Origin of the sequence: Citrobacter europaeus (assembly GCF_037482245.1) — a bacterium.
Classification (GTDB): Bacteria; Pseudomonadota; Gammaproteobacteria; order Enterobacterales; family Enterobacteriaceae; genus Citrobacter; species Citrobacter europaeus.
This window is the reverse complement of the sequence record NZ_CP148084.1, coordinates 3971463-4086805: the sequence shown is the minus strand read 5'-3', so window position 1 is coordinate 4086805 and position 115343 is coordinate 3971463. Positions and strand designations below refer to the sequence as shown.

At 50.0% G+C, this 115343-nt stretch carries 100 protein-coding genes, 4 tRNA genes, 3 rRNA genes and 2 pseudogenes (2 of these 109 cut by a window edge); 76 read left to right on the top strand and 33 right to left on the bottom strand.

All coding sequences use genetic code 11. From position 1 onward, the window contains the following. The 9 genes from fabZ to tilS form a co-directional block, all read left to right on the top strand. Positions 1–423, top strand: the 3' portion of a protein-coding gene (gene fabZ / locus WHR59_RS19205) for a 3-hydroxyacyl-ACP dehydratase FabZ (protein ID WP_003018528.1). The gene continues 33 nt to the left of window position 1, outside the view; the window shows 423 of its 456 coding nt (coding positions 34–456); the start codon falls outside the window, past its left edge; its stop codon occupies positions 421–423. A 3-nt stretch (positions 424–426) separates the two neighbouring features. Next, positions 427–1215, top strand: coding sequence for an acyl-ACP--UDP-N-acetylglucosamine O-acyltransferase (gene lpxA, locus WHR59_RS19200; RefSeq protein ID WP_047406073.1), 789 nt, complete (start codon positions 427–429; stop codon positions 1213–1215). Continuing rightward, positions 1215–2363, top strand: coding sequence for a lipid-A-disaccharide synthase (gene lpxB / locus WHR59_RS19195; RefSeq protein WP_003829168.1), 1149 nt, complete (start codon positions 1215–1217; stop codon positions 2361–2363). Before lpxA ends, lpxB begins: the two co-directional genes overlap by 1 nt. Further along, on the top strand, positions 2360–2956 hold the full coding sequence (gene rnhB, locus WHR59_RS19190) for a ribonuclease HII (protein ID WP_047406069.1): 597 nt from the start codon (positions 2360–2362) through the stop codon (positions 2954–2956). The genes lpxB and rnhB overlap by 4 nt, the downstream gene beginning before the upstream one ends. A gap of 24 nt (positions 2957–2980) precedes the next feature. Continuing rightward, the gene (gene dnaE / locus WHR59_RS19185) at positions 2981–6463 is read left to right on the top strand and encodes a DNA polymerase III subunit alpha (protein ID WP_043018494.1); all 3483 of its coding nucleotides are present in this window, start codon (positions 2981–2983) and stop codon (positions 6461–6463) included. 12 nt (positions 6464–6475) lie between these two features. After that, on the top strand, positions 6476–7435 hold the full coding sequence (gene accA, locus WHR59_RS19180; protein ID WP_043018495.1) for an acetyl-CoA carboxylase carboxyl transferase subunit alpha: 960 nt from the start codon (positions 6476–6478) through the stop codon (positions 7433–7435). A 99-nt stretch (positions 7436–7534) separates the two neighbouring features. Beyond that, complete coding sequence (gene ldcC / locus WHR59_RS19175) at positions 7535–9685, top strand: lysine decarboxylase LdcC (protein ID WP_087052151.1); 2151 nt, start codon at positions 7535–7537, stop codon at positions 9683–9685. 55 nt (positions 9686–9740) lie between these two features. Continuing rightward, entirely contained in the window at positions 9741–10130 is a 390-nt protein-coding gene (locus WHR59_RS19170; RefSeq protein WP_338843380.1) for a VOC family protein, read from the top strand. Positions 10131–10191: 61 nt separating this feature from the next. Beyond that, positions 10192–11484, top strand: coding sequence for a tRNA lysidine(34) synthetase TilS (tilS, locus tag WHR59_RS19165; RefSeq protein ID WP_087051037.1), 1293 nt, complete (start codon positions 10192–10194; stop codon positions 11482–11484). A 53-nt stretch (positions 11485–11537) separates the two neighbouring features. Here tilS and rof read toward each other — a convergent pair whose 3' ends face one another. Together rof and WHR59_RS19155 are read right to left on the bottom strand one after the other, a co-directional pair. Then, a complete protein-coding gene (gene rof / locus WHR59_RS19160; protein WP_003018503.1) occupies positions 11538–11798 on the bottom strand; it encodes a Rho-binding antiterminator in 261 nt (86 codons plus the stop codon). After that, positions 11785–11985, bottom strand: a complete 201-nt coding sequence (locus tag WHR59_RS19155) for a YaeP family protein (RefSeq protein ID WP_003018499.1) — start codon at positions 11983–11985, stop codon at positions 11785–11787. The genes rof and WHR59_RS19155 overlap by 14 nt, the downstream gene beginning before the upstream one ends. Before the next feature lie 188 nt (positions 11986–12173). Here WHR59_RS19155 and WHR59_RS19150 point away from each other — a divergent pair, with 188 nt between their 5' ends. Genes WHR59_RS19150 through nlpE form a run of 3 tightly spaced genes read left to right on the top strand, consistent with a single transcriptional unit; the run spans position 12174 to position 13870 of the window. After that, positions 12174–12719, top strand: coding sequence for a YaeQ family protein (locus tag WHR59_RS19150; RefSeq protein WP_003018497.1), 546 nt, complete (start codon positions 12174–12176; stop codon positions 12717–12719). Next, on the top strand, positions 12716–13138 hold the full coding sequence (gene arfB / locus WHR59_RS19145) for an alternative ribosome rescue aminoacyl-tRNA hydrolase ArfB (RefSeq protein ID WP_047406060.1): 423 nt from the start codon (positions 12716–12718) through the stop codon (positions 13136–13138). The genes WHR59_RS19150 and arfB overlap by 4 nt, the downstream gene beginning before the upstream one ends. Positions 13139–13168: 30 nt before the next feature. Continuing rightward, entirely contained in the window at positions 13169–13870 is a 702-nt protein-coding gene (nlpE, locus tag WHR59_RS19140) for an envelope stress response activation lipoprotein NlpE (protein WP_087051038.1), read from the top strand. 66 nt (positions 13871–13936) lie between these two features. Here nlpE and WHR59_RS19135 read toward each other — a convergent pair whose 3' ends face one another. The 7 genes from WHR59_RS19135 to metN all read right to left on the bottom strand — a co-directional run bounded on the left by WHR59_RS19135 (position 13937) and on the right by metN (position 20409). Beyond that, positions 13937–14761, bottom strand: a complete 825-nt coding sequence (locus tag WHR59_RS19135) for a YaeF family permuted papain-like enzyme (RefSeq protein ID WP_043018501.1) — start codon at positions 14759–14761, stop codon at positions 13937–13939. Positions 14762–14814: 53 nt separating this feature from the next. After that, positions 14815–16533, bottom strand: coding sequence for a proline--tRNA ligase (gene proS / locus WHR59_RS19130; protein ID WP_043018502.1), 1719 nt, complete (start codon positions 16531–16533; stop codon positions 14815–14817). A 113-nt stretch (positions 16534–16646) separates the two neighbouring features. Continuing rightward, on the bottom strand, positions 16647–17354 hold the full coding sequence (gene tsaA, locus WHR59_RS19125) for a tRNA (N6-threonylcarbamoyladenosine(37)-N6)-methyltransferase TrmO (protein ID WP_043018503.1): 708 nt from the start codon (positions 17352–17354) through the stop codon (positions 16647–16649). Continuing rightward, complete coding sequence (gene rcsF, locus WHR59_RS19120) at positions 17351–17755, bottom strand: Rcs stress response system protein RcsF (protein WP_043018504.1); 405 nt, start codon at positions 17753–17755, stop codon at positions 17351–17353. The genes tsaA and rcsF overlap by 4 nt, the downstream gene beginning before the upstream one ends. Positions 17756–17871: 116 nt before the next feature. Then, positions 17872–18687: a methionine ABC transporter substrate-binding lipoprotein MetQ gene (gene metQ / locus WHR59_RS19115; protein ID WP_006686809.1), complete on the bottom strand. Its 816-nt coding sequence runs from the start codon at positions 18685–18687 to the stop codon at positions 17872–17874. Between the two features lie 44 nt (positions 18688–18731). Further along, positions 18732–19385, bottom strand: a complete 654-nt coding sequence (locus WHR59_RS19110) for a methionine ABC transporter permease MetI (protein ID WP_003018471.1) — start codon at positions 19383–19385, stop codon at positions 18732–18734. Continuing rightward, positions 19378–20409 (bottom strand): methionine ABC transporter ATP-binding protein MetN, encoded by a 1032-nt coding sequence (metN, locus tag WHR59_RS19105; RefSeq protein ID WP_043018505.1) that lies wholly within the window; start codon positions 20407–20409, stop codon positions 19378–19380. Before metN ends, WHR59_RS19110 begins: the two co-directional genes overlap by 8 nt. Before the next feature lie 189 nt (positions 20410–20598). Between metN and gmhB the strand changes: the two genes are divergently transcribed. The 7 genes from gmhB to dkgB all read left to right on the top strand — a co-directional run bounded on the left by gmhB (position 20599) and on the right by dkgB (position 27665). Further along, positions 20599–21165 (top strand): D-glycero-beta-D-manno-heptose 1,7-bisphosphate 7-phosphatase, encoded by a 567-nt coding sequence (gmhB, locus tag WHR59_RS19100; RefSeq protein ID WP_043018506.1) that lies wholly within the window; start codon positions 20599–20601, stop codon positions 21163–21165. A 367-nt stretch (positions 21166–21532) separates the two neighbouring features. Next, positions 21533–23074, top strand: a 16S ribosomal RNA gene (locus WHR59_RS19095). An 85-nt stretch (positions 23075–23159) separates the two neighbouring features. Then, positions 23160–23235: transfer RNA gene (locus WHR59_RS19090), tRNA-Glu, on the top strand. Between the two features lie 211 nt (positions 23236–23446). Next, positions 23447–26352: ribosomal RNA gene (locus WHR59_RS19085) — 23S ribosomal RNA — on the top strand. A 98-nt stretch (positions 26353–26450) separates the two neighbouring features. Further along, positions 26451–26566: ribosomal RNA gene (rrf, locus tag WHR59_RS19080) — 5S ribosomal RNA — on the top strand. Together the 16S, 23S and 5S rRNA genes with 2 tRNA genes alongside form the textbook arrangement of a ribosomal RNA operon. 55 nt (positions 26567–26621) lie before the next feature. Continuing rightward, positions 26622–26698, top strand: a tRNA-Asp gene (locus WHR59_RS19075). Between the two features lie 163 nt (positions 26699–26861). Next, positions 26862–27665, top strand: a complete 804-nt coding sequence (dkgB, locus tag WHR59_RS19070) for a 2,5-didehydrogluconate reductase DkgB (protein WP_075145174.1) — start codon at positions 26862–26864, stop codon at positions 27663–27665. 21 nt (positions 27666–27686) lie between these two features. On the opposite strand, the gene yafC is transcribed toward dkgB, so the two are convergent. Next, positions 27687–28601, bottom strand: coding sequence for a DNA-binding transcriptional regulator YafC (gene yafC, locus WHR59_RS19065; RefSeq protein ID WP_043015219.1), 915 nt, complete (start codon positions 28599–28601; stop codon positions 27687–27689). Positions 28602–28705: 104 nt separating this feature from the next. On the opposite strand from yafC, the gene WHR59_RS19060 reads away from it, so the two are divergent. From WHR59_RS19060 to WHR59_RS19050, 3 genes are all read left to right on the top strand, one after another. Continuing rightward, on the top strand, positions 28706–29881 hold the full coding sequence (locus WHR59_RS19060) for an MFS transporter (protein ID WP_043017844.1): 1176 nt from the start codon (positions 28706–28708) through the stop codon (positions 29879–29881). A gap of 131 nt (positions 29882–30012) precedes the next feature. Further along, positions 30013–30813, top strand: a complete 801-nt coding sequence (locus WHR59_RS19055; RefSeq protein ID WP_008783770.1) for an endonuclease/exonuclease/phosphatase family protein — start codon at positions 30013–30015, stop codon at positions 30811–30813. Positions 30814–30889: 76 nt separating this feature from the next. Further along, positions 30890–31660: a class I SAM-dependent methyltransferase gene (locus WHR59_RS19050; protein WP_075145172.1), complete on the top strand. Its 771-nt coding sequence runs from the start codon at positions 30890–30892 to the stop codon at positions 31658–31660. A gap of 49 nt (positions 31661–31709) precedes the next feature. Here WHR59_RS19050 and mltD read toward each other — a convergent pair whose 3' ends face one another. Continuing rightward, entirely contained in the window at positions 31710–33068 is a 1359-nt protein-coding gene (gene mltD, locus WHR59_RS19045) for a murein transglycosylase D (RefSeq protein ID WP_043015221.1), read from the bottom strand. A 71-nt stretch (positions 33069–33139) separates the two neighbouring features. Further along, the gene (gloB, locus tag WHR59_RS19040) at positions 33140–33895 is read right to left on the bottom strand and encodes a hydroxyacylglutathione hydrolase (protein WP_213732575.1); all 756 of its coding nucleotides are present in this window, start codon (positions 33893–33895) and stop codon (positions 33140–33142) included. Between the two features lie 33 nt (positions 33896–33928). On the opposite strand from gloB, the gene WHR59_RS19035 reads away from it, so the two are divergent. After that, complete coding sequence (locus tag WHR59_RS19035) at positions 33929–34651, top strand: class I SAM-dependent methyltransferase (RefSeq protein WP_043015223.1); 723 nt, start codon at positions 33929–33931, stop codon at positions 34649–34651. On the opposite strand, the gene rnhA is transcribed toward WHR59_RS19035, so the two are convergent. Next, positions 34648–35115, bottom strand: coding sequence for a ribonuclease HI (gene rnhA, locus WHR59_RS19030; protein ID WP_043015224.1), 468 nt, complete (start codon positions 35113–35115; stop codon positions 34648–34650). The genes WHR59_RS19035 and rnhA overlap by 4 nt on opposite strands. 64 nt (positions 35116–35179) lie before the next feature. Here rnhA and dnaQ point away from each other — a divergent pair, with 64 nt between their 5' ends. Next, complete coding sequence (dnaQ, locus tag WHR59_RS19025) at positions 35180–35908, top strand: DNA polymerase III subunit epsilon (protein ID WP_087051711.1); 729 nt, start codon at positions 35180–35182, stop codon at positions 35906–35908. A gap of 133 nt (positions 35909–36041) precedes the next feature. Next, positions 36042–36118, top strand: a tRNA-Asp gene (locus WHR59_RS19020). 153 nt (positions 36119–36271) lie between these two features. Here the strand turns inward: WHR59_RS19020 and WHR59_RS19015 are convergent. After that, positions 36272–36790, bottom strand: coding sequence for a hypothetical protein (locus tag WHR59_RS19015; protein WP_075145170.1), 519 nt, complete (start codon positions 36788–36790; stop codon positions 36272–36274). Position 36791: 1 nt separating this feature from the next. After that, on the bottom strand, positions 36792–37475 hold the full coding sequence (locus tag WHR59_RS19010; RefSeq protein ID WP_223306669.1) for a winged helix-turn-helix domain-containing protein: 684 nt from the start codon (positions 37473–37475) through the stop codon (positions 36792–36794). A 750-nt stretch (positions 37476–38225) separates the two neighbouring features. On the opposite strand from WHR59_RS19010, the gene WHR59_RS19005 reads away from it, so the two are divergent. From WHR59_RS19005 to WHR59_RS18965, 9 genes are all read left to right on the top strand, one after another. After that, the gene (locus WHR59_RS19005; RefSeq protein WP_006685982.1) at positions 38226–38774 is read left to right on the top strand and encodes a fimbrial protein; all 549 of its coding nucleotides are present in this window, start codon (positions 38226–38228) and stop codon (positions 38772–38774) included. 69 nt (positions 38775–38843) lie between these two features. Continuing rightward, entirely contained in the window at positions 38844–39392 is a 549-nt protein-coding gene (locus WHR59_RS19000) for a fimbrial protein (protein WP_043015228.1), read from the top strand. A gap of 41 nt (positions 39393–39433) precedes the next feature. Next, a complete protein-coding gene (locus WHR59_RS18995; protein ID WP_047406040.1) occupies positions 39434–41905 on the top strand; it encodes a fimbria/pilus outer membrane usher protein in 2472 nt (823 codons plus the stop codon). 26 nt (positions 41906–41931) lie between these two features. Continuing rightward, positions 41932–42708: a fimbrial biogenesis chaperone gene (locus tag WHR59_RS18990; protein WP_043015230.1), complete on the top strand. Its 777-nt coding sequence runs from the start codon at positions 41932–41934 to the stop codon at positions 42706–42708. A 12-nt stretch (positions 42709–42720) separates the two neighbouring features. Next, positions 42721–43326, top strand: coding sequence for a fimbrial protein (locus tag WHR59_RS18985; protein WP_043015231.1), 606 nt, complete (start codon positions 42721–42723; stop codon positions 43324–43326). After that, positions 43323–44387 (top strand): fimbrial protein, encoded by a 1065-nt coding sequence (locus WHR59_RS18980; protein WP_043015232.1) that lies wholly within the window; start codon positions 43323–43325, stop codon positions 44385–44387. Before WHR59_RS18985 ends, WHR59_RS18980 begins: the two co-directional genes overlap by 4 nt. 9 nt (positions 44388–44396) lie before the next feature. Next, positions 44397–44939: a fimbrial protein gene (locus WHR59_RS18975; RefSeq protein ID WP_043015233.1), complete on the top strand. Its 543-nt coding sequence runs from the start codon at positions 44397–44399 to the stop codon at positions 44937–44939. Between the two features lies 1 nt (position 44940). Next, the gene (locus WHR59_RS18970) at positions 44941–46608 is read left to right on the top strand and encodes a PglL family O-oligosaccharyltransferase (RefSeq protein WP_338843379.1); all 1668 of its coding nucleotides are present in this window, start codon (positions 44941–44943) and stop codon (positions 46606–46608) included. Between the two features lies 1 nt (position 46609). Further along, positions 46610–47329, top strand: a complete 720-nt coding sequence (locus WHR59_RS18965; RefSeq protein WP_043015235.1) for an EAL domain-containing protein — start codon at positions 46610–46612, stop codon at positions 47327–47329. Between the two features lie 15 nt (positions 47330–47344). Here WHR59_RS18965 and WHR59_RS18960 read toward each other — a convergent pair whose 3' ends face one another. The 3 genes from WHR59_RS18960 to fadE form a co-directional block, all read right to left on the bottom strand. Beyond that, complete coding sequence (locus WHR59_RS18960) at positions 47345–47755, bottom strand: Spy/CpxP family protein refolding chaperone (RefSeq protein WP_075145166.1); 411 nt, start codon at positions 47753–47755, stop codon at positions 47345–47347. A 179-nt stretch (positions 47756–47934) separates the two neighbouring features. Further along, positions 47935–48702 carry an amidohydrolase gene (locus WHR59_RS18955; RefSeq protein WP_043015237.1) on the bottom strand — a complete coding sequence of 256 codons (768 nt, stop codon included), beginning with the start codon at positions 48700–48702 and terminating at the stop codon, positions 47935–47937. Positions 48703–48812: 110 nt separating this feature from the next. Then, a complete protein-coding gene (gene fadE, locus WHR59_RS18950) occupies positions 48813–51257 on the bottom strand; it encodes an acyl-CoA dehydrogenase FadE (RefSeq protein ID WP_043015238.1) in 2445 nt (814 codons plus the stop codon). A gap of 239 nt (positions 51258–51496) precedes the next feature. Here fadE and lpcA point away from each other — a divergent pair, with 239 nt between their 5' ends. After that, entirely contained in the window at positions 51497–52075 is a 579-nt protein-coding gene (gene lpcA, locus WHR59_RS18945) for a D-sedoheptulose 7-phosphate isomerase (RefSeq protein ID WP_043015239.1), read from the top strand. Positions 52076–52238: 163 nt separating this feature from the next. Continuing rightward, positions 52239–53006: a class II glutamine amidotransferase gene (locus tag WHR59_RS18940; protein WP_149281180.1), complete on the top strand. Its 768-nt coding sequence runs from the start codon at positions 52239–52241 to the stop codon at positions 53004–53006. On the opposite strand, the gene dpaA is transcribed toward WHR59_RS18940, so the two are convergent. Beyond that, positions 52977–53717, bottom strand: coding sequence for a peptidoglycan meso-diaminopimelic acid protein amidase (gene dpaA, locus WHR59_RS18935; RefSeq protein ID WP_043015241.1), 741 nt, complete (start codon positions 53715–53717; stop codon positions 52977–52979). The two genes, WHR59_RS18940 and dpaA, sit on opposite strands and share 30 nt — an antisense overlap. 349 nt (positions 53718–54066) lie before the next feature. Between dpaA and WHR59_RS18930 the strand changes: the two genes are divergently transcribed. Beyond that, on the top strand, positions 54067–54828 hold the full coding sequence (locus WHR59_RS18930; protein WP_043015242.1) for a C40 family peptidase: 762 nt from the start codon (positions 54067–54069) through the stop codon (positions 54826–54828). A 38-nt stretch (positions 54829–54866) separates the two neighbouring features. On the opposite strand, the pseudogene WHR59_RS18925 reads toward WHR59_RS18930, so the two are convergent. Next, positions 54867–56585 (bottom strand): annotated as a pseudogene (locus tag WHR59_RS18925) (flagellar biosynthesis protein FlhA); the annotation flags it as partial. Here WHR59_RS18925 and lafU point away from each other — a divergent pair. The 3 genes from lafU (at position 56497) to dinB (ending at position 59230) form a co-directional block, all read left to right on the top strand. After that, a complete protein-coding gene (gene lafU / locus WHR59_RS18920) occupies positions 56497–57411 on the top strand; it encodes a putative lateral flagellar export/assembly protein LafU (RefSeq protein WP_200001725.1) in 915 nt (304 codons plus the stop codon). The pseudogene WHR59_RS18925 and the gene lafU overlap by 89 nt on opposite strands. 55 nt (positions 57412–57466) lie before the next feature. Next, positions 57467–58108, top strand: coding sequence for a DNA primase (locus tag WHR59_RS18915; RefSeq protein WP_286523632.1), 642 nt, complete (start codon positions 57467–57469; stop codon positions 58106–58108). A 66-nt stretch (positions 58109–58174) separates the two neighbouring features. Then, positions 58175–59230, top strand: a complete 1056-nt coding sequence (gene dinB, locus WHR59_RS18910; RefSeq protein WP_043015284.1) for a DNA polymerase IV — start codon at positions 58175–58177, stop codon at positions 59228–59230. Positions 59231–59332: 102 nt separating this feature from the next. Here dinB and pepD read toward each other — a convergent pair whose 3' ends face one another. Further along, positions 59333–60790, bottom strand: coding sequence for a cytosol nonspecific dipeptidase (gene pepD / locus WHR59_RS18905; RefSeq protein WP_047413249.1), 1458 nt, complete (start codon positions 60788–60790; stop codon positions 59333–59335). Between the two features lie 261 nt (positions 60791–61051). Here pepD and gpt point away from each other — a divergent pair, with 261 nt between their 5' ends. From gpt to crl, 3 genes are all read left to right on the top strand, one after another. Continuing rightward, on the top strand, positions 61052–61510 hold the full coding sequence (gpt, locus tag WHR59_RS18900) for a xanthine phosphoribosyltransferase (protein WP_003031380.1): 459 nt from the start codon (positions 61052–61054) through the stop codon (positions 61508–61510). A 100-nt stretch (positions 61511–61610) separates the two neighbouring features. Continuing rightward, complete coding sequence (gene frsA, locus WHR59_RS18895; RefSeq protein ID WP_338843378.1) at positions 61611–62855, top strand: esterase FrsA; 1245 nt, start codon at positions 61611–61613, stop codon at positions 62853–62855. A gap of 57 nt (positions 62856–62912) precedes the next feature. Continuing rightward, the gene (gene crl / locus WHR59_RS18890; RefSeq protein WP_016151866.1) at positions 62913–63314 is read left to right on the top strand and encodes a sigma factor-binding protein Crl; all 402 of its coding nucleotides are present in this window, start codon (positions 62913–62915) and stop codon (positions 63312–63314) included. A gap of 57 nt (positions 63315–63371) precedes the next feature. Here the strand turns inward: crl and phoE are convergent, their stop codons facing one another. Next, entirely contained in the window at positions 63372–64427 is a 1056-nt protein-coding gene (gene phoE, locus WHR59_RS18885; RefSeq protein WP_042310379.1) for a phosphoporin PhoE, read from the bottom strand. A 289-nt stretch (positions 64428–64716) separates the two neighbouring features. Here phoE and proB point away from each other — a divergent pair, with 289 nt between their 5' ends. The 14 genes from proB (at position 64717) to WHR59_RS18815 (ending at position 79765) form a co-directional block, all read left to right on the top strand. Continuing rightward, a complete protein-coding gene (proB, locus tag WHR59_RS18880; RefSeq protein WP_003031373.1) occupies positions 64717–65820 on the top strand; it encodes a glutamate 5-kinase in 1104 nt (367 codons plus the stop codon). A gap of 11 nt (positions 65821–65831) precedes the next feature. Continuing rightward, positions 65832–67082, top strand: coding sequence for a glutamate-5-semialdehyde dehydrogenase (gene proA, locus WHR59_RS18875; RefSeq protein WP_338843377.1), 1251 nt, complete (start codon positions 65832–65834; stop codon positions 67080–67082). Between the two features lie 282 nt (positions 67083–67364). After that, positions 67365–68084: a Crp/Fnr family transcriptional regulator gene (locus tag WHR59_RS18870; RefSeq protein WP_338843376.1), complete on the top strand. Its 720-nt coding sequence runs from the start codon at positions 67365–67367 to the stop codon at positions 68082–68084. Positions 68085–68680: 596 nt separating this feature from the next. Further along, the gene (ecpA, locus tag WHR59_RS18865; protein ID WP_003031365.1) at positions 68681–69268 is read left to right on the top strand and encodes a common pilus major fimbrillin subunit EcpA; all 588 of its coding nucleotides are present in this window, start codon (positions 68681–68683) and stop codon (positions 69266–69268) included. Between the two features lie 52 nt (positions 69269–69320). Continuing rightward, complete coding sequence (locus tag WHR59_RS18860) at positions 69321–69998, top strand: hypothetical protein (RefSeq protein WP_043015292.1); 678 nt, start codon at positions 69321–69323, stop codon at positions 69996–69998. Between the two features lie 58 nt (positions 69999–70056). Next, positions 70057–72549: a CS1-pili formation C-terminal domain-containing protein gene (locus WHR59_RS18855; RefSeq protein ID WP_103276747.1), complete on the top strand. Its 2493-nt coding sequence runs from the start codon at positions 70057–70059 to the stop codon at positions 72547–72549. A gap of 10 nt (positions 72550–72559) precedes the next feature. Beyond that, positions 72560–74167: a fimbrial protein gene (locus WHR59_RS18850; protein WP_100194001.1), complete on the top strand. Its 1608-nt coding sequence runs from the start codon at positions 72560–72562 to the stop codon at positions 74165–74167. Continuing rightward, positions 74164–74859: a fimbria/pilus periplasmic chaperone gene (locus tag WHR59_RS18845; RefSeq protein WP_043015294.1), complete on the top strand. Its 696-nt coding sequence runs from the start codon at positions 74164–74166 to the stop codon at positions 74857–74859. The genes WHR59_RS18850 and WHR59_RS18845 overlap by 4 nt, the downstream gene beginning before the upstream one ends. Positions 74860–75003: 144 nt before the next feature. Then, entirely contained in the window at positions 75004–75735 is a 732-nt protein-coding gene (locus WHR59_RS18840) for a winged helix-turn-helix domain-containing protein (protein WP_043015295.1), read from the top strand. Continuing rightward, positions 75710–76183: a hypothetical protein gene (locus tag WHR59_RS18835; RefSeq protein ID WP_338843375.1), complete on the top strand. Its 474-nt coding sequence runs from the start codon at positions 75710–75712 to the stop codon at positions 76181–76183. Before WHR59_RS18840 ends, WHR59_RS18835 begins: the two co-directional genes overlap by 26 nt. A 341-nt stretch (positions 76184–76524) precedes the next feature. Next, positions 76525–77973: an EAL domain-containing protein gene (locus WHR59_RS18830; RefSeq protein ID WP_043015297.1), complete on the top strand. Its 1449-nt coding sequence runs from the start codon at positions 76525–76527 to the stop codon at positions 77971–77973. 192 nt (positions 77974–78165) lie between these two features. Then, positions 78166–78630, top strand: coding sequence for a methyltransferase family protein (locus tag WHR59_RS18825; protein ID WP_220771335.1), 465 nt, complete (start codon positions 78166–78168; stop codon positions 78628–78630). Positions 78631–78795: 165 nt separating this feature from the next. Then, positions 78796–78871: transfer RNA gene (locus WHR59_RS18820), tRNA-Thr, on the top strand. Between the two features lie 390 nt (positions 78872–79261). Then, positions 79262–79765 (top strand): AAA family ATPase, encoded by a 504-nt coding sequence (locus WHR59_RS18815; protein WP_338843374.1) that lies wholly within the window; start codon positions 79262–79264, stop codon positions 79763–79765. Between the two features lie 296 nt (positions 79766–80061). Here the strand turns inward: WHR59_RS18815 and WHR59_RS18810 are convergent, their stop codons facing one another. From WHR59_RS18810 to WHR59_RS18795, 4 genes and pseudogenes are all read right to left on the bottom strand, one after another. Beyond that, complete coding sequence (locus tag WHR59_RS18810; protein ID WP_338843373.1) at positions 80062–81456, bottom strand: glycerophosphodiester phosphodiesterase family protein; 1395 nt, start codon at positions 81454–81456, stop codon at positions 80062–80064. Positions 81457–81478: 22 nt separating this feature from the next. Continuing rightward, the gene (gene glpT, locus WHR59_RS18805) at positions 81479–82858 is read right to left on the bottom strand and encodes a glycerol-3-phosphate transporter (protein ID WP_075145105.1); all 1380 of its coding nucleotides are present in this window, start codon (positions 82856–82858) and stop codon (positions 81479–81481) included. Positions 82859–83933: 1075 nt separating this feature from the next. Continuing rightward, positions 83934–84201: pseudogene (locus WHR59_RS18800) on the bottom strand (VOC family protein); the annotation flags it as partial. 232 nt (positions 84202–84433) lie between these two features. After that, positions 84434–85429, bottom strand: coding sequence for a LacI family DNA-binding transcriptional regulator (locus WHR59_RS18795; RefSeq protein WP_043015302.1), 996 nt, complete (start codon positions 85427–85429; stop codon positions 84434–84436). 264 nt (positions 85430–85693) lie between these two features. Between WHR59_RS18795 and WHR59_RS18790 the strand changes: the two genes are divergently transcribed. From WHR59_RS18790 to WHR59_RS18765, 6 genes are all read left to right on the top strand, one after another. Then, on the top strand, positions 85694–86932 hold the full coding sequence (locus WHR59_RS18790) for an MFS transporter (protein WP_338843372.1): 1239 nt from the start codon (positions 85694–85696) through the stop codon (positions 86930–86932). 19 nt (positions 86933–86951) lie between these two features. Next, positions 86952–88388 (top strand): glycoside hydrolase family 32 protein, encoded by a 1437-nt coding sequence (locus WHR59_RS18785; protein ID WP_043015304.1) that lies wholly within the window; start codon positions 86952–86954, stop codon positions 88386–88388. 133 nt (positions 88389–88521) lie between these two features. Beyond that, positions 88522–89754: an OmpG porin family protein gene (locus WHR59_RS18780; RefSeq protein ID WP_422388594.1), complete on the top strand. Its 1233-nt coding sequence runs from the start codon at positions 88522–88524 to the stop codon at positions 89752–89754. A gap of 14 nt (positions 89755–89768) precedes the next feature. Continuing rightward, positions 89769–91262: a glycoside hydrolase family 32 protein gene (locus WHR59_RS18775; RefSeq protein WP_043015306.1), complete on the top strand. Its 1494-nt coding sequence runs from the start codon at positions 89769–89771 to the stop codon at positions 91260–91262. A 12-nt stretch (positions 91263–91274) separates the two neighbouring features. Further along, positions 91275–92288 carry an OmpG porin family protein gene (locus WHR59_RS18770; RefSeq protein ID WP_043015307.1) on the top strand — a complete coding sequence of 338 codons (1014 nt, stop codon included), beginning with the start codon at positions 91275–91277 and terminating at the stop codon, positions 92286–92288. A gap of 45 nt (positions 92289–92333) precedes the next feature. Beyond that, positions 92334–93284: an aminoimidazole riboside kinase gene (locus tag WHR59_RS18765; protein WP_043015308.1), complete on the top strand. Its 951-nt coding sequence runs from the start codon at positions 92334–92336 to the stop codon at positions 93282–93284. Positions 93285–93504: 220 nt separating this feature from the next. Here WHR59_RS18765 and WHR59_RS18760 read toward each other — a convergent pair whose 3' ends face one another. Continuing rightward, positions 93505–93954, bottom strand: coding sequence for a GNAT family N-acetyltransferase (locus tag WHR59_RS18760; protein ID WP_043015309.1), 450 nt, complete (start codon positions 93952–93954; stop codon positions 93505–93507). Between the two features lie 126 nt (positions 93955–94080). Between WHR59_RS18760 and WHR59_RS18755 the strand changes: the two genes are divergently transcribed. Then, the gene (locus WHR59_RS18755) at positions 94081–95550 is read left to right on the top strand and encodes a PLP-dependent aminotransferase family protein (protein WP_043015310.1); all 1470 of its coding nucleotides are present in this window, start codon (positions 94081–94083) and stop codon (positions 95548–95550) included. Between the two features lie 190 nt (positions 95551–95740). After that, on the top strand, positions 95741–96454 hold the full coding sequence (locus WHR59_RS18750; RefSeq protein ID WP_075145099.1) for a GNAT family N-acetyltransferase: 714 nt from the start codon (positions 95741–95743) through the stop codon (positions 96452–96454). Positions 96455–96609: 155 nt separating this feature from the next. On the opposite strand, the gene WHR59_RS18745 is transcribed toward WHR59_RS18750, so the two are convergent. From WHR59_RS18745 to puuD, 4 genes are all read right to left on the bottom strand, one after another. Then, complete coding sequence (locus WHR59_RS18745; protein ID WP_016155784.1) at positions 96610–97890, bottom strand: NAD(P)/FAD-dependent oxidoreductase; 1281 nt, start codon at positions 97888–97890, stop codon at positions 96610–96612. A 2-nt stretch (positions 97891–97892) separates the two neighbouring features. Further along, positions 97893–99380, bottom strand: a complete 1488-nt coding sequence (gene puuC / locus WHR59_RS18740) for an aldehyde dehydrogenase PuuC (RefSeq protein WP_080625668.1) — start codon at positions 99378–99380, stop codon at positions 97893–97895. Between the two features lie 138 nt (positions 99381–99518). Further along, a complete protein-coding gene (puuR, locus tag WHR59_RS18735) occupies positions 99519–100076 on the bottom strand; it encodes an HTH-type transcriptional regulator PuuR (RefSeq protein ID WP_047413199.1) in 558 nt (185 codons plus the stop codon). A 25-nt stretch (positions 100077–100101) separates the two neighbouring features. Further along, a complete protein-coding gene (puuD, locus tag WHR59_RS18730; protein ID WP_080625667.1) occupies positions 100102–100866 on the bottom strand; it encodes a gamma-glutamyl-gamma-aminobutyrate hydrolase in 765 nt (254 codons plus the stop codon). A 212-nt stretch (positions 100867–101078) separates the two neighbouring features. Here puuD and WHR59_RS18725 point away from each other — a divergent pair, with 212 nt between their 5' ends. The 4 genes from WHR59_RS18725 to WHR59_RS18710 all read left to right on the top strand — a co-directional run bounded on the left by WHR59_RS18725 (position 101079) and on the right by WHR59_RS18710 (position 105806). Then, on the top strand, positions 101079–102497 hold the full coding sequence (locus WHR59_RS18725; RefSeq protein WP_200000207.1) for a glutamine synthetase family protein: 1419 nt from the start codon (positions 101079–101081) through the stop codon (positions 102495–102497). A gap of 343 nt (positions 102498–102840) precedes the next feature. Continuing rightward, positions 102841–104229: an APC family permease gene (locus WHR59_RS18720; RefSeq protein ID WP_087053110.1), complete on the top strand. Its 1389-nt coding sequence runs from the start codon at positions 102841–102843 to the stop codon at positions 104227–104229. Positions 104230–104406: 177 nt separating this feature from the next. Further along, positions 104407–104997, top strand: coding sequence for a YiiX/YebB-like N1pC/P60 family cysteine hydrolase (locus tag WHR59_RS18715; protein ID WP_051642623.1), 591 nt, complete (start codon positions 104407–104409; stop codon positions 104995–104997). Between the two features lie 245 nt (positions 104998–105242). Beyond that, positions 105243–105806 (top strand): DJ-1/PfpI family protein, encoded by a 564-nt coding sequence (locus WHR59_RS18710; protein ID WP_043015316.1) that lies wholly within the window; start codon positions 105243–105245, stop codon positions 105804–105806. A 48-nt stretch (positions 105807–105854) separates the two neighbouring features. Here WHR59_RS18710 and WHR59_RS18705 read toward each other — a convergent pair whose 3' ends face one another. Together WHR59_RS18705 and WHR59_RS18700 are read right to left on the bottom strand one after the other, a co-directional pair. Then, a complete protein-coding gene (locus WHR59_RS18705; RefSeq protein WP_080625665.1) occupies positions 105855–106601 on the bottom strand; it encodes an SAM-dependent methyltransferase in 747 nt (248 codons plus the stop codon). A gap of 10 nt (positions 106602–106611) precedes the next feature. Beyond that, a complete protein-coding gene (locus WHR59_RS18700; RefSeq protein WP_003021255.1) occupies positions 106612–106869 on the bottom strand; it encodes a YjhX family toxin in 258 nt (85 codons plus the stop codon). Positions 106870–108181: 1312 nt separating this feature from the next. Between WHR59_RS18700 and pepT the strand changes: the two genes are divergently transcribed. The 7 genes from pepT to foxA all read left to right on the top strand — a co-directional run. Next, a complete protein-coding gene (gene pepT / locus WHR59_RS18695) occupies positions 108182–109438 on the top strand; it encodes a peptidase T (RefSeq protein ID WP_047413179.1) in 1257 nt (418 codons plus the stop codon). Then, on the top strand, positions 109435–110796 hold the full coding sequence (gene dcuC / locus WHR59_RS18690; protein ID WP_338843371.1) for a C4-dicarboxylate transporter DcuC: 1362 nt from the start codon (positions 109435–109437) through the stop codon (positions 110794–110796). The genes pepT and dcuC overlap by 4 nt, the downstream gene beginning before the upstream one ends. 298 nt (positions 110797–111094) lie before the next feature. Next, positions 111095–111730: a DUF2913 family protein gene (locus WHR59_RS18685; protein WP_047413178.1), complete on the top strand. Its 636-nt coding sequence runs from the start codon at positions 111095–111097 to the stop codon at positions 111728–111730. A 91-nt stretch (positions 111731–111821) separates the two neighbouring features. Next, the gene (locus WHR59_RS18680; protein ID WP_047413175.1) at positions 111822–112067 is read left to right on the top strand and encodes a hypothetical protein; all 246 of its coding nucleotides are present in this window, start codon (positions 111822–111824) and stop codon (positions 112065–112067) included. 286 nt (positions 112068–112353) lie between these two features. Continuing rightward, complete coding sequence (locus WHR59_RS18675; RefSeq protein WP_338843370.1) at positions 112354–113913, top strand: methyl-accepting chemotaxis protein; 1560 nt, start codon at positions 112354–112356, stop codon at positions 113911–113913. Positions 113914–114110: 197 nt separating this feature from the next. Beyond that, entirely contained in the window at positions 114111–115094 is a 984-nt protein-coding gene (locus WHR59_RS18670; RefSeq protein WP_043015323.1) for a helix-turn-helix transcriptional regulator, read from the top strand. 121 nt (positions 115095–115215) lie between these two features. Further along, a protein-coding gene (gene foxA / locus WHR59_RS18665) for a ferrioxamine B receptor FoxA (RefSeq protein ID WP_338843369.1) crosses the window boundary here: on the top strand, positions 115216–115343 show its 5' portion. It continues 1981 nt past the right edge of the window; the window shows 128 of its 2109 coding nt (coding positions 1–128); its start codon is at positions 115216–115218; its stop codon lies off the right edge, out of view.

The window sequence follows — 115343 nt, the reverse complement described above, 5'->3', positions numbered from 1 at the left end:
GAGATTTTAGAACTTCTGCCGCACCGTTTTCCGTTTCTGCTGGTTGACCGCGTGCTGGATTTTGAAGAAGGTCGTTTTCTGCGCGCAGTGAAAAATGTATCCGTTAACGAGCCTTTCTTCCAGGGCCACTTTCCGGGTAAACCTATTTTCCCAGGCGTACTGATTCTGGAAGCGATGGCGCAGGCCACCGGTATCCTCGCGTTTAAAAGCGTAGGAAAGCTGGAACCAGGCGAACTGTACTATTTCGCGGGTATTGACGAAGCGCGCTTTAAGCGTCCTGTCGTGCCAGGCGATCAGATGATCATGGAAGTGACTTTCGAGAAAACGCGCCGTGGCCTGACCCGTTTTAAAGGGGTTGCGCTGGTCGACGGTAAAGTTGTGTGCGAAGCAACGATGATGTGTGCCCGTAGCCGGGAGGCCTGATACGTGATTGATAAATCCGCCTTTATTCACCCAACCGCCATTGTGGAAGACGGCGCCAGCATTGGCGCTAACGCTCACATTGGCCCATTTTGTATTGTTGGACCCCATGTTGAAATTGGTGAGGGTACCGTACTGAAGTCTCACGTTGTCGTGAATGGCCATACAAAAATTGGTCGCGATAACGAGATCTATCAGTTTGCCTCCATCGGCGAAGTTAACCAGGATCTGAAATATGCTGGCGAACCGACCCGCGTGGAAATTGGCGATCGCAACCGCATCCGCGAAAGCGTCACCATTCATCGTGGCACAGTGCAGGGCGGTGGAGTGACGAAGGTGGGCAGCGATAACTTACTGATGATTAATGCGCACGTCGCGCATGATTGTACGGTAGGCAACCGCTGTATTCTGGCGAATAACGCCACGCTTGCCGGACATGTTTCGCTTGATGATTTTGTTATCATCGGCGGCATGACTGCGGTGCATCAGTTCTGCATCATCGGCGCGCATGTGATGGTTGGCGGCTGTTCTGGCGTAGCCCAGGACGTGCCTCCATATGTTATCGCTCAGGGCAACCACGCGACGCCGTTTGGCGTCAATATCGAAGGTCTGAAGCGTCGTGGATTCACCCGCGAAGCGATTACCGCGATTCGTAACGCCTACAAAGCGTTGTACCGTAGTGGTAAAACGCTGGAAGAAGTGAAACCAGAAATCGCGGAACTGGCGAAACAGTATCCCGAAGTTCAGGCTTTCAGCGACTTCTTTGAGCGCTCAACGCGTGGCCTGATTCGTTAATGACTGAGCAGCGTCCTTTAACGATTGCCCTCGTCGCCGGAGAAACCTCCGGCGATATTCTTGGTGCAGGGTTAATCCGTGCGCTCAAGGCTCGCGTTCCGAATGCGCGTTTTGTTGGCGTGGCGGGTCCGCTGATGCAGGCCGAAGGCTGTGAAGCCTGGTACGAAATGGAAGAGCTGGCGGTAATGGGCATTGTTGAAGTGCTCGGACGCCTGCGCCGTTTACTGCATATTCGCGCCGATCTTACTCGCCGGTTCACCGACTTAAAGCCGGATGTTTTTGTTGGTATTGATGCGCCTGACTTCAACATTACCCTTGAAGGGAACCTGAAAAAGCAGGGCATTAAAACCATTCATTACGTCAGCCCCTCTGTGTGGGCCTGGCGACAGAAACGCGTTTTCAAAATAGGCAGATCCACCAATATGGTGCTGGCCTTTCTGCCTTTCGAAAAAGCGTTTTATGACAAATTTAACGTCCCGTGTCGCTTTATCGGCCATACCATGGCGGATGCCATGCCGTTGGATCCGGATAAAAACGCGGCACGCGATGTTCTGGGCATTCCCCATGACGCTCACTGCCTGGCGCTATTGCCTGGAAGTCGTGGCGCAGAAGTGGAGATGCTCAGTGCCGATTTTCTGAAAACGGCGCAGTTGTTACGTCAGCATTATCCGGATCTCGAAGTGGTGGTGCCGTTGGTGAATGCCAAACGTCGCGAGCAGTTTGAGCGAATTAAAGCTGAAGTAGCACCGGAGCTTTCTGTTCATCTGCTCAACGGGATGGGACGTGAAGCAATGGTGGCCAGCGATGCTGCACTGCTGGCTTCAGGTACCGCCGCGCTGGAATGTATGCTGGCAAAATGCCCGATGGTGGTTGGCTACCGAATGAAACCTTTCACCTTCTGGCTGGCGAAGCGTCTGGTGAAGACCGACTACGTTTCGCTACCTAACCTGCTGGCGGGAAGAGAACTGGTTAAAGAGCTGTTGCAGGAAGAGTGTGAACCGCAGGCGCTGTCGCAAGCGCTGTTGCCGTTGCTGGCGAATGGTAAAACCAGCCATGCAATGCACGACACATTCCGTGAACTGCACCAGCAGATCCGTTGCAATGCTGATGAGCAGGCGGCGGATGCGGTCCTGGAGTTAGCGCAATGATTGAGTTTGTGTATCCACATACGCATTTAGTGGCGGGTGTGGATGAAGTTGGACGTGGTCCTTTGGTCGGCGCCGTTGTCACCGCCGCCGTCATTCTGGATCCGGCTCGCCCTATTATCGGTCTTAACGACTCAAAAAAACTGTCAGAAAAACGTCGCCTGGCGCTGTTTGATGAAATTAAAGAAAAAGCGTTAAGCTGGAGTCTGGGGCGTGCAGAACCGCATGAAATCGACGAGCTGAATATTTTGCATGCCACCATGCTGGCCATGCAGCGTGCGGTTGCGGGTCTGCATATTGCGCCGGAATACGTACTGATTGACGGCAATCGTTGCCCGGCATTACCGGTGCCATCGATGGCGGTAGTCAAAGGCGACAGCCGCGTGGCGGAGATTAGCGCGGCGTCGATACTAGCAAAAGTCACCCGTGACGCTGAAATGGCGGCCCTGGATACGGTGTTCCCGCAGTATGGCTTTGCACAGCACAAAGGCTATCCAACCGCTTTTCATCTGGAAAAGTTGGCAATGCATGGTGCAACCGAGCACCATCGCCGTAGTTTTGGCCCCGTCAAACGCGCACTGGGACTCACGTCCTGATTCTTGTGTCGAAGGAATCTGAAGATGTCTGAACCTCGTTTCGTCCACCTGCGGGTGCACAGCGACTACTCCATGATCGATGGGCTGGCGAAAACCGGGCCGCTGGTGAAAAAGGCGGCCGCGTTAGGCATGCCTGCGCTGGCGATCACCGATTTTACCAACCTGTGTGGTCTGGTGAAGTTTTACGGAGCGGGTCACGGTGCGGGTATCAAGCCGATAGTTGGCGCAGATTTTCATGTCCGCAGCGAGCTGTTGGGCGATGAACTCACACAGCTCACCGTGCTGGCCGCAAACAATACCGGCTATCAGAACCTGACGTTGTTGATATCGAAAGCCTATCAGCGTGGTTATGGCGCAGAAGGGCCGGTCATCGACAGGGACTGGCTGGTCGAGCTTAAAGAAGGTTTGATTTTGCTCTCCGGCGGTCGCATGGGCGACGTCGGGCGTAGCCTGCTGCGCGGTAATAGCGCACTGGTTGATGAGTGCGTGGGGTTTTACGAAGAACATTTTCCCAATTGCTACTTCCTCGAACTTATCCGCACCGGCAGGCAAGATGAAGAGAATTATCTGCATGCCGCGGTAGAACTGGCTGAAACGCGTGGTCTTCCGGTGGTGGCGACCAACGATGTTCGCTTCCTTGAAACCGGTGATTTTGACGCGCATGAAATCCGCGTGGCAATCCACGACGGGTTCACCCTTGATGACCCGAAACGCCCGCGTAACTATTCACCGCAGCAGTATATGCGCAGTGAAGACGAGATGTGTGAGCTGTTCTCGGATATTCCGGAAGCGCTGCAAAACACCGTCGAGATAGCCAAACGTTGTAATGTGACGGTGCGTCTGGGCGAGTATTTCCTGCCGCAGTTCCCGACTGGTGATATGACCACTGAGGATTTCCTCGTGGCAAAATCACGCGAAGGTCTGGAAGAACGTCTGGAATTTTTGTTCCCTGACCCAGAAGTTCGCGCGCAGAAGCGCCCGCCTTATGACGAACGTCTGGAGATTGAACTTAAAGTTATCAACCAGATGGGATTCCCAGGCTACTTCCTGATCGTTATGGAGTTTATCCAGTGGTCGAAAGATAACGGCGTACCGGTAGGCCCGGGACGTGGCTCCGGCGCCGGCTCGCTTGTCGCCTATGCACTGAAAATTACCGACCTGGATCCGCTGGAATTTGACCTGCTGTTCGAACGTTTCCTGAACCCGGAACGTGTCTCAATGCCCGACTTCGACGTTGACTTCTGTATGGAGAAACGCGACCAGGTCATCGAGCACGTGGCAGAAATGTACGGTCGTGATGCGGTTTCGCAGATTATTACCTTCGGTACCATGGCGGCTAAGGCGGTTATCCGTGACGTGGGCCGTGTGCTCGGTCACCCGTACGGCTTCGTTGACCGTATTTCGAAACTGGTGCCGCCCGATCCGGGCATGACGTTGGCCAAAGCCTTTGAAGCCGAGCCCCAACTGCCGGAAATTTATGAGGCAGATGAAGAGGTTAAAGCGCTGATTGATATGGCGCGTAAGCTGGAGGGCGTCACGCGTAACGCCGGTAAGCACGCCGGTGGCGTGGTTATCGCGCCGACCAAAATTACCGATTTTGCGCCGCTGTACTGCGATGAACAGGGGCTGCATCCGGTTACTCAGTTTGATAAGAATGACGTGGAATATGCCGGCCTTGTGAAGTTCGACTTCCTTGGTCTGCGTACGCTCACCATCATCAACTGGGCGTTGGAAATGATCAACGCGCGCCGTGAAAAGAACGGCGAGCCGCCGCTGGATATCGCCGCGATTCCGCTGGATGACAAGAAAAGCTTCGACATGCTGCAACGCTCGGAGACCACGGCGGTATTCCAGCTTGAATCCCGCGGCATGAAAGATCTTATCAAACGTCTGCAGCCTGACTGCTTCGAAGATATGATCGCACTGGTGGCCCTGTTCCGTCCTGGTCCGCTGCAGTCGGGGATGGTAGATAACTTTATCGACCGTAAGCATGGTCGCGAAGAGATTTCCTACCCGGATGTACAATGGCAGCATGAGTGTCTGAAACCGGTACTGGAGCCGACCTACGGCATTATCCTGTATCAGGAACAGGTTATGCAGATTGCCCAGGAGCTGTCCGGATATACCCTTGGCGGCGCGGACATGCTGCGTCGTGCGATGGGTAAGAAAAAGCCGGAAGAGATGGCTAAGCAGCGCGGCACCTTTGAGGAAGGGGCGAAAAAGCGCGGCGTCGACGGCGAACTGGCGATGAAAATCTTTGACCTGGTGGAGAAATTCGCCGGTTACGGATTTAACAAATCGCACTCCGCTGCCTATGCGTTGGTCTCTTACCAGACGCTGTGGCTGAAGGCGCATTACCCAGCCGAGTTTATGGCGGCAGTAATGACGGCCGATATGGATAACACCGAGAAAGTGGTCGGGCTGGTGGATGAGTGCTGGCGTATGGGGCTCAAAATCCTGCCGCCGGATATCAACTCCGGGCTTTATCATTTTCACGTGAATGATGATGGTGAGATTGTCTACGGCATCGGCGCGATAAAAGGCGTGGGTGAAGGGCCAATTGAAGCTATTATTGAGGCGCGCAACGAAGGTGGTTATTTCCGCGAGCTGTTTGATCTCTGTGCCCGCACGGATATCAAAAAACTCAACCGTCGGGTGCTGGAAAAGTTAATCATGTCCGGGGCGTTCGACCGCCTTGGACCACATCGCGCGGCGTTGATGAATTCGCTCAACGATGCGCTCAAAGCCGCCGATCAGCATGCGAAAGCCGAGGCTATTGGTCAGGCTGATATGTTTGGCGTGCTGGCGGAAGAGCCGGAACAAATTGAACAGTCTTATGCCAACTGTACTCCATGGCCGGAGCAGGTGGTATTAGAAGGGGAACGTGAAACGTTAGGACTTTACCTGACGGGACATCCCATCAATCAGTATCTAAAAGAAATTGAGCGCTATGTTGGAGGCCACAGGCTGAAAGACATGCATCCGACAGAACGTGGTAAAGTCACCACGGCTGCGGGGCTCGTCATTGCTGCGCGGGTAATGGTCACCAAGCGCGGCAATCGTATCGGCATCTGTACCCTGGATGACCGTTCCGGGCGTCTGGAAGTTATGTTGTTTACCGATGCCCTGGATAAATACCAGCAATTGCTGGAAAAAGACCGCATACTTATCGTCAGCGGACAGGTCAGCTTTGATGACTTCAGCGGCGGGCTTAAAATGATGGCCCGTGAAGTCATGGATATTGACGAAGCCCGGGAAAAATATGCTCGCGGGCTTGCTATCTCGCTGACGGACAGGCAAATTGATGACCAGCTTTTAAACCGACTCCGTCAGTCTCTGGAACCCCACCGCTCGGGGACAATTCCAGTACATCTCTACTATCAGAGGGCGGATGCACGTGCGCGATTGCGTTTTGGCGCAACGTGGCGTGTCTCTCCGAGCGATCGTTTGCTAAACGATCTCCGTGGCCTTATTGGTTCGGAGCAGGTGGAACTGGAGTTTGACTAATACAGGAATACTATGAGTCTGAATTTCCTTGATTTTGAACAGCCGATTGCAGAGCTGGAAGCAAAAATCGATTCTCTGACTGCGGTTAGCCGTCAGGATGAGAAACTGGATATTAACATCGATGAAGAAGTGCATCGTCTGCGTGAAAAAAGCGTAGAACTGACGCGTAAAATCTTCGCCGATCTCGGCGCATGGCAGGTAGCCCAGCTGGCGCGCCATCCACAGCGTCCGTACACCCTGGATTATGTCCGCCTGGCATTTGATGAATTTGATGAGCTGGCGGGCGATCGTGCCTATGCGGATGATAAAGCTATTGTTGGCGGCATCGCTCGTCTGGATGGCCGTCCGGTGATGATTATTGGTCATCAGAAAGGCCGTGAGACCAAAGAAAAAATCCGTCGCAATTTCGGCATGCCAGCGCCGGAAGGCTATCGCAAAGCGCTGCGTCTGATGGAAATGGCCGAGCGTTTCAATATGCCGATCATTACCTTCATCGATACCCCAGGGGCTTACCCGGGCGTGGGCGCGGAAGAGCGAGGTCAGTCTGAAGCGATCGCACGCAACCTGCGTGAAATGTCGCGTCTGAGCGTACCGGTAATCTGCACCGTCATCGGTGAAGGTGGTTCCGGCGGCGCGCTGGCGATCGGCGTAGGCGATAAAGTGAACATGCTGCAATACAGCACCTATTCCGTTATCTCCCCGGAAGGTTGCGCCTCCATTCTGTGGAAAAGCGCCGACAAAGCGCCGCTGGCCGCAGAAGCGATGGGGATTATCGCGCCGCGTCTGAAAGAGCTGAAGCTTATCGACTCTATCATCCCGGAACCGCTGGGCGGCGCGCACCGCAACCCGGAAGTCATGGCTGCGTCCCTGAAGGCACAACTGCTGGCCGATCTCGCCGACCTCGACGTGTTAGGCAAAGAAGATTTGAAAAACCGTCGTTACCAGCGTCTGATGAGCTACGGTTACGCGTAAAATGCATTAATTCTGAAAAGGGCCACTATGCTGTGGCCCTTTTTTTTACCTGTGGTTTGGCCAGGCTATGATTAACTAAGGTTTTTCCAGGAGGAAAGCATGAATATCATTGCCATCATGGGACCGCATGGCGTCTTTTATAAAGATGAGCCCATCAAGGAACTTGAGCGTGCGCTGCAACAGCAGGGGTTTCAGATTATCTGGCCGCAGAACAGCGTCGACCTGCTGAAGTTTATCGAACACAACCCGCGAATTTGCGGCGTCATTTTTGACTGGGATGAATATAGCCTGGAGCTGTGCAGTGATATCAACCAGCTCAACGAGTATCTCCCGCTCTACGCCTTTATTAATACCCATTCGACGATGGATGTCAGCGCGCACGACCTGCGCATGGCGTTGTGGTTTTTTGAGTATGCGCTGGGCCAGTCTGAGGACATTGCCACCCGCATTCGCCAGTATACCAGCGAATACCTCGATAACATCACGCCTCCTTTCACCAAAGCGCTGTTTACCTATGTGAAGGAAGGAAAGTATACCTTCTGCACGCCCGGACACATGGCGGGAACGGCGTATCAGAAAAGCCCGGTCGGCTGCCTGTTCTATGATTTCTTTGGCGGCAATACGCTGAAAGCCGACGTGTCAATTTCTGTGACCGAGCTGGGCTCGTTGCTGGATCATACCGGGCCGCATCTGGAAGCGGAGGAGTATATTGCGCGCACTTTTGGCGCCGAGCAGAGCTATATGGTGACCAACGGCACCTCGACGTCGAACAAGATTGTTGGCATGTACGCCGCGCCTGCAGGCAGTACGCTGCTGATCGACCGCAACTGCCATAAGTCGCTGGCGCATTTGCTGATGATGAACGATGTCGTGCCCATCTGGCTGAAGCCTACGCGTAACGCGCTGGGGATCCTGGGCGGTATACCCCGCCGGGAATTTACCCGCGTAAGTATTGAACGCAAGGTAGAAGAGACCCCTCAGGCGCAATGGCCGGTACATGCGGTGATCACCAACTCCACCTATGACGGCCTGCTGTATAACACCAACTGGATCAAGCAAACCCTGGATGTGCCCTCCATCCATTTTGATTCTGCCTGGGTGCCGTATACCCATTTTCATCCGATCTATCAGGGGAAAAGCGGGATGAGCGGTGAACGGGTACCGGGAAAGGTGATTTTTGAGACCCAGTCCACCCACAAGATGTTGGCGGCGTTGTCACAAGCTTCTCTGATCCACATTAAGGGCGATTACGACGAAGACACGTTCAACGAAGCCTTTATGATGCACACCTCCACGTCTCCGAGCTACCCGATAGTGGCGTCGATAGAAACGGCGGCGGCAATGCTGCGTGGCAATTCAGGCAAGCGGTTAATCAATCGTTCGGTGGAGCGAGCACTGCACTTCCGCAAAGAAGTGCAGCGGCTACGTGAAGAATCAGATGGCTGGTTCTTTGATATCTGGCAGCCGGAAAAGGTAGATGAAGCGGAGTGCTGGCCAGTAGCGCCTGGTGAAGACTGGCACGGATTTGTCGATGCTGATGCCGACCACATGTTCCTCGACCCGGTGAAAGTCACGATTCTGACGCCGGGGATGGATGAACAGGGAAATATGAGTGAAGAGGGGATCCCCGCGGCATTGGTGGCGAAATTCCTTGATGAACGCGGCGTCGTTGTCGAGAAAACAGGACCGTATAATCTGTTATTCCTGTTCAGTATCGGCATTGATAAAACCCGGGCGATGGGGCTGTTGCGCGGCCTGACCGAATTTAAGCGCTCGTACGATCTGAATTTACGCGTGAAAAATATGCTGCCGGATCTGTATGCCGAGGATCCCGATTTCTATCGCAATATGCGTATTCAGGATCTGGCGCAGGGGATCCATAAGCTCATCCGTCAACACGATCTCTCCGGGCTGATGCTGCGGGCATTTGATACCTTACCGGAGATGAAAATGACGCCGCACCAGGCCTGGCAGCGGCAGATCAAAGGTGAGGTTGAAACTGTCGCGCTTGATCAACTGGTAGGGCGCATTTCCGCCAATATGATCCTGCCTTATCCTCCCGGCGTGCCGCTCCTGATGCCTGGGGAAATGATCACTGCCAATAGCCGCGCTGTACTCGATTTTCTGCTGATGTTGTGTTCAGTGGGCCAGCATTATCCTGGATTTGAAACCGATATTCATGGCGCTAAACTGGGTGAGGACGGCGTGTATCGCGTGAGAGTCCTAAAATCGGCCGAACGGCTTGCGTGAACCTATTACGTACGAGTAACGTGCTGACAGAAAAAACGAAAGAGGCGATGACCCTATGCTGGGATTAAAACAGGTTCACCATATTGCTATCATTGCGACGGACTACGCGGCGAGTAAGGCATTTTACTGCGATGTGCTGGGCTTTACGCTAATCAGCGAAGCCTACCGGGAAGAACTTGACTCGTGGAAAGGCGATCTGGCATTGAACGGTCAGTATGTGATTGAGCTTTTTTCTTTTCCGTTTCCACCTTGCCGCCCGAGTCGACCGGAAGCCTGCGGTTTACGCCATCTGGCGTTCAGCGTGGACGACGTGGCAAAAGCGATTGCGCATTTGGAAGCTCACCACGTGAAGTGCGAATCCGTGCGTATCGATCCGTTTACCGGCAAACGCTTTACGTTTTTTAACGATCCTGACGGATTACCGCTCGAACTGTACGAGCTGTAAGGCTTGTCATTGTGGCGTTAGCCCGGTAACGTGCCGGGCAATGCCCTTGTAAGTAACCATCATGACGACACTCACGCTGAACACTTCACTGCTGAATTCTCAATCGATTCTGGTCGCCTTTAGCGGCGGGCTGGACTCTACCGTACTGCTGCATCAACTGGTGCTGTGGCGAGCGCAAAATCCTGAGCTCGCTTTACGCGCAATCCATATTCATCACGGATTAAGCCCGCAGGCAGACAGTTGGGTGCAGCACTGTGAGTCGGTATGTGCGCAGTGGCAGGTGCCGCTGGTGGTTGAACGAGTCCATCTTGAGGATGATGGTCTGGGCATCGAAGCTCAGGCGCGACGCGCGCGCTATCAGGCATTTGCACAGACCTTACTACCGGGCGAGGTGCTGATGACCGCCCAGCATCTCGATGACCAGTGTGAAACCTTTCTGCTGGCGCTTAAGCGCGGCAGCGGTCCTGCCGGACTTTCCGCCATGGGTGAAAACTCACCGTTCGCCGGAACCCAACTGATTCGACCGTTGCTGGCGCAAACGCGAGAGGCGCTTGAAACATGGGCGCGTCAGCATGAATTATGCTGGATCGAAGATGAAAGTAATCAGGATGATGCCTACGATCGCAATTTCCTGCGTCTGCGCGTTATACCGCAACTGCAACAGCGCTGGCCGCACTTCGCGCAAGCCGTTGCCCGTAGCGCCGCGCTGTGCGCCGAGCAGGAAAGTTTACTGGATGAACTGCTGGCCAACGATTTAGCGCAATGTGTGACTGTCCAGGGCACACTGTTACTGACGCCGTTAATGACAATGAGCGGCGTACGGCGTGCCGCTCTGCTTCGTCGCTGGCTGGCGGGGTTAAATGCACCGATGCCTTCCCGTGATGGACTGGAACGTATCTGGCAGGAAGTGGCGCTGGCGCGGGAAGATGCTTCTCCCTGTTTTCGACTTGGAGAATACGAGGTCCGTCGCTATCAGTCACAGCTATGGTGGGTCAAACCGGTCGATGGGCAAAGTGAAACCGTCATCCCGTGGCCATGCTGGGAAACGCCGTTGACGCTGCCAGTTGGGTTAGGCTCTGTGCAGCTCATCTCTGCTGGTGAATTGCGTATGCCACAAGCGGATGAAGCCGTCAGCATTCGTTTTAAAGCGCCAGGCGTATTGCATATTGTCGGGCGTAACGGTGGACGTAAATTAAAGAAAATCTGGCAGGAGCAGGGGATCCCACCCTGGCGTCGAGATACCACGCCGCTGTTGTTTTATGGCGAAACGCTGATAGCGGCTGCGGGTGTTTTTGTGACGCGTGAGGGTATAGCGGAAGATGGGGCTGGTGTGAGTCTGGTTTGGCATGCCTGATGGCGCTGCGCTTATCAGGCCTGGTCATTTAGGCCTGATAAGGTACAAGAAAGTTAAGATTCGCTGACCACCACGGTACCGATTTGCGGGTGGCTGAAGCTGGCAATTTTGTCGAGACGAAGCTCCCGGGTTTCACCCGCGACATCGGCGACCAGATATTCCACGTTTTTACGCGAAACCAGGTCATTCGCTTTCGCCTGCAAAACTTCGCCATCTTTTAGCGCCAGCGTCAGTAACAAATGGTGCTGGCAGGCGAGTTCAAGATTGTCGTAATCATCGCAGTTGATGGGTTGATACGTTTCATTCATTGACATAATCGCTCACCAGTAAGTTCGCGGCAGCATACGCCGCTTTTTCCCTGACCGACTCTGGAAGGGCGCTGTCTGCCGCCACTTCATTAAGCACCTTCAATACGCAACCCAGCGCATCCGGGATATACCCTAAGTCTCCGCTGGCGATTTCCGCGTACCGCTTGCGTATTAACTCACAATATTTTTCCACATGCCCTCCTGTCAGCATTCTGACTTAACCGTGGATGCAAGTCTAAGCCTACGAAGATAAACTCTGTTTAGCAAGGTGACTATACCATACTCATTCAAGCAATATCAGCGCCTTGATAGAGGAGCAGTTAGCAGCCTTTTGCCGCAGTTTTCGCTACAATGTGCGCCTGATTCGAAAGGAGTTCTCTCATGGCGCTTAAAGCGACAATTTATAAAGCCGTTGTCAACGTAGCGGATCTCGACCGCAACCAGTTCCTTGACGCGGCCTTGACGCTGGCGCGTCACCCCTCTGAAACCCAGGAGCGCATGATGCTGCGCCTGCTGGCATGGATTAAATATGCCGATGAACGGCTGCAATTCACGCGTGGCCTGAGCGCGGAAGACGAGCCTGAAGCATGGCTGCGTAACGACCATCTGGGCATTGATCTCTGGATTGAGCTGGGTTTGCCGGATGAGCGCCGTATTAAAAAAGCCTGTACCCAGTCTGGTGAGGTTGCCCTGTTTGCTTACAACAGCCGTGCGGCCCAGATCTGGTGGCAGCAAAACCAGAACAAGTGCGCGCAGTTTAAAAATCTGACCGTGTGGTATCTGGATGATGAACAACTGGCGCAACTGAGTGATTTTGCTGGTCGTACAATGGCGCTGCAGGCGACTATCCAGGACGGCGCTATCTGGTTGTCTGACTCTCAGAACAATCTGGAAATTCATCTGACCGCGTGGCAGCCGCGTTCATGATTGTTATCTCCCGAAACGTCTCTATCCCTGACAATGAGCTGGAAATCACGGCGATTCGGGCGCAGGGCGCGGGCGGTCAGCACGTTAACAAGACCTCGACGGCTATCCATTTGCGCTTTGACATTCGGGCCTCTGGCCTGCCAGAGTATTATAAGGAACGACTGCTTGCCGCCAGCCATCATCTGATTAGCGGTGATGGCGTGATTATCATTAAGGCGCAGGAATACCGTAGCCAGGAGCTTAATCGGGAAGCGGCAATCGCCCGACTGGTCGCGGTAATAAAAGAATTAACCGCAGTGCAAAAAAGCCGACAGGCAACTCGCCCTACGCGCGCCTCGAAAGAGCGCAGGTTGTCATCGAAGGCGCAAAAGTCCACAGTGAAAGCACTGCGCGGGAGAGTTCGTCGAACACAAGACTGACGAGCAGGAATAAAAATTTATAAGGAATTCATAGTGAAAACAGCAATATTGTCCGTAGTCGCTGCATGTACGCTTTTTTCCTTGATCGGCTGTAACAACCGTACTGAAGTCGAAGTACTACAGCCGACGCGGGCGGCAGAATTAAAACCGATGCAGCAAAGCTGGCGTGGCATTTTGCCTTGCGCGGACTGCGAAGGAATTGAAACTTCTCTGTTCCTGGAAAAAGACGGCACATGGGTGATGAACGAACGCTATCAGGGCGTGCGGGATGAACCGTCCTCTTTTGCCTCTTATGGTACATGGGCGCGCACTGCCGACAAACTGGTGCTGACTGACAGCAAAGGTGAAAAGTCGTACTACCGGGCAAAAGGTGAAGCGCTGGAGATGCTCGATCGTGAAGGTAACCCGATTGAGTCACAGTTCAACTACACGCTCCAACCGGTTTCCGCCAGCTTACCGGTGACGCCAATGCCGATGCGGGGGATGTATTTCTATATGGCGGATGCCGCAATCTTTACCGACTGCACAACGGGTAAGCGTGTTTCTGTCGCGAACAATGCACAACTGGAGCGAGATTATCTGGTTGCGCGTGGCGCAACGGATAAGGCGGTGCTGCTCACGGTGGAAGGGCACTTCACGATGGAAGCAAATCCGGATACGGGCGCGCCCGTGAAAACGTTAATAGCGGATAAAGAAATTAAGTTTATCCCTGGGCAGAGTTGCGAAAATTAATCTGTCGCTTATAAAAACTGTCCGGTGATTTCCCGGACAGTTTTCCTGTTTTCGGCTGATAAGGTTTTATCGGATCAATCCAACAAAACGACTCGTTTTGATATAAATACCTAACTTCAGGTGGCCGACATACTGCAGCTTCGTTTCAGACTTAAACGCGGAAATGTCGCCTTCGCGCATATGCATCAGGTCGGAAGGGCTAATCCAACCCGACTGCGCCATCGTTAGCGGGTGCCCGGCTTTGGCAAACGCATCAGTCACGAATTCGGAGCAAAACCACGCCTTCTTTTCTCCCTCGCTGGCATTGCTCAGTTGTGCTTTCGCCAGTCCGCTGACGCACTGCTGGCGAAAATCCTCTGAGAAAGGATTTAACGAACATATTTGCCTGGTCATCATAAACGGAATAAATTCTGCGATGCCGCGATAGTTATAGCCGCTGTCCTTGATTTTATAGGCAAATATTTTGATTTCTTCGGCCTGCAGTGGAGTGAGGTCGGGGACCCTCAGGGCAAAAAGCTTATCGCTGTGCTTTTCCACCTGCTCAAGAGAAACGATTTGCACGCCCGCCCCGGTTGCTTCTGCAACTTCATTATTACCCAGGTAAACGGCAACATGGCTGACAGAAGAAGTACTGAACGCGCGGATACTGAATGAGGTAACCCCAAGGCTAGAAGAAAATAACAGATCGCCAGGCTTGAGTTCGGTATCTGTAATCTCATGCAATGCCTTAGCAGTAAAGGAGCTTTGTCGCTGGAATTTTATCGCCCATTTTTTTGCCTGGGCATCGACGGCGGTTGCAGATGAATTCTGTTGACTGACGTCAAGCGTGCAGGCTGAAAGCAGAAAAAAGAAGGGGAAGAGCAGGCGATAATACGCCGCTGGTTTAGCCATTTTATACAATCCATGTAAAAAAAGGCCCTGATAATCAGGGCCTTTTGTCGGTATTAGCCTTTAATGGCTTTGACCAGGAAGTCGACGATGTCGCCGGTTTTAATCAGCTCTTTCTCGCCGTTACGACGGTATTTGTATTCGATATCGTCGTTGTCGAGGTTACGGTCGCCCAGCACGATAGTGTGTGGAATACCGATCAGTTCCATATCGGCAAACATCACGCCCGGACGCTCTTTACGATCGTCCATCAGTACTTCAATACCCTGCGCGCGCAGCTCAGCATACAGCTTCTCAGCCAGCTCCTGCACACGGTAGGACTTGTGCATGTTCATTGGCAGAATCGCCACCTGGAACGGGGCGATAGCGTCTGGCCATACAATGCCGCGATCGTCAAAGTTTTGCTCAATAGCGGCAGCCACCACGCGAGTAACCCCGATACCGTAGCAGCCCATGGTCAGCGTTTGGTTACGACCATCTTCGCCCTGAACGGCGGCTTTCATCGCTTCAGAGTACTTGGTCCCCAGCTGGAAGATGTGGCCCACTTCGATACCGCGTTTGATCATCAGCGTACCTTTGCCATCCGGGCTTGGGTCGCCGGCGACGACGTTACGGATATCAGCAACTTCTGGCGTAGCCACGTCGCGATCCCAGTTGATACCGAAATAGTGTTTACCGTCGATGTTGGCACCGGCGGCAAAATCACTCATTACCGCAACGGTACGGTCGATTACCACAGGAATCGGCATGTTCACTGGCCCCAGCGATCCTGGACCTGCTTTTACCAGCGCACGAATTTCTTCTTCGGTGGCGAAGGTCAGCGGGCTGGCAACCTGCGGCAGTTTTTCCGCTTTGACTTCGTTCAGCTCGTGATCGCCACGAACCAGCAACGCAACCAGCGGGTAGCTGCTGCCTTCAACCGCTTTCACCAGCAGGGTTTTCACGGTTTTTTCGATAGGCAGGTTGAACTGCTCAACCAACTCGGCGATGGTTTTAGCGTTCGGCGTATCGACCAGCGTCATTTCCTGGGTTGCTGCCGCACGCGGCTCTTTCGGCGCCACGGCTTCGGCGAATTCGATGTTTGCTGCATAGTCGGAGGAGTCGGAGAAGATCACATCGTCTTCACCGCTCTGCGCCAGCACCTGGAATTCGTGAGAGGCGCTGCCGCCGATAGAACCGGTATCCGCTTGTACCGCACGGAAATCAAGACCCATACGGCTGAAGATTTTGCTGTACGCGGCGTACATCGCGTCGTAAGTTTCCTGCAGGGATTCCTGAGAGGTGTGGAAAGAGTAGGCATCTTTCATCAGGAATTCGCGGGAACGCATCACGCCGAAGCGCGGACGGACTTCGTCACGGAATTTGGTCTGGATCTGATAGAAGTTCAGCGGCAGCTGTTTGTAGGAGCTCAGCTCGTTACGGATCAGGTCGGTGATCACTTCTTCATGCGTTGGGCCGAGTACGAACGGACGATCGCCACGGTCAGCAATACGCAGCAGTTCCGGACCATATTGTTCCCAACGGCCGCTCTCTTCCCACAGTTCAGAAGGCTGAACGACCGGCATCAACACCTCGATCGCACCGGCGTTATTCATCTCTTCACGCACGATGTTTTCGACTTTTTTCAGGACGCGCACGCCGGTCGGCAGCCAGGTATATAACCCGGAGGCCAGCTTGCGGATCATCCCGGCGCGCAACATCAGCTGGTGGCTGATGACCTCGGCGTCGGCAGGTGTCTCCTTCAAAGTGGAGAGCAAATATTGGCTAGTACGCATGTTGTTACGGTTCCAGTTGAACGATCGAACAGGCTCAAAATGAGCCTGGCACAAAACAAAAGTGGTTTAGTTTACCAGCGAGAAAGGGATGTCAAAAGAGTAGGCGACGCAAATTAGCGGGCTTCCAGCGCAAAGACCTCAAATCCTGACGGCGTTACGCGCCAGCGAACGTTAAAGTCCAGCAGCCAGACGGCGTAGGTTTTGCCTTCTTCCTCGTTTTTACGGTAGGCAGGGCGTGGATCCTGCGCCAGCACTTCGGCAATAAACTGACGAAGATGCGGGTAACGTTGTTCGAGCTTTAATAGCTGCTCAGTGAGCTCTTTGCTGAACGTCACATCTACACTGGCCTGCGGCGCGTCCTGAGCATAGCTGGCGCGAGCATCAGGCAGCGATTCGGCAAACGGCAGATACGGTTTTATATCCACTACCGGCGTGCCATCAACAAGATCCAGCCCGCCAAGCTCGAGGATGACGTGCTCTTTATGGCAGCGAATGCCCCGCAGCTCAACCAATGACATGCCAACAGGGTTAGGACGAAACGTTGAACGCGTGGCGAAAACACCCATTCTGGCGTTGCCGCCAAGACGGGGAGGGCGCACGGTTGGACGCCATCCACCTTCCATCGTCTGGTGAAAAACAAAAATCACCCACAAATGGCTGAAGGCTTCCAGGCCGCGAACGGCATCGGCCTGGTTATAAGGTGCGAGCAAATGCAGTTCACCGCTGGCGCTTTTCACCAGACCTGGCTGGCGTGGCACGGCGAACTTTTCTTTATAGGGTGAGCGGATAACGCCTATTTGCTCGAACTGAAAATGGCTCATTTCGCCGAAATGTTCAGTGCAGAACCGATGCAAACCGCCTGGCGATAGCAACCCGGCGTTCCGCTGGTCACTTCGCAACTGTGCAGTAATACCGCATTCGCTTTCATTTTAGAGGCGTTAATCTGCATGCGTTTGCGTGCGGTTGGAATGCTCGGAGGGGAATCCTGGTTGGATGCCTGGCAGGATTCGCCGCTAACTTCGCCGAGATCGCGGAACGGTTTACCCACTAAATCTTCAGCGTTAGTAATGATTCTTACCGGCGTCGCGCGCGGTGCTTTTGGTTTTTCCGGCTCCGCTTTAGGCGGGGTAGCGGTGCTTTGAACGGGTTCAACAGGGGATCTGCTTAACATAGAACAGCCGCTCAGCATGAGTGCTACTAAACAGATCGGTAAAGCACGCATAATATTTCCTCAATGAATGATCTAAACGTCAGATATTGAATCAGGTGCTTGCATAAATGACAAGACGGGCAAGCGCCCGTCCTGATGATATTACAGATTCTGTAAACAGCCTAAAATTACCAGCCCTTAACAGCACCGCCGTTGAAGACTTTGTTTGCTGCTTCGTACACTTCATCAGACTGGTATGCCTGAACGAATTTCTTCACGTTCTCAGCATCTTTATTGTCTTCACGAGTCACGATCAGGTTTACGTACGGAGAATCTTTATCTTCAACAAAGATACCGTCTTTTGCCGGGGTCAGGCCGATCTGGCTGGCGTAGGTGGTGTTGATGACCGCCAGGGCGATTTGCGCATCGTCCAGAGAACGCGGCAACTGCGGCGCTTCCAGTTCAACCAGCTTCAGGTTTTTCGGGTTTTCAATCACGTCCAGCGCGGTCGGCAGCAGGCCAACACCGTCTTTCAGTTTGATTAAGCCCACTTTTTGCAGCAGCAGTAAGGAACGGCCAAGGTTAGTCGGGTCGTTTGGAATCGCGACCTGAGAACCTTCCTGCAGCTCATCCAATGATTTGATTTTTTTGGAGTAACCCGCAATCGGGTAAACAAAAGTATTACCTGCGGCAACCAGTTTGTAACCGCGATCTTTGATCTGCTGATCCAGGTACGGTTTGTGCTGGAAGGCGTTAGCATCGATATCGCCTTTGCTCAGCGCTTCGTTAGGCAGAACGTAATCGTTAAACGTGACCAGCTCAACGTCCAGACCGTATTTTTCTTTAGCCACTTTCTGCGCGACTTCTGCAACCTGCTGCTCTGCGCCAACAATAACGCCCACTTTGATGTGGTTAGGATCTTTTTCATCCTGACCGCAACCCACAAGTGCCAGAGAACCGATCAGGGCTCCAACTGCCGCAAAGGTTTTGAATTTGAACGCCATGCTTATTTCCTTTTCTTAATGAGTTTTTAGTGTTGTGTGCAACGTTATTTGTGCGTGACAGCCCGAACGATGCGATCGCCGGATAACTGAATTAAATAAACCAGAACGACGAGCAATACCAGTACTGTATTCATTACGGTAGCGTTGTAACCAATATAGCCGTACTGATAACCAATCTGTCCAAGACCACCTGCACCGACGGCACCGCCCATCGCCGAGTAACCAACCAGCGTAATGAGGGTGATGGTGGCCGCATTTACCAGTCCTGGCAGTGCTTCTGGCAGTAATACCTTACGCACAATCTGCAGCGGAGTAGCGCCCATTGCACGCGAGGCTTCAATCAGCCCGGTCGGGATTTCGAGCAGTGCGTTTTCCACCATACGGGCGATAAAAGGCGCGGCGCCAACGGTCAGCGGGACGATAGCGGCCTGCAGCCCGATAGAGGTACCCACGATCATGCGGGTGAACGGAATCATCCACACCAGCAAGATGATAAATGGGATGGAACGGAAAATGTTCACTAGCGCAGAGAGCGTACGATAGAGCTTCGCGTTCTCAATGATTTGCCCAGGGCGGGTTACGTACAGCAACACGCCAACTGGCAGGCCAATCACAAAACCAAAAAAACCGGACACAAAGGTCATTGCCAGCGTTTCCCATACGCCGCGAACCAGCAGCCACATCATCGGCTCAGACATAACCCAGTACCTCTACTTTTACATGGTGTTCCTGCAACCAGTTAATGGCCGCTTGTGTATCTTCTTGTGTGCCGTGCATTTCAGTCAGCATGATGCCGAACTTCACGCCGCCGGCATAATCCATCTGCGCACTAATAATGTTGTTATTCACATTAAAGCGACGGGCCGTCTCAGAGAGTAATGGTGCATCGACCGAATGACCGGTGAATTCCATACGCAGCATCGGCACGCTGTCGGCTTCCGGCTCCGCTTTTAAACGTTCCAGATAATCTTCCGGAATATCCAGGTGCAGCGTGGACTGGATAAATTTCTGTGCCAGCGGCGTTTTCGGGTGTGAGAACACTTCACTGACGGTGTCCTGCTCAATCAGTTCACCATTACTGATGACCGCCACGCAGTCACAAATACGTTTTACAACGTCCATCTCGTGGGTAATCAGCAGAATGGTGAGTCCCAGGCGACGGTTAATGTCTTTCAATAATTCCAGAATCGAACGGGTTGTTGCCGGATCGAGTGCGCTGGTGGCTTCATCGCACAGCAGCACCTTGGGATTACTTGCCAACGCACGGGCGATCGCCACACGTTGTTTTTGTCCACCGGAAAGGTTGGCCGGATAGCTATCGTGCTTGTCGCCAAGACCGACTAAATCAAGCAACTCTGTTACACGGCGTTTGATCTCTTCCTTTGGCGTGTTATCCAGTTCCAGCGGCAGCGCGACGTTGCCAAACACGGTACGGGACGAGAGCAGGTTAAAGTGCTGGAAAATCATGCCGATTTGACGGCGAGCTTTAGTCAGTTCTGACTCAGAAAGCGTCGTCAGCTCCTGACCGCCAACCTGAACGCTGCCTTCGGTAGGGCGTTCAAGTAAGTTAACGCAGCGGATGAGCGTACTTTTACCGGCACCCGAGGCGCCAATGACGCCATAAATCTGCCCGGCAGGAACGTGCAGGCTGACGTTATTAAGCGCCTGAATGGTGCGAGTCCCCTGCAGGAACACTTTGGTGATATTCGAAAGTTTAATCATTGGTTATTTATTATCGTAATTAAGTTAGCCGTGGCATTTTCGTCTGTCTGGTACGGTCGAAGCCGTCAACAAGATGGATGTTAAGGCATCCAGACGTCTAAATCAATCTAGCTTTGCACGATGAGCACTTTCTTGCCCGCCGAAACATGCGATACTAGAGCCACATGCCTTATTCAGGAGCTATAAAAGGTGGCAAAATCTGTACCCGCAATTTTTCTCGACCGTGACGGCACCATTAATGTGGACCATGGTTACGTACATGAGATTGACGAGTTCGAGTTTATCGACGGCGTTATTGATGCCATGCGTGAACTTAAAAGCATGGGTTACGCACTGATCGTCGTGACCAACCAGTCTGGTATCGCTCGCGGTAAATTTACTGAGGCACAGTTTGAAACGTTGACCGAATGGATGGACTGGTCGCTGGCGGATCGCGACGTTGATCTGGATGGTATCTACTATTGCCCACATCATCCGCAAGGAACTGTAGAAGAATATCGTCAGGTCTGCGACTGCCGTAAACCGCATCCTGGAATGTTGATCTCCGCCCGAGACTTCCTGCACATCGATATGGCCGCTTCTTATATGGTAGGCGACAAAATAGAAGATATGCAGGCGGCGGCGGCTGCGAATGTTGGCACCAGGGTACTGGTGCGCACGGGTAAACCTGTTACCCCGGAAGCAGAAAATGCGGCAGATTTGGTCATAAACAGTCTGGCAGACTTGCCAATGGCAATAAAAAAGCAGCAAAAGTAAGCGTAATGGATAAAAGGTGAGCGGTTGAAACAAAAATGCATTTTTCCGCTTGTCTTCCTGAGTCGACTCCCTATAATGCGCCTCCATCGACACGGCAGATGTGAATCACTTCACACAAACAGCCGGTTGATTGAAGAGAAAAATTCTGAGATTCAGGGTTGACTCTGAAAGAGGAAAGCGTAATATACGCCACCTCGCGACAGAGCGCTAAAGCGCGTCGCAACTGCTCTTTAACAATTTATCAGACAATCTGTGTGGGCACTCGAAGATACGGATTCTTAACGTCGCAAGACGAAAAATGAATACCAAGTCTCTTGAGTGAACATACGTAATTCATTACGAAGTTTAATTCACGAGCATCAAACTTAAATTGAAGAGTTTGATCATGGCTCAGATTGAACGCTGGCGGCAGGCCTAACACATGCAAGTCGAACGGTAGCACAGAGGAGCTTGCTCCTTGGGTGACGAGTGGCGGACGGGTGAGTAATGTCTGGGAAACTGCCCGATGGAGGGGGATAACTACTGGAAACGGTAGCTAATACCGCATAACGTCGCAAGACCAAAGAGGGGGACCTTCGGGCCTCTTGCCATCGGATGTGCCCAGATGGGATTAGCTAGTAGGTGGGGTAACGGCTCACCTAGGCGACGATCCCTAGCTGGTCTGAGAGGATGACCAGCCACACTGGAACTGAGACACGGTCCAGACTCCTACGGGAGGCAGCAGTGGGGAATATTGCACAATGGGCGCAAGCCTGATGCAGCCATGCCGCGTGTATGAAGAAGGCCTTCGGGTTGTAAAGTACTTTCAGCGAGGAGGAAGGCATTAAGGTTAATAACCTTAGTGATTGACGTTACTCGCAGAAGAAGCACCGGCTAACTCCGTGCCAGCAGCCGCGGTAATACGGAGGGTGCAAGCGTTAATCGGAATTACTGGGCGTAAAGCGCACGCAGGCGGTCTGTCAAGTCGGATGTGAAATCCCCGGGCTCAACCTGGGAACTGCATCCGAAACTGGCAGGCTAGAGTCTTGTAGAGGGGGGTAGAATTCCAGGTGTAGCGGTGAAATGCGTAGAGATCTGGAGGAATACCGGTGGCGAAGGCGGCCCCCTGGACAAAGACTGACGCTCAGGTGCGAAAGCGTGGGGAGCAAACAGGATTAGATACCCTGGTAGTCCACGCCGTAAACGATGTCGACTTGGAGGTTGTGCCCTTGAGGCGTGGCTTCCGGAGCTAACGCGTTAAGTCGACCGCCTGGGGAGTACGGCCGCAAGGTTAAAACTCAAATGAATTGACGGGGGCCCGCACAAGCGGTGGAGCATGTGGTTTAATTCGATGCAACGCGAAGAACCTTACCTACTCTTGACATCCAGAGAACTTAGCAGAGATGCTTTGGTGCCTTCGGGAACTCTGAGACAGGTGCTGCATGGCTGTCGTCAGCTCGTGTTGTGAAATGTTGGGTTAAGTCCCGCAACGAGCGCAACCCTTATCCTTTGTTGCCAGCGGTTAGGCCGGGAACTCAAAGGAGACTGCCAGTGATAAACTGGAGGAAGGTGGGGATGACGTCAAGTCATCATGGCCCTTACGAGTAGGGCTACACACGTGCTACAATGGCATATACAAAGAGAAGCGACCTCGCGAGAGCAAGCGGACCTCATAAAGTATGTCGTAGTCCGGATTGGAGTCTGCAACTCGACTCCATGAAGTCGGAATCGCTAGTAATCGTGGATCAGAATGCCACGGTGAATACGTTCCCGGGCCTTGTACACACCGCCCGTCACACCATGGGAGTGGGTTGCAAAAGAAGTAGGTAGCTTAACCTTCGGGAGGGCGCTTACCACTTTGTGATTCATGACTGGGGTGAAGTCGTAACAAGGTAACCGTAGGGGAACCTGCGGTTGGATCACCTCCTTACCTTAAAGAAACGTTCTTTGTAGTGCTCACACAGATTGTCTGATGAAAAGTAAATAGCAAGGCGTCTTGCGATTGAGACTTCAGTGTCCCCTTCGTCTAGAGGCCCAGGACACCGCCCTTTCACGGCGGTAACAGGGGTTCGAATCCCCTAGGGGACGCCACTTGCTGGTATGTGTGAGTGAAAGTCGCCGACCTTAATATCTCAAAACTGACTTCCGAGTCATGTTTGAGATATTTGCTCTTTAAAAATCTGGATCAAGCTGAAAATTGAAACGACACACTGTGTCTGTTCTCCGTAATAAGAACAGATAAGCGGTGTGTTCGAGTCTCTCAAATTTTCGCAATCAGAAGTGAAACATCTTCGGGTTGTGAGGTTAAGCGACTAAGCGTACACGGTGGATGCCCTGGCAGTCAGAGGCGATGAAGGACGTGCTAATCTGCGATAAGCGTCGGTAAGGTGATATGAACCGTTATAACCGGCGATTTCCGAATGGGGAAACCCAGTGTGATCCGTCACACTATCATTGCGTGAATACATAGCGTAATGAAGCGAACCGGGGGAACTGAAACATCTAAGTACCCCGAGGAAAAGAAATCAACCGAGATTCCCCCAGTAGCGGCGAGCGAACGGGGAGCAGCCCAGAGTCTGAATCAGCATGTGTGTTAGTGGAACGGTCTGGAAAGTCCGGCGATACAGGGTGATAGCCCCGTACACAAAAGTGCATATGTTGTGAACTCGAAGAGTAGGGCGGGACACGTGGTATCCTGTCTGAATATGGGGGGACCATCCTCCAAGGCTAAATACTCCTGACTGACCGATAGTGAACCAGTACCGTGAGGGAAAGGCGAAAAGAACCCCGGCGAGGGGAGTGAAAAAGAACCTGAAACCGTGTACGTACAAGCAGTGGGAGCCTCTTTATGGGGTGACTGCGTACCTTTTGTATAATGGGTCAGCGACTTATATTCTGTAGCAAGGTTAACCGAATAGGGGAGCCGAAGGGAAACCGAGTCTTAACTGGGCGTTAAGTTGCAGGGTATAGACCCGAAACCCGGTGATCTAGCCATGGGCAGGTTGAAGGTTGGGTAACACTAACTGGAGGACCGAACCGACTAATGTTGAAAAATTAGCGGATGACTTGTGGCTGGGGGTGAAAGGCCAATCAAACCGGGAGATAGCTGGTTCTCCCCGAAAGCTATTTAGGTAGCGCCTCGTGAATTCATCTTCGGGGGTAGAGCACTGTTTCGGCTAGGGGGTCATCCCGACTTACCAACCCGATGCAAACTGCGAATACCGAAGAATGTTATCACGGGAGACACACGGCGGGTGCTAACGTCCGTCGTGAAGAGGGAAACAACCCAGACCGCCAGCTAAGGTCCCAAAGTCATGGTTAAGTGGGAAACGATGTGGGAAGGCACAGACAGCCAGGATGTTGGCTTAGAAGCAGCCATCATTTAAAGAAAGCGTAATAGCTCACTGGTCGAGTCGGCCTGCGCGGAAGATGTAACGGGGCTAAACCATGCACCGAAGCTGCGGCAGCGACACTATGTGTTGTTGGGTAGGGGAGCGTTCTGTAAGCCGTTGAAGGTGTGTCGTGAGGCATGCTGGAGGTATCAGAAGTGCGAATGCTGACATAAGTAACGATAATGCGGGTGAAAAACCCGCACGCCGGAAGACCAAGGGTTCCTGTCCAACGTTAATCGGGGCAGGGTGAGTCGACCCCTAAGGCGAGGCCGAAAGGCGTAGTCGATGGGAAACAGGTTAATATTCCTGTACTTGGTGTTACTGCGAAGGGGGGACGGAGAAGGCTATGTTAGCCGGGCGACGGTTGTCCCGGTTTAAGCATGTAGGCGGAGGTTCCAGGTAAATCCGGTACCTTATTAACGCTGAGGTGTGATGACGAGGCACTACGGTGCTGAAGTAACAAATGCCCTGCTTCCAGGAAAAGCCTCTAAGCATCAGGTAACACGAAATCGTACCCCAAACCGACACAGGTGGTCAGGTAGAGAATACCAAGGCGCTTGAGAGAACTCGGGTGAAGGAACTAGGCAAAATGGTGCCGTAACTTCGGGAGAAGGCACGCTGATGGTAGGTGAAGTGACTTGCTCATGGAGCTGAAATCAGTCGAAGATACCAGCTGGCTGCAACTGTTTATTAAAAACACAGCACTGTGCAAACACGAAAGTGGACGTATACGGTGTGACGCCTGCCCGGTGCCGGAAGGTTAATTGATGGGGTTATCCGTAAGGAGAAGCTCTTGATCGAAGCCCCGGTAAACGGCGGCCGTAACTATAACGGTCCTAAGGTAGCGAAATTCCTTGTCGGGTAAGTTCCGACCTGCACGAATGGCGTAATGATGGCCAGGCTGTCTCCACCCGAGACTCAGTGAAATTGAACTCGCTGTGAAGATGCAGTGTACCCGCGGCAAGACGGAAAGACCCCGTGAACCTTTACTATAGCTTGACACTGAACACTGGTCCTTGATGTGTAGGATAGGTGGGAGGCTTTGAAGCGTGGACGCCAGTCTGCGTGGAGCCAACCTTGAAATACCACCCTTTAATGGCTGGTGTTCTAACGTAGACCCGTTACCCGGGTTGCGGACAGTGTCTGGTGGGTAGTTTGACTGGGGCGGTCTCCTCCTAAAGAGTAACGGAGGAGCACGAAGGTTAGCTAATCCTGGTCGGACATCAGGAGGTTAGTGCAAAGGCATAAGCTAGCTTGACTGCGAGAGTGACGGCTCGAGCAGGTGCGAAAGCAGGTCTTAGTGATCCGGTGGTTCTGAATGGAAGGGCCATCGCTCAACGGATAAAAGGTACTCCGGGGATAACAGGCTGATACCGCCCAAGAGTTCATATCGACGGCGGTGTTTGGCACCTCGATGTCGGCTCATCACATCCTGGGGCTGAAGTAGGTCCCAAGGGTATGGCTGTTCGCCATTTAAAGTGGTACGCGAGCTGGGTTTAGAACGTCGTGAGACAGTTCGGTCCCTATCTGCCGTGGGCGCTGGAGAATTGAGGGGGGCTGCTCCTAGTACGAGAGGACCGGAGTGGACGCATCACTGGTGTTCGGGTTGTCATGCCAATGGCATTGCCCGGTAGCTAAATGCGGAAGAGATAAGTGCTGAAAGCATCTAAGCACGAAACTTGCCCCGAGATGAGTTCTCCCTGAGACTTTAAGTCTCCTGAAGGAACGTTAAAGACTATGACGTTGATAGGTCGGGTGTGTAAGTGTAGCGATACATTGAGCTAACCGATACTAATGAACCGTGAGGCTTAACCTTACAACGCCGAAGATGTTTTGGCGGATTTGAGAAGATATTTTCAGCCTGATACAGATTACATCGACATGCCCAAGAGGTGTGTTGATAAACAGAATTTGCCTGGCGGCTGTAGCGCGGTGGTCCCACCTGACCCCATGCCGAACTCAGAAGTGAAACGCCGTAGCGCCGATGGTAGTGTGGGGTCTCCCCATGCGAGAGTAGGGAACTGCCAGGCATCAAATTGCAGTAAACCGGGATGAAGAATCCGGGTAGTGACAAAGAAATTCGGTGGAGCGGTAGTTCAGTTGGTTAGAATACCTGCCTGTCACGCAGGGGGTCGCGGGTTCGAGTCCCGTCCGTTCCGCCACTTATTAAGAGCCCTGAGCATTAGCTCAGGGCTTTTTCTTTGCCTGCATTTAATTATTGCTGAATCCGCAAAAATCCTCTGCATTCATCACTCTTTTTCTATAAAGAACTGAGGGTCATAATCCTCTTAGTTAACGAACATAGTGATTAAAAAGAGGAATTCTATGACTATCCCTGCATTCGGTTTAGGTACTTTCCGCCTGAAAGACGACGTAGTTATCGCTTCCGTTAAAACGGCGCTAGAGCTGGGCTACCGTGCTGTCGACACTGCGCAAATCTATGATAATGAAGCGGCTGTTGGTCAGGCGATTGCTGAAAGCGGCGTACCGCGTAACGAGCTGTATATCACCACCAAGATCTGGATTGAAAATCTTAGCCAAGACAAATTGATCCCAAGCCTGAAAGAAAGCCTGAAGAAACTGCGTACAGATTATGTCGATCTGACGCTGATCCACTGGCCATCTCCGGGCGATGCGGTATCTGTTGAGGAGTTCATGCAGGCGCTGCTTGAAGCCAAACACCAGGGGTTGACTCGTGAAATTGGTATCTCAAACTTCACCATTCCGTTGATGGAAAAAGCCATTGCCGCAGTAGGCGCAGACAATATCGCGACCAACCAGATTGAGCTGTCTCCGTATCTGCAGAGCCGTAATGTGGTCGACTGGGCGAAGGCGCACGGTATCCACATCACCTCTTACATGACGCTGGCTTACGGTAAGGCACTGAAAGATGAAGTGATTGCGCGCATTGCCGCTAAGCATAACGCAACCCCGGCGCAGGTTATTCTGGCATGGGCAATGGATGAAGGTTACTCCGTTATCCCTTCATCTACCAGGCGTGAAAATCTGGCAAGCAACCTGCTGGCGCAGGACCTGCATCTGGATGCCGAAGATAAAAAAGCGATCGCGGTACTGGATTGCAACGATCGCCTGGTTAGCCCGGAAGGCCTCGCTCCTGCCTGGGATTAATTGCCCAATCCTTTGTACTCTTTAACCCTCTTTCACAGCTCCTTCGGGAGCTGTTCTTATATATTCACTTAAAAAATCTATAAATGCCCTAATACGTGTACTGACCGCACGATCGCTGTAGTAAACGGCGCTGAAAGGCATTTCTACTGGCAGACGCTTATCCGCCAGCAGTTCCACCAGTTCTCCCTGCGCGATCTCTTTATCAATCATATAATCTGAAAGACATGCGATACCGTTACCACTCAGACAAAGCTGTTTTAACGTTTCCCCACTGTTGGAAGAAATCCCACACTCGACCTCATGGAGCTGTCCGTCACTACAGGCAATCGGCCAGGTATTGAGTGAAACGGGTTCAGAAAATCCCAGACACAGATGCTGTTTTAACTGTTCGACGGTCTCTGGCTTGCCAAAACGGGCAATATAGTCCGGTGAAGCGATAATCTTACGATAGCTGGTAAATAACGGACGTGCACGCAGACTCGAGTCAGTCAGCGTACCTGCTCGTATCGCGACATCCACTTTTCGTTCAATAAGATTGATGAACGTTTCTGAGGAGACAAGAGACAATGTCATCTCGGGATACCGCTCACGGAACGGTTTGATCAACGGCATCAGGAAATGCAGCATTACCGGCGTTGCCGCATCAATACGCAGCAGACCGCGCGGGGTATTGCGTGACTCCATGATTTCTGTTTCTGCTGCTGCCATCTCTTGCAGTATCTGCTGCACACGCCTGAAGTAACGCTCTCCTTCTTCAGTGAGGCTCAGTTGTCGGGTCGTGCGATTAAGCAGACTTACGCCCAGCTTCATCTCCAGCTTTTTTACCGCCCGACTGACCGCGGAATTAGCCTGACCGAGCTGTTCTGCCGCCCGACTGAAGCTGCCGCTTTCCACAACGGCCACAAAAATCGCAAGTTCTTCTGAGGTTGCCTTCATTTTTGCACCTGACGCAAAATTATATTGAGATTTTGAATATTTTTGTTATTAAAGCATCCCGGCATACTGCGTGTCATCTGATTACTGATGTTACGGAGTTATTTATGCCTCTCGCTTTATTTGCACTAACAATAAGTGCCTTCGCTATAGGCACGACTGAGTTTGTGATTGTTGGCCTGGTGCCGACCATCGCTCAACAACTGGCGATCTCGTTACCTTCCGCCGGGATGCTGGTTTCAATCTATGCGCTGGGTGTGGCGATTGGTGCACCGGTACTGACCGCTCTGACTGGCAGCCTGCCACGCAAACAGTTGCTGGTTGCGCTGATGGTTCTGTTTACGGCGGGGAATTTGCTGGCATGGCAGGCACCCGGGTATATGACACTCATTGTCGCTCGTCTGCTGACTGGGCTGGCACACGGCGTATTCTTCTCGATTGGCTCTACTATCGCGACAAGTCTGGTGCCAAAAGAGAAAGCGGCTTCCGCCATCGCCATTATGTTCGGCGGCTTAACGGTGGCGCTGGTAACCGGTGTACCGCTGGGTACGTTTATCGGTCAGCACTTTGGCTGGCGTGAGACCTTCCTGGCAGTATCAATGTTAGGTGTGATTGCGCTGATTAGTAGCCAGCTACTGATCCCGGCTAACATTCCCGGTCGGGCTGCCGCCAGCATTCGCGACCAGGTGAAGGTGCTGACTCATCCTCGTCTGTTGCTGATTTACGCCGTTACGGCGCTGGGCTACGGCGGCGTGTTTACTGCATTTACCTTTCTGGCACCGATGATGCAGGATCTGGCGGGATTCTCCCCGGCAGCAGTAAGCTGGATCTTACTGGGTTACGGTGTATCAGTCGCTATCGGCAATATCTGGGGCGGTAAGTTGGCGGATAAGCATGGTGCGGTTCCGGCGTTGAAATTCATTTTCGCCGCGCTGTTTGTTCTATTGATGGTCTTTCAGGTGACAGCCTCCACGCAGTACGCCGCGCTGGCTACCATTCTGGTTATGGGGATCTTTGCCTTTGGTAACGTACCGGGGCTACAGGTCTACGTGGTACAGAAAGCGGAACAATTTACGCCTAATGCTGTTGATGTGGCGTCAGGGCTGAACATTGCGGCGTTTAACATCGGTATTGCACTGGGTTCAGTGATTGGCGGACAAACGGTCGAGCATTATGGTTTGGCGCAGACACCGTGGATTGGTGCACTCATTGTTCTGGTGGCTTTCCTGCTGATGGGGCTCAGTGGTCGTCTTGATAAGCCCACGCGCGTTGCTCTGGGGTAAATCACTGATGTAAGCGCCCACTTACAAAACAAACTGCAATTGTTCGTTGAAAGTGAGTGCTAAAATCCCTATAACAGAAGAACCAGTCCGGCTGCGGACTGGTTGACGTTACAGAGGTTTGAAAGTCTAAAGTGCGAAAAAACACCTATGCCATGCGTTATGTTGCCGGACAACCCGCCGAGCGGATTTTACCGCCGGGGTCGTTTGCGCATATTGGCCAGGCATTACCTGCAGGCGTACCGTTAAGCAGTGAAGATCGCATTCGCGTGCTGGTATGGAATATTTTTAAACAGCAGCGCGCAGAATGGCAGTCGGTGCTGAAGAATTTTGGCAAAGACGCGCATCTGGTGTTATTGCAGGAAGCACAAACCACGCCTGAACTGGTGCAGTTTGCGACCGCTAACTATCTTGCTGCCGACCAGGTTCCCGCCTTTGTGTTGCCTCAGCATCCCTCTGGCGTCATGACGCTCTCTGCTGCCCATCCTGTTTACTGTTGTCCATTGCGCGAGCGTGAGCCTATTTTACGGCTGGCGAAATCGGCTCTGGTAACGGTGTATCCGCTGCCTGACTCTCGGTTATTAATGGTGGTGAATATCCACGCGGTTAACTTTAGCCTTGGCGTTGATGTTTATAGTAAGCAGTTACTTCCCATTGGCGATCAGATTGCTCATCACAGCGGTCCGGTGATCATGGCCGGTGATTTTAATGCCTGGAGCCGCCGACGGATGAATGCGCTGTACCGCTTTGCGCGTGAAATGTCGCTGCGCCAGGTGCGCTTTACCGACGATCAGCGCCGCCGCGCGTTTGGTCGTCCTCTCGACTTTGTGTTCTATCGCGGTCTGAACGTGAGTGAAGCCTCTGTGCTGGTCACCCGCGCCTCTGACCACAACCCGCTACTCGTTGAATTCAGTCCCGGCAAACCTGAACAATAACGGTGTGTCAGGTCTGCCGTAGGGCAGGCCTGTGATGGTTGCCCTTCCTATTTCACAACAACCGAAGGACAACACAATGACAACACGCTCTCACCATGACAATGTCGAAAAACAGTTTGGCTCTCAGGCGAATGCCTACTTAACCAGTGCGGTGCACGCCTCTGGCCGTGACTTGCAACGTCTGGGGGAAAGGTTGTCGGCATTTCCGCGAGCCCACGTTTTGGATATGGGATGCGGAGCGGGGCATGCCAGCTTTGTGGCCGCGCAACACGTAAAGCAGGTAGTGGCGTATGATTTATCCTCGCAAATGCTTGAGGTGGTCGCTGAGGCGGCAAAAGGCAGAGGTCTGGATAATATCGCCACGCGGCAGGGATATGCCGAAAGTCTGCCATTTGAAGATAACGAATTTGACGTGGTGATTAGCCGTTATTCTGCGCATCACTGGCATGATGTCGGTCGCGCCCTGCGGGAAGTGAACCGCATTCTGAAGCCCGGCGGTGTGCTGATTGTGATGGATGTGATGTCGCCGGGCCATCCTGTGCGTGATATCTGGTTGCAAACTGTAGAAGCGTTACGCGATACCTCACACGTACGCAACTATTCCAGCGGAGAGTGGCTGTCGTTAATCAACGACGCTAACCTGATTGCCGATACTGTGTTAACCGATCGTCTGGCGCTGGAGTACAGTTCGTGGGTGGCGCGGATGCGCACGCCTGCAGCGTTGAGCGACGCGATTCGCGTATATCAACAAAGTGCTTCTGCACAAGTGAAAGCCTACTTTGCGTTACAGGAGGATGGCTCATTTACCAGCGACACGATAATGGTTGAGGCACATAAAGCGGGATAAATAAAAAAGGCACTGGGGGGAAACCAGTGCCTTCATTTCTACAATGCTATCAGGAGTCTGGCATGTCGTTGTTTTTCACAAACAACGTTAGCTGATCGCCAGGCTGTAGATTATTCGTATCACTATTCCAGCGCATCACATCCTTGATGTTAACCCCGTGGCGTTTGGCAATGCTCGACAGCGAGTCGCCTTTACGCACACGATAGGTGATGCTATCGCTGTTGTTCGCCAGACGCTGTGCGCTGGTACCTGCGCCCACGGTCAGATTCTGGCCCACTTTCAGCGACGACCCGCGCAGATTATTCCACTGCTTAAGGTCATTGGTGCTCACGCCAAGACGTGAAGCGACGCCAGAAAGCGTATCGCCAGAGCGAACTTTGTAGCTACGGCTGTTCAGCGGCGTGTTATCCGCAACCAGCGTTGACTGCACGGCTGCAATTTCGCCTGAAGCCAGAGACTCACGCAGCTTCTCTGCATGTTTCTTTGGCACCATCACATATTGCGGGCCGCTGGCACCCAACGTGGAGCCTTTCACGCCGGCATTGAAGGTCTTCAGCTTGCTGACGGAAATCCCCGCCATATCCGCAACCTGAGCCATTTCAACCGGGCTACTCAGGCGAACACGCGCCAACGCGCGGCTTTCGTCTGTTGTTGGCAGACGCACGCCATAGCGTTTGCTGTTTTTGAGTATATCGCTCAATGCCAGCATTTTGGGCACGTATAGCTTCGTTTCCTGAGGCAATGGCAACGACCAGAAGTCAGTGGGTTTTCCACGGGCCTTGTTCGTTTTAATTGCCTTCATGACACGACCTTCACCGCTATTATAAGCAGCAACGGTCAGCAGCCAGTCGCCATCAAACATCTTGTTCAGACGCTGCATCATGTCCAGTGCGGCGGTGGTGGAAGCCACAACGTCGCGACGTGCATCATAATTGCGGGTCTGTTTTAAACCATAATTGCGCCCCGTGCTCGGAATGATCTGCCAAATACCTGCGGCATTGGCGCCAGACGTTGCGTGAGGATCAAAAGCGCTCTCCACTATGGGTAGTAGTACCAGTTCCATTGGCATGTTACGTTTCTTAACCTGCCCGGCTATCCAGTACATATACGGCTCTGCCCGTAAAGTTACATCGTGGAGATAGCTCTTATTGCGTAAATACTTCTGTTTCTGTTCGCGAATCCGGTTGTTTTCCGGAATTCCCATCTTTAGCTCGTCACCAATGAAAGCCCACAAATCTTGATCAGCAGCGATAGATGTTCCGTCGTCCATCCATCGCGCCTGACTTGTAAACTTTCCTGCTTCCCCTTGACCAGCTGCAGAAAGGCTCTGTGCGTGTTGTTGGACGTTACCAGTATTCTGGCACCCAACAAGCAGGACAGAGGCGAGTAATATCGCTTTTGCCTTCATGTGTGTGTCAATAGTTGCTTAAAAGACGACCGATCATAACGGCGAAGTTTTCAAAAGGCAACCCGGAATTGTCAGAACGTATCTTTCTTTGACCTTAACCAGGCAAAACGCTCTTCAGGTTGTTGCAATATTGTTTCTTTGTTGATTTCATCAATTAAATCAACATCTTCTGTTCTCAAAAAAAGATTAATTCGTCGCTCATTTTTCAGATTTACGGGTAGTGTCATTTGTTTTTTTACGCGTAACTCATTAACTTTACGATAATATTCATTTATGAACGAATCGTGCGGCAGAATGCTTAAAGCAAACTTCATATTTGCTAATGTGTATTCATGTGCGCAACAAATCAATGTGTCGTCAGGAAGTGAGTTTAGTTTTTTAAGTGATTGATACATTTGGGATGGGGTGCCTTCAAAAAGCCGACCGCAGCCTCCGGAAAAGAGCGTGTCGCCACAAAACAGATAAGGCTGACTAAAGTAACAGATATGTCCTAAAGTGTGACCTGGAGTGGCAATTACCGTAAATTCATGCCCCAAAACGAGTGCAATATCGCCATCTTCGACTATATGCGTCGTTCCCTTATCTTGCGTTTCAGCTGGTCCGTATACCACTATGTGTGGGAAATGTTGCAGTAGCTCTTTTACGCCGCCCACGTGATCCTGATGATGGTGGGTCAGCAGAATGGCTTCGGGAACCCAGTTATGTTCTGCAATGGCTTTCAGCACGGGAGCTGCTTCACCCGGGTCCACAATCAGACAATGTTTGTCATTATTCGACAGGACCCAGATGTAATTGTCCTGAAATGCAGGAATACTGTTAAGATTCATAGATTACCTCTCAATGCGTAACGGAAGGTTGTGATGAAACCGGCAAGGATCCCTCAAACTGTCGTAGCGCCCGTTAGCTGGGGTGATTTACCCTGGGGCGAACACTATCGTCAGGCGCTGGAGCATCAGCTTAACCCGTGGTTTGCAAAAATGTACGGATTTCATCTGCTTAAGATTGGTAATTTAAGCGCAGAAATCGATTCTGAAGCGTGCGCGGTTTCTCATCAGGTAAATGTTTCTTTGCAAGGCTCTCCCATACAGGTAACGGCCGATCCTTTACATCTTCCCTTTGCCGATAAGTCCGTAGATGTCTGTTTGTTAGCGCATACGCTACCGTGGTGTTCCGATCCGCATCGCCTACTGCGTGAAGCCGATCGCGTGCTGATTGATGACGGTTGGTTGATTTTGAGCGGCTTTAACCCGTTAAGCCTGATGGGACTGCGTAAGCTGGTACCCATATTGCGCAAGACATCACCCTATAACAGCCGGATGTTTACCCTCATGCGCCAGTTGGACTGGCTCTCATTGCTGAACTTTGAAGTGCTGCATTACAGCCGTTTTCATGTCCTGCCCTGGAACAAGAAGGGTGGGAAAATGTTAAGCGCCCATATTCCTGCACTGGGCTGTTTGCAACTGGTGGTTGCGCGTAAGCGAACCATTCCGCTTACGCTCAATCCGATGAAACAAAATAAAAGCAAAGCGCCTATCCGCCAGGCCGTTGGCGCTACCCGGCAATACCGTAAACCGGACGCTTAAGCCTCAGCCTGATATCCAATATCATCCTGAGAGGGACGCATGGCTGCGGCGCGCGCAAGCTCATCGCAGCGTTCGTTTTCCGGATGGCCCGCATGGCCTTTAACCCATTCCCATTTGATTTGATGCGGCCCCAATGCGGCATCAAGACGTTTCCACAGATCGACGTTTTTCACCGGTTTTTTATCTGCTGTTTTCCAGCCGCGCTTCTTCCAGTTGTGGATCCACTGCGTTATGCCCTGGCGCACATACTGGCTGTCCGTGCTGAGTATCACTTCACACTGTTCTTTCAGCGCTTCCAGCGCAACGATTGCCGCCATCAGCTCCATGCGATTATTGGTGGTGAGGTTGTAGCCTTCGCTAAAGGTTTTTTCGCGCCCGCGATAGCGTAAAATCGCCCCATAACCACCTGGCCCTGGATTTCCCAGGCAAGAACCATCGGTGAAAATTTCTACCTGTTTAAGCATCTCTGGTAGACTTCCTGTTTTAGCAAATCGAAATCAAACGATAAGTCTGACATAAATGACCGTTATGAGCACTGGAATTACACGACAGATCGTCCTCGATACCGAAACCACCGGTATGAACCAGATTGGCGCCCACTACGAAGGCCACAAGATCATTGAGATCGGTGCGGTTGAAGTGGTCAACCGCCGCCTGACCGGAAATAACTTCCACGTTTATCTGAAGCCGGATCGGCTGGTGGATCCGGAAGCGTTTGGCGTACACGGAATCGCAGACGAATTCCTGCTTGATAAACCTACGTTTGCCGATGTAGCCGATGAGTTTCTCGACTACATTCGCGGCGCGGAACTGGTCATCCATAACGCATCGTTCGATATCGGCTTTATGGATTACGAATTCGCTAAGCTCAGGCGGGATATTCCGAAGACGAACGAATTCTGCAAAATAACCGATAGCCTGGCGCTGGCGAGGAAAATGTTTCCTGGCAAGCGAAACAGCCTTGATGCGTTGTGCTCGCGCTATGAGATAGACAACAGTAAACGAACCCTGCACGGCGCATTGCTCGATGCCCAGATTCTGGCCGACGTTTATCTGATGATGACCGGTGGGCAGACCACGATGGCGTTTTCAATGGAAGGTGATAGCCAGCAGCAGAATGACACGGGGATCCAGCGCATTGTCAGACCGTCCAGCAAACTACGCGTTGTTTTTGCCACTGATGAAGAGTTAGCGGCTCATGAGTCACGTCTTGACCTGGTGCAGAAGAAAGGCGGAAGTTGCCTCTGGCGGGCATAGTTTGTACGTTTACCGTAGGAAAATGGCCATTTGGGCGATTTTTGCAGCAAACGATTAAAAACGTGAGAAAAAGCGTTGACGAGGTGCGAGGCAATCCGTAATATTCGCTTCGTTCCCAAGCGGAACACAACGCGGAGTGGTAGTTCAGTTGGTTAGAATACCTGCCTGTCACGCAGGGGGTCGCGGGTTCGAGTCCCGTCCATTCCGCCACTATTCAGAAAGCCTGAATCAGAAATGATTCAGGCTTTCGTCGTTTCAGCCCGCAAAAAAATTCCATTATCATGCCTTATATCGACCGCGCCTGTGCTTTCGGGCGGGCAACACATCAGGTCATCCTTAACCCGACGCATATCCAGAAGGCGATCAACCCGCGAAGTGATTCATCACGCAGGCGAAGCGGGGTGAAAAGTTATCGCCGATAAGAACCGTTTCCTCATTCAGGTGTTTTAGCATATACAGCTTGTCAGCACGTTCGTAAGCGTCGAAGAAAAGATAATCGATGGCATCCGTTGCTTCATCATCCGGGGATTTTTCGCGTCCGTCGGGGGTGAGCATAAAAACGCCGGCGGTATAGCCGAGCGGACGGGCATAGCGAAAGAATAGTTTACGGTTAACAGCAAACTCGCCGTCATCACTTTTGAGTTTCCCTTGTACTGACAATGAGAGGTGCCCGGAGTTGTAGCTGGTAATCAGCATTATTCCGTGGAGTTCCTTTTTGGTATTTTGGATGTCGAGTATCGACGTGAATTCCGAAGAACAGGAAAAACTGATTTCTTGTTTTTTCGCATTCCCGATAATAATAAAAAAAGCGATAGCCGCCAGCCCAAGAATGGCAATTACGACTGACCATAGTAAAGGAGAGTGATCGCTTTCCTGCTTCATATCATTCCTCATGGTGGCGATACTGGCTGATGCAATGGTAATAGCCGAGGTTTAGCCCGCATTCAGCGGCAAACGACCACTCAACCAGATTATGGTTGCTCGCCCAGGTATTAAGGTACAGATCTTTTGGGTGCGAACAGTCGGGGTTGATACCTACGGACTTGAAAATATCCAGCGCTTTTTTTTCGGTTATGGTGTCAGTGAGAGCGTTTCCTAATATATGTACACGGCATTGCTCGTAGTCAATTGTTCGCAGGATCGCCGCGTCCGTCATGGCAATTTCATTGGGTATCCATGTTAACCACGCTGTCGCTACTACGGCGATGCCGGTAATTAACGCTGTTATCGCGACAGGCCACCGGTTTCGTTTCTTTTTGCTGGGCGTCGATGCAACATGGGCAATTCTGGTAGGCGCTTGTGCTTCTTCCAGTAGCTGAATATTGATATTGGCGTCGCCCATCCGAAATCCCATACGCGGAATGGTGACGATGAGTTCTGCAGGATGGCCCGTAGACGTTATTGCTTTGCGCAGAAATGAAATGTGCTGGTTGAGATTCGCATCCGTCGCTCTGGCGCCATTATGCTGGAAAACATTCAGCAGAATTTCATCGCGTGAGGATATCTCTTTACCATTTTGCAACAGATAGAGCAGTAATTGTGTTGCCGCATTGTTCAATGTGGCCATTTCACCAGATGCCAGGTCTTTTAGGGTATTTTTATGTGGTCTGAAAACTAAGCCATCACCAATAATTACGGATTTAATTTTGTTTATTGGTATATGAGAAATCACTGATGTCTCCTTTAAAGCAGGATATCTCGCATTCGAGTGGGGGAAGCAATAGCATAACATAATTCATTTATAAAAAATGGTTGTACCATAGATCGCTTTATTAATATTTATATAACAATCCTTTAATATCTCTTATAGACACCACCAATCTCCTTCCCCTCATTCACTATCTTATTGTCATTACTCGCTTTTGATATCCAATTTCATTTTTACAAAACTTTCATAAATACATTTTGCCCATTATTTGGCATAAATAAAAAAATAGTTGATAGATAAAAACTCTATAAAAACCATTAATAATAGATATTAACACTGACTTTTGCGTGTTTTATGGCGATTTTTTAGGTAAACGATCGGTCCTCAGACAGTGTTACAACACGATTCCCTGAGTTTGATTAATACCGGATTTTTGCATTGTGTCATTTTTTCGTCGACTTAATATAAGCCCCGAAACAGCGTAAACACCTGTGGACGGTATTTCGGATGGAATACCAATGAAGTTCAAAATACGGGGTGGCTTGAGATGGATTGTTTGCAAGGATATGCACTACCGCCGCCTGCAGATCAGGGTTTCCCTTGCATAAATTGTTTGCGGAAATAGATCGTCGGAATAACCAAAAAACAGATATAAGGTTAAGTAGTAATATGAAAATGAAAAACGTGGCTGTGGCCTGTGCGCTGATGGCGGGAATGACTTTTACTGCATCTTCTGCTTTCGCTGCAAAAAATGTTGAACCGACTAACGGTAAAATTCACTTCACTGGTTCTCTGGTTAATTCCGCGTGCGGTCTGGCCCCAGAATCCAGCCCGGTGCAGGTAAATTTTGGCGAAATCCCAACTTCTCAGTTAAAAGACAACCAACGTGCTGGCGTTAAGCATGCCAAAATCGTTCTGCAGGGCTGTGATACGACCGTTGCAAAAACGGCTACCGTGACCTATACCCCGGCAACAATTGATTCCGATAACAACGCGCTGGCTGCGTTCACCTCGGGTACTGCAAAGGGCGCGGGCATTGGTATGGTTGACAGTGGCAACCAGGACGTGGAATGGGGCAAAGCGGCCTCTCAGGTCAACATTACCGATGGCGAAACCGACATTGATTTCGTCGCTTACCTGCAGGCAAACAACGCATCTGCAGCGGTAACGCCGGGTGATTTCGAATCCACCGTTAATTTCCAGATCGACTACCAGTAACGATCTGCTGCGGGCGCAATTATGCGCCTGCTTAACCCTTCCTGCGAATAACTGAAAGGAAATGCGGTGATGCCTGGATGGCGTATTTTACTGCTTTTTATCTTCATATCGCCTGCATGGGTTTTGGCTGACACCCATCGTCTTGTCAGTACGCCCGGCAAAATGCGCATGCGGGGAAATATTATTGAGGCTGCCTGTTATGTCGATCCACGCGACCGGTCGCTACTAGTTGAATTTGATGACCTCTCTGCCAGAGATATTTCCGGAAAACCTGAAAAAGTATCTGCGCATGATTTCAGCATTCATTTGCTGGGATGTTCATTAGGGGATTCTCAACACCCCGGGAATCTGTTCCAGCGCGCCAATATTACCTTTTCCGGCGCAGCGGATAATGACAATCCTGATTATCTGAGCGTGCAATCGGAAACTGAAAATTTAGCAATAGAAATATATGACGGCAAAGGACAGCAAATTCATCTGGGCAAGCCATCACCGGACTATCTGCTTAACCCAGGAAAAAACACGCTCAACTTTACGGCTTATTTGATCTCGCGCGACGGAAGAATGACATCCGGCGAATTTACTGCGGTCACGCATTTTGTTGTGAATTATCTCTGAGCTGCACTGCAATTCGGGTATCTGAAGGTTTGCGAACGAAAATGATCACGCTGAAAACAGATAAAAAACGTCTGGCGCTTTTTATTGCTCTGGTCTGTGCCTCTTCATTGGTTGAAGCGGATGAGGCCATTGAATTTAATACCGACGTGCTGGATGCCAGCGACAGGCACAATGTCGATTTGCAGCGTTTTTCCGAAGGCAACTTTGTGACTCCCGGAGAATATCTGCTGGATGTTCGTATTAACAGCCAGGAGATTCCTCAGCAGTCGATCCGTTATATCGTTGATCCTGCCAACCCGCATAAATCCATGGCGTGTCTGACGCCGCAACAACTCGAATTACTGGCGCTCAAGGAAGAGGCGCTAACCTATATTCATCCGATTAGCGCGACCTGCTATGACATTTCCCGTCTGCCGGGTGTGGTGCTGAATAATAGCGCAGGCGTGCTGGATATTACCGTGCCTCAGGCATGGATGAAATATACCGATCCTGACTGGACGCCGCCAGAACGCTGGGATAACGGCGTCGCGGGGCTGATTTTTGACTACAGCGTCTCGGGCCAGGCCACACATTACGAGCAGGGCGGGGATCGCTATCGCTCTCTGTCCGGCTATGGGCAGACAGGCTTTAACCTCGGCGCGTGGCGTTTTCGCGGCCAGTATCAGGCCAATTACGCTTCGGATGATAATCGTGGCCGTATCGACTGGGATCAGATTTATGCCTATCGCCCGTTACCGATGCAGGCTGCAAAACTAACGGTCGGCGAAATCTATCTGAATTCTCAGGTTTTTGATTCGGTGCGTTTCACCGGGGCGAACCTCGCCAGCGACGAGCGTATGCTGCCACCGAATTTGCAGGGCTACGCGCCCGAAGTGCACGGCATCGCCCGCAGTAATGCGAAGGTCACCGTCAGCCAGCAGGGCCGTGTTATCTATCAAACTACCGTTCCTGCGGGGCCATTCAACATTCAGGATCTGCACGGTTCGGTACGCGGCACACTGGATGTTCGCGTCGAAGAGCAGGATGGCAGCGTACAAACCTTTCAGGTTAATACGGCTGATATACCTTACCTGACGCGCCCGGGCTATGTTCGCTACAACGCCGCGGTCGGTAAGCCATCGCGCTATAACCATGATGTTCAGGGGCCTGCGTTTTATAGCGGTGATTTCTCCTGGGGGGTCAGCAATGCGTGGTCGCTGTACGGCGGTGCGTTGCTCACTGGCGATCGTTATAACGCCTGGTCGATGGGAATTGGTCGGGATTTGAGCTGGCTGGGTGCGCTGTCGGCTGATGCGACGCAATCCGTGAGTCGTGTGAAGCATCAGGATGAACAAAAAGGGATGTCCTTTAAGCTCAGCTATGCCAAAACCTTTGATGAGTACAACAGCGCCATCACCTTTGCCGGTTACCGCTTCTCACAGCGTAACTTCCGCACTTTTTCGCAGTTCCTCGACGAGCAGTATGAAAATAACAATAGCGCTGGCAGCGAAAAAGAGATGTACACCATCACCGGCAACAAAACCTTCTTTGCCGACGATCCGCATTTAGCGACCACGCTGTACCTGACCTATACCCACCAGAACTATTGGGATCGCGGTTCGCAGGATCGTTATGGGTTATCGATGGGACACAGTTTTTCGTTCGCTGGCATTCAGGGCGTCAGCGCCAACCTTGCGGCTTACCGCTCTGAGTATCAGGGCAAACGGGACGACAGCCTCTCGCTTTCAATTTCGGTGCCATGGAGCGATGGCCGCTCTATGGATTATGAATTGCAGAACAGCGGCAACCAGACCAGCCAGATGGTTTCGTATTCAGATAACCGCGACCGTAACAATCCATGGCGTTTGCGCACAGGGGTTTCCGGTGAAGGACACACGGCGTTTGATGGTTATTACAAGCACCGCAGCATGATGGCGGAACTGGAATCTAACGTCAGCTGGCAGCAATCACGCTATTTCTCCGTTGGCGGCACGATGCGCGGCGGCTTTACCGCGACGCGTCATGGCGCGGCGCTGCACAACAGCCAGGCGTCAATGAACACTGCCAGGGTGATGGTTGATACCGATGGTGTGGCGAATGTGCCGCTGAACGGCGAACAGGCGCACTCAAACCGCTTCGGTATTGCCGTGGTACCGGACGTTGTCAGTTATCACAGCTTTGATACCCGTATCGATGTGGACGCAATGGACGAGGACATTTCCGCGACCAAAGCCATCATCACCAACACCCTGACGGAGGGGGCGATTGGCTACCAGCGTTTTGCCGTGGCGCAGGGGCAAAAAATGATGGCGCTGCTGCGCCTGAAGGATGGTTCGGTACCGCCGTTTGGCGCCGAAGTGTTTAACGCCAACGGCGTCAGCGTCGCCATGGTGATGGAAAACGGCATGGCCTGGATTGCGGGTGTGAATCCAGCCGAGCGTCTCTCTGTTGCCTGGGCTGGCCGTGCGCAGTGTCACTTACAGGTGCCGCAACAAATCAACCCGGAAGGTAACGTGCTGTTGCCTTGTGAATAATTTCAATAACCTGAATGAATTTTGTCATGAATAATCAAGCTTTTTACTCCGTGCAGCGTTGGCTGAAACCCGTGGCCTGCGGCCTGCTTTTTATTGCAGAGATCAACGCCTCATGGGCAGGTATCGCGCTCGACCGTACCCGCATGATCATCACCGGTGATGCGCGATCTGTCAGTGCGAACTTAACCAATACCAGTCCGAGCATTCCATTCCTGGCCCAGTCGTGGGTGGAAGACGCCACCGGAACAAAAATTACTTCGCCGCTGATGGTCTTACCGCCGCTGCAACGAATTAACGGCGGGCAAAAGGGGATTGCCCGGGTGACGAAAACCAGCGGGATTAACGCTCTGCCCCAGGATCGCGAGAGCCTGTTCTACCTGAACGTTCGTGAAATTCCGCCAAAGCCGGATAAGCCGAATGTGCTGCAACTGGCGATGCAGTCGCGCATCAAATTGTTCTACCGTCCGACTGCTATCGTGCCGGAAACACCTGGCGCCGTGTGGCAAAACCAACTGGTCTTTCACAAACAGGGCCAGCGCTGGAGTGTGGACAACCCAACGCCTTATTTTGTCACCTTAATCGGCTTAAGCCGCAAGCCAGAAACGCAGGGCGGCGGCAGATTGACCGACTTCCCAGGCGTTATGGTTTCACCAAAATCCTCTCTCGATTTCAGCGTGAACGACGGCAGCGTCAGTCAGTTCAGCATGATGTACGTGAACGATTTTGGCGGCCATCCCGAACTGAAATTCAGCTGCACAGGCAATGTGTGTAAAGCATTGCCGATGGAGCAGCAGCCCCGGTAACAGGAATCGTAAATGAAAAAGATGCTTTGCGCCCTGCTGATGGCGGGTATGGCCTGCCAGGCTCAGGCTACCAGTGGTCGCCAGGATATGAGCAACGTGTCCGGCGAGTATGGCAACGTCCGCTTTCATGGCCGGGTCTACGTTTCGCCGTGCGTGCTGGATATGGCTTCACGCGATCAGACCATCAATCTTGGTGATATTTCCGCCAGTCGGTTTCGCCAGGGCGGCGATCGCAGCGAGCCGGTGCTGGTTACGCTGTATCTGAACGGCTGCTTAAAAGGTTCCGGCCACACCTTAAGGGATTTCCCCGGACAGACCAGCGAAATGCCTGAGCTGGCGCACAGCACGGTGGAACGCGGCGTTTCGATGACGCTGATGGCTGAAGGCGCACCGGAAAACAGCGATCTGGGTCGTATTCGCGGTGATGTGCGCGGCGCGGGCATTCGGTTACTGACCGAACGCAACCAGTTGCTTCACCTGAACCAACCGCAACGCATGTGGATCCTCAAACCGGGCGATAACGCGATCCACTTTCTGGCCGCGCTGGAATCTTTTGGTCCAGAGGTGACCGCCGGAGAATTTAACGGCCTGGTCAGACTTAAGCTGGAGTATCTATGAGCATATTGCGCAACACGCTACTGTGGACGGCCCTGGCTGGTTGTCCGCTGGCCGGGCAGGCATTCACACAGGGGGAAGGTGAGCCGCAGGGAGGATCGCCGCATCAGTACGATATTGAACTGAACTCGCTGGATGTCAGCAAAAACCACGTTGGCGGCAGAACGGAGCCGTTCCCGTGGAATCTGGGCAGTTGGTATGTAGTGGATTTTCACTGCGAACAGGCTGACATCTCCCGACAACCGATTTACTACACCACCACGACCACGATGCCGCCTTCCAATCAGGGGGCGAACCGTTTTCGTTTAAACGAGTATCTGGATGTGGAAGTACAGGTGTGGGTCGCCGGGCGTTATAACAACTACGTTCAGGCGCCTTTTACCAATTTTTCAAATCGTTACAACGATCATAGCTGCAAAAAGCGCAAAGGCTACGAACGGGCTACCAACATAGAAAGTGGTTCAAAAGGGAAAGTGACGTTTATTGTCACTAAACCCATTATTAATGGCATCAATATTACCTCCCAGTCGCTGGTGGAGGTTGCCGGGCGTCTGGGGGATGCTGGCCCTACGCCGACAACGCCTATTTCCCGCGTGGTGATTAAATCCGGGCTGATTACCGTACCGGACAAATGCACCTTCAATCGGGGAGACAAAATCAGCATTGAGTTTGGCGATCTGCCTGGATCCGCTACAAAGCTCAACGGCACCAACTACAGCAAGCCAATCCCTATACATGTGGTGTGTGAAGGCGGCAGCTTCGATCAGGGCGCGCTGAATATCAATCTTGGCGTGCAAACGACCACGGCCTCAGGCACGGCGGGATTTAACGGTAATCTCCTCGGCACGTTAAGCGGCGGACAAAAACGCGACGATCTCGGCATTATGCTTAAAGACGAGAGCGGCGGCGCCGTCGTGCCCAATCAATTCTACAACGTGAAGGGGTTTTACCAGAATCAGGGCGACTGGAATCTCACCGCCGCACCGGTGGCTAAGCCGGGCGTGGGAAGCGTTAAGGAAGGTGAGTTTGAAGCCTCAGCCACCGTTGTTGCGCAGTTTCAGTAGGGGGATGCCATGAGATTTACGGCGTTAATCGCGACCGGAGTGCTACTGCTTGGCGGCACGGCGCAGGCCGATACCAAACTGGTCGGCGGCGATATGTATTTTCACGGCACCATCAGAGCGCTGGCCTGCAGCCTGGTCCCCGGTGGCGACAAAATCGAGGTCGATTTCAAGCAAATCGCGACGCAGGATCTCTATCTCTCGGGGCGCAGTAAGCCAGAAAAATTCAGTATCCAGTTACGCGACTGCAACCCTGAGGTTTTTCGCGGGATCTCGGTTACCTTCAGCGGTCGTGAGGATGCGGAGCTGGCCGATCATCTGGCGCTGGATCGCAGTGAACAAGGCGGCGCGTCAGGGATCGGTATTGGGATGAGCGAAGAGGACGGCACGGCAATCCGCCTTGATGAGAGCACGTCAGTCAAAGAGATAACGGAAGGCTCGATGACGCTGAATTTTTTGGCGTGGGTCGCGGCGGAGCCATCGGCGATAAAAAATCAGTCTCTCGAATACGGTCCGTTCAGCGCCAGCGGGACCTGGATACTGAACTACCAGTAGCATGATGAACGCACTGAATCGTATTGCGCCGCTGCCTGCGCAAAAATTATTGCTCGGTATTAGTCTGTTTTTCTGGTGCGGGGCAATGCATCTCTACTGGCCGAATAACGGCGGCAGCGGTCTGTCGTTACCGCTTAATATCACGAGCTGGATCTACGCCGTTGTGCTGGTTGCATGCGCATCAGTGCTGGTGCCTCATCAACGCTGGCGCATCACTGTACCTGCCACGGGGTTTACGATGGGGGCGCTCATTCTGACGCTGCTATGCCTGCTGACGCCTGATGTCTGGCAGTCCGAGGCCCTGCTGGTCGCGGGAGCCTTACTGGGAGGCGTTCTCGTCTATTTGGTGACGGTGCAAATTCCGCTTGCGGCACGATCCCTGACGACACTGCTGGCCTTGCTCTGGGGGGCGTGCGTCATTGAATGTCTGGCGTTTATGTATCAGTACTGGCATTGGCCGGGCGTTGATTACTGGGAGTTTGCCTGGCGGCGCAGCACGCGGCCCTACGGTATTTTTCAGCAGGTTAATCTGATGGCCAGCTTCACGGCCTGTGGCGTACTGCTGTCAGCCACGCTCTTTTTACGCCTGCGCGACGGGTATCGAATTGTCATCGGGGTTGGCCTGGTGATGATGGGATTTGTGCTGCATGAATCCCAGTCGCAAACCGGTTACCTCTCTGTGGCGGTCGGTGAAGTGCTGATGCTGATGGTTTTCCCGACGCAGCGCCGTCCGTTGTTGCTACTCCTGTTGCCGCTGGCGTCAGGCATGGCGGCGGGGTCGCTCGCCCGCCATTTTTTGTCCGTCGCTACGGTCGATCACTTCACCACTTCCCAGGTGCGCTGGACGGTGCTCAAAACGTCGCTGGCATTATTTGCCGAACGCCCGTGGACGGGGTGGGGCGTGGGCAGCTTTGCTTCTGTGTTTCTCGAACGCGCGGGGCCATTGGGGCTGAGCAGTATCTCGCATCCGCACAACGAACTGGTGTTATGGCTGGTGGAGGGCGGTCTGGTTGGGCTGGTGGGCGCGCTGTGTTTTATTGCGAGTGGTTTCTGGCTCTGGAAGCATGGGAATCGTTGGCGTCGCGCCTGTCTGGTGGCGGCGCTGCCGGTGGTGATTCATATGCTGACGGAATACCCCGTCAGGCAGTCAACGCCACACTGGTTACTGCTGATCCTGCTGCTTCGTTGTGCAGACCTCCCGTTAAAAGGGGCTCGCCTGACGCTTACGTCAACGTCGTTGTTGCGCGGACTGGCACTGATCTCGTTTTTGGCCTTCACACCATTGTTGCTTCTCTCGCTGCGCACGCAACAGCAATTGACGCTGGCGGAGCGGCAGTCAGCGCAGTGGCGTCTGGCTGAGTCGCTCCCTGTGGGAGGCTGGCTCCTTGCCACTCGCTACCGGTTTGATGTCCAGATGGGATATCTGCAACGCTATCAGCGCTCCCGGGATGCTCACTGGCTGGAAGCGGTCCGCCGCTGGGCGCCTGACTATGTGCGTGTTCACCCCGATCCGAACGTCTCTTTCACGCAAATCTTACTGGCGTTGCAGCAACGCGACCTGGTCGAGGCGCATCGTCTGGCGAGGCGCTTTTACCTGACGTATCCGAATGATCGCCGTATCCCGTGGCTGCAGGATGCACGACGTCCTTTTAATCAAAAAATGGAATGATATGAACAGACTCAGCGAACAGGCCCGCTATGTACCAGAGCTTCCCCGCAACGCCGAACTGCTGCGGATCACCGGGATCCGTTTGCAACGCATTCATTTTTTTGATGATCCATCGCTGGATGTCTGCGAGGTGTTAAGCCAGGTACGTACGCCGCTACCACTGGATCTTTTTTTCAAGCATCTTTCCATCACGGCAAAGCAGCAGCTATTCCTGTGGCAAATGCGGCGGGTGCTGGCACTCTCAGGAAGCTTTTCGCTGAATTTATCCGTCAGGATGTTGACCTGCCTGCCATGGATTGCGCAGCTCGCCCGGCAGGCGCATCAGGGGCGGATTGTTATCGAGATTCAGGATCCAGGCACCATGATGCGCCTGGAAAAGGCAGAACAGCAGACCGTATGCATGGCCGTAAAAACCCTGATACGCCATGGTTTTCGCGTGTGGCTGGATGACGTTTCACCCGAGCTATTTTTTGTCTGGCGGCTGTCTGGCATCCGTTTCGATGCCATCAAAATTGAAAGCGAAATGTTTCATCAGTTCAGGACATCGGAGTGGCAGTTGAGGGTACTGGTCAATCAATTTCGCGGGCTGGGAGACCGGGTTGTTGTCGAGGGAGTGGAAACGCCGCAGGATTATGCCATTTGCCGCATGAGCGGCGCAGACGCGGTGCAGGGATTTCTGTTTGAGCAGGAAGTCTTACCGAAAAGCCTGAACCATTGCTGATTCAGGCCCTGGTCATTACTCGCTCAGCGTCTGTGCGATATCTTTTTGCACCTGCTGGCGCTGTGCTGGGGTCAGCACTTTGTTCAGATCAAAATAGTATTTCACGCGATAATAACGTGCCTGTTGTTCGATGTTGCTGAACGCAGAAAGCTGTTTCTTGACGGCAGCTTCATCCCATTTCCCGGACTTGATGACGTCAATCAACGCGCCGTCTTTAACATCTTTCACCGAAATCTGGCTAACGTTGGTTTCAAGCTGCTGGTGCAGTTTTTTAATCTGCGCAACCTGGTCGGTGCTCAACTTAAGGTGCTGAACTATCGGATCCTGGGCGGGAGCCGGAACATTAGATGTCGTTGCTGCAAGCGTGCTAAAAGAAGCGCCAGCCACGGTAACTGCCAGCAAAGTCATGCGTATGAAGTTCTTCATTATTGAAATCCTGATAAGGGAATTATCGACATTGTCTGCCACTCGCTGGTTACGAGTGATTATCCTTTGCAGAATACGATGCCCGCCGCATGTCGCCACGCGAATTTGTTTTGCGGTTGGTTACGGAGTGAAACAATCCCGCCACGGAAAATGTTGTGCAGCGGGAGTGAAGGCGAGAGTTATAGCGTGAACGGGTCGGCGTCTTGCCAGGCGGGAAACTTCTCGCGATACTCGCGCAGCGCCGAGAGTGACAGTTCTGCGTCAATGCGTGTGGCCTGATGCGGCTCGGCGGTGGCAATAATCTCACCCTGCGGATTAATCACCCGGCTGTCACCGCGATAATGATGGCCGTTCCCGTCAGTGCCCACGCGGTTACATCCTGCTACATAAGCCTGGTTCTCAATCGCCCGTGCTGTGAGCAGAACCTGCCAGTGCAGCGAACGCGGCGCCGGCCAATTGGCGACATACAATGCCAGGTCGTAATCGTTGCGGTTGCGCGACCACACTGGAAAACGCAGGTCATAACAGACCAACGGTAGAATACGCCAGCCGCGCCATTCAAAAATAACCCGCGCGTCACCTGCCTGGTAATACTGATGCTCATCCGCCATGCGGAACAGATGGCGCTTATCATAGAAATGGACATGACCTTCGGGTTCGACCAGTAAAAAGCGGTTGACCGGGCCGCGTTCAGACTGGAGAGCGGCGCTGCCTGCAATGAGGGCGTTGGTCTGCTGCGCCTTAGCGCGCATCCAGCTTACAACCTCTTCCTGCGCCAGCGATTTACTTGCCGCTTCCATGGCAAATCCGCTGGTAAACATCTCGGGCAGCACAATGACATCACGTCCAGTGACGGTTTCCAGTTGACGGTCGAAATGGCGCAGGTTGGCCGGGCCATCCATCCAGATCAGCGGTTGTTGCAGCAGAGTAATTTTCAAACCAGGCACGATCGAGGCTCCTCGTTGAACAACATTTTGACACTGTAACATGAGCTTTAACGAAAATGTGGCAATAAAAAGCCCCGCATTAAGCGGGGCCCGGCATTGTGCGTATGTCGTTATGCGGCTTCGACTTTACGCACCTTCTCTGGCAACTTTACCGGCTGAGTTGCCAGCTCCTCGGGTTCAAAGTCATCCACGTTGATGCTGCGCAGACGGCTCGCCTCGGCTTTCACCAGAATCGCGGCTTCGTCTTTATCAATCAGCCCTTTAGCCAGCGCATTGTGCGCCAGTTCATCCAGGCGGGTAAACGGCAGGTTTTTACCCAGCTCTTTGCAGATCCGCTGGTGGATAGGGTCAGCTGCAATCACATCCAGCAGAGCCTCTTCCAGCAAACCAACCGGGTTATGCTCGCTTGGCGTCAGGTATTGACCACGACCAAGACGAGAACGGGTAGCGCTTGGAACCTGCAAAATCTTCGCGACTTTATGATCCAATTTGTCTGACGGTGCATGGTAGTGGCGACCGGTAGGGAAGATAACCACATTCAGCAAGCCAGCGACCAGACGGTTCGGGAAGTTTATCAGCAGGTCGTCCATCGCCTGTTCCGCTTTGTACAACGCATCCTGAACGCCCCAGTGAACCAACGGCAGGTCGGCTTCATTACGGCCTTCATCGTCATAACGTTTCAGTACCGCGGAGGCCAGATACAGCTGACTTAACACATCGCCCAGACGCGCGGAGATACGTTCACGGCGCTTCAGGCTACCGCCCAGTACGGCCATGGATACATCTGAAAGCAGTGCCAGGTTGGCGCTCAGACGGTTCAGGTGCTGGTAGTAACGTTTGGTCGCATCGCCGGTTGGCGTGCTGCTGGTTAAGCCGCGCGTCAGGCCAAGCCAGAAGCTGCGTACTTTGTTACTGCCGACGTGACCGATGTGTTTGAACAGCAGCTTATCGAACGCATTCACATCGTTACTCTGTGCCGCAGCCATCTCTTCCAGTACATACGGATGGCAGCGAATTGCACCCTGACCGAAGATCATCATGCTACGGGTCAGAATGTTGGCGCCTTCAACGGTAATAGCGATTGGCGCGCCCTGATAAGCACGGGCGAGGAAGTTGCTTTCGCCAAGCATAATGCCTTTACCGCCAGTGATATCCATGGCATCGATGATTGACTGCTGCCCACGGTGGGTACAGTGATACTTCACGATAGCCGACAGCACCGCCGGTTTTTCACCCAGCATAATACCGTAGGTAATCAGCGACGCCGCAGCATCCATCACGTAGGCGTTACCCGCAATACGCGCCAACGGCTCTTCAATACCTTCCATTTTGCCGATAGAGATTTTGAACTGGCGACGAATGTGCGCATACGCGCCGGTTGCCATCGCGACGGATTTCACGCCGCCCGTCGAGTTAGACGGCAGGGTAATACCGCGTCCCACGGACAGACATTCCACCAGCATGCGCCAGCCCTGACCGGCCATTTTCGGACCACCGATGATGTAATCAATCGGTACGAACACATCTTTACCGAGGGTCGGACCGTTCTGGAACGGTACGTTCAGCGGGAAGTGGCGACGCCCAATTTGTACGCCCGGCGTTGAGGTTGGGATCAGCGCACAGGTAATACCGAGATCTTCTTCACCACCCAGCAGTTTTTCCGGGTCGGAAAGTTTAAATGCCAGACCCAGTACGGTAGCGATAGGGGCCAGCGTAATATAACGTTTGTTCCAGGTCAGGCGCATACCCAGCACCTGCTGGCCCTGCCAGTCGCCCATACAAACTACGCCGGTATCAGGGATCGCGCCTGCGTCGGAGCCTGCTTCCGGGCTGGTCAGAGCAAAGCATGGGATCTCCTGACCGCGAGCCAGACGCGGCAGGTAATGATTTTTCTGCTCTTCGGTGCCGTAATGTTGCAGCAGTTCGCCTGGGCCTAACGAGTTAGGTACGCCAACGGTGATCGCCAGGATCCCGGATACGCCGGAGAGTTTCTGCAATACGCGAGCCTGAGCATAGGCGGAGAATTCCAGCCCGCCGTACTCTTTCTTAATGATCATCGCGAAGAAGCGGTGTTCTTTCAGATACGCCCACAGTTCCGGGGGCAGATCCGCGAGTTCATGGGTTATCTGGAAGTCGTTCGCCATGCGGCACGCTTCTTCCACCGGGCCGTCAATAAACGCTTGCTCTTCAGCAGTCAGATGCGGCTGAGGATAGTTATGCAGTTTTTTCCAGTCTGGCTTGCCCTGGAACAGGTCGCCTTCCCACCAGGTCGTACCGGCATCAATCGCTTCTTTCTCGGTGCGCGACATCGGCGGCATGACTTTACGGAAACCGCGGAACACCGGCGCAGAGATCATGGATTTGCGCATCGGCGTAAAGTTAAACGGTACGAGGATAATGGCCAGAGGAACCAGCAGCCAGACTGACCACAGGCCAGCCACGCCAAGCGCAGCCGTCCAGGCGAGCAAAATTAAGCTGCTGAGGAATAAGCTCACGCGGTGATAAAACAGAACGCTGAGCAGAACAACCGTAGCGATAATACTCAAAATCATCATAACGAAAAGCTCCCTTGCTTGTAGGAGGTCTGACCACTTGTGATGATATGGTTGTAGTGGATGTAAATTCTTTTAGCAATGTGTTTACAAAATAATTACAACAAAGCTCACATTGTTGCCGTTTTAACCGGCACAAAAAATCAAAAGCCGTAGCCATTCCTGTGGCTTGTACTTCTCGCTTGTAGCGCTATCCGGTACACTGCATCTTGTCATTTACATTCATGCTGAAGGATATCCTCATGTACCAGGATCTTATTCGTAACGAACTGAGCGAAGCGGCGGAAACGCTGGCTAATTTTCTTAAAGATGACGCCAATATTCACGCCATTCAGCGCGCGGCGGTCCTGTTGGCAGACAGCTTTAAAGCCGGTGGTAAGGTACTTTCTTGCGGTAACGGCGGTTCCCATTGCGACGCGATGCACTTCGCCGAAGAGCTGACTGGACGCTATCGTGAAAACCGCCCTGGCTATCCGGCGATCGCTATCTCTGACGTCAGCCATATCTCCTGCGTTAGCAACGATTTTGGTTACGATTATGTGTTCTCGCGCTACGTTGAAGCCGTGGGCCGCGCGGGCGATGTCCTGTTAGGCATCTCTACTTCGGGTAACTCCGGTAACGTAATTAAAGCGATTGCCGCAGCGCGCGAGAAAGGGATGAAAGTGATCACCCTGACCGGGAAAGATGGCGGCAAAATGGCGGGCAGCGCAGATATCGAAATTCGCGTGCCGCACTTTGGCTACGCTGACCGTATTCAGGAAATTCATATCAAAGTGATCCATATCCTGATTCAACTGATCGAAAAAGAGATGGTTAAATAAGCCGATAATTTTTGCCGGTCTTATCGGGCCAGGAACTTGTAGGCCCGATAAGCGAAGCGCCATCGGGCATTGTGCCGGATGGCGACGCAAGCGTCTTATCCGGCCTACAAGCTGTGCTTTGCCGGTCTTGGCAGGCAATTAACCGTTTTAAGGTAGGTGATGTATGTGCGAACTGCTCGGGATGAGCGCCAATGTGCCAACCGATATCTGCTTTAGCTTCACCGGGCTGGTCCAGCGCGGCGGAGGCACCGGGCCGCACAAAGACGGCTGGGGTATTACGTTTTATGAAGGTAAGGGCTGCCGTACGTTTAAAGATCCGCAACCCAGCTTTAACTCGCCTATCGCCAAACTGGTACAAGACTATCCCATCAAATCCTGTTCCGTGATTGCCCATATTCGTCAGGCGAATCGCGGTGAAGTAGCACTGGAAAATACCCATCCCTTCACGCGTGAGCTGTGGGGACGTAACTGGACGTACGCCCATAACGGACAGCTCAGCGGCTATAAATCGCTGGAAACCGGTAATTTCCGCCCGGTTGGGGAAACCGACAGCGAAAAAGCCTTCTGCTGGCTGCTCCACAAGCTGACAAAGCGTTATCCGCGCACGCCTGGCAATATGACGGCAGTGTTTAAGTATATTGCGATGCTGGCAGGAGAATTGCGGGAGAAGGGCGTCTTCAACATGCTGTTGTCTGACGGGCGTTATGTGATGGCCTTCTGCTCGACCAATTTGTTTTGGATCACGCGCCGTGCGCCGTTTGGCGTAGCGACGCTGTTGGATCAGGATGTGGAAATCGATTTTAGCTCAGAGACCACACCCAACGATGTGGTCACCGTGATTGCCACTCAGCCGCTAACCGGCAATGAAACCTGGCAAAAGATTATGCCAGGCGAGTGGGCATTATTTTGTCTCGGGGAGCGTGTAGTTTGATGCCAGCTGCGGCTGAACCACTTCGTGACTCAACGGCTTGCTGATAACGTAACGGCCATCGACGACGGAAACGGTCGGTGGCTTACGCGTCTGTTCAAAGTAATCGTATCCCGGCTTTAGCTGCGACCAGAACTCTTTGTAATATGAGAACTTATGTCGCTGCATGTTGGCGTCGGTCATGCGGAACGGGTAAATGCTAACCTGGACGCTGGACTGTCCGAACACCAGCGCGCCGGTGACAAACTGGAAAATCTCATCAATGCCGTTGTCGGTCATCGCGTAGCAGCCGACGGAAACACAGGCGCCGTGGATCATCAGGTATTTACCTTCATAACCGTGGGCGCGGTCGTAGGCGTTAGGAAAACCAATGTTAATCGCTTTATAGAAGCGGCTATCCGGTTTCAGCTGTCCACGCTGTACGCTGTAAAATCCTTCCGGACTTTTGAAATCACCCTGACGCTGTTTCGGCCCTAAGCCGCCGGAATAATTGCAGATCTTATAGCTGTCGAGCAATTGATACTGTTCGCCCATCTTGACGTACAGATCCAGCGTGCGCTCTTCTTTGAAGATCTGGATATAGACGGGGGAGCCCATTAATTGCTGCTTATATTCTTTGCTGACAGGCGTAGTCGGGCTGCTGCTGCTCAGCAAACCGGCAAATGAAACGCACGGCAATAAAAGCATCGCAAGAAAAAATGCGATTTTACGCATACTGCTTATTCCTTGATAAAACGATTACACACGCCAGGACGGCAAAAAGAGTCCCCAAATCGGATAAATCTGGATCTGGAGCGCTCACATTATCACCCAGAGAGTTTTTCGCAAGTCTCTCGTGCGGCGTTTACACTTTAGATTTTCTTTATACGGAAAATTGTACTTAAAGGCAGTCAGACAGCGGCGTATTTTGCGCGTGAGCGCACTTCATTTAGTCTTATGAGTGCAGAATTCCTAATGTATTGAATTTAAAAAATTAATAATTTAATAATCGAATATTAAAATGGAATACCCGGCAACAGCGGTAGACTGCGCCGAACGTGTTTAATTAGGTATTTTTGTTTTCATGTCTTTTGTCTCTGCACCCCGACGCTTTTTGCCGGGTCTGCTGTCTTTGTGTGTTGTGTTGTCCTCACCGTCTGTCGCCAAAGTTCAGCCCCTCTTATCTGACGCCCATTTAAGCTATGCGGCGCAAATGCGCATGCGTAACCGCGCCCGGCTGCTGAAGCAGTACCACGCGCAGGTAAAAAAGCAGGCAAGTTATGTGGTGGAAGGAAATGCGCAAAGTAAAAGCGCGCTGCGACAGCAGAACAGGACGCTGATTAAACAGCACCCGGAGTGGTTCCCGGGGCCGCTGAAAGCGAGCGATCATCGCTGGAAAGAGCTGGCTGAGAATGACCATTTTCTCAGTAGCGATCATCTGCATAACATGACCGAAGTGGCAATCCACCGTCTCGAGCAGCAGCTGGGTAAACCTTATTTGTGGGGCGGGACCAGCCCGGATCAGGGCTTTGACTGCAGCGGGCTGATTTTTTATGCCTACAACAAAATCCTGGCGGCAAAATTGCCGCGTACGGCGAATGAAATGTATCACTATCGGCGGGCGACCATCGTCGCCAATCGCGACCTTCGTCGTGGGGATTTATTGTTCTTTCATATTCACAGTCGGGATATTGCCGATCATATGGGCGTCTATTTGGGGCAGGGACAATTTATTGAATCGCCGCGTACCGGAGAAACCATTCGGGTGAGTAATTTATCCGATGACTTCTGGCAGGATCATTACCTCGGCGCCCGTCGTATTCTTACGGAAAATACCATTCTGTAATCAACAAGGCGGTGCAAATGACACCGCCTCGTCAGGGGTTAACTCAACGCCCCCATGATCTTTAATTCCAGCTCGTCCGGAACTTCGTTATAAGACAACACCTGCAAACCCGGAGCGAACAGGCGCGCATAGCGCGCGAGCAGAGGACGTAGCTGCGGTGCGACCAGCAGGACCGGCTCTTTACCCGCGGCTTTCATCTGTTCTTTAATCTGCGGCATATTGGTCTGGAATTGATTGAGCATATTCGGATCGACCGGTACGCTATCGAGCACCACTTTGCCGCTTTGCTGCGCCTGATTCACCACATTTGCCAGCAGATTCTCCAGCTCATTATTCAGGGTGTACACCGCCAGCTCATCTTTGCGTACAAACGGATGGGTAATGCTGCGACGAAGCGCCAGACGCACATCTGCCGTTAACAAAATATGATCTTTGGTGACGGCGCTACTGGCGACCAGAACGGTAGCAATAGTGACGATATCGCGCAGCGGCACACCTTCGACCAGCAGTGCCCGGTAAACCTTCAGGAGCTGGCTGTAATTCAGCGCCGCGCTCAGATCCTCCGCCAGACGGGGCGCCATCGAAGAGAGGCGGTTATGCAGTTGCGTAATATCGTCGTAGTTAAACAGGTCGGGAATATAGTTGCGAATGATCTTATTCACGTGCGTTGCAATAACGCTGGCGCTATCAATGACCTGATACCCCATATTTAGCGCTTTGGCTTTTTGCGCCGGGACAATCCACGTGACCGGCATACCGTAGGCCGGATCGTGACCTAAAACACCATCGATCTCACCGTAGGTTTCACTGGAAGGCAGCGCCATCAGCTTATCTGAGGGAATATCGGCCTCATCAGCCTTGATCCCGTTGATAAAAATGGCGTACTGGGTCGGTTTTAGACGGAAGTTTTCGCGAATGCGAATTTCCGGTAGCAACACGCCGTTCGTGTCTGAGATAACCTGCCGCACACCGCGAATACGTTGGGTGAGCGGATTCCCTTTAGATTTGTCCACCAGCGACACCAGCTTGTAGCCCAGGCTCAGGCTGATTGGCTCAATCAAGGGGATCGTTTCCCAACTGACCTGTTGCTCAGTGGTTTCAACGATAGTTTTGGTCAGCGTCTCAAGGTTTTTCTCTTCGGTCTCAGCCACCTTCGGGCGCTTGCTCATACGCCAGGCGGTGAACCCCAGCAGGGCGCTGAACACCAGGAATGGGAAATGCGGCATTCCCGGCACCACCGCCAGTACAAACATAATGCTGGTGGCGGTATAGAGCACGGAGGGGCTGGCCAGCAGCTGGCTTCGCACGTCAGTGGCAATATCGCCGCTGTCGCTCACGCGAGTAACGATAATCGCCGCCGCCGTTGACAGCAGCAGAGACGGGATCTGGGCGACCAGACCGTCACCGATGGTCATCAGTACGTATTGCTGGAATGCAGCTTCGGCGCTTAAATCGTATTTGAAAATACCGATACAGACGCCGCCGATCAGGTTAATGGCCAGGATCATCATCCCGGCGATGGCATCACCGCGCACGAACTTCGACGCACCGTCCATTGCGCCATAGAAATCCGCTTCGCCCGCCACGTCTTTACGTCGCGCCTGCGCCTGAGCCTGATTAATCAGCCCCGCGTTCAGATCGGCGTCGATCGCCATCTGCTTGCCGGGCATGGCGTCGAGGGTAAAGCGGGCCGAAACTTCGGAGATACGCTCGGCGCCCTTGGTCACCACGATAAAGTTGATCGTGAACAGCGTCAGTAAAGCTGACCGTGAAAACATCGTGGCAGCGCTGCATGGCCAGTCAATCTTTAACGGTGGCGGTATGGCGCCGTTAAACAAGCTGGGCAAGCAGCCGATAGCGCCGGGTGCGCAGAAGAAAAACGTCACGCGCAACAAACTCGATAAAACCGCCAATCCGCAGGAGACGGCGAAGATCACGGAAGAAAACGCGAAAAAGGCGTTAGACGTGAACGAGAAAACAACGTTACTGAAGCAAAAATCAGCCCGTGAATTGGGCGAGCTGGCGACCGACATTAATGTCATCGCCCGCAACGCGCATATGGAAACTAACCTCGAGATGGAGATTGTTCCTCAGGGGCTGCGCGTACTGATTAAAGATGACCAGAACCGCAATATGTTTGAACGCGGTAGCGCCAAAATTATGCCGTTCTTTAAATCTCTGCTGGTTGAGCTGGCTCCCGTGTTTGACTCGCTGGATAACAAGATAATCATCACCGGGCATACTGACGCGATGAGCTATAAGAGCAATATTTACAACAACTGGAACCTCTCCGGCGACCGCGCATTGTCGGCACGACGCGTGCTGGAAGATGCCGGAATGCCGCAGGATAAAGTTATGCAGGTCAGCGCGATGGCGGACCAAATGTTGCTGGATGCGAAAAACCCGGAAAGCGCCGGTAACCGTCGCATTGAGATCATGGTGTTGACGCAAAGCGCTTCCGATACGCTGTATCAATATTTCGGCCAGCAGGGAGAGAAGGTTGTGCAACCGCTGGTTGATAAGCTGGACAAGCAAAAGCAGGTGACTTCTTTACGTCAACAATCTGCTCCCGTCACTCATTAATTCTGTTCCCGTCCCCCACGCAACGTGGGGGCAAATTATCCCTCAGGAAGGCAATGTGATAGATGTAACCCATATTATTCCCTTGGATATTCATACTGATAACGTCACCGATGTGGCCTGTCAGGGCGCACATTTCGACAAGATTTCAGGTATCTGGTACACCGAACCCCATGAGCTAAACGGGGCGCTGCGTGACTATGTTTATGATACCGACAGTTTCAATATCGTCGCCCCGTACTATCTGGTGATTACCTCGAAGATGCACTGCTGGAGCTGCCACCAAATTACCCGTATTCATGGCGTGATGTTTACCCGCTTTATTAAGAAAAATCAGGATGGTCAGGGCTGGCAGTCGGTCAGGCGTAACAGCTTTTTGTTCCACATTAATTCTCTGCCTGAAGAGATAAAAAAGAACATCAAAGCCAGCAATTACTATCTCGATAAAAGTAAAACCACCGGGCTTCGTTACTGGATGAACCATTGTGAAATTTGTGGCGAACGTCTGGGCGATTACGAGCTTTTCTGCGTTGAGAATGATGCCTTTCGCCTGATGACAATCGAAAAACTGCTGCGGGCAAATATTCGCAAAGTAAATAAACTGTTTGTCAGTACGGCGGGCAATCCAGCGGAACATACGAAAACGGATATTGTGCGTTACCTGTGCGATGCGCGCTTCGTCATGAATGGTCCGGCGTAAGGTATAATCATACTTCTCACACCATAAAAATACTGTATACTTAAACAGTATTGTGGGAGGCGAGTGATGCGCAAAATCATACATGTTGATATGGACTGCTTTTTCGCGGCGGTGGAAATGCGCGATAACCCCGCCCTGCGAGACATTCCCATTGCCATCGGCGGCAGCCGCGAGCGGCGGGGAGTTATCAGCACAGCCAATTACCCGGCGCGCAAATTTGGCGTACGTAGCGCGATGCCAACGGGAATGGCGTTAAAGCTGTGCCCGCATCTCACTTTATTGCCTGGTCGCTATGAGGCTTATAAAGAAGCTTCCCGGCAGATTCAGGCGATCTTCTCTCGCTATACCTCACTGATTGAACCTCTTTCGCTGGATGAAGCCTATCTGGATGTCACCGACAGTACCCACTGTCACGGTTCTGCTACGCTGATCGCCCAGGAGATCCGCCAGACGATTTTTAACGAGCTGCAGCTCACCGCCTCCGCCGGAATTGCGCCGGTTAAATTCCTGGCAAAAATTGCCTCCGATCTCAACAAGCCCAACGGGCAATATGTGATTACTCCTGCCGACGTTCCTGAATTTCTCAAAACGTTACCGTTAGGCAAAATTCCCGGCGTCGGCAAAGTCTCCGCCGCTAAGCTGGAAGCAATGGGATTACGTACCTGCGAGGATGTTCAAAAATACGACCTGGCAATGTTGCTCAAACGTTTTGGTAAGTTTGGTCGCGTGCTGTGGGAGCGTAGCCAGGGCATTGATGAGCGGGACGTCAACAACGACAGGCTGCGCAAATCCGTCGGCGTGGAGCGCACGCTGGCGGAAGATATTCACGAGTGGCCAGAGTGCGAGGCAATTATTGAGCGGCTGTATCCCGAACTGGAACGGCGTCTGGCAAAGGTAAAACCGGATCTCCTGATCGCTCGCCAGGGGATAAAACTCAAGTTTAATGATTTTCAGCAGACCACGCAGGAGCACGTCTGGCCGCGCTTAAATAAAGATGACTTGATTGCGACGGCGCGCAAAACCTGGGATGAACGTCGGGGAGGGCGTGGTGTGAGGCTGGTGGGATTACACGTCACGCTGCTGGATCCACAAATGGAAAGACAGCTACTGTTGGGGCTGTAACTCAGAACAATTACCGGATGACGGCATAAAAACTTTCTCAGGCCTACAAATTAGCGTGTAGGCCGGATAAGCGCAGCGCCATCCGGCATTTAGCGCAGAACCTTACTTCGCTGGAATAGACTTCAGCAGTTCAGTCAGAAGCGTCCAGTAGTGGCCGACGCTTTCAATATGAACCTGCTCATCCGGGGAGTGCGGACCCGTGATGGTTGGCCCAATGGAAACCATGTCCATTTCTGGATACGGTTTCTTGAACAGACCACATTCCAGACCGGCGTGGATAATCTGGATGTTCGGCGTTTTGTTGAACAGACGCTGATAGGTTTCGCGCACCAGGTGCATAACCGGGGAGTTAGCATCCGGCTGCCAGCCAGGATACGCGCCTTTGGCTTCCGTTTTGGCACCCGCGAGCTTGCCGAGTGAATCCAGCATGCTCACCACGTAGTCTTTACCGCTATCGATCAGCGAGCGAACCAGACAGTGGATCTGTACATTATCGTCAGTCATGGTGACCACACCGACGTTCAGGGAGGTTTCTACCACGCCTTTTGCTACGTCGGAATTGCGGATAACGCCGTTCGGGGTGGCGTTCAGCAGACGCACGAAGCTGTCGCGAGACTGAGCGGTCAGCGCGGCTTTATCTTGAGTCACGGCATCCAGCAGCAGAGCCAGGTTCTTCTCTTTGGCTTCCAGTTCGTTTTTCAGGATTTCCTGGTAAGTGCCGACCAGCGCTTTTAACGCATCAACTTTATCTGCAGCTACGGCGAGGGTAGCAAAGGCTTCACGCGGAATCGCGTTGCGCAGCGTACCGCCGTTGAAATCAACCAGACGCAGATCCAGCTCTTGGGCGTGACCCGCCAGGAAGCGGACCAGCAGCTTGTTGGCGTTACCAAGACCCACGTGGATTTCGCCGCCGGAGTGGCCGCCTTTCAGGCCTTTCAACGTCAGCTTAAAGCTCTGGAAGCCAGCCGGGATTGCTTCACGGGACAGCGGCAGGTTAGAGGTAAAGTCGATACCGCCTGCGCAACCCATGTAGATCTCACCTTCTTCTTCAGAGTCGGTGTTGATCAGAATATCTGCCTGCAGCCAGTTAGCCTGCAGACCAAACGCGCCATCCATACCCGCTTCTTCGGTCATGGTGAGCAGGACTTCTAACGGGCCGTGTACCACGTTGTCATCAGCCAGAACGGCCAGCGCAGACGCCATACCGATGCCGTTATCCGCACCCAGCGTGGTGCCACGGGCTTTTACCCATTCGCCGTCAATATAAGGCTGGATAGGATCTTTAGTGAAGTCGTGTACGGTGTCGTTGTTTTTCTGCGGGACCATATCCAGGTGCGCTTGCAGAACGACCGGCTTGCGATTTTCCATGCCTGCGGTAGCAGGTTTGCGAATCAGGATATTACCGACTTGATCGCGCTCGACGTGGAAACCTTTCTCCTGGGCCCAGCTCAGAATGTGTTCAGCGAGCTGCTCTTCATGGTAGGACGGATGAGGAATAGAACAGATTTTGGCAAAAATATCCCACAGCGGCTGCGGGGATAACTGAGACAGTTCAGACACGTTGAGTCTCCTTGGCGATGTCCTACAAAACTTGCTTGCAGGCCACGGGGTTAGCAGAATTAAAAACATCACAAGTCAGGCTTGCGCGATGCGATTGAGAATACCACTTTCTCCGCTGGCGGCTAGCATAAAGCATGCAAAAAGAGGCGTGGATTCCGCGAAACACTGGTTTTTAGTGCTTCAGATCTCTATAATCTCGCGCAACCTATTTCCCCCTCGAACACTTTTTAAGCCGTAGATAAACAGGCTGGGACACTTCACATGAGCGAAAAATACGTCGTCACCTGGGACATGTTGCAGATCCATGCACGTAAACTGGCAAGCCGCCTGATGCCTTCTGAACAATGGAAAGGCATTATTGCCGTTAGCCGTGGTGGTCTGGTGCCGGGCGCATTGCTGGCGCGTGAATTGGGTATTCGTCATGTCGATACCGTATGCATCTCCAGCTACGATCACGACAACCAGCGCGAACTGAAAGTGCTGAAGCGTGCCGAAGGCGACGGTGAAGGTTTCATCGTCATTGATGACCTGGTTGACACCGGTGGTACTGCCGTTGCGATCCGCGAAATGTACCCTAAAGCGCATTTCGTTACTATTTTCGCTAAGCCGGCTGGCCGCCCGCTGGTGAATGATTATGTTGTTGATATCCCTCAGGATACCTGGATTGAGCAGCCGTGGGATATGGGCGTAGTGTTCGTCCCGCCGATCTCTGGTCGCTAATCTAAAAAGTTTTCAACGCCTGGCATCTGCCGGGCGTTGTTCTTTTTGCACTGTGTCAGGTTACACTATGCCTTAGTGAGTACTCATGGAGGCTGCAATCATGTCACAGGCTAACCTCAGCGAAGTCCTGTTTAAACCCCGCTTCAAACACCCTGAAACGTCAACGCTGGTTCGTCGTTTTAATCACGGCGCGCAGCCATCCGTACAATCCGCCCTGGATGGCAAAACCGTTCCACACTGGTATCGCATGGTGAATCGCCTGATGTGGATCTGGCGTGGCGTCGATCCGCGCGAAATACTCGAAGTCCAGGCTCGTATCGTCATGAGCGAAGCCGAACGCACGGATAAAGACCTCTATGACACGGTCATCGGCTATCGCGGTGGAAACTGGATCTACGAGTGGGCGAAGCAGGCGATGGACTGGCAACAGAAAGCGTCTATGGAGGAGGATCCGCAGGTGAGTGGACGCCACTGGCTGCATGCTTCCACGTTGTACAACATTGCCGCGTATCCACACTTAAAAGGCGATGAGCTGGCAGAGCAGGCGCAGGCTCTGGCCAATCGCGCTTATGAAGAAGCTGCGCAGCGTCTGCCGGGCACGCTGCGTGAGATGGAGTTTGCCGTAACCGGCGGCGCGCCGATCACCGGTTTCCTGCATATGCCAAAAGGCGACGGTCCGTTCCCGACGGTGCTGATGTGCGGTGGCCTCGACTCCATGCAAACGGATTATTACAGTCTGTATGAGCGTTACTTTGCCCCGCGCGGTATTGCTATGCTGACGCTGGATATGCCGTCGGTCGGGTTCTCATCAAAATGGAAACTGACCCAGGATTCCAGCCTGCTGCACCAGCACGTATTAAAAGCGCTGCCGAATGTTCCATGGGTGGATCACACCCGCGTGGCGGCCTTCGGTTTCCGCTTTGGTGCTAACGTGGCGGTACGCCTGGCGTATCTGGAATCATCGCGTCTGAAGGCGGTTGCCTGTCTTGGTCCGGTAGTGCATGCGCTGCTAAGTGATCCACAACGTCAGGCAAGCGTCCCGGAAATGTATCTTGACGTTCTGGCCAGTCGCCTCGGGATGCACGACGCATCCGATGAAGCGCTTCGCGTTGAGCTTAATCGCTATTCATTAAAAGTGCAGGGCCTGCTGGGTCGACGCTGCCCAACGCCAATGCTGTCGGGGTTCTGGAAAAACGATCCATTTAGCCCGGAAGAGGAGTCGCGTTTAATCACATCTTCATCTTCCGACGGTAAGCTGCTGGAGATTCCATTCAACCCGGTGTATCGCAATTTTGACAAAGGCCTGCAGGAAATCACTGGTTGGATCAATCAGAGATTGTGTTAAAAGTTTGCTAAATTTTATCGATTTGGTAAAACAGGTGCTTCACCTAAGGAGATCGTAATGACGTTACCGAGTGGGCATCCGAAAAGTAGATTGATCAAGAAATTCACCGCGCTTGGCCCGTACATCCGGGAAGGGCAGTGCGAAGATAATCGGTTTTTTTTCGATTGTCTGGCTGTTTGCGTCAATGTGAAACCCGCCCCTGAAAAACGCGAGTTTTGGGGCTGGTGGATGGAACTGGAGGCGCAGGAAAAACGCTTCACCTACAGCTACCAGTTTGGCTTGTTTGATAAAGACGGGAACTGGACGGCGGTGCCGGTGAAAGAGACTGAAGTAGTAGAGCGACTGGAATACACCTTACGTGAATTTCATGAAAAATTACGTGGGTTGTTAACCTCGCTGAATCTGGCGCTGGAGCCTGCTGACGATTTTAACGATGAGCCGGTTAAATTAACGGCGTAATGAACAGTAAAATGCCGGATGGCGGCGCAACCCCATCCGGCATTTTTTTATGCTATATCAGAACTGGTAGACCATACCGACAGCGACGATATCATCATCGTTGATGCCCAGCTTATTATCGCTATCGAGCTGGTTGATTTTATAGTCGACAAACGCGGACATATTTTTGTTGAAATAGTATGTTGCGCCCACGTCGATATAATTCACCAGATCCTCATTACCTACGCCTTCAATATCTTTACCTTTTGACAGCACATAACCCAGTGACGGACGCAGACCAAAGTCAAACTGGTACTGAACAACCGCTTCGAAGTTCTGTGTTTTATTGGCGAAGCCGCCGGAAATCGGCGTCATATTGCGTGTTTCAGAATAGAACGTCGCAATATAAATATCATTGGCATCATATTTTAAGCCGGTTGCCCAGGCTTCTGCTTTATCGCCTGTACCACGAGTTTGCAGATTCTGCTGGTTGGTACGATCGGAGTTGGTATAAGCGCCGCTGACCGCGAAATCGCTGCCGCCAAAGTCATAGGTAACGGAGGTACCAAAGCCGTCGCCGTTCTGTTTTTTCACATCGCGGTCCTGGTTTTTACCCTGGTATTGCAACGTGAGATCCAGACCATCCACGACGCCGAAGAAGTCCGTATTACGATAGGTCGCCAGGCCGCTGGCGCGTTTGGTCATAAAGTTATCGGTTTGTGCGGAGGAGTCACCGCCGAATTCCGGGAACATATCGGTCCACGCTTCCACGTCGTACAGCGCGCCGAGGTTACGACCGTAATCAAACGAGCCAAGATTTTTTAATTTCAGACCGGCGAAGGCCAGGCGAGTTTTTTGCTGGTTAGAGTCGCTTTCGGCTTTATTGCCGGCGAACTCTGCTTCCCAGCGGCCATATCCCGTCAGCTCATCATTAATTTGCGTTTCGCCTTTAAAACCTAAACGGATATAGCTCTGGTCGCCATCTTTGCTGTCATAATCCGTCATGTAATGCATGGCTTTTACTTTACCGTACAGGTCCAGTTTATTACCGTTCTTGTTATACACTTCCGCTGCCTGTACGGATGCCGACGCAACAATACCCATCACCACTAATGCCAGAGTGCTCTTTTTCATTTTCATTCCTGATTAAAAGTACGCGCTAATATTCACTGGGTGTGATCCCCGTTAAAAGACAGGAAGGTTTTTAACGTTTGGCAATGAACGTTTTATGACAAAGTAAGAATATTTTTAAAAAAGGATGTTTTTTTGTTTCTGTAATAAATGCGTCAAAATCTGCCGTTACGCTTGCTGATCCTGCGCAATAAAATTTCATGCTTTGTGCGCTGGTTGTTGGCAACCGGGGCCAGTCCTGCTAAAACGTTCGTTTGATATCATTTTCCCCAATTTTGAATGGCAGAGAATCATGAGTGACAGCCAGACGCTGGTGGTAAAACTTGGCACCAGTGTGTTAACGGGCGGATCGCGCCGCCTGAACCGCGCCCATATCGTAGAGCTGGTTCGCCAGTGCGCACAGCTCCATGCCGCAGGGCATCGTATTGTTATCGTTACCTCGGGCGCGATTGCCGCCGGACGTGAGCATCTTGGTTATCCTGAGCTCCCGGCAACGATAGCCTCGAAACAGCTGTTGGCGGCGGTAGGGCAGAGCCGACTGATTCAACTGTGGGAACAGCTTTTCTCGATTTACGGTATTCATATCGGCCAGATGCTACTGACGCGTGCGGATATGGAAGACAGAGAGCGCTTCCTCAATGCCCGCGATACGCTACGCGCGCTGCTGGATAACAACATTGTTCCTGTCATTAATGAGAATGACGCCGTAGCGACCGCCGAGATTAAAGTCGGTGATAACGACAACCTATCTGCGCTGGCGGCGATTCTGGCCGGGGCCGATAAGCTGCTGCTGCTGACCGATCAGCAAGGGCTGTTCACCGCCGATCCACGCACCAACCCGCAGGCTGAGCTGATCAAAGACGTGCACGGTATTGATGATGCGCTGCGCGCCATTGCCGGAGATAGCGTTTCGGGTCTGGGAACCGGTGGCATGGGAACAAAACTGCAGGCTGCCGATGTCGCGTGCCGCGCCGGGATCGACACCATTATTGCCGCTGGCAGCAAGCCTGGCGTTATTGGCGATGTGATGGAAGGCGTTTCTGTCGGGACGCGTTTTCATGCTCAGGCCTCTCCGCTGGAAAACCGTAAACGCTGGATCTTCGGCGCACCGCCTGCCGGGGAAATTACCGTCGATGAGGGCGCGACCGCAGCGATTCTGGAACGCGGTAGCTCATTACTGCCAAAAGGCATTAAAAGCGTGACAGGCAACTTCTCTCGTGGTGAAGTGATCCGTATCTGTAATCTCGAAGGGCGCGATATTGCCCACGGTGTTACACGCTATAACAGCGATGCGCTGCGCCGTATTGCCGGACATCACTCACAACAGATCGACACCATCCTGGGCTACGAATACGGTCCGGTTGCTGTCCATCGCGACGATATGATCACCCGTTAAGGAACAGGCATATGCTGGAACAAATGGGCATTGCTGCCAAAGCTGCGTCATACAAGCTGGCGCTACTCTCCAGTCGTGAAAAAAATCGCGTACTGGAAACCATTGCTGATGAGCTGGAAGCGCAAACGGAAAGCATCCTCAGCGCGAACGTACAAGATGTTGAGCAGGCGCGAGTTAACGGCCTGAGCGAAGCGATGCTCGATCGCCTGGCGTTGACTCCTGTGCGTTTGAAAACTATTGCTGACGATGTACGTCAGGTCTGTAATCTCGCCGACCCGGTCGGGCAGGTGATTGACGGTGGTCTGCTGGATAGCGGCCTGCGCCTTGAACGTCGTCGCGTTCCGCTGGGTGTGATTGGCGTGATTTATGAAGCGCGCCCAAACGTCACCGTTGATGTTGCTTCCCTGTGCCTGAAAACCGGTAATGCGGCAATTCTACGCGGTGGGAAAGAGACGTACCGGACCAACGCCGCGACCGTGGCGGTGATCCAAAAGGCGCTGGAAGCCTGCGGTTTACCCGCAGCAGCGGTGCAGTCGATAGATAATCCGGACCGCGCGCTGGTCGCTGAAATGCTGCGTATGGATAAGTACATCGATATGCTGATCCCACGCGGTGGCGCGGGCCTGCATAAGCTGTGTCGTGAGCAGTCGACCATCCCGGTCATCACCGGCGGCATAGGCGTGTGTCATATATATGTGGATGATTCTGCTGAGATAGCCCCGGCGTTAAAGATTATCGTTAATGCCAAAACTCAGCGTCCAAGCACCTGTAACACCGTAGAAACTCTGCTGGTGCATCAGGATATCGCTGAGCGTTTCCTGCCTGCATTAAGCCAAAAGATGGCGGATAGCGGTGTTACGCTGCACGGTGACGAAATCGTGATGCAGGTACTGTGTGGCCCGGCCAAACTGGTGCCGCTGAAACCGGAAGAGCTGAATAACGAGTTTCTGTCTCTGGATCTGAACGTAGTGGTGGTCGAAAATATGGATGGCGCAATCGCCCATATTCGCGAACACGGCACCCAGCACTCGGATGCTATCCTGACGCGCACGCTCAGCAACGCCAACCGTTTCGTGAATGAAGTTGATTCTTCTGCCGTGTACGTGAATGCTTCCACCCGTTTTACCGATGGCGGTCAGTTTGGACTGGGGGCTGAAGTGGCGGTGAGTACGCAAAAACTGCACGCGCGTGGCCCAATGGGGCTGGAAGCACTGACCACATATAAGTGGATTGGCTTCGGTGACGACACGATCCGGGCGTAATTGAAAACGGGCGATGCCATAATAGCGCTCTTAATTTTAAAGCTATTAAGGCATCTCCCGCTTAATTCTAACCTTCACTTCGCTGCCGCATTTATTTTTCTATCCTGCGTTTTAACATCATCCGCATCAGTCTGTTTTTGACCTATGCTCTCACCGGCGCCCGAAAGGCGACGTATCACAGAATTTTCCCTGCCAGCATGAATTTTCCTGGTCTGCCGTTCACGTATTGTTCCTATGGTTCGATCTATTAGAATCAGTCTCATTTTTATGAGGAGTTGTTGCGTGAAATCGGATATTCACAAACATCGCATTCCTGTTGTGCCGCTCGGCAACCCGTTTCCCCCCCGCCATTGTTCGCTGTGTCCAAAGGGAGCGGCAATTGATCGTGATAATCAACACCGATTAATAGACAAAAGAAGAAGGTTTAAAGCAGGGGAGATACTCGCCCGGCAGGATGAAGCCGCAAACATGCTTTTTGTTATTCACGAGGGATACTGCAAGTCCAGCGTGGAATGCGGTGATAACGATTTTATCAGTCGCTTTTATGTTCCGGGAGATATCATGGCGCTGGATGCTGTCGAAGGGGGGAAGTACCTGACAACGATTAAGGCGGCAACGGCTGCGGTGGTATGTCATATCGATATTGCGCGGTTGTTCAAAGTAGCAGAAAAGGATCCGTCGGTTGCTGCCGCAGTCATCAAGTTTCTCTGCAGGGACAATGGATTCATTGTTGAAAAACTGCGGCGCTATGCGAATAAACATGCTGAGGCCAGGATCGCTGCTTTTCTGGTGGAGTTTTACGAGATGCATTTACGTATTGGCAGGCCAGAAACGACGCTTCACTTGCCATTCTCCCGGGAGGAAATTGCCAGTTATCTCGACCTTAAAATTGAAACCGTTAGCCGGTCATTTAAATCCCTCGAACAACAAAATTTGATTACCCTACATCGGGTGCGAACGGTAACACTTAATAGTTATTTGGGATTAAAAGGTTTCAGCTAAATCTCTCCTGGTTGAACGTTATATAACACTTGATATTCCAGGAATATTCTTTTTATATGGAAAATTCCTGGTTTTATTTTTGTGAAATAATTATCAATTCGAATACTAATCCTCCAGCTTAATGATTATTTTATAAGAATATTCCCCCTCATATGAATATTTCATGAGAATTTTCTTGTGAAGTTAAAAATTTAGCATAATTGCAACAAATAATAAGCATTATAGAGAAAATATGGAGGCGTTAATTATCTTTATGTTTTGTAAGGGTTTTGCTTAGGTGATATTTGTATGATCTTTTTGATATTTATCAAAAACATAAAAAAGATGAATTGTTTGGTATTGCTTATTTGTGTGGGTGATAATTCTGAAACAAGGCGCATTTAAAGTAATTTTATCTTAGGAAACTTCTTAGATAAATTTTTTTGTGGGAAAATTCTTAGTTTTTTGTAATTTTTGCGTTTCAGGGTTTGTTGAGATGTTACTTAATTCAAATGATAATTTTTTGGCGCGGCAATTCTGGCTCGCAATTAATGGAACCGCTGGAGTGACTTAAAAATAAGACTCGGTGGTGAGTTTGTTCTTAGGAGAAGATAAAAATGAAAAAATTATTATTAGTAACCTCTCTGGCTTCTGTATTTGTTGCAGCAAATGCAATGGCAGACGTTACTGCTTCTGCAACTGCCTCGTGGGACGCGACGGCAACAAAAGATACCACCAGTATGTTGGTTGTCACCCCGCTGAACTCTTTGACTTTCCAGTATGCTGAAGGTCTGAAAGCCTTCAACTCTCAGGACGGTGCTTTTGATGTGACTATTCAGGGTCAGGAAACGGCAACTGATTTTGAGCTGACTGCTCAGATCATTAGTAACACGCTGACCAACGCCAGTGGCGATGCGTCTACCCTGAACGTAGGGGTGGCATGGAATGGCACTGCGCTGACTAACTCATCAGATACTGTCCTGGTTAACTCCAGCTCGACTTCTGGTCTTGAAAGCCTGATGGCTGATGGCGCTTATAACGGTGCTGCTCGTGTCAGCGATCAATCCAACTTCAAATTCACCATCGCGTCAGCGACTTCTGATGGTAGCCAGGCAGTAACGGATTACTCTGCTCTGCCAGACGGCTATTGGACTGGAGATGTAAAAGTACAGTTTAATGCAACCTGGACGACTCCGTCTGCCTAAGTAATAAAAATTCGGGAGAATTTTTTCTCCCGAATTTATCAGGAATGGCGTCATGAAAAAATATTTACCGACAGCGATGTTGGTAGGGTTAGTAGTATCTTTTCCCGGATGGGCAATTAATGTGGGTGAAATCACATCGATAATGACTTCTGCTGAGAGTTCATTATCGAAAGAAATTACTAATACAACTGATGCGGCGCGTTATGTCAGTGTTTCGGTAAAACAATTGTCATCACCTTTGGCGGGGGGAGTCGAAATAAAACCTGTCAATTCCGGAGAGTTACTTTCTACACCTGCCAATCTTATTCTTCCTGGTCAGGCAAAGGATGTTTTTCGCTTCTTTTATAAAGGACCTGCAGATGATCTCGAACGTTATTATCGTCTGCAATGGATAGATGAGCCGGTCACCGAGAGCGCGGAAACTCGGGCGAATAAAATGGCGGTTGCAACAGCGTCGGCTGAAATTGGCACTATTCTGGTGGTCGCGCCGCGAAAAGAGCGTTTTGAATATAGCCGAAATGGCGATGTTATTACCAATACTGGCAATGTTTCGTTTCGTGTGATCGCCTATGGCGCATGTAAGGATAAGGCTCGCGATCAGGGACGAGGTTGTCGCGAACGTTATTACATTATGCCAGGTACGAAAATAAAATTACAGTTTACCGACATCAGCAATAGCCGTTCACGCATTGGTATTTGGCACGGTAAGCAGTTTATTACAGTGAAGTGATGGTCGATTGCAGCCATCTGTACGGGATAAATAAAAATACCGGAATGTAAGGATGCATATGACAACAACAAATATTGTCGGCGGTAGCATTTGTTTTTTTCTTGCGCTGACACCAGGATTTTCACATGCAGCCCCAGTAAAAGTGGGTAATTACGTTATTCCCAGCGCTTTCGCCCGTTCACTGGAGCAGGGAATGACGGTGCCGGTATATATTCGTTACAACGAGACTGACGAGAAAAGTCAGCAAAAAATTGCCGATGCGGTGATTTCACTTGTTGATGGCAATATTACAGTTAAAGCCCTGACTCTTGCTGAATTGCCTAATAATGCCGTGTTATCTGGAAAAACTCGTGCGTTGGTAGAAAAAATTCGTGATGTGAAATTTCACGATAACACCAATATCGAGTTATCGGACAATGCACGCCTGCAGCTCAACGTCTCTTCATTTCACCTGGAGATGATTGTCAGCAAAGATGCGTTAACTGAAGCGATTGTCGCACGCAGTAGCCTGCTTGGACCTTCCAGCGTGGAGTCTCTCTCTAACGTCCTGAACTATAACTTTGGTACCTACTACAACGATTATCATAATGGCAGCAGTACCCGCAGCTATCTGACGGTGGACAATACTACATCGCTGCGCGAGCACCATATCAACATTAACGGTTCGTTTTACGGCATCGGCGACAGCAACGGCACCAGTAAACTCTATCGTGCGATGTATGAGCGTGATTATGACGGTTATCGACTGGCGCTTGGGATGCTCGACACCTGGAATGTCCAGTCTATTGCCAGCCTGAATGCGCTGAATGGCGGGAAAATTTACGGTGTGAGCTACGGAAACAAAGGAAGTACGGTTGTTGAGAATACCGCGCTTTCACTCACGCCGATTACCGTATTTTTGCCAGCCGCTGGCGAGGTTCATGTCTTCCGTGATGGGCGTTTGCTCAGCGTCCAGAACTTTAATATGGGCAGTTATGAAATTGATACCAGTCGTTTTCCGTATGGAGTTTATGACGTCACGGTAGATATCGTGGTCAATGGCCGGACAATTAATAGTCGTATCAGCAGGGTTAATAAAATCTTTGCCCGCCAACAAGCTGCCGGGATTGATGAGCTCTCGTGGCAACTGTTTGGTGGCTCACTGGATTATGACCGTGTGAGTTATAAGCGAAATCATTATCAGGATTTGGGCAGCGAGCAGACCTGGATTGCCGGGGGGGCCGCATCGGTGACGCTGGCAATATTGTCGGGGCTGGGCCTGAAGTCCACGCTCTACGGTTTTGACAACAATGCGGTTAATGAAACGGATGTCACGCTCAATGTGAATGAATACGTAAGCATTGGCAATCAGACGCTGGTGGCGAACGATTCGTCATGGAGAAATATCAGTAACATCAACCTTAATGTACCTGAGGGATACGGTTCCCTTTGGGCATCTCGTGAAGACAGTAAAATTGGCGATCGTCTGCCCATGCAGGAGCGTGATAATTATTCCATTGGCGGGACTCTTAACCTCGGAAAGTTTATTCCTCATGGCGGCTCGCTCACCGTGAGTCAGACGGAGAATCGCTACTCGGGAAATAAATATCGTAATCTGGACTACAGCACGACCCTTTATTCAGGCAGGTATGCCACGGTTGGGTTGCGTGCAGGTATTCAGCGTTATTACTACAACAACCGGAATGACGATGGGCGGCAGGAACGTTATGTCAGTCTGGATTTATCGTTGCCGTTGGCATCCTGGTTGAGTATGGGCGTCTCCCGCGATCGCTATGGCAGTACTCAGGGTAATCTCAGCGCGCGCAAGCAGTATGCTGAGGGCCCGATTAAATCGGTCGGATTGTCGGCATCAACGCGTCTGAGTGGCGAACAGTATTACGACAATAATTATTCGGTAAACGGCAATTTGAGTTATGACACGAAATATAACGCCGGCACCGTATCGGTAACGCGTTCTGCTGACAACTCCACCAATATGAACTTCTCTTCCCAGGGTTCTCTGGCGTGGGCAGGTAAAGATTTTGGCCTGAGTAAAGAGCGGCAGCGGTCTGGCATCATTGTGAAAACAGATTTGACCGGCGAAGGGAAACTGGCTGCGAAGATTAATAACCGCAATTATCTTCTCAGCGGTAAATCAAATTTCATTGCACTGCCGCCCTATGCTCAGTACAAGCTGGAAATCCTTAATGATAAAAACTCTGAGGACAGCTTCGATATTGTTTCAGGACGCAAACAGGAGCTGACGCTATATCCGGGTAACGTGGGTGTTATCAACCCTGAAGTGAAAAGCATGGTAACCGTATTCGGGCGCATTCGTTATCCCGATGGACAGTTGGCTACAAATACCGATATCCATAACCACATCGGTAAAACGCGTACGGATGAAAAGGGTGAGTTTGCTATCGATATCGATAAAAAGTATCCGGTCATCACGTTAATTTCAGCCAATGGCAGCATATGCGAAGCCGATCTTGATTTGGAAAAAGCACGCGGCGCAGCGTGGGTTGGTGATGTGAAATGTGCAACGCAAACCACGATGGCGCAACGATAAGGTATTAATAATGAATAAATCTCTTTCTCTCATTTTGGGTTGCGCCTTTGCCGCGTTATCCCCGTCCGTTTGGGCGCTCTCCGCGTCCACACAGGCGGCGGTGAACAACAATTACTTATTTATAGAAAACAATGTTGATAACGAATATTTTATTACACCTTCCTCTCTCGATCCCCGTATTAGTGGCTCGAACACCTGGGTGAAATATGGAAACGACCAGGATAGCCTTGGATATATTGGTATCGTTGGTTGGGTAGCCAATACCACTTACTATAAAGATATGTGGATTGAAAATTCGCCAATCGGTGAACCATTCCGTGGTATTCGTTGCACAACTGGTGCTAATTGTCCTGCATCTGGCTATATAGCTGCCGAACTAACCGATCAATTTGGTTTTTATCATACCAAGGCAACCGGATCGGGGATCGCTGGTGGATACTATGGTTTTGCATCGTTGACAGACTCGGCGTATGAATATTTTCGCAATATGTCGGTCGGAAGTTCAGAAACATATAACCTTAATTTTTGTCGAACCACTATTGACTACGATTATGCGGCTGGACAGCGTTGTAAAGACCAGAGCAGTGGTAATTGGTATATCAGGCCCTATACATTAAATAAAATAGGTCATTTATCTTTAGTTTCTACAAATGCTTTCCAGGAGTTATGGGTTGCCAGTGATGGCACCCCGAGCATCACTAAAGACAGTGGTTATTGTGAGCTGGGTGTGGTCAGTCGTGAAGATGGCGTTATTTGTAAGATGATTTCATATAATTTAAATCAAACCAGCAACCTGACGGCTTCACTACGTATTCGCATGTATGCAGATAGCGGTTTGCTCGGTTTTACGCCTGCAGCTGCCACAATAAAATATTCTGGTGATGGCCAAACCTGGACTAACTTTAGCTCGACGTCGGTTTATTATAATATTTTTAGTAATGGTGGTGAGTATGTATATGTATTTTTGTCGAAAACATTTCTGAAAAATATGGTGGACAGCGGGGTCAGTATCACAAATAGCCAACCTTTTACATTTGCTTTTACAAATAGTGTGACACCAGAATCTGGATATTACCAGTTTACCCCTTCGCTACAGCTCAATATTGTGCCGAAGGAGTATGGGATCAGTATCGTCTCTTCGGACAACACAGCTTCTGCGAGCGGTAGTGGCACGATTGGCAATGCCGCTCCTATAGAAATGGATTACACCGTAACCGTCTCAGGCCCCCGCCAGGCCGACAGTATTACCGCGCAAGTTATTGGGGAAAGTACGACGATAAACAGTGTCCCTTACTGTCTGTTTACGTCTGCGCAAGGCGGGCTGTCCGTCCCAATTCCCGCTTTTCTGCAGTACAACAGTCAGTCGGGGGGCGTGGTGCAAAAACGAAATAGCTGCAGTGAAGCGGCAGTCAGTATGAGAGATGCGCAGTGGCAACAGACGCCCTGGGACGCAAATAACAATGACGATGGAAGCTATTATGCTACTGATTTGAAGTTGCTTTTCCCAATGAATGATTCACGTTCGATGTTAACCGTATCTGGCGCTGACTGGGAAGGTGTCGTCAGCGCCAGTGGAGAGATAAAAGTCACGGCGAATTGGGTGGGAGTAACGCCATGAACCGCCGCCGTCTGGCGCTTAGATGGGTATTTATTCTACTTTCCGGTCTGACAGCATTCTCTACACAGGCAGTCTACCTGGAGTCGACCATTTATGAGATGCCATCGGATAAATCATTTATCAGTAAACGAATCTATAACGATAGCCAGAAACAGAATTTATACAGTATTGGCGCAGTAAAAATTGATAAGCCGGGACCGGGAGGTGAAAACAGAAGTGCTATTGCTGAAGGCGAACTTCTGTTTACTCCGCTGAATTTTTCACTGGCTCCGCAGGCGAGTGAGTTTTTTAAGATTTTCTACCGTGGGCCGCAGGATGATAAAGAACGCTATTACCGAATTCTGTTTCGTGAAATGCCGATCACGCTGTTTACCGAACGTAATCAAGGGAAAGGCGGGCAGGCTCTCCCGGTGATCGCTATGGACACCATATTGGTTGTTCGCCCGAGAAACATAAATCTGGCTTACACCATTGATGAGGCTAACGGAACACTGAAAAACACCGGGAATACTTTTTTTAAAATCATCGTACACCAGGGGTGCAACTCAACCGATGATGAAGCCACCATGCGTTATGTATTGCCGGGTGAAACCTGGCGTAGTAGTGAGCTGAAAACAAAAAACCGAAAGTTTATCGTAGCGTTGCAGAAATACATCCCAGTAGGCCAGGGGTGCTTCAAACTCAATCAATAGTAAGCATTGAGTCTGATCCGATATGTCATGGTTAGATATCGAACCTATACTGTAACTATCTTTATACAATGCAGTAATCAGCTCGGCACAGATGAAACTTTGGTCATTTGTACTCCATGTCACGGTATTTAAGAGTCAGGTAGTATGAAAAGTATAATTAATGATCAGGTTGAGTACGATTCCACCAGAAAAAGCCTGAAACATCGCGATACTACAATAATCCTTTCGGCATCTACAGCGAGATTACTTGAGCTATTCATTGCCCATAAAAATCAACAACTCCACCGTGAGTTTATCATTGAAGAAGTATGGAAAAAGCATGGTATGGCCCCATCGGGTCATAGCCTTAATAAAAGTATCAGTATATTGCGAAAAGCATTTAGTGAGTTGGGGGCCGAAAATCCCATTGAAACGTTGCCCCGGCAGGGATTTTTGTTCCATGCTTCGGTCAATGATGAACAGTCATCTTTCAGTGGAGATGTACCTGTTCGTTCGGTAACAGAAACGGTGAACTCACCCGCAACACCGAAACGCAAAAACATTCTTCTGTTCATTTTATTGTTTGCCTTTCTTGGGAGCGCGGTTTTGATATTGCCAACTCTTAACTCAGGTACCACGAATTTTATCTATATCAGGGCAATAGGTGATTGTGAACTTTATACAGCCGATGACAATAATGCTGATAAAACGAAAGCGTTTTTATCTTCTGATATGTGGCGAAAAGTAAATGCGACCTGTCATGATGGCAAGAAAACAATAGTTTTTTATGATGACAATAATTTATCGGCAGGTAATGATCTTAAAGAGAATTTTTTGGGGATCTGTACGCTTGATAAAGGAGGGGCTGCCCGTGAATGCGAAAATTATATTTATTAGCGGGGCGATCTTTCTTGCTGTGATAACAACATACTTTTTTTATCGCCATCAAGAACCTGAGACGCTGACCTGCTCTGCCAAGAATTACCTTCATCTGCAGGCGCAAACTCAGGGTGTAAAAATTGAAGGTGAAGTTCTGTTGGTTTTTCGTATTTCATCTGCTACCGAAGGGAGGGTATCCCAGGTAGGGAGCCTTAATATCCAGGGTAAGCACTATGCCGTAGATCGTAATGTTGTCCTGAATTTTATTGGCAAAGACCGCGACGGATATGTGCAGACTCGTCGCTTGGCTATTGTCAAAAATAAAAACGATAATGTTCCCGATGAAATTACCGAACTGCTTATGTCTCAACAGGATATTTTCTATTATAAGGTCATCCGTATCGCTGGGAATGTCTATGCGATAAGAGATCTGCGACGTACGCTCATGGTTTGTCGGGCAGCATGAATCGAGGTAATATGTTAGTATTTTGATTTTGGTAGTTGTATGTTTTGTTGTTAATAGTATTTGTGGTCTTTTGTTTTGTCTTGTGGTGAAAATGAGTAAAAGGATTTGTACTGGTGAAAATTAGGAATTTTCCTTTTTCGATATTTAAAATGGATTTACCATTTAATGGGAATACGCATATGGATAATTGTGATTATAAACTCTGAAACTACGTGATATGACTTATGGATAAAGTTAATTCACGAACCGCCTTATAATTGCTGGAGGCTGAAGGTGTTGTATATTCTCTCGTGTATATAACGAGGGACCTGCTATGCCATAAATTTAAGTTGGTGGTAACTATGAATACGAAAAAGGTTTTTCTGCTCAGTTATGATATTTTTCTTTTCTCGGGAATAAAAGCGTGGCTGCCTAATCTGGTACTGGTTGATGCGCGATCATTTATTTCTGGTACCCAGTCAGTTATTCCACGATACCCGTCCTGTTTGCTGGTGATCGATAACCGGTTACCATTGCTACTGGTCAGAAAATGGTTTCAGAGAAATAGCACGCAGTTTATCAACATAAACTGTATTGTTCTTCGGATGAATGAAACTCGTTCTGTTAATCGAGGATATGAGGAGTATGCATTCATAAATGGAAGAGAATTATCTGATCAATTGATTTCTCAGCTCAGAGCCAATTTAATGGCACCCAATGAGGTTGTGGAGGTCACTAAAGGTTCGACGATGTTTACTTTTCATTTGACTGAATTTGAAGAGGAAATGTTGTATGCATCATTCACAAAAGAAAAATTGCACGATTTTTGTATTGCTAACTCACTAACAACTAAGTCAGTGTATCGATATCGGGAAAGGATAACCGCTCGACTGGGATTTTCTCATTTTAATGAAACCATCATTTTTTTAACCAGGAATAATTTATTGCATGAAGGTTACCCGACAAACAATCATTCTGGTGAGAATGTAATTTACGGCGATGCATATGATGTCTCAGATTCTGGCCGACTGAGTATGGCAATAAGGAATGAAGAAATCATTCCTTATTTTCAGCCCATCGTAAATATCAGTGGGGATGTCTGTGGTGTTGAGGTTTTAGCTCGGTGGCCACAGGGCCATAATTATGCGATTTCTCAGCGTGAGTTTATACCTCTGGCTGAAAAAAGTGGCTTAATGAATGAGTTAACGAGCTATTTAATGACCACCGTTGCGCGTAATCTGGTCGACGGAAGCGAGGGTATAAATAAAACGCTATTCGTCTCCTTTAATGTCAGTCCATCAGGTTTAAGTAATCCTGTTTTTTATTGGGAATGCCTTAATTTTATGGAGATAACGCAAAGGCTACCGATAAAATTAATGATTGAAATAACCGAAAATCAGACTCTCACTATCACTCCAGCCATAAAAGAGCTGATACGATCGTTGCGAAACCGAGGGGTTCTGTTTGCTTTAGATGATTTTGGGACGGGATACGCTAACCTCTGCTATCTCAATGAGTTAGATCTGGATGTTATCAAAATTGATAAAACGTTCATCAAGGCTATTAAAGAAGCTGAGCAACATATCCCTATGCTCGAGTCAATCATTCATCTTTCCGGGCTCCTGGGATTACGCATGGTGGCGGAAGGCGTTGAATACGGCTATCAGCAGCAATGGTTGGGGAAAAATAATGTGGATTACCTGCAGGGCTATCAATTTTTACCGCCAGTGATGTTTGATGATTTTATGCGTTTTTACAAGCAGTCTGTAGGGCTGTTTGAATCAGCGTCGGATTCAACTTTTTCAGCGTAAACCTGTCGGGAACATCAGGGGCGGATGCCTCTGATGCCGGTATTTTTGCAGAGGTTAGTGCTACAGATCCTGCCTGTCTGGTGAAGGCGAAAGCCTGTTGTGAATGAAGCATCGTTTGTTTATGTGTCTTTTACAGGGTATTTATAGCGGTATCAGCGTTAATCAAACTGCTTCCGAGGTTAGTCCATAGCCATGCGTCATTTCCTGCAAAAATTAAGAGTCTGGTTTCCGCCGCCATTCATCTTAGTACTTTTCCTCGTTGCCGATGCGTTGACGGCGAGCCCACGTTTCACATTTGGCGCGGTAAATATCGTGATAAGCGCATTACTGGCCAGCGTCAGTTTGTGGATGATACTGCATACCGCATGGCAGATGCGGATGAAACGTACGACCCTGAACCCGCTTCATGCAAATAAATCGACCACGCTGGTTACCGGCGGATGTTACGCCTGGAGTCGCAACCCGATCTACCTTGGTATGAGCGGACTCCAGTTGGCCTTTGCCCTGTTCGTCGGCAGCCCGGCTGGCGTAGTGGCAGTACCGCTGTTTATGCTGGCGGTTGCCAGATTGCATATTGATTTTGAAGAGGAACAATTGCGAAAACATTTCGGGCTGGAATGGGAGCGCTATGAGCGACAGGTTCGCCGCTGGCTATAGTCTTACCCGACCGGGTACAAGCATTCCTGTCACGACACGATTCGTGCGTTATTGAAACCGGATGATGCAAAATTAGGCGTTTGATTCACAAGGCCATTGACGCATCGCCCGGTTAGTTTTAACCTTCTACCCCGTGCTCACATTCGTGGACATGTCCTTTTCAGGGCCGATATAGCTCAGTTGGTAGAGCAGCGCATTCGTAATGCGAAGGTCGTAGGTTCGACTCCTATTATCGGCACCATTTTACATTTCTCCCTGGTTTATCGAAATCAACGTAAAGTCCGTATACTGCGGTTTCTGGCCCGTGTCTTATCTCCTGTTATCAACTGGACTCACCGGAATCAAGTCACAGTTGGGGGCATAATTGGGGGCATTCTGTGTTCGGTTTAGGGAGATACCCCCAATGAAGGTTAATGCGTGACAGGTAGACGTTGTTAAACCCTGAGATAGGCCTATAAGCTCGCAGATTATGCTGGTTTGTATTAGGAGGTCGTTCTTTCTATTCTCGATAAGTGCACTGGTTTAGGTTATGGTAATAGTTAATGAGCGCTAAAATTGCTTTGAGTGCAAATCGGAGGAAGTTTCGATTGTGAATAATTATACTTAATAACCAATTATAAAAGAGGAGAAAATGAAAAAGGTTATTATTATCAATGGTGCGATGGGGGTTGGTAAGACGACAGTTTCAAGAGCTTTATGTGAAATCTTACCCTCTAATGTTTTTTTAGATGGTGACTGGTGTTGGGATAGCCACCCCTTTATAGTCAATGATGAAACGATTGAGTTGGTTAAAAAAAACATAACAACATTACTTAATAATTTTATTGGTTGTTCCGCCTATCAGTTCGTCGTTTTTTGTTGGGTACTGCACGACAAGCTACTGTTAAATGATATTTGTAGCAAGATAGATAAAGAGTCATGCAATATACATATTTATACTCTTACTTGTTCTGAAACGGAGCTGCTGAAGAGATTAAATAAAGATATATCTTGTGGTGGTCGTAAAGTCGATATTATACCGCGAGCACTTTCTCGGCTAAATTCGTGTAACTTATTGGAAACGCAGAAAGTTGATGTCGAGGGCCAAACTGCAGAACAGGTAGCCGCTTCACTCAAAAAAATGATTATGAAATAATATGACAGGACCGCATTGTTGAAAATAACGTTGAGAACATGTCATCGCTGTAGACAATTGCTCTCAATTTTCATGATGTTACACAGACGACCCAACGCCACCTTCTCAAAATACGCGCAAGCCAGACGCAGAATATTGATACTGCTGCGCAGCTCGTAGTTTTTTCCCGCTCTGGCATCTTTCGAATGCTCACGTTCATTGGTGTTTAGTCAGCCTGCCAGTCCCATTTCTCAATGAGTTTCATTTCCAGGATTCCCCCGACAAAGCCGGGGGTTACCAAATTTAATTATCAATTATCATAATTTAGTTAAGTTTGAATCCTCCGTTGAGGACAAGGTTTTTATCGCTCCCTCAAATATACCACGCGCATCTATAGCTGTCCCAGTATAATCAGTAAACACTCCATCGATACCAGCCTCATAAAAGTCAAGAAGTTCATTAATAGGTTGGTTATGGTAAATACCTGCCAAATACTGTTTTTCATTCCTGAAAGTAAATGAATGTACTAATAATCCTAATCTATGTGCATTAGCAATTACTTCATTAGGCTTAACTGAATTCACTAACTTTATATCATTGCGATTACCTGTTTTTTTTGTGTTGAGAAATGTCATGACTTCCATTTTCCATGGCCCAATAATATCAGCGTATGTAGCAATTTCTTTTAATTCTGCGGGTGTAAACATACTTCCAAAATAATCAGGGTTTCCTTCAACAGTCCAGCTGTATGGACGACCAGATACAAACGTAAGATAGTTATTTGTATTATAAATAACTTTCCCTGTGTAATAATCTACATTATTTCCATCCATTAACTGAATAACCCTGGTCTTTAGCCCTTTAGATCTTAAATATTTTAGGCTTTGTGGATCAAAACTTTGTACTATAATTGGAGATTCTTTTGAGTTTAAGTTGTTTTTTTCAATGACTTTCAAGATAGAATCTTCGAATGGATGTGAACCTAATGTCCCACATCCATTTGCGATAGCCTGACCATTATTCCAGATCGGGTTTTTTGATTCAGGGTAAATACCAATTGTACGTCCTGTACGCTTTGTTTCTTCCTTGGCTATATCAATAACTTCCTGGAAAGTTAAAATTGGGAATTTACCATTTAAAGAAGATGGTCTATCAGTAGCAGCATCAAATGATGTACCACCTATCCAATCTTTTAATTCTTTAAGCGTAAAGTCACTAACAGCCCAATCATTAGTATGATCTTCACCGTCTACAATTAACGCTTTTAAGCGTGATTTATAATCGTTAGGATCAACTAAATCAGTCAAGTATTTATCCGGACCATGATCTTTAACTTCACGCTGCCATTTTATGTCTACATAACGTCCTGGAATGGTTCTTTTCCTTTTAGCAACCTCTGGATTAGTTTTAGCAACTTCCTCAATATTTGTATTATCCTTCATCCAGGGATTATGACGTGCAATTAATTGACAATCCTTTGTCATGTGCAAATCAAGTTCAAGGTAATCAGCACCGTTTGTTGCTGCTGATTCATAAGAAGGTCGTGTCTCTTCTGGCATTATACCAGGATAACCACGATGTCCTATAACTAAAATATTATGACCGATTTTTGTCTTATTAAATGCGATATCATCTTTAGTAGTAACCTCTTGTGCCAATAGCATTTTAGGTAACAATGCCATCATTAAAATGCTTAAAATTTCCTTTTTCATAAATATTATGCCTTATATATTGTTAAATGCCTTTTGGTGCCAATAATTCGGCTTCTTTTTTTTGAATTTCTAAATGATGCCTTTTCTCAATCAGCATGGTCCACGCAAGTAAAATGATTGCAATGATACAACCTATTATCATTGTTAAAAAACCGCCATTCCAACCAAAATGGTCAACCATTATACCAACTATAGCGTTTGCAGCAGTAGAACCCCCTAAATAACCGAACAGGCCTGTAAACCCTGCCGCGGTACCTGCAGCTTTCTTAGGAACAAGTTCTAACGCATGTAAACCAATCAACATTACAGGCCCATAAATTAAAAAACCTTCTGCTGTAATACACGCAACATCTATACCATAATGGCCTGGAGGATTAAGCCAGTAAATAATAGTACAGATAAGTACTAAAATCATAAATACTACTCCAGCAGCTCCCCTATTTGTTTTAAAGATTTTATCTGATACCCAACCACAAATTATAGTGCCCGGGATGCCTGCATATTCAAAGTATGCATAGGCCAGAGATGATTGCGTTACCGTAAAATGTTTAACTTCCTGTAAGTAGGCGGGTGACCAGTTTAGTATTCCATACCGCATCAGATAAACGAAAATATTTGCCAGTGCAATCAACCATAATGCTTTATTTTTCAGAACATAAGTGACGAAAATCTCCCTGGCACTGAACTCTTCCTCATCTCTTTTAGCATCGTAATCTTCAGGGTATTCGTTTTTCCATTCCTCTACCGAAGGCAATCCACAGGACTGCGGGGTATCACGTACCAGTATGAAAGCAATAATTGACAATACAATGGCCGCAAATGCGGGAAGGTAAATAGCAGATCGCCAATCTTTTAACCACCACATACCTAAAATAAATAGCAGAGAAGGTACGGCACCACCAACATTATGTGCACAGTTCCACACAGCGACAATTCGTCCTCGCTCCTTCTTCGTCCACCAGTGAACCATAACTCGCCCACAGGGCGGCCATCCCATTCCCTGCAGCCAGCCATTAATAAACAGTAAAATAAACATAACTGTCACGCTTGACATGGCCCAAGGGACAAATCCCATAAATAACATGACAAGCCCGGACAACAGCAACCCGAAAGGAAGGAATATTCTGGCATTGGCTCGGTCAGAAATGTTGCCCATAAAAAATTTCGACAGTCCGTATGCTATCCCTACCGCAGATAGCGCAATTCCCACATCGGCATGCGAAAATCCCTGCTGAATAAGATGTGGCTCAGCCAATGCAAAATTATTCCGTACGAAGTAATAACCAGCATAACCAAGAAAGATACCAATAAACAGTTGAAAGCGCATTTGTTTATATTCGCCATCAATTTTCTTATCGGGGATTTTTTCTTTGTGCTTAGGTGGTTCAAATAATTTCCACATAATTGATGCTCCATCAAAAAATCACTGATTTCTCTAACGACTCCCAATTGACACCATAGTCTTGTAATAATGCGTAATGCTCAGAAAAATGATTTGCCTTGTCTCAAGACGATAGAATGCATGACAGGAAAAGCAATTCATTCATATCCAGAAACATAAAGTTCCTGGGTAAGAAATATTCCCCTGCCATAGATTAGAAGTCGAGACTTAATACTGCAGGTAGACCTTATAGCATGCAATATGTGCTATGTTGTGACCACATTCACATTACATTATTAATTTCGAAATTAACTACAAAAATAAATTAAGTCCTGGTGTGAATTTAATCAGTTAAATCAATCAATTAAATCATAACTTGATGTCAACACTCTAATTCGGAATTTCAATATTTAAATGTATGTACAATTTTCACCGTGATACAAAATGTAATATCAAAAGTGAAATAATTTATTTCGACTGTAAGTTGTGTAAGTACCTATATCTGTGTTCATTGGAGTTGCTTGATTTAGGATGGGGAGATCATTAACGTTGAACTTTTCCCTGTGCAGGTTGTGGCCCTTGAGATCCGCCACAGACAGAATTTGTTGTGTAATGTTGTCGGCTCTGGGCTGTTCAATGACAACGATTGCGCAGTACCAGATTATTAGTGAAACGCCTGCTCTTTGCCATATATGGGATTACCCTAATAAAGGTAAACTGCCTTCTGAAAATAGAGCCCGCAGGCATCTCAGTTCTATGCAATTCACATAACTTACTCGTCTTTTGACCGACAACGTTCATCTTACAACTGTGAGTATCGTTACCTTTGTCATGTAACGATTACCACGTTTCACCCCTCGTGTCGTATTCATGTCTTTTCATCTTAGGGGAAGGATTTAATCCGCTGTTTGGTTCTAAGTTTTTTGAACATGTCTTGCGTGCAGTCGTAGAGCAGCAACTTTTTATAAGGGATCACCTGGGCTGAAATAGTGATCTCGTTAAGTATCCCCGTAGACAGAACTGCTGAGTAATGCATCCGTCCGGGTACTGCCGCATAATAGATAGACGCGAGCTTATTGCCATCCGGATCACATACTTAGGTACTACTGTAGTAGCCCTGACCATACTGCGGGCCCATGCCCCGGCGCGCCTTCATCTTTGTTGCCCAGGCTTAGTGCGAGTAGGTACAACTGCTTAGTATGCTAGACGGAATGCGCTTTCAGCGCCACCAACGTGCCGTTACCAGCTCTGGCAGGTTGTCAATCAAAGGGGCAGCTGATGCACAGGCCAACGGAGTGGTTGCCGTTGAACGTTCCTCACGGCACACCTTCTTCATTACGCCTGGCCTGCGGTTGCCCAAGTAGTTTTATTCTGATTAATAAACATACAATTGACGGCGAGAGGACTTAGGGGGGGAACGATTTTTGAGCACTGGTGAAATCAAGACTCGAATTCAACTCAATCGCTATGGCAACGGCCCGATATCAGGAAAGAGGAACATAAAGATGAGTTTCAGGTCATAATCATAGCCTGCGCCAGCAGTACCTGATGGTTATCCCGTCATAATGACGTAAATGGGGGAACCTGTCGGCATGTTCAAAATGATTCTCGTTGTAGCCAGGGGCTGTCGACCAGAATTTTCTCCCGGTGGCTGTCGCCATTGATAATGTGCAACGTACTTAACCGACCAATCTCATAATGTGGTAACTGGACTGTGGATAGCGGCGGTAAGAATAAATTTCCAATCCCGACGAGGTTATCGTATCCCAGAACGGCAATGTCCTGTGGGATGCGGATCCCCTGTGTTAACAGGGTCTGATATACCATAAATGCGATACGGTCATTACCACAAATTACCGAATCAAATTGTGGGATGCCCTGAACTATATATCTCAGCAAAATGTCCGGAATATCACGATAGTGTTCATCTCCATATTGCATATAGCAGTGATTGAGCGTGTCAGGATTAATATTGGCTTCACGGCAGGCACGATCAAGCCCCCGACGGCGGCGTCGTGTTGCTAAATGGTTGACCGGTAAATGCAAGCAAAGAGGGCGACAGTACCCCGCTGATAATAGCGCCTTTACTGCCGTATACTGCCCTTGTTCATCATTGGGAATATAGCTGGCAACGGGTTCTCCTTTATTCTCACAGTTGGCCAGTACGCAAGGATGCTTCAGCAGCCTGGAAGGAACGTTCACCTCACGTAATCCCATCGTGGTGAAAATGATCCCTCCGGGTCGGTGTGCGAGTAGTAGATCAACAATATCGTCAGGATTGTCATCAGCAAACATGTTAACCACGAAGCTATTCCAGCCGTACGCGCGTGCGGTTTCCTCGATAGACAACGTAATGTCCACTGAAAAAGGGGTTGTGACAGTATCCAACGCGAGCACGCCAATCGTTTTATTCCTGGAACCGACACGACGAACCTGGCGGGCAGAGAGGTCCGGTACATAATTGAGCTGTAATATAGCCTCCTGTACCCTGGACAGGGTTTCTGGCTTCACACGTTTCGGATCGTTCAGCACCCGAGATACGGTCATTAGCGATACATTGGCCAGTCTGGCCACATCTTTTAGAGATGCCATAGTCTTCCGTAAAAATACTAACTACCCAATCCAGATTTTGTACCCAATCCATCTATTAACGGGTTGTGAACAAAGACAAATACCTATTCTAGGCATCGAACCATGAAGAATTGCAAGCGACGATAAAAAATGTGAGCTTGATCCTAACATAATAATGTTAACGTTAACTTTTGTGATTAACATCGATTATCGCGCCAAAATCAAGTGTACCTGCAAAATGTTAACGTTACCATCTTGACATGTCATTTCCCTGAGATTACGTAAATGAAAAAAAGACCTTCTCGCAGCTATCTGCTGCTCAGCGCGCTGTTGTTCTTTTTCTTTGTGACCTGGTCCTCATCAAGTTCACTCCTCTCTATTTGGCTGCATCAGGAAGTGGGACTAAAGGCGTCGGAAACCGGAATTATCTTTTCCGTGCTATCCGTCTCCGCGCTGTTTGCTCAGGTTTGTTATGGCTTTATTCAGGACCGACTAGGCTTACGCAAACATCTGTTATGGTGCATCACCACATTACTCATTCTCTCCGGTCCCGCTTATTTGCTGTTTAGCTATTTACTGAGTATCAACATTTTGCTTGGGAGCGTATTCGGCGGTTTGTTTATCGGGCTGACATTTAACGGCGGTATTGGCGTTCTGGAGTCCTACACCGAGCGTGTTGCGCGTCAGAGTACCTTTGAGTTTGGTCGGGCACGCATGTGGGGGTCTCTGGGCTGGGCTGTGGCTACGTTTTTTGCCGGGCTACTGTTTAACATTAACCCTGACCTTAACTTCCTGGTGGCTTCTTGCTCTGGGATAATTTTCTTCTGTCTGCTGGCCCGCTTAAAAGTCGCGGCTCCGGCAAGCATGGAAAAACTCGAAATCGGTGCTAAAAAAGTCTCTCTGGAAGATGCTCTGAATCTCCTTACTCTTCCACATTTCTGGGCGTTGATATTCTTCGTGGTCGGCACCTGCATTTACGGCGTATACGATCAGCAATTCCCTGTCTATTTCTCTTCACAGTTCCCGTCATTAAGAGAAGGGAATGAAATGTTTGGCTATTTAAACTCTTTCCAGGTTTTTCTGGAGGCCGCTGGCATGTTTTGCGCCCCCTGGTTGGTTAACCGTATTGGCGCTAAAAATGGCTTGATATTCGCAGGAATGGTGATGGCGATGCGTATGATCGCTTCCGGGCTGGTGGAAGGGCCACTGCTTATTTCCATTACAAAATTACTTCACGCTGTCGAACTGCCGATATTGTTAGTCGCCATTTTTAAATACAACAGTCTGAATTTTGACAAGCGTCTGTCCTCCACGATTTATCTGGTTGGATTCGCCTGCACCAGTTCAATTATTGGCACCGTACTGTCCCCACTGGCAGGCTTTAGCTATGAAAAATTTGGCTTCGCCCAATCCTATCTAATCATGGGAATTATGGTGTTTTGCACCACGTTTATTTCCATTTTCCTTTTGCGCTCAAATAAGTCCTCATCTGAGCCATCCTTTTTGCAGCAAAACGTTGCGTAATGTACTGAGAGTAAAGACGATGACATCCTTGTTAGAACAGACCGAACAGACGCTTGAAAAAGCACAAGCCGATATTAATCCGCGTTGGTATCCGCGGTATCACCTCGCTGCTCGCGCAGGCTGGATGAACGATCCTAACGGCCTGGTATGGTTTGATGGGTGGTATCATGCGTTTTATCAACATCACCCTTATTCTCCTGAATGGGGACCAATGCACTGGGGGCATGCTCGCAGCAAAGATCTGGTGCACTGGGAACATATGCCAGTCGCGCTGGCGCCGGAAGGTCCAGCAGATGTGGACGGCTGTTTCTCCGGCTCCGCCGTGGTGGATGGCGATACGCTGGCGCTGATTTATACCGGACATAAATTTCACGGTTCGCCAGACACAGACGACAATCTCTACCAGGTGCAGTGCCTGGCAACCAGTCGTGACGGTATCCATTTTGAGCGACATGGTATGGTCATTGATACACCGTCAGGACTGCATCATTTTCGCGATCCGAAGGTATGGCGCGAAGGTGAGCGCTGGTACATGGTGGTCGGTTCCCGTGTGGAAAATACGGGGCAGGTTCGTCTGTATAGTTCATCCGATCTCCGTAAATGGCAAGACGAAGGGATATTTGCCGAGGCTGATGAAGGAATGGGATATATGTGGGAATGCCCTGATTTCTTTACTCTGGAAGGGAAGCGGGTGCTGATGTTTTCTCCGCAGGGGATCGCGGCGGAAGGTTATCGCAATCGCAACCTTTTTCAGAGCGGTTATTTACTTGGTGAATGGCAGCCCGGTCAACCATTCACCCATGATGGACAATTTATTGAGCTGGACCACGGTCATGACTTTTATGCTCCGCAAAGCTTTCTGACTCCGGATAATCGTCGCATTGTTATCGGTTGGTTGGATATGTGGGAATCGCCGATGCCTGAGCAGCAGGACGGCTGGGCCGGAATGTTGTCTCTACCGCGTGAACTGAGCCTTGGTGATGACTATCGGGTGAGGATGAAACCCGCTGACGAAGTCACCGCGCTGCGTGGCAGCTATTATCCAACACCCGCGTGTTGCCTGCGTAATCAGAAAGTCCTTATTACGGCTGATGCCGAAGCGGTCGAGGTACAACTGGTATGGGATCTGAACGCCTCTACGGCTGAACAGTTTGGTATGGCATTAGGGGATGGACTAAGAATTTACGCCGATAATCAAGCTCAGCGTCTGATAGTGGAGCGTCGCTATCCAGAATATTCGCTGGTAGGAACTCGCAGTATTCCGTTGCCAGCAGACGGTTTACTGACATTACGTATATTTATCGACCGCTCATCAGTAGAGGTATTTGTTAATGATGGTGATGCGTGCTTAAGTAGCCGAATATATCCTCACCCGGCCCAGCGCGATCTTTCACTGTTTGCGAATCATGGAGTTGCCACATTACAGCAAGCCGGATACTGGTCTTTAGATAAATAATATAGTCCCGATTCGCTTTACCTCTTACATTGTGAGCTTTTATTTGTGCCAGTCTTTGGCTGGCATATTTTGCCTAAAATAATGAGATAACGAAATGGATGAAATATTAATGCCTCACTATCGCGTTTCTGCGATGAATATCAAAAGGCTTATTTTAAAACAGAAGATACTAGCCTGTGTTATAACGTCAGTCACAGCGTTTTCCGCTATCGCTGAGGATAATACAGAACAACCAGTTACTTATACAGGAAACTATCAAAGCTATTTTCTGGATGAATCTGAAACCAACGTAACGAGTACATCGCCAACAATTAAAGGTAATGAGCAAACGTCACGTAACGCTGTAGGTAAAACGGCGCTGCCAACGACGTCGTCCAAGCCTGCAACGTTATCCGCAGCAACTGAAAATAAAACCTATGAGGTGAATGCGAATAATAAAGGAGATTCCCCAGAAGATGTCAGTCTGTTGCGTTTAAGGCAGGAAGATCCTCCTGTTCACTGGAACAGTATTGGCCGCAATATGGAGGCTGGTGGTCTACACGGAAATATTGGAACTCAGATAGAGATTGATGATGTTCGTTGGAGCGATAATAAGAAAAATAGTGGCAAATTCAAACTTGCCACTATTCAGGCTTTTTTAAGGCACGACGAGCTACCCAATTGGTACTTTGGTTTCTGGAACGCCCGCGAGGATAGCTATAAAGGTCAATTTAGTAACCAGGATTACAAGGGCACAAATACGATCAATGAGTTTTTTGTCGGTCATATTTTTGAAACCTGGCGCGGTAATATCGGCACGGAGGTCATGGTTGGTTCAGAAACGGCAACTAAACGTTGGAAAAGCAGGTATAAAATCTGGCAAGACCTGCGACTGAGCAACAAATGGAGCCTGGCCGGTTACGCCTATGGTGAATACCAGCCGCAGGGCAACGAGCCGGGGAATGGCGATCTTGAGCAATATATTTTTGAAATCGAGCCTGCTATTCAATATCGCGTGAATCCCGATCTTGGTCTGTATTTGCGGCCCTATTATTACTATAACCGGCAGGAACGCGAGAGCTGGGGCGATATTGTAGAAGAAGAATGGAAGGTTACGGCTGGACTCTGGCGAAACTGGTATCCTCTGTTAACCTCCCTGTATTTAGGCTTCGGTCAGGACAAAATAGATAACGCTAGCAATGCTAAAGAAATTTTTTATGACGGTCGTTATAAATTCATTGGCGGTACCATCAGCTATCCAGTCTTTGGTGAAGTTCGATTATATGGTGAATTCAAAGCACAATTCACAAAAGAGTCCGGGCTCTGGACTTCTACCGGCCATTCGTGGAATCCCTTTACCGTGGTTGGCGTGAACTATAACTTCTGATATTCAGGTGTGATATGAAAAAAATAATATTAGTGGTATCTGCCGCTCTGTTGGCGCTTTCGCTTATCAATATGCCAGCCTGGTCGCAGCCGTCTAAAGAAACATTACACAATAAAAGTATTAGCTATGTTAATGATTTTTTTCCGCGGGTAGAAGGTTCTTTTATTGGTGACCCAATGCCTGTTTATAATGATGGTGAATTTGATATTTTTTATCTTAATGATGTGCGCGGTGGTAGCGATTTGGGGGTCCATGCTATTCATTTGCTATCGACTACCAATTTATATAACTATCAGAACCATTCCGAAGTGATTCCTTACGTTAATGACGTTGACGACCCTGAACTATTATTAGGAACCGGTTCGATTGTGAAAGTTGGCGATACCTGGCATGCCTGGTATACCGCGCACAATGAAAATGTGTTTCCGGTTGAGTCCATTATGCACGCGACCAGTAAAGACCGTCTTCACTGGGTGAAACATCCACAAGATACGATCCTGCCAGGCGATAATTATCGCGGGAATGACTTCCGGGATCCTCATGTTGTTTGGGTCGAAGAAAAGAAAGAGTACTGGATGTTAATTACTACCCGTCGCGACGGGCGCGGTGTCATTGCCCGGTACAGTTCAACCGATTTGAAGAACTGGGAAGACCGTGGTGTATTTTTTGATAATGACACGATTACCAGTAACTCTAACCTCGAATGTCCGACACTGGTTTTCTTTAACGGACGTTGGTATCTCAGCTTTAGCGACCAATGGCCGCTACGCCTGACCCAGTACCGGGTTGCGGATAATCCTGATGGGCCGTGGCGAAAGATGGACAATTATGCGGTCGATGGCTCGGGGTTTTACGCGGGAAAACTGGCGCTTAAAAACGATCGTCTGTTTGTTTTTGGTTGGATCCCAACCAAGGCAGGAAGCAGTGACAGTGGCAACATTGATTGGGCTGGAAATTTGGTTGTTCATGAGCTCATCGCGGATGAGCAGGGGCAGCTCAAAAGCATCCTCTCGCAGGAACTTCAGACAGTCATTAATGACAACCCCGGTCCGGTGACCACCTTAAAAAGCGGTAAAATGCTAAAAACAGCAACACAGTTTGGTCCATTACAATCTGCGGTATACCCACCGCTGCCCAAACGAGGTGAGTTAAGTGCAACGATAGATATCCCCTCTGCCGGAATGGTGATGAGTTTTGGTCTGATTGACGACAGGGTGAGCGACGCAAAGCTCAACGTTGTGTTCAATAAGAGCAAAGGCAAGGTCTATTTTTTCAATGCACCACTTGCCTCTATTCATCAGGCGAACGCGGAGTCATGGGTAAATGTTCCTCTTGATGAGAAAATAGAGTTACGTGTTTTGCTTCAAGACTCAGTTGCTGTTTTTTATATAAATAACAAAGCCGCATTCAGTACCCGAATGTATTCCATGCCGGAGAAACCATGGAGTATTAGCCTGCCGCAAAATGATAATTTTCACGCCACATTGAAAATAAAAGAAATAATATAACGAGATATTACTATGAAAAACTATCATGCCCTGTCTGTTATTTTTGTTCTTCTGTTTCCGTCGCTGGCGAATGCGAGCATGAGCATCATGAAGGATGCATCGGGAAAAGTTATTGCTGTGGATCCATGGTCTTATCTGGATGAAGACGTGATGTGGACCTCAACCCGTTCCTCCAACCCCGCCGGTGGTCGTGTTCATGGTCAACTGAAAATGAAATATGCCATTGAGGACAATAACTGGCGTAACAGCCATTTCCACAGCGGAAATGATTCACTGACATTTGTACAAGGGGTGATGCGCCATGATGCGTTACCCGGCTGGTATTTAGCATTTTCTGAAGGTAGAACCACCAACTATAACGGGACATGGGAGGATCAAACATACCTCAGCCAAAATCAGTGGACTCAGTTGATTATCGGCCATGAATATTTCTACAAGCGTCTACGCTATGGCTGGGACGTCATGGGAGGAAGTTCTTCCATCGAGGATCGGTGGCAGGGACGTATCAAATTCTTTACCGATCTGCGTGTTACGGACAACTTCTCATTCTTTAATTACCTGTATCAGCAGATTGACCATCGTCGTAATGGGGGGGCACAAAATGATCGGGATATACGTTCTTTTCAGATTGAACCTGGCGTTCAATACATTATTAACAATACCACCGGAGTTTGGTTCCGCCAGCAATTCGCTTCTGCAATTTTAGACCGTGCGCAATGGGGGGATATTGATGAAAAAAGTTGGACATCATCAGTCGGCGTCTGGCGTAACTGGGGTAAATTATCCACAACATTTAGCGGTGGATATGGGCATTATAAGAAAAATAATGCGCGGGATGAAGATGGAGAGGTATTCCAGAATACCCGTAACCGTTTTCTGAAATTGTCAGCAAATTATCCATTGACCTCTCGGTTTACGGTGTCCGGGGAGATTACCGGTTCGTTAATAAACCAGAATGGCAGTTGGGTCACTAATGGTGATGCCATAATGACCGACTATAAGCTGATGCTGGATTATAACTTTTAACAGTCACGTTTAAATAAATGCGTTAATTATTGTTGAGGAAATACCATGATTATCTGGACGCTTGGCGATGCGGTGGTGGATCTTTTACCGCTTGCAGACATGCAATATCAAGCTTGTGCAGGAGGAGCGCCATTCAATGTGGCAATTGGTACTGCGCGTTTAGACAGACAAAGTGGTTTTATTGGTCGGGTTGGTGATGACGATTTTGGCCATTTTCTGAAAAAAACATTGTTCGATGCAGGCGTCTCAACCACAAGCCTTCAGTTGGATAATCAGCACCAAACCAGTACGGTGCTGGTCTCACTGGGTAACGGTGGAGAACGCGGATTTACATTTTTAACTAATCCCTCCGCGGATCAATATTTAACACCCGCTGCGCTTCCAGACTTCAGCGAAGATATTCTGCACTTCTGTTCCCTGGCTCTGGTTGCCGAGACTTGCCGTGATACATTGGCTACCGCAATCTGTCAGGTTAAGAAATGCGGCGGATTACTGAGTTTCGATGTGAATTTACGCGAACAAATGTGGCCTGATAAATATGAAATGCTCAAGGTGGTGCGCCAGTATTCTTCACAGGCTGACATTCTTAAGCTTTCAGAAGAAGAGTGGTACTGGATGACGGGTACACACGATTTTGCCCATGCGCTCGACGGCCTAAAAGCGCTTCCTGCACAATTGAAAGTTGTGACCTACGGAGCGCAAGGCGCAATGGTGCTTTGGCAGGATAATGTGATCCATTTCAACGGCTATGCCGTCGATAGCATTGATACAACTGGGGCAGGGGATGCTTTTGTCGCCGGTTTGCTGGCCTGGCTGGCAGACAACCGGATGCCAGAGTCCGTTGAGCAGCTCCACCAGGCTATCGCCTGGGCCAGTGGCTGCGGTGCGCTCGCGACAACCCGCAAGGGGGCGCTGACCGCACTGCCGGATATCGAAGCGCTGAATGCTTTTATTACGCAATGTCATCTACCGGACTACGAAATAAAAGACGTTTAAGCATAATAACGGCGAGTTTAATAATTTTAACTCTCTATGATCTTTGTGAATGTCCCCGCATCCATCATCGGATGGCGGGGATTTTTACTTTATTTTTGCCATACCGGCTCTTTACCTTTTTGATGCTTGATAGATACATCCTCTGAGTATATCTACTCAGAGGCTAATCTTTTATTTTTTAGTATTGAATAATTAATATTTGTCCTGAGTATTACTTTCCTCACATACGATATTCGATCATCCCGCTCTTTTTGGCAACCCAGTCATACAGTCGTTGTCCACGCAGGTTAGTTTCATGCGTGTGCCAGTATAATCTTGACGCGTGGTGATTCTGTGCTTGCTGTTGAACATACTCGATAAGTTGTTTCCCGATATGTTGACCACGAACCTCTTCACTAACAAATAGATCTTCGAGATAGCAATAATTTGATTCTGCCCAGGTTGAGCGGTGAAAGAGATAATGCACCAGACCCACTATTTTGCCATCATATTTCGCGACAGCACAATAAAGAGGTTCACTCGGCGTAAGGAAACGCTCCCATGTTAATTTTGTTACTTCATCTGAAATTTTAGTACGATAAAATGTTTGGTAATTTATCCATAAAGGAAGCCAGTTGACGTAGTCTTGCTGTTTTGCGGCTTCAATAGTAATACTGTTTTTGTTGTTCATATATCTCTCCTGATATTTTATAAGAATAATGTGTTAGGATGATGATCCTAAGGTTTTTATAAATTATCGTAAAGAGACACTTTTCATCTATTGATAGGATCCACTTTTAGCGTAAAGGTTAATACAATGAAAAAAAATAATGCACCTTTATTTCAAGGATTTGTTTTAGGAAAAGGTGTCGTGAAAGAACAGGTCTACCACACTCTTCGTGATCACATTCTTGCAGGCCGATTACCAGCAGGAACGAAGATGCCTTCAACCCGGGCGTTGTCCGAGATGATGTCAATTTCACGAAACTCAGTGATTGCCGGTTATGACCGGCTATTAGATGAAGGGTATATCCTGACCCGCAAAGGGTCTGGAACGTATGTCGCACACAATATTCCGGATCGGAGTATCAGCAATAGCTACCCAAATGTGCAGTCGGGGGGCGTCGTCGCGCCTGATGAACAGGTTCACAGCCGAGATAATCCTGTTCACGATTTATGGTCAAATGAGTATGAAGGGCGCGGCATGAACCGCCTATTCGCGGTTGGCGTTGGCTGTACGGATCTCTTCCCGCATGCATTATGGGGCAAGTTGCTGCAACGGGTCTGGAGACAATCCCGACATCAACTGGGGGCTCACACTCATCCTTGCGGATACCTTCCTTTGAGAAAAGCAGTTTGCCACTACATTAAAACAACGCGTGGAGTGAACTGTAACGAAGAACAGATAATCATCGTAAATGGTATTCAACAGGCATTGAACATCACTGCACGAGCGCTGCTGTCGACAGGAAGTGAGGTTTGGCTGGATGACCCGGGTTACAAAGGCGCCCGAGGGGCTTTTATGTCTGTTGGCGCAATGGTGAGGCCGGTACCGGTAGATAGCGAAGGAATGAACGTCCGCTATGGTATTGATCATTTTCCTGACGCTAAGCTCGCCTACGTTGTTCCGTCGGATCAATACCCTTTAAGTGGAACGTTAAGTTTCTCCCGGCGTTTTGAGTTGCTGGAATGGGCGAGGTCTAACCGGGCATGGATATTTGAAGATGATTATAATAGTGAATTCCGTTATGCCGATCGTTCTTTACAAGCATTGCAGGGATTAGATCAGAACCAACGGGTAATTTATGCCGGAACGTTTTCTAAAATGATGTATCCAGAGTTTCGTTTAGGTTTTTTAGTTGTCCCGCCAGGCTTACAAGAACAGATTATGGTGACGAAATATTTTACCGATCTCGGTACCAGCTATCTTGAGCAGGCAGTGATGGCCAATTTTATTGGGGATGGACATTATGCCAGCCATGTGCGTCGAATTCGCAAGGCGTGTTATGAAAGAAGAACTGTGCTGGTCAACGCCATTCACCAATATCTGGCTGATAAAATGATTGTCCAACCTTCGGACTCTGGGGTTCATATTGTGTGCTGGCTTCAAAACGGATTGACCGGAAATGAAGTCGAGGAGAAAGCCAGAGCTCTCGGAATGGGGATACTATCACTGAGTCGTTATTATCAGGGAGATGTCTCGCGACAGGGAATTTTGATTGGTTTTGCTAATCATCCTTCTGAAGCAATTATTGATGGAATACGCCGTCTGGCTCAGGTTATTTAAATTATAGTGTATTCGGCTCTTATCATTAATGCTGTCGTGCGCTTTTTTGACTACGCCTAAAATATGATGTCTGTTTTTTGCACAATGAAATACTGTGGATCCGTAAAAAACACGCATTGTGGTTCTTTTGGTCGGGTTGGTTTGATCATATTCTGCGCGGGTTTAGTCCTGTTTTGTAAGAGGTGTGGATATGTCGGGCAGCTTTAATCAATTCCATCAACCCGTAGGTCAGTCTTTGTCTGACTGGAAAGGTGCTCCCTTTCCACTGGTTCAGCAAATGGCAGGTCGCTATTGCAAGCTTGAACGTATTAACGCCGAACGCCATGCAAAGGATCTTTATGAAGCGTACGGCGAAGCAAGCGATAATCGTGACTGGACATATCTGCCAGTTGGGCCTTTTGAAACATTTGATGTCTTCCTGGTTTATGTAAAAAAGATGGAAGAACAGACAGATCCAATGCATTTTGCTGTGATCGATTTAGTCAGTATGAAGCCTGTTGGTACGTTTGCACTGATGCGTATTGATCCCGCAAATGGTGTGATTGAGGTAGGGCATGTTTCTTACTCCGTTCGCATGAAGCGCACGCGAATTTCAACGGAAGTCATATCCTTGCTTTTAAAGTACGTTTTTGAGGATCTGGGCTATCGCCGTTTTGAATGGAAATGTGATGCCCTCAATGCGCCTTCCCGTAGGGCGGCAGAGCGCTTTGGCTTCAGTTTTGAAGGTATATTTCGGCAGGCTATCGTTACCCGCGGACGAAATCGTGACACCGCATGGTACTCAATCATTGACGGCGAGTACCCGATACTCCGTCCTGCCTACGATTTGTGGCTCGATGAGGGTAATTTCGATAGCCAGGGACGGCAGATTAAACGTCTTGGGGAACTGATGGAAAGGGGATAAAAGGCTCCTCGAATAAACTGGGTGATTTTGGCGGTGAAGATCACGCTGGCCAGGGTCAGTGAAGCGCACAAAAATCGCCACTGTTTTTCGCTTCCCAGGAATAAAAAAACGCACAGGGGGGACCGCCCTGTGCGTCGGGTTTATCGCGGAAGAACTTAAACCCCAAGGCGATCGCGTAAGCTGTAGTATGCCGCCCCCATGGCGGTAAACGGAATGCGCAGGCTGCGGCCTCCCGGGAACGGGTAGTGCGGCAATTTGGCGAACGCGTCAAAGCGCTCGGCGTCCCCGCGCAGCAGTTCCGAAATCAGCCGTCCTGCCAGGTGGGTACAGGTCACGCCGTGACCGCTGTAGCCCTGCATATAGTAGATGTTGGTATCAAGACGCCCGAACTGCGGCATGCGAGACAGCGTTAACAGGAAATTACCGGTCCAGCGGTAATCAATTTTTACCCCCTGCAATTGCGGGAAGGTCTTCAGCAGTTTCGGCATCACCAGACGCTCAATATCGTCCGGATCGCGAGCGCCGTAGACTACGCCACCGCCGTACAGCAGGCGGTTATCGCCGGTCAGACGGTAGTAATCCAGCAGGTAGTTACAATCTTCCACACAGTAGTTTTTCGGGATTAGCGAGCGCGCCATCTCCGCAGACAGCGGTTCGGTGGTTAACACCTGCGTGCCGCACGGCATGCTGCTTTTTGCCAGCGCAGGCTCCAGTTTGTCACCGAGGTAGGCATTGCCCGCGACGATCACAAAGCGTGCCGTCACCTGACCTTTTTCCGTGCTGACCACCGCCGGGCTGGTGTGCTGAATTCGGGTAACCGGCGACTGTTCGAAGACGCGTCCGCCGTTCAGACGAATGGCGTTAGCTTCGCCAATCGCCAGGTTCAGCGGATGAATATGGCCACCGCTGTGGTCAAGCAGCGCGCCGACATAACGATCGCTGCTGACTTCGCGGCGAATTTCACTGCTGTCTAATAGCTCAAGCTGCGTGTTGCCGTAGCGTTCCCAGTTCGACTTCTGTTCTTCCAGCGTTTCCATCTGTTTGTGGTTCAGCGCCACAAACAGCCCACCGGGACGATAATCGCATTCGATCTGATAACGCTTGATGCGTTCGCGGATGATATTGCCGCCTTCAAACATCATGCTGCCAAGCATTTTGGCAGCATCCGGGCCGTAGGTGCGTTCGATGACGTCGATATCGCGACTGTAAGAGTTAACCAACTGACCGCCGTTGCGTCCGCTGGCCCCAAAGCCAATCCGCGCGGATTCCAGTAACACCACGTCGTAACCCATCTCGGCTAAGTGCAGGGCTGAGGAGAGACCGGTATAGCCACCGCCCACGACGCAAACATCACAGCTCACCGATTCGCTGAGGGTGGGAAACGGTTCGTACTGATTGGCGCTTGCGGCGTAATAACTGCTGGTATGTTCAGTCATGATTAAGACTCCAGGGAGATCCAGATGGTTTTCAGTTCGCTAAATTTTTCCAGCGCATGCAGGGACTTATCGCGTCCGTTACCGCTTTGCTTATAGCCGCCGAACGGCACGGTCATATCACCGTCGTTGTAGTTATTCACGAAGACCGAACCGGCCTTCAGGCGCCGGCTCATACGGTGGGCGCGCGACAAATCGCGGGTCCAGACCGCAGCGCCCAGGCCGTAGTCACTGTCGTTGGCCAGCGCCAGGGCTTCGGCTTCGCTGCTAAAACGGGTGACGACCAGTACCGGACCGAAGATCTCATCGCGGCTGACGTGGGTTTGCGGCGCGGTATCGACAAAAATAGTCGGGCCGATAGCCGCCGGATGTACGTGGCTGCGGCCATCCAGCGCCAGCGTGCCTTGCGCTTCACCGTCGCGAATAAAACCGTGCACGGTGTCGGCATGCGCGTTGTCGATAAGCGTGCCCATCGTGGTTTCCGGATCCAGTGGGTTGCCGGGCTGCCAGTTTTTCGCCTGCTCTTTCAGCAGCGCGATGAACTCATCGGCAATACTCTCTTCCAGCAGCAGACGCGTACCGGCGATACAGACCTGACCCTGGTTATAGAAGATACCTGCCGCAGCATTCGCGGCGGCTTTCGGTAGATCCGGACAGTCGGCAAACACGATGTTGGCGCTTTTACCTCCGGCCTCCAGCCAGACGCGTTTCATATTGCTGTCGCCAGCGTCTTTGAGCAGTTGCTTGCCGGTACGGGTCGAGCCGGTAAAGGTGATCACATCGACATCCGGATGCAGCGACAACGCCTGGCCCGCTTCGTGACCATATCCGCTAACAACGCTGAGAACGCCATCGGGCAAACCCGCTTTTTTAGCCAGCGCAGCAAGGCGAATGGCGGTCAGCGGTGATTTTTCGGAAGGTTTGAGGATCACGCTATTGCCCGCAGCCAGTGCCGGGCCAAGTTTCCAGCAGGCCAGCAGCAGGGGAAAATTCCACGGGACGATAGCCGCAATCACGCCCACCGGTTCGCGCACAATCAGCGCCAGATCGTTCACCGAGGTGGTGGCAACTTCGCCATAGACTTTATCTATCGCCTCGGCGTACCAACGGATGGCACGTGCGGCGCCTGGAATATCATCACGCAGGCTATGGCGAATCGGTTTACCGGTATCGAGCGTTTCCAGTAGCGCCAGTTCCTCGTGATGCTGCTCCATTAAATCGGCGAGTTTGTGCAGTACCGCTTTGCGCTCCGTGGGTGAGGCTTGCGACCAGTCCCCGCGTTCAAATACGGTACGGGCTGCGGTGACCGCGCGGTCCACATCCGCTTTTTTACCGCGGGAGACTTTAGCCAGTGGACGTTGTCCTGCCGGATCCAGCGTAATAAAGGTTTCGTTATCAGCGGCGGTACAATATTCGCCGTTAATAAATAAACGGGTTTCCGGCGAATAATGGCTGGCTTTCTCACGCCAATATTTAAGATTCTGAAAGTTCATAGCTACTCCTTTTATATCAATAAGATAAAGTTCGTTGCTGTTCTTTTTCAGGCAAAATCAGGCTGCACGATGCCCCAGGGATGTACCCTGTTAATGCGCGTTACTTAAGAAGGCCTGAGAAACTCAGGCCGCTACTTATTAGAAAGTGGTGGGAGTGTGGGCACTGATGATGCGGCAGATCCCTGCCGAGGTGTTGCTGAAACTATGAGGTATGCCGGTGTTTATGGCATAACTTTGTCCTGCAACCAGAGGATACGTTTGACCATTGACGGTCAGTATCACTTCACCTTCCAGTATTGTGCCAATCTCTTCACCCTGGTGTTTAATTCTCTCCCCGGTTGTCGTGCCTGGCTGATAGGTTTCAAACATCATTGCCAGCGTACGATTCGGATTTCCGTTGTGTACCAGCTTCATGGATACTCCCTGACTCCCGATCTCAATCAAATCTTCCTGATTGATAACCACCTGCGGTTCGTCAGGCTTTTCCGGTTCCGCGAAGAACTCGGAGAGCGACAGCCCATATACTTTCAATAGCTTTTGCAGCGTACTGATGGCAGGACTGACTTTATCCTGCTCTATGGTGCTGATGGCGCTATGCGTTAACCCAGACAGTTCGGCGGCACGACGCTGCGAAAGACCCAATTGCTGGCGGATCTCTGACAAACGTTTACCCGGCGCCAGGCCGTCATCGCTCATAATTGCATTTCCTTAACAGTAGTGGTCAGAGTCGCTGTTTTTCAGCGAGGTGGTTCTGACAAGCGGTGATAAAACCTTCAAGTAACAAACGCGACAGGGCGTATTCGCTACTGTTCCATTCCGGGTGCCACTGCACGCCGAGCGCGAAAGGATGGTCATGGACGCTGGCAGCTTCCACTAATCCATCCTGCGAGCGTGCTTCCACGCGCATCTGCGGGCCAAGAGTTTTTGCGCCCTGACCATGCAGGGAGTTAACCCAAAACGTGCTGCAACCTGGTATTAACTGAGATAGCAATCCTCCCTGTTGAACCTGGACTTCATGAGATGGTGCATATTGCTGCTCCACCGGGAGTTCTGCATCTTCACGATGTTCCAGGAACTGTGAGTGATCGCACAGGCGACGATACAGAGTCCCGCCAGTGGCGACAACTAATTCCTGTAAGCCCCGGCAGATGGCGAAAATGGGAATGCGCCTTTCGAGCCCGGCGGTAATTAGCGCCATGCTCAGAAGATCACGCCCGGGATCGGCGTCAGACTCATCGCCATTTTCACCATAGAGGTGCGGCTGCACATTGCTTGGGCTTCCTGGCAGGAAGATACCATCCAGTTTCGGTAACAGTGCGTTTAGCAATTCGGGTTCCGCGAGCGCATGGGGAAGCGCTATCGGTAATCCACCGGCATTTAATACCGCATTCAGGTACTTTTCTTGCAGAGTCTGGGTCTGGTGACCCTTAAGCCTGTTCCTGCACATCACGACACCAATAACTGGCTTGTCAAATATATTGCCCATGATCGACCTCACGTTTTGGAATAAATTATTGCCAAACGGTTCCTTGTTGCGCCATTCCGTTCATTATTTTCTCAATCTAGCAGCGGAATAACCTTCTAGCAAACTTAATTTAACATTTGACAAACAATTTGTTTGCATCCAGAGTCGAAGAGTGGACATTATATTTAACAGTCAAATCACAGAACAGCTTACCAGGCCAACGGCGGTGAATCATGGAAACCAATATCGTAGAAGTTGAGAATTTTGTTCAGCATTCTGAAGAGAGACGAAGTAGCGCGTTTGCGCGTGAAGTTAAACAGTATCTGGAACGGTATCCCAATACGCAGTATGTGGATGTGCTGTTAACCGACCTTAATGGCTGTTTTCGCGGTAAGCGCCTTCCGGTTGCAGGATTACATAAGTTAGAGAAAGGCTGCTATTTCCCGGCATCCGTTTTCGCGATGGATATTCTTGGCAATGTGGTCGAAGAGGCGGGATTAGGCCAGGAGCTTGGCGAACCGGATCGGACCTGTGTTCCGGTGGCCGGCACGTTAACCCCTTCGGCCGCCGATCCGGAGTTTATTGCGCAGATGATGCTGACGATGCTGGATGAAGATGGCGCTCCCTTTGACGTTGAGCCGCGGAACGTACTTAACCGACTCTGGCAGAAACTACGCCAGCGCGGTCTGTTCCCCGTCGTAGCGGTAGAGCTGGAGTTCTATTTACTCGATCGTAAGCGCGATCCCGAAGGTTATCTGCAGCCGCCGTGCGCGCCGGGAACGGACGATCGTAATACCCAAAGTCAGGTTTACTCTGTTGATAACCTGAACCACTTTGCAGATGTGCTCAACGATATCGATGAACTGGCCCGTTTGCAGCTGATCCCGGCAGACGGCGCGGTAGCTGAAGCCTCCCCGGGGCAGTTTGAAATCAATCTCTACCATACCGATAACGTACTCGACGCCTGCGACGACGCGCTGGCGCTGAAACGCCTGGTACGGCTGGTGGCAGAAAAACACAAGATGCATGCCACGTTTATGGCAAAGCCTTATGAGGAGCATGCCGGTAGCGGGATGCATATCCACATCAGCATTATGAATAACAAAGGCGAGAACGTGCTGGCAGATGCGAATGGCGATGATTCCGCATTACTTAAGCGTGCGCTTGCCGGGATGATTGATCTGATGCCCGCGTCAATGGCGCTGCTGGCGCCGAACGTGAACTCTTATCGCCGTTTCCAGCCGGGGATGTATGTTCCGACCCAGGCTTCCTGGGGGCACAACAACCGTACGGTGGCGCTGCGTATTCCCTGCGGCGATCGTGATAACCATCGGGTTGAATATCGCGTGGCGGGGGCGGATGCTAACCCGTACCTGGTGATGTCGACCATTCTGGCGGGGATCCTCCACGGTCTGGATAACGAACTGCCGTTGCAGGATGAGGTGGAAGGCAACGGACTGGAGCAGGAAGGGCTACCTTTTCCTATCCGCCAGAGCGATGCGCTGTGGGAGTTCATGCAAAACGACAGTCTGCGTGAATTGCTCGGGGAGCGGTTTAGCCATGTGTATCACGCCTGTAAAAACGATGAGCTTATCCAGTTTGAACGTCTGATTACCGACACTGAAATTGAGTGGATGCTGAAAAACGCCTGACCGTTGTACAGGTCATTGAAAAAGAAGTCGCATCATGCGGGCTGAGCGGAGCCAGCCCGTAAAAATTGCAGGATCACCTGCCATTTCCCGGATGTCGCGTAATGGAGCGCGGGCGACAACGGGTCTTCAGATAACCGACAGAGTTTGTGACGAGGAAATGTGATGATGCCAATGTTTAAAAACCCGCCCCGCGTGAGCATCCATGGCTCCCGCAGTAAGTACGGACCGCTCCTGTGCCGTGCAACATTGATGCCTTTCTTATGGCTCTCCTCCCCGACACGACCCAGGTCTGCTGTACCCACGTTTCGAACGCAGATCAGGGCTCGTCGCGGGGAGGAAAGCTATGTCGACTAATCCTTCTGCGGATCATGCTGCCCAGCCGGGCAAAGCACAGCTGCGAAAATCCCTGAAGCTGTGGCAGGTGGTGGTGATGGGGCTGGCCTATCTCACGCCGATGACGGTGTTTGACACCTTTGGCATTGTTTCGGGTATCAGCAATGGCCATGTTCCGGCCTCTTATCTGCTGGCCCTGGCGGGAGTTCTGTTTACCGCCATCAGTTATGGAAAGCTGGTGCGCCAGTTTCCACAAGCCGGTTCGGCCTATACCTACGCGCAAAAAGCGATTAATCCGCATGTGGGGTTTATGGTCGGCTGGTCGTCACTGCTTGACTATCTTTTCCTGCCGATGATTAACGTCCTACTGGCGAAAATTTACCTTTCCGCGCTGTTCCCGGGGGTTGCGCCATGGATTTGGGTAGTGATGTTCGTGGCGATCCTCACCGCGGCCAATTTGAAAAGCGTTAACCTGGTGGCGAACTTTAATGCGCTGTTTGTTCTGGTACAGGTGGCGATAATCGTGGTGTTCATTTTCCTCGTGGTACAGGGGCTGCACAAAGGCGAGGGGGTAGGGACCGTCTGGTCGCTGCAACCGTTTATCAGCCAGAATGCGCATTTGATTCCGATTATCACCGGGGCGACCATTGTCTGTTTCTCGTTTCTCGGCTTTGATGCGGTAACGACGCTCTCTGAAGAGACGCCGGATGCCGCACGTACCATCCCAAAAGCTATTTTCCTCACCGCGCTGTACGGCGGACTGATCTTCATTGCCGCTTCGTTCTTTATGCAGTTGTTCTTTCCAGACATTAGCCGATTTAAAGACCCGGATGCGGCGCTGCCGGAGATTGCGTTGTACGTCGGCGGTAAACTGTTCCAGTCAATTTTCCTGTGTACCACCTTTGTGAATACGCTGGCGTCAGGTCTGGCGTCGCATGCCAGTGTTTCGCGTCTGCTGTACGTGATGGGCCGCGATAATGTCTTCCCGGAGAAGTACTTTGGCTATGTTCATCCGAAATGGCGTACACCCGCGCTGAACGTCATTATGGTCGGGATTGTGGCGCTGTCGGCCCTGTTTTTTGATTTGGTGACCGCTACGGCGTTGATTAATTTTGGCGCGCTGGTGGCCTTTACGTTCGTTAATCTCTCCGTGTTTAACCACTTCTGGCGTCGTGAAGGACGCAAGCATACCTGGCAAGAGAAGCTGCATTATCTGGTATTGCCGATGGTCGGTGCCGCCACCGTTGCCGTACTGTGGGTGAATCTGGAGGTGACATCGTTGACGCTGGGACTGGTATGGGCCGGGTTAGGGTTGGTGTATCTCGCCTGGCTGACCGGACGTTTTCGCAAACCGCCGCCGCAGTTTGATGCCGCGAAATCTGAGCGGGCCTGGGAGTGATGGGGAATAAATCAGACGACGAACCACATTGCTATTTCGGGTATTAACAACAGGGCGTGCCGTCAAGGGCGCCCTCGGCCGTAAAAAGAGATCCGGTATCGTTATTTCGTCGTAGAGAGATATAGCAGCAGGTTGGATAAACTTTTAATACCATCCTTTTTTCTCTTCGAGGTTCACATGCCAAATCATATTGATTTAGCACAAGTCAAAGCGATGAAAGTGGTTAATTATGCCACGTTGCGTGAAACGTTAAAATCAGGTGACCTTTTTTTCGCCTCCGGAGACTACCTGGTATCAAAAGCAATTGAAAAGATGACTGATTCACCATGGAGCCATGTGGGGATTGTTTTTGTTTTACCGCAAATAGATCGTGTGTTGCTCCTGGAAAGCGTGGAAGATATGGGGGTACGACTTGCTCCATTATCAAAATATCTATCTGATTATGATGATATTGGGAAACCTTACAAAGGCCGGGTTGTTCTCGCCAGGTATGATGCGTTGTCTAAGTCTGCCGTTGAGCAAGTAGCCGCTTTTGGTCTTAATGAACTAACCCGTCCATATGATAAAGAAGAAATAGCACGCATCCTTGCGAGGATAGCACTTGGGAAGGGAAAATCGAAAAAGGACAGGGAATACATCTGCTCCGAACTCGTCTACGCTTGCTTCAACAATGCCGGAATTAGCATTGCATATAATCCAAAAGGATTTATTAGCCCTGAGGATGTATGGCAGGATTCTCATATTTCTTTGATAAACAGAATATTGTAAAGGCCGCCATTATTCAGAATAGTATCTAATACTGGTGCAATCACGGCATCATTATAGAGATTAAAATGGGTTCAGCCGGCGGTGAATCATCACATGCCTGTATCTGATGGAGGGACAAGGATAACTACTTTCTGACGTCGGGTGACGGCGTGTTCTGTTGTATTTATTAATGCCGTGAAATGCGTGGGCTATAGTAAAGATGGCCGTTATTTCTCATCATTAATAATCGAGAGCGGGGGATGTGAATGAAGAAGATACTGATGCTGGTCGGAGATTATGTCGAAGATTATGAAACGATGGTGCCTTTTCAGGCACTGCAAATGCTGGGCCATCGTGTTGATGCTGTCTGTCCGGATAAAAGCCAGGGTGACTACGTTCAAACCGCTATTCATGATTTTGATGGGGCGCAGACCTACAGTGAAAAGCCCGGGCATCGTTTTACGTTGAATGCGAATTTTGCCGAGGCGCGGGCCGCAGATTACGACGCGCTGCTGATCCCTGGCGGACGTGCTCCGGAATATCTCCGATTGAATCCGGATGTCATCAAGCTGGTGCAAGATTTCAACGCAGCCGGTAAACCTATCGCCGCGGTTTGTCATGGGCCTCAGCTGTTAGCGGCGGCGGGGGTGTTAGAAAATCGGACCTGTAGCGCCTATCCGGCCTGTGCGCCAGAGGTTCGTCTGAGCGGTGGACATTACGCAGACATCGGTATTGACCAGGCCCACGTTGATGGCAATCTGATTACCGCGCCGGCATGGCCCGCGCATCCGCAATGGCTGGCTAAATTTGTTGAAGTATTAATGAAGTAAGCCATGAGAAAGTCGGTACAACCTGCCTGGCTATACCGACTTTACCTATTACCTCTGCATAAGTGCGAACACGCCCCAGCCAATGTATTCACGGGTGAATGCAACGTGGCGTGCTGGTGAACCTCTCAGTTGTTCTCTGACTTCCGGGGCAAAGTCATCGTTCGGATTTGCCTCCAGCCACCGGCGCATCGTTAACCATTTTGCCGCCTCGTATCTGTCCCAACCCTCCTGGTCAGCCAGTACCATTTCAACCACGTCATAACCGAGCTGGTCGAAAGACGAAACGAGTTCCGGCAGAGAGAGGAAATCAGTCACTGACGTCGCGCCGCAAGTCTGGGCAATCTCCTCCGTTGCGGGCATCTGACGCCAGTATGGTTCGCCGATGAGTATGATCCCGCCGGGTTTGAGACTTTGTTCCAGCTGTCTGACCGTTCCGGCAACGCCGCCTGCAATCCAGGTTGCGCCAACGCAGGCGGCAATATCGAATTTTTCTTCAGCGATATAACCTGTTGCATCGGCATGAATAAAACGCACGCGCTCAGTGACGCCCAATTCTTTGGCTCGTAGAGTGGCTTGCTCACTGAACAGCATGCTCATATCGAGACCTACGCCGGAAATATTATGATCGCGTGCCCAGGTGCACAACATCTCACCCGATCCGCTGCCAAGGTCCAGGATGCGGGTGCCTGAGGCCATTCGCAAAGCCTGACCTAACGTGGCGTATTTCTGCGCGGTGAACGGATTATGAATGCGATGTGCGCTTTCGCTGATTGTAAAAATCTTCGGGATATCCATTTCTCTCTCCTTAGCGATTATCCAGTTGGGCGCGAACGTTGTTCAGCCCGGTAGTATTGATACGGTAGGGCTGACCATTGACGGATTTGATCAGCTTTTTGGTTCTGAGCTTTTTGAATACGTCGAGTGTGCAGTCGCAGAGAAGCAATCCTTCGCGGCTATAGCATTCGACGGAAGTGACGCGGCCTGAGGCATCGCGGACGTGAGCAATACGACCACCTTTGGCGAGAACGTGTAAGGTACGTTGTTCCTGACGGGATAAATTCATACTGGAAAACCTGTTTAATCATCATGTGCAAAACGTGCAAACACACAGCGGTGTCCGCATTCGATTTCGGCGCATTGATAACCAGTCCGGCCTGAAAAGGTCGGGAAGCTGATTATCAGATGATTACATTCTCCAGCATCAAAGCCTCGGGTTGAGTTAGAAGGTATTTACCTGCTGAATCATACCAGCAAGGAACAGCAGGGGGAATCTCCCTGTGGAAGAAGTGTGATCAGTAACGAAAAAGTGTATTTTGCTTATTTAACGACTTTTTAATTCTTGTTATGTGAAAATGCGTTGATGTATCAATATAATTTAATATTTGAACATCGTAAATATCGTCATCGTTAGCCACGCAGCGTTGCTGTTTAATTATTATGACATCATTGATTAATGCGATTAAAGTTTTCTGTTGCTTGCTTTTTTGCTTTGATAAATACTTCTTGATTATAAAAGTGGTTTTAAATTAAATTTTTAATTTCATTGTTTTAAGAATTTTCTTAATGTTGCTAAGTGTGTATACTCGATCCTGCAAGAAGCTCTTCTGTTATCATTAAAACTATAAATATGTCCTTAACACCCGTATTACCTCTGCCCTGAATCTCTTCTCAGGGGAGAGGTTTTTTTTGTATGTGGATAAATTTGTTAAGCACTTTGAATAAAATATTAATATTGTTGTTGGAGCCTTTTTAATAATGTCTTGTGAGATCTTTGTTCAACGGGTTTTGTAATATTGAAATAGTACCACTATGAACATATTCCATTGTGAATAGTATTAATCCACCTTAATTTATAGGGGTACTATATGATTTCTCTTATAACTAACTGTTTTTCATGGTAATGAGAAAAGCGTGATTTTGAAGTAATTGTGATTTTGTTCACGGATTTTAGTGCGTTAACTGGCTATTTGTAGAGAAGTGCAAACGGTTGCATGTAGCTGTAACAGTATTCGTTCATTAAAAAAATATAGCGATGGTACGTCTTATACCGGTGCAGAATACAGGAATCTAAATGATTTCTATTATCTCTTAGGTATACGGATAATATTTATGACTTCTGTTAGCTCAACACCATGGGAAATAGCAGTAAAAACAGACAGGGAATATGATTTCATCAATCAGAAAGGAGTTTTTAATCACAGGTACAACCACTGGCCTTTTTATCTTCCTTTATATAAATCGTTGTCGTAGTGCCCATAAAATCAGCGTTCTGGGATGAACGCTGATTTTATTCGGTTTTCAGATTCATCAACCCGCGCTGCATGCTGGTCTTCTCTCGCAGTACCTCTTAAATGATACATTAAGGATCACCTGGAATGGATATTGTTGAACGCTTTATAAACTACACGAAAATCAATACCACGACATCAAGGGAAAACGGCGCTAATGGGATAATGCCTTCTTCCCCAGGTCAAATGGAACTGGCAAAACTGCTTGCAGCAGAACTTGAAGCATTAGGAATGGAAAACATTGAGGTCAGGGATACCGCTATTGTGACGGCAACCTTACCTGGCAATACCGATGACGCGATCCCGGTGGTCTCCTTTTTTGGTCATCTGGATACCAGTGCGGAACAGACCGCAGACACCAAAGCACAGCGTCTGCATTATCGCGGGGGGGATTTATGCCTGAATAAAGAGCTGAATATTTACCTGCGCGAAAGTGAATTTCCAGAACTGAAAAATTATATCGGTGATGACCTGTTGGTAACGGATGGAACCAGTCTGTTAGGAGCAGACGATAAAGCCGCCATCGCCGCAATTATGAATGCCCTGGAGTATCTGATTACGCATCCGGAGATTAAACATGGGCCGGTGAAAGTCGGTTTTGTCCCGGACGAGGAACAGGGCCTGCGTGGCGCAAAAGCGTTTGATGTTGCGGCATTTGGTGCTGATTTTGGCTATACCCTGGACTGCTGCGGTATCGGTGAGTTTGTTTACGAAAACTGGAATGCAGGTGATGCGGAAATCATCTTTACCGGGCAGTCCGCACACCCGATGTCGGCCAAAGGTAAGCTCAAGAACTCACTGCTGATGGCGCATAAGTTTATTGCGATGCTACCAGGGGGAGAAGCGCCTGAGTATACGGAAGGGCGCGAAGGTTATTACTGGGTAAAACAGCTACAGGGTAACAGCGCCCGTACGGTCCTTAAGCTGGATATCCGCGACTTCAGTGAAGAAGGTTATAAGGCGCGAATGGCGTTTATCCGTCAGCTTGCCGTAAGCACCTGTGCGCTGTGGGGAGAAAACAGCGTGGTCTGTCATTTAGCCGATCGCTATCAGAATGTGTTTAATAGCCTGCAGGGTGATGCGCGCTATCCGATTGATATTGCATTACGCGCTTATCAGAAATGTGGCATTACCCCAGCCCCTGTCGCTATGCGTGGCGGGTATGATGGCGCGGTTCTGTCGCAAAAAGGATTGCCGTGCCCAAATATTTTTACCGGTGCTCATAACTTCCATTCAATTTATGAGTATCTGCCGGTGCGTTCCTTACGGGCTGCCAGCGATGTCGTGGTGGCGGTCATTGAGGAAACGTATACTGAGTTCTCGCAGCGGAGAGCTCAGCCATGATTCAGGTGTTAATCGCGCTTCTGGTTATCGTGATGGTGGCGCGTCTGATTCTGAAAGGTTATCGCGCTGAACCTGTGCTATTTATTGCGGGCTTAGTTCTGATGATTTGCACCGCGTTAACCGGATGGGGGACGGTATTACCGAAGGGCGTTGCCAGTACGGGGATTTCCTTCCTTGATCCTTTCGAGGTGATGCGCGATCTCTTCAGCACCCGTGCCGCCGATCTCGGCCTGATGATCATGGCGTTAATGGGATTTGCGCATTACATGGACCACATCGGGGCAAATGAAGCGGTCGTGCGCGTCGTCACGAAACCCTTACGGACGCTGCGTTCACCCTATGTGCTGCTCTTTTTCTCCTACCTGCTCGCCAGCCTCCTGCAGTTGGCCATTCCTTCAGCAACCGGGCTTGCCGTATTGCTGATGGGGACGATGTTCCCCATTATGCTGGGATTAGGGCTTTCTGCGGCTTCGGCTGCCGGGGTTATTGCCACTTCGCTTGGCGTGGCTTACACCCCGACGGCAATCGATGCTATCCGGGGCTCTAAAGCGGTCAATATGGATGTGGTGGAATATGTTGTCTACCACCAGGGACCCGCCGCGCTGGCAACGGTTCTGGTCGTCGGCGTTTGCCATTTTTTTTGGCAGCGACATTGTGACCGTAAAGCGGGGACGTTACCACGGGAAATCGGTAGCGCTGAGGTGACTGACTCAGGAAAAGCCCCGGCATTTTACGCGCTGCTTCCGATGCTACCAATACTGATGGCAGTAGGATCATCCGAGATGTTCGTCAGCGGTATTAACCTGAATATTATCACCATTGTCCTCATTTCAATGGCAATCTGTATGCTGATCGAGTGGCTGCGGGTGCGTGATTTAAAGTCGGTATGCGAAGGATTCAGCCATTTCCTTAAGGGAATGGGCACTGCGTTTACTGGCGTGGTTGGACTGTTGGTGGCGGCGGGGGTTTTTGCTCATGGCATTAAGGTTATCGGTGCTATCGACCAACTTATACTGATGGCTGAACACGTGGGGTTACCACCGTTTGCCATGGCGGTGGTATTTGCGTTGGTGACGCTGGCCGCGGCTATCATTATGGGCTCGGGAAATGCGCCATTCCTCGCCTTTGTTGAGCTCATCCCGCAAATCGCCGCCAGCATGGGGGCTAATGCTGTTGCCATGATCCTGCCGATGCAGCAGGCATCGCATATGGGACGGGCAATTTCACCGGTATCCGGCGTGGTGATTGCCGTTTCCAGCGGAGCCAATATAACCCCATTCGATGTGGTGAAGCGGACCGCCGTGCCGTTGATCGTAGGTTTTGTTACTCATACTCTGATCATCGGTATTTTCTATTAACAATTGCAGGCACAGGCAAACCTCCGATTCATTGAATCTGGAGGTTTTCTGGTTTGATATGTTGTTGCATTGATTGCTGGTGATTATTATTAGCTTTCAGCTTTATTGAGCTATTCTTATTATTTGTGGTCAACCTTTCAACTATTAATGATTAATAAAGATAATGTGTTTCAGAGTTCTTTTTTTACATTGAAATATATTAATCTGGATCATATTTTGAGGTTTTTCGTTGTAGTAGTTTTTTAAATGGAATGATGCAAGGTCGACATGAAATAATGATTTATTTGGGCAGGTTTCAGTGGTAAAAGATTCAGGGGAAGTTAGTACGTTACGACACCATTATCAGGATGACCTGGAAGCGTTTACCTGGAGTGCATTAGTTGCAATCGGTATCGCAACACAGGATCGTAAGATTAACTCTAAAATGTCAGAACATCTTTTTATTATGCATTGGCTGGCCATCGCTAAAAAAAGAAAACTCTTTTCAAGGAGTATCGTCAATGAGCTTCAGTGGTTAATTGATGAAGGAAAGAAAAAAAGCCTCAATGCACAGCTTAAATTTAAAATAGAATACCTGTACTCGACTTCGAGTGGTGATGTAACAATGCAAAACGACTATTTTAAGTTTACTCATACGATCGAGGTATTGAGAAATAATGGCTGGGAAAGCTTTTTGCTTACGCCGGAGAAATGGCGAGATCTGCATGAAAAAATTAAGGTAAGAGACGGTAATTTTATTTTTATGGATGACACCAGACTCCAGGAGTGCTTTGGCATTCAGGGAGAGATTGTTAACCCCTTCTGTATCCGGGTGTATGGTGATGTTGAGTTTGCAAAGTTAACTTTCATCAAACATAACCTCGCAGTTGAATTTGTAAAGCACATATCGAATGAGTTTTACCACTTCCATTTTCTTCAGGTAAGTAATGCTTAACTGACGAACTGAGCAGAGTGCTGATAATTCGAACAATGTATTGATCTACATATCAATGTATCGGATATAAACCACGCGCCAAGGATAGCGAATGTTTACGCGAAAGTTAGCGATCGGCAGCGAATGGATTAGGTTGTCTGATATTTCAGACAACGTATCCATTTCTTTTCGGGGCGTTCTCGAGATAGCGGAAAGCACAGGTACGCCAGATGGCAGTACGCCTTTATTACGCTTAGAAAATGAAATGGCGCCAATCACCGTTGATTCGTTGTCCTGGGTGCGGGTTCCGGGCGATAGACAGGCAGAGGTTACCGTCTATATTCGCTGCCTGGTTTAAGTCAGATAACGCCAACTCAGCTATTCTCAATGGCTTGTTGGCGTTCAATTTGCGTATCATTTTATTATCCATAAATAATATTAATGTGGGTTTGTTCTGGTTTTATTTATCCCTGCTTGAGATATATGCGGCCGGCCGCAGAGTGTGGGTTCGTGCAACTAATTTATGACGAGAAAGCCAGCAAAAATACGTTCTGATAATTAACTATTTTACAGGTTAAGGTATTTCTTTGCGGGTCGATAACAATTAGGTCGTGGATGAACTTTATTGTTATGGAGATGTTCAAATGTTAAAGGATATGAGGATTAAAACCAGTCTGTTATTATTGCTGTTGTTATTCACTTTTATGCAGTTTTTTTCTAATGGATTTGAGCTCATCGATCTCAAAGAGAACCAAAAAAGTACACTTTTACTGCATAATGTCATTAAGGAACAGGATGCATTGCATCAGGTTGCTGAGGCTGTTTATAAAATAAGAGGGGGACTTGATAACATTCAGTTGAATAATATGTCTGATACTCAACAAACATTGAGCCAGGCGCAAGAGGAGATTGGTAAAGCCAGAAAACAGTTCAATAATTTCTGGGACATACCGGGTTTAACCGCTGATGATCCGCAGATCGGTAAAGCTATCAGGGCTGCCTTTGAGCAACAAATGAATGCGGCACAAAAACATGTTGATAAATTAAATGAGATGATTTCTACCGGCAGTATTGTGGATACACAAGTAACTATCGAGCCTGAACTGCTTGCTATTCGCAAAAACTTTGATAGCCAGGTGGAGAATTATTACAAATCAACACTGTTGGTCGGTGAAAAGATCGTAGAACAGACCCACGTTCAGTTTAATAAGTCAGTACTGAAGGTATCTGTGATCCTGATGGTAACAGTACTTATCTTTTTTATCTGCAATATCTGGATGAACCGGACAATCATTCGGCCATTAAATATCGTGTCTGAGCATTTTTCACGGATTGGCAAAGGCGATCTGAGTCATCCGGTTAAGGTATCGGGTAATAATGAGATAGGTCTGTTGTGTTTGAATTTACAAAATATGCAGAACGGTCTGCGTGAGACGGTCAGCACCATTCGCGATGGCGTCGAATCGATTAATACGGGTATGCAGGAAATTGCTTCCGGTAATTCAGACTTATCGACCAGAACGGAGCAGCAGGCGGCGGCAGTAGTGGAAACAGCTGCCAGCATGGAACAGATTTCGGTAACGACAAGAAATAACTCCGATAAGTCCCACCAGGCATCTGCCATGACCAGTGAAAGCACAGAAATGGCCCTGCGCGGCGAGCGTTTGATGAGTGAGATGGTCGAGAAAATTCACCTGATCAGCATCAATGCGCAAAGCGTAAACGAAATATCACATGTTATTGATAGTATTGCGTTCCAGACCAATATCCTGGCGTTAAACGCCGCGGTTGAAGCAGCACGCGCAGGTGAATCCGGGCGTGGGTTTGCCGTTGTAGCCAGTGAAGTCAGAACCCTTGCCCAGCGTAGCGCCGCCTCGGCGAAAGAGATCAGTGAACTGGTAGCCAAAGCGGCAATCAGCGTCAAAGAAGGCGTTGAGATAGCTGAAAATAGTGGGGTCATGATGGCGGATCTCGCCAAAGCGATACGCAACATCAACGTATTAATGGAAGATATCTCCGGCGCATCAGGAGAACAAAGCCGCGGTATTGAACAGATCCGGGTCGCGGTAACGCAGATGGAGCAAGTGACTCAACAGAACGCATCGTTGGTTGAGGAGATTGCCGCCACGACAGGCAGTGTGGAAGAGCAGTCGGCCATGCTGTCCGAGGCGGTGGCTGTATTTCAGGTGGAAGAAAAATCGTAGCATAGTGTTCAGGGCGTTAACCCGGCGCTGCTCATCTCATCAGTGGGTTATTCCGCCTGATGAGATGGCGGGTTGGCGAGAGACTGCGTTATTATTTAATTGATAATAGTTCTCATTATTATTGTCGTGTTGTTCAGGGAATGGTAATGTTGCTTCAGTGATAAATCGTTAATCCCATTTCCTGTGCAGAAGACAGCATGAAGAACACCACCGCCCTGAATGCCTCCAGACGCGTTGCTCGCACCTTCTCCGTCAGCGAGTTTATGGATTTTGGTGAACGCTACGGGATTGATTACCGTTTTCCCCTGTTGGCGCAAAAGCCGGATTTACCGTCCTGCAGCCCCGTTCTGCAAGGTGAGGTGGAGGAGATGACGCTCCCCTGCGGAATGTGCGTGACGCACTCCGACGTACAGGTATTGCAACCTTACGAAACCACCTCCCGCCACAGCAGCCCTCTCTATATGCTGGTAGTCATGGAAGGTTGCGTGATCCTGACGCTCAACGGGCAGGAGCATATGGTGCGTTCCGGGATGGCGTTTAGCTCACGCCTGAGCGAGCACCAGACGATGCGTGCCCGCCATCATGCCGACTGCAAACTGCGAACCTTATCGCTTGGTCTGTATCCCGACGGCGCGTGGCGCACGGGGTTGCTTGAATCATTGATGCGTGAGTGGGAAAGATGCCAGACACCGACGCTTATATGGCAGGTACCGGGGTTTTTACTCAGCGGACTGCAGTACGCGCAGCAGAGCACGATTAGCCATGTTTCTCGCCAGTTGATGCTGGAAGGGCTGATATTACAACTGTTCGGCCATGGCCTTAGCGTGTGTCAGGTTGAGAGCGGCAAACGCCTTGCGGCCAGCGGTGAGCAACAACGGCTGGAGGTCGTTCGCCGTCTGCTGGAGCAGAGTCCCGAAAATGACTACACCCTTAATGAACTGGCCCAACGCGCGGCGATGAGTCCCAGCAGCCTGCGGAGTAAGTTTCGCGCAGCCTATGGCTGTTCGGTATTCGACTACCTGCGCGATTGCCGTCTGGAACGTGCGCGCGGCTATCTACTGGAAGGATACAGCGTACAACAGGCGGCCTGGATGTCGGGTTATCAGCACGCCACCAACTTTTCTACCGCTTTTCGTCGCCGTTACGGCTTTTCGCCGGGCGATTTGCTCAAACCTTGCTAATCCATATTTGCGTTTTACGCACGTGATTTCCTGACAATTTGGCACTGCGCATAGGCAACCTGGCATCCGGCATAGCTATCTCCGTCAGCAAAAAGGTAATAATTCTCACTTACAATTAGACATGCCTTTGGAGATATTCATGTTCGCGAAGACTCGCTTGGCGCTGCTGGTGGGATGGGTTACCGGCAGCGTGGCTTTTCCTCTGCTGGCGCAGGAAACAACAAAAAACGATACGGTGGTTGTCACCTC

Bases quoted from the DNA above. Each gene is read 5' to 3' on its own strand.
- WHR59_RS19110 (WP_003018471.1), bottom strand. From the start codon at position 19,385: ATGTCTGAGCCGATGATGTGGCTGCTGGTTCGCGGCGTATGGGAAACG.
- WHR59_RS19150 (WP_003018497.1), top strand. From the start codon at position 12,174: ATGGCGCTTAAAGCGACAATTTATAAAGCCGTTGTCAACGTAGCGGAT.
- WHR59_RS18845 (WP_043015294.1), top strand. From the start codon at position 74,164: ATGAACCGCCGCCGTCTGGCGCTTAGATGGGTATTTATTCTACTTTCC.
- WHR59_RS18810 (WP_338843373.1), bottom strand. From the start codon at position 81,456: ATGAAAAAGGAAATTTTAAGCATTTTAATGATGGCATTGTTACCTAAA.
- crl (WP_016151866.1), top strand. From the start codon at position 62,913: ATGACGTTACCGAGTGGGCATCCGAAAAGTAGATTGATCAAGAAATTC.
- dcuC (WP_338843371.1), top strand. From the start codon at position 109,435: ATGATTCAGGTGTTAATCGCGCTTCTGGTTATCGTGATGGTGGCGCGT.
- dkgB (WP_075145174.1), top strand. From the start codon at position 26,862: ATGACTATCCCTGCATTCGGTTTAGGTACTTTCCGCCTGAAAGACGAC.
- dpaA (WP_043015241.1), bottom strand. From the start codon at position 53,717: ATGCGTAAAATCGCATTTTTTCTTGCGATGCTTTTATTGCCGTGCGTT.
- WHR59_RS18960 (WP_075145166.1), bottom strand. From the start codon at position 47,755: ATGAAGAACTTCATACGCATGACTTTGCTGGCAGTTACCGTGGCTGGC.
- WHR59_RS19000 (WP_043015228.1), top strand. From the start codon at position 38,844: ATGCCTGGATGGCGTATTTTACTGCTTTTTATCTTCATATCGCCTGCA.
- WHR59_RS18680 (WP_047413175.1), top strand. From the start codon at position 111,822: ATGTTTACGCGAAAGTTAGCGATCGGCAGCGAATGGATTAGGTTGTCT.
- WHR59_RS18840 (WP_043015295.1), top strand. From the start codon at position 75,004: ATGAAAAGTATAATTAATGATCAGGTTGAGTACGATTCCACCAGAAAA.
- WHR59_RS18860 (WP_043015292.1), top strand. From the start codon at position 69,321: ATGAAAAAATATTTACCGACAGCGATGTTGGTAGGGTTAGTAGTATCT.
- rnhA (WP_043015224.1), bottom strand. From the start codon at position 35,115: ATGCTTAAACAGGTAGAAATTTTCACCGATGGTTCTTGCCTGGGAAAT.
- WHR59_RS18760 (WP_043015309.1), bottom strand. From the start codon at position 93,954: ATGAACAACAAAAACAGTATTACTATTGAAGCCGCAAAACAGCAAGAC.
- gloB (WP_213732575.1), bottom strand. From the start codon at position 33,895: ATGAATCTTAACAGTATTCCTGCATTTCAGGACAATTACATCTGGGTC.
- rof (WP_003018503.1), bottom strand. From the start codon at position 11,798: ATGTCAATGAATGAAACGTATCAACCCATCAACTGCGATGATTACGAC.
- proB (WP_003031373.1), top strand. From the start codon at position 64,717: ATGAGTGACAGCCAGACGCTGGTGGTAAAACTTGGCACCAGTGTGTTA.
- WHR59_RS19005 (WP_006685982.1), top strand. From the start codon at position 38,226: ATGAAAATGAAAAACGTGGCTGTGGCCTGTGCGCTGATGGCGGGAATG.
- WHR59_RS18985 (WP_043015231.1), top strand. From the start codon at position 42,721: ATGAAAAAGATGCTTTGCGCCCTGCTGATGGCGGGTATGGCCTGCCAG.
- glpT (WP_075145105.1), bottom strand. From the start codon at position 82,858: ATGTGGAAATTATTTGAACCACCTAAGCACAAAGAAAAAATCCCCGAT.
- WHR59_RS18775 (WP_043015306.1), top strand. From the start codon at position 89,769: ATGAAAAAAATAATATTAGTGGTATCTGCCGCTCTGTTGGCGCTTTCG.
- WHR59_RS18705 (WP_080625665.1), bottom strand. From the start codon at position 106,601: ATGGATATCCCGAAGATTTTTACAATCAGCGAAAGCGCACATCGCATT.
- WHR59_RS19035 (WP_043015223.1), top strand. From the start codon at position 33,929: ATGAAACCGGCAAGGATCCCTCAAACTGTCGTAGCGCCCGTTAGCTGG.
- proA (WP_338843377.1), top strand. From the start codon at position 65,832: ATGCTGGAACAAATGGGCATTGCTGCCAAAGCTGCGTCATACAAGCTG.
- WHR59_RS19010 (WP_223306669.1), bottom strand. From the start codon at position 37,475: ATGGCCACATTGAACAATGCGGCAACACAATTACTGCTCTATCTGTTG.
- WHR59_RS18715 (WP_051642623.1), top strand. From the start codon at position 104,407: ATGCCAAATCATATTGATTTAGCACAAGTCAAAGCGATGAAAGTGGTT.
- WHR59_RS18940 (WP_149281180.1), top strand. From the start codon at position 52,239: ATGTGCGAACTGCTCGGGATGAGCGCCAATGTGCCAACCGATATCTGC.
- WHR59_RS18780 (WP_422388594.1), top strand. From the start codon at position 88,522: ATGAATATCAAAAGGCTTATTTTAAAACAGAAGATACTAGCCTGTGTT.
- WHR59_RS18990 (WP_043015230.1), top strand. From the start codon at position 41,932: ATGAATAATCAAGCTTTTTACTCCGTGCAGCGTTGGCTGAAACCCGTG.
- WHR59_RS19050 (WP_075145172.1), top strand. From the start codon at position 30,890: ATGACAACACGCTCTCACCATGACAATGTCGAAAAACAGTTTGGCTCT.
- ecpA (WP_003031365.1), top strand. From the start codon at position 68,681: ATGAAAAAATTATTATTAGTAACCTCTCTGGCTTCTGTATTTGTTGCA.
- WHR59_RS18850 (WP_100194001.1), top strand. From the start codon at position 72,560: ATGAATAAATCTCTTTCTCTCATTTTGGGTTGCGCCTTTGCCGCGTTA.
- WHR59_RS18975 (WP_043015233.1), top strand. From the start codon at position 44,397: ATGAGATTTACGGCGTTAATCGCGACCGGAGTGCTACTGCTTGGCGGC.
- WHR59_RS18725 (WP_200000207.1), top strand. From the start codon at position 101,079: ATGGAAACCAATATCGTAGAAGTTGAGAATTTTGTTCAGCATTCTGAA.
- WHR59_RS18675 (WP_338843370.1), top strand. From the start codon at position 112,354: ATGTTAAAGGATATGAGGATTAAAACCAGTCTGTTATTATTGCTGTTG.
- WHR59_RS18795 (WP_043015302.1), bottom strand. From the start codon at position 85,429: ATGGCATCTCTAAAAGATGTGGCCAGACTGGCCAATGTATCGCTAATG.
- rnhB (WP_047406069.1), top strand. From the start codon at position 2,360: ATGATTGAGTTTGTGTATCCACATACGCATTTAGTGGCGGGTGTGGAT.
- dinB (WP_043015284.1), top strand. From the start codon at position 58,175: ATGCGCAAAATCATACATGTTGATATGGACTGCTTTTTCGCGGCGGTG.
- WHR59_RS18970 (WP_338843379.1), top strand. From the start codon at position 44,941: ATGATGAACGCACTGAATCGTATTGCGCCGCTGCCTGCGCAAAAATTA.
- WHR59_RS18720 (WP_087053110.1), top strand. From the start codon at position 102,841: ATGTCGACTAATCCTTCTGCGGATCATGCTGCCCAGCCGGGCAAAGCA.
- WHR59_RS18770 (WP_043015307.1), top strand. From the start codon at position 91,275: ATGAAAAACTATCATGCCCTGTCTGTTATTTTTGTTCTTCTGTTTCCG.
- pepT (WP_047413179.1), top strand. From the start codon at position 108,182: ATGGATATTGTTGAACGCTTTATAAACTACACGAAAATCAATACCACG.
- WHR59_RS18980 (WP_043015232.1), top strand. From the start codon at position 43,323: ATGAGCATATTGCGCAACACGCTACTGTGGACGGCCCTGGCTGGTTGT.
- dnaE (WP_043018494.1), top strand. From the start codon at position 2,981: ATGTCTGAACCTCGTTTCGTCCACCTGCGGGTGCACAGCGACTACTCC.
- rcsF (WP_043018504.1), bottom strand. From the start codon at position 17,755: ATGCGTGCTTTACCGATCTGTTTAGTAGCACTCATGCTGAGCGGCTGT.
- WHR59_RS18815 (WP_338843374.1), top strand. From the start codon at position 79,262: ATGAAAAAGGTTATTATTATCAATGGTGCGATGGGGGTTGGTAAGACG.
- WHR59_RS18700 (WP_003021255.1), bottom strand. From the start codon at position 106,869: ATGAATTTATCCCGTCAGGAACAACGTACCTTACACGTTCTCGCCAAA.
- WHR59_RS18670 (WP_043015323.1), top strand. From the start codon at position 114,111: ATGAAGAACACCACCGCCCTGAATGCCTCCAGACGCGTTGCTCGCACC.
- WHR59_RS18755 (WP_043015310.1), top strand. From the start codon at position 94,081: ATGAAAAAAAATAATGCACCTTTATTTCAAGGATTTGTTTTAGGAAAA.
- WHR59_RS18930 (WP_043015242.1), top strand. From the start codon at position 54,067: ATGTCTTTTGTCTCTGCACCCCGACGCTTTTTGCCGGGTCTGCTGTCT.
- tsaA (WP_043018503.1), bottom strand. From the start codon at position 17,354: ATGAGCCATTTTCAGTTCGAGCAAATAGGCGTTATCCGCTCACCCTAT.
- mltD (WP_043015221.1), bottom strand. From the start codon at position 33,068: ATGAAGGCAAAAGCGATATTACTCGCCTCTGTCCTGCTTGTTGGGTGC.
- WHR59_RS18765 (WP_043015308.1), top strand. From the start codon at position 92,334: ATGATTATCTGGACGCTTGGCGATGCGGTGGTGGATCTTTTACCGCTT.
- WHR59_RS19135 (WP_043018501.1), bottom strand. From the start codon at position 14,761: ATGGCTAAACCAGCGGCGTATTATCGCCTGCTCTTCCCCTTCTTTTTT.
- WHR59_RS18750 (WP_075145099.1), top strand. From the start codon at position 95,741: ATGTCGGGCAGCTTTAATCAATTCCATCAACCCGTAGGTCAGTCTTTG.
- fadE (WP_043015238.1), bottom strand. From the start codon at position 51,257: ATGATGATTTTGAGTATTATCGCTACGGTTGTTCTGCTCAGCGTTCTG.
- lpxB (WP_003829168.1), top strand. From the start codon at position 1,215: ATGACTGAGCAGCGTCCTTTAACGATTGCCCTCGTCGCCGGAGAAACC.
- metN (WP_043018505.1), bottom strand. From the start codon at position 20,409: ATGATTAAACTTTCGAATATCACCAAAGTGTTCCTGCAGGGGACTCGC.
- yafC (WP_043015219.1), bottom strand. From the start codon at position 28,601: ATGAAGGCAACCTCAGAAGAACTTGCGATTTTTGTGGCCGTTGTGGAA.
- WHR59_RS18825 (WP_220771335.1), top strand. From the start codon at position 78,166: ATGCGTCATTTCCTGCAAAAATTAAGAGTCTGGTTTCCGCCGCCATTC.
- ldcC (WP_087052151.1), top strand. From the start codon at position 7,535: ATGAATATCATTGCCATCATGGGACCGCATGGCGTCTTTTATAAAGAT.
- puuR (WP_047413199.1), bottom strand. From the start codon at position 100,076: ATGAGCGATGACGGCCTGGCGCCGGGTAAACGTTTGTCAGAGATCCGC.
- WHR59_RS18830 (WP_043015297.1), top strand. From the start codon at position 76,525: ATGAATACGAAAAAGGTTTTTCTGCTCAGTTATGATATTTTTCTTTTC.
- WHR59_RS19060 (WP_043017844.1), top strand. From the start codon at position 28,706: ATGCCTCTCGCTTTATTTGCACTAACAATAAGTGCCTTCGCTATAGGC.
- lpcA (WP_043015239.1), top strand. From the start codon at position 51,497: ATGTACCAGGATCTTATTCGTAACGAACTGAGCGAAGCGGCGGAAACG.
- WHR59_RS19170 (WP_338843380.1), top strand. From the start codon at position 9,741: ATGCTGGGATTAAAACAGGTTCACCATATTGCTATCATTGCGACGGAC.
- WHR59_RS19015 (WP_075145170.1), bottom strand. From the start codon at position 36,790: ATGAAGCAGGAAAGCGATCACTCTCCTTTACTATGGTCAGTCGTAATT.
- gpt (WP_003031380.1), top strand. From the start codon at position 61,052: ATGAGCGAAAAATACGTCGTCACCTGGGACATGTTGCAGATCCATGCA.
- tilS (WP_087051037.1), top strand. From the start codon at position 10,192: ATGACGACACTCACGCTGAACACTTCACTGCTGAATTCTCAATCGATT.
- puuC (WP_080625668.1), bottom strand. From the start codon at position 99,380: ATGAACTTTCAGAATCTTAAATATTGGCGTGAGAAAGCCAGCCATTAT.
- WHR59_RS18995 (WP_047406040.1), top strand. From the start codon at position 39,434: ATGATCACGCTGAAAACAGATAAAAAACGTCTGGCGCTTTTTATTGCT.
- lafU (WP_200001725.1), top strand. From the start codon at position 56,497: ATGGCGTCGAGGGTAAAGCGGGCCGAAACTTCGGAGATACGCTCGGCG.
- metQ (WP_006686809.1), bottom strand. From the start codon at position 18,687: ATGGCGTTCAAATTCAAAACCTTTGCGGCAGTTGGAGCCCTGATCGGT.
- WHR59_RS18745 (WP_016155784.1), bottom strand. From the start codon at position 97,890: ATGACTGAACATACCAGCAGTTATTACGCCGCAAGCGCCAATCAGTAC.
- puuD (WP_080625667.1), bottom strand. From the start codon at position 100,866: ATGGGCAATATATTTGACAAGCCAGTTATTGGTGTCGTGATGTGCAGG.
- WHR59_RS18855 (WP_103276747.1), top strand. From the start codon at position 70,057: ATGACAACAACAAATATTGTCGGCGGTAGCATTTGTTTTTTTCTTGCG.
- phoE (WP_042310379.1), bottom strand. From the start codon at position 64,427: ATGAAAAAGAGCACTCTGGCATTAGTGGTGATGGGTATTGTTGCGTCG.
- frsA (WP_338843378.1), top strand. From the start codon at position 61,611: ATGTCACAGGCTAACCTCAGCGAAGTCCTGTTTAAACCCCGCTTCAAA.
- dnaQ (WP_087051711.1), top strand. From the start codon at position 35,180: ATGAGCACTGGAATTACACGACAGATCGTCCTCGATACCGAAACCACC.
- accA (WP_043018495.1), top strand. From the start codon at position 6,476: ATGAGTCTGAATTTCCTTGATTTTGAACAGCCGATTGCAGAGCTGGAA.
- WHR59_RS18785 (WP_043015304.1), top strand. From the start codon at position 86,952: ATGACATCCTTGTTAGAACAGACCGAACAGACGCTTGAAAAAGCACAA.
- WHR59_RS18790 (WP_338843372.1), top strand. From the start codon at position 85,694: ATGAAAAAAAGACCTTCTCGCAGCTATCTGCTGCTCAGCGCGCTGTTG.
- WHR59_RS18710 (WP_043015316.1), top strand. From the start codon at position 105,243: ATGAAGAAGATACTGATGCTGGTCGGAGATTATGTCGAAGATTATGAA.
- proS (WP_043018502.1), bottom strand. From the start codon at position 16,533: ATGCGTACTAGCCAATATTTGCTCTCCACTTTGAAGGAGACACCTGCC.
- WHR59_RS18965 (WP_043015235.1), top strand. From the start codon at position 46,610: ATGAACAGACTCAGCGAACAGGCCCGCTATGTACCAGAGCTTCCCCGC.
- arfB (WP_047406060.1), top strand. From the start codon at position 12,716: ATGATTGTTATCTCCCGAAACGTCTCTATCCCTGACAATGAGCTGGAA.